Origin of the sequence: Streptomyces sp. NPDC053513 (assembly GCF_044544765.1) — a bacterium.
In the GTDB taxonomy this organism is placed as follows: Bacteria; Actinomycetota; Actinomycetes; order Streptomycetales; family Streptomycetaceae; genus Streptomyces; species Streptomyces litmocidini.
The window spans coordinates 165,243-277,598 of sequence record NZ_JBITXP010000003.1 but is presented as its reverse complement, the minus strand read 5'-3'; the positions used below and the strand labels follow the sequence as shown (position 1 = coordinate 277,598).

The following is a 112,356-nucleotide window of genomic DNA, read 5'->3' as shown; positions in this document are numbered from 1 at the left end:
GTCGGGACCCGGCCGCCCCGACCGACGACCCGTATCTCGTACGCACCGCTGCCGAGACGGTCGCCGAACTGGGCGCCGATCCGCTCCAGCGGTCGGCACAGCACCTCTTCTGGGTCTCCGTGGCCGCGACAGCCGGCTTCGCGCTGCTGGCCGTGTTGCTGACGCTGATGCGGACCGTCCCCGAACGCACGGCGCTGCTGGCACGGCTGCGCACCATGGGGCTGCGCCGCCGGCAGGGGGTGGCGCTGATCCTCTCCGAGGCCCTGCCGCAGACCCTGGCCGCAACGCTGGGCGGGTCCCTGGCGGCAGCGGCCGCGGTGGCGCTGCTGGGACCGGCGGTGGACCTGTCCACGCTGGTCGGCACACGGGTGCCGACCGGCATACGGCTCACGGCGGGGCCCGTGCTGACCCAGGCCCTGGGCCTGGCCGCCCTGGTGGCCGCGGCCGTGCTCGTCGAGGCGGCGACATCCGGGCGACGGCAGATCACCACCCAGTTGAGAGCGGGAGACCAGAGTTGACCACCGACCAGCCGACGTACGAGGAGCTGCGCCGCCGGGCGACGGCCGCCGCGGAGCCCCGCGTCCGGACGACGGACACCGCGATCGCCTGCGACCGCCTGGTCCGGATCTTCAACGCGGACGGCATCGAGGTGCAGGCGCTCCAGGGGCTGGAGCTGACGGTCGACCAGGGCGACCTGGTGGCCCTCGTGGGCGCCTCGGGCAGCGGCAAGTCCACCCTCATGAACATCCTGGCGGGCCTGGACGTCCCGACGGCGGGCAGCGCGACGGTCGCCGGACACGACCTGCTGGAGCTGTCGGCGCGGGACCGGCTGCGCTACCGGCGCGAAGCGGTCGGGTTCGTCTTCCAGCAGACGGCCCGCAACCTGCTGCCGTTCCTCACGGCCGCCCAGAACGTCGCTCTGCCCCTGCAGCTGCGGGGAGGCGGTGGCTTCCGGCGCGGCGCGGCCGCACGGCGCTCCGCCCGGGTCGCGGAGACCCTGGACGCCCTGGGGATCGGCGATCTGGCCCACCGGCGCCCGGCGGAACTGTCCGGCGGCCAGCAGCAGCGCGTCGCGATCGCCGTGGCGATGGCGAACCGGCCCGAAGTGCTGCTGGCCGACGAACCGACGGGCGAACTGGACTCGGAGACGGCCGCGTCGGTCTTCGAGACCTTCCGCACGGTGAACAGGGAACTCGGCGTGACGGTGGTCATCGTGACGCACGACCCCATGGTGGCGGGCGAAGTCCGCCGCACGGTGGCGATCCGCGACGGCCGGACCAGCAGCGAGGTCCTGCGCCGCGTGGTCACCGACGAACACGGCGAGGAATCGGTCAGCGAACGCGAGTACGTCGTCCTGGACCGTTCCGGGCGCGTCCAGCTCCCCCCGAAGTTCCTGGCGGCCCTGGGCATGGAGCACCGCGTGGCGGTCGACCTGGCCCCGGACCACATCGAGCTGAGGCCGGACCGGAGCTGAGTGCGCCGCAGCGCTCCGCGCCTGCCCGGTTGGCAGACCGCTCCCCGCCCGTGGCGTCTTCACTCCGTGGGATCCGTCGCTCCGCGCCGGACGGCGTCGGTCACCTCCGGCGTCGGCTCCGGCGGGCGGGCGCGGCGCCGTCGCCGCAGCCATGCGTAGAGCATCAGACACGGCAGCAGCATCCCGGCGACGGTGAGGACGAGGAACGCCGGGAAGCCGCTGATGTGGCCGACCAGCCAGTCGAAGTTCTGCCCGAAGAAGCCGACCACGAAGGACAACGGGAGGAACACGCTCGCGAGGATGGTGAGACGCTCCATCGTGGCGCTCTGCCGAAGGTTGATCTTGTTCTGCTCGACGGAGATCACCGCGATGTTCGCCTCCAGGACGGTGGTCAGGAGGTCGCGCTGGGCCGCGACCTCCTCGTTGACCAGCAGCAGGTGGTCGTGCACGTCGCGGATGTACGGATGGAGGGCGGGCGGCGACTTGCCCGGTTGCAGGCGCCGTCCGAGCACGGCGAGCAGCGGGTGCACGGCGCGGTAGAAGTCGGTCGCCTCGCGGCGCAGGAAGTAGATCCGTTGCGTCGGGGCGACGGCACCGGAGAACACGGTGGCCTCGATCTGCTCGATGTCGCGTTCGAGCTCCTCGACGACCGGCGCGTAGCTGTCGACCACCTGGTCGAAGATGGCCCACAGCGTGGAGGCGCTGCCGGTCTTCAGCAGTTCGGGACGGCTTTCGAGTCGGCTCCGGGCTCCGTGCAGCTCGCTCGCGATGCCCTGGCGCACGGTGATCACGAAGTGTTCGGCGAGGAAGACGCTGATCTCGCCGGTGTCGATCTCCTCGCGCTCGTCGTCGTAGCGCGCCGTGCGCAGGATGATCAGTTCCGTGCCGTCCTCGTACTGCTCCGCCTTCGGCCGCAGGTGGAACGTCCGGGCGTCCTCGACGGCCAGCTCGTGCAGTCCGAAGACCTCGCGGACCCGGGTCAACTCCTCGGGGCTCGGTTCGAAGACGCCCAGCCAGACGAACCCGCCCAGCTTGCAGTGCGCGGCCGCCTGCTCCAGTGGCATCGCGCCCTCGTGCTGCCGACGCCCGTCCTGGTAGTGCGCACAGTCGACGATCATGGCCACCACCTCCTCACGGCCGGCCGACGCGCACCGTCTCTCGCCCCCGGCGACGTGGCGCGCCGTACCGGCCCCACACCACGAGATGCTCCTCCGACTCATCGGAAATGTCCTGACGGTCGGGCCCGATCAGTCCGACACGGACAGGCGCCGCACCCGCCACGAGAAGCGGCGGCCCGGCAACCGAGTCCGGATCGACGTAGAACTCGTCGAACCGACGGGTCTCACGGAACGGACACCGGCCGCGGCGCCGGTCACCGGAACCCCGCCTCAGCGGCGGTGGACGAAGCACTACCGGTCACCGCCATCGACGACCGCACACGGCCGCGGGTCCTGCGGAGCCGGTCGAATACGGATGCGAGCTCCGACGGCGTCATCCGCCGGAGGGAGGCGGTCGGGTTCCTGGAGATGATCTCCGCGGTGAGCCGGCGGCCTCGTGTGCCGTCCACCGGACGGGACCGCCCGTCCTCGCCCACCCGGCGCTCGGGCTGAGGGCGCTCGGCAGCGACCTGACGTCGGGTCATGGCGACCCTCTTGGGCGAGAGTCCCGTCAGCGAGGCGACCATCCGGTCGCTCCACTCGGCGTGGGGGACGAAGATCCGCTGGGCCGCCGCCACCCGGTCGTCCTGGGACAGCGGAAGGCCGTGCCTGATGTTGGCGGACACGGAGGGGAGGAAGACGTCCGTCTCGCTTCTGTGGAAGAAGCGGGCGTCGATCTCGCTCGTGCCCCGGAGGACGGCGGCTCGGACCCGGTGCGCGCCGTCGATCACCCTGCCGCTGGGACGATGGACCCAGATCGGCGGAAAATCCTCCTCCGATTCAGCGAGGGCAAGAACGTGCTCGACGCTTCCCCACGGAGCCTCGGGGAGCCGGAGACGATCAGGGAGTCGATGGGAACCCTGCTCACGGCAGATTTACCGAGCATTTCCTGCACACGGGAAAAGGAACTCATTCGCCCCTCACCCGGAGCATCATTCCATCGCCACGCCTCCCTTGCCCCTGCCCCCATTTCCTGCCTCCTGCGAAAAACCCTGTCCACGTCGATCAGCGTGCTCAATGACTCCCGGCCGGGCGAGATTCCCAACAGTCGATCCCTCTTGTTTACCCTGCCTCTTTTCCGTGCGGCCGCCCCGACGGAGAACCGAGCCGTCGAATCATCTGTTCAGGAAATCGTCAGCGCCTCGGGCAGTGCGCCCGGAGCCGGCCGGTCGCCGTCCACGAGCCGGCGCAGCCGGTGCACCGAACGGTCCGGCGGGAGCTCCCGGGCGGGCCTGTCCGGCGGGGAGACGATGAGATGACGGACCGTGTAGGCGAGCGAGTAGAGGACCATGCACTCGGCGGCGTCCGGCGTCCGGAACACCTCGGGGTAACCGGTTTCCATCCGGCGCAGGATCGTCGAGTGCCGGTCGGTTCCGTTCACCACGTCGTCGTCGGCTCTCTCGCACAGCCGCTGGAGGTCGAGCAGAGGCGGCGCGAACCGTACCCGTTCGAGGTCGAGGACGCCGACTCCCGGCCCCGACCACCACAGGTCCTCCAGGTGCACGTCGCCGTGGATGACACCGTGACGCGAGGGATCGTCCACGGCCGGCTCCAGGTGCCGGTACTCCTCGATCGCCTGGGCGGCATCCGCCATCAGCCCCGGGTCCACGTGGGGCAGGGCCTTCCCGTGGTCCACGAGGGCGCGGGAGGTGGGCAGCGGGGTGATGTCCGCGCCGAGCATCCCGTCCAGCCCCTCGTGCAGGCCGTCACGGGCGACGAGCGTGTCCGCGAGGTCCGCGGGCGGCGACCAGGCGTGGAGCGCCAGCGCCCGCAACATGCCGGAGAGCTCGTCCACCGCCGTACGGCGAGCGGTGGCGTTCAGGGCGTCCCAGCTGCGCGCCAAGGCCGTGCCCGCGAGCCGTCTCGTCATGGAGTACGACAGCGGGAAGCCCTCCAGGGAGCTCGGTCCGCATGCCGACTCTCTCGGGTGCAGGGGTTGGTCGGGGGGTGCGCGGCATGTCCGTCAGCCCTCCGCACGGGGCTCGGGAAGGGCCTTGCCGACCCTCGCGAGGGGAGAGAGGAGCATGCACAGCGGCGAGAGGAGCAGGCCGACGGCCGCCACGAGCAGGCCCGTGCGCAGACCCACCACGCCGCCCAGCACACCGCCGAGCAGCGCGCCCACGGGGCTCAGGCCCATGCCGACGAAGTTGATCGTGGCCACGACCCGTCCCTGGATGTCCGCCGGTGTGATGGCCAGTCGCACCGTGGTGACGGTGACGTCCACCGTCTGGGCGAAGGTGGCGAACACGAAGTTGATCGCCATGAGCGCCACGACGGTGGCGGCGGAGGGACCCCTCAGGAACGGCACGAGGAGCAGGGCCCCGTCGGCGATGACGGCGGTCGACATCAGCACCACGCCGTAGCCGAACCGGCGCGGCAGGACGGCCGCCAGGAACGACCCGACCAGGGCGCCGGGCCCCAGGGCCGCGAGAACAAGGCCCACTTCGGCTCCGGACAGGTGCAGCGCCCGGGGCAGGAAGAGGAGGTACATGGTCATCAGACCGGCGTAGAAGAACTGGAACGCGGCCGAGCTGACGGCTACCGCGCGCAGCGGCGCCTCGTCGATGATCAACTGGAATCCCTCGCGGATCCGGCGCCACATGCCGGCGCTTTCCTCGCTCCGGGGAGGCGGCGTCTCGACCCGGCCGATCCTTCTGATCGAGAAGGCGGAGAGCAGGAAGAAGACACCGCTCCCGAAGAGCGCCAGCGGCGCGGAGAGCAGGGAGACGATGCCGCCGCCGAGCGCCGGACCGCCGATCCGGGAGGCGGACCTGCCGCCTTCCAGCATCCCGTTGCCCTGGGCCAGTCGGCCGCGGTCGACCAACCTGGGCAGGGCCGACTGGTAGGCGACGTCGAAGCACACGGTGAAGACGCCCACGGCGAACGCGGCGACGAACAGCAGGGGCAGACTGAGCAGGTCGAGGAGGTAGGCGACCGGGAGCGCCGCCAGGAGCACCGCACGGCCGAGGTCCGAGAGGGCCATCATGCTGCGCACCCGCCAGCGGTCCACCCACACGCCGACGAAGAGCGCGAACAGGAGGACGGGCGCCTGCTGGAGCGACCTCAGGAGGCCCAGCTCGGTTCCCCCGGTGTCAAGGATCATCACGGCGACGAGGGGGAGCGCCACCTGGGCGATCTGCCATCCGAAGGCGGAGGCGATCTGTCCGGTCCACAGCGCCATGAAGTCTCGGTGCCGCCAGAGGCTTTCCTCGGCCGCCCGCTCCCGCCCCTGCTCCTTCACGGCCGGGCCGTCATTCACAGACCGCCGCCTTCCGAATGCACACCGCACGCTGATTCTCCATACTGGTTCCCTCTCGGAACGAAGAATTCCCAGCACGGCGGATGCACACTGAATTCGAGTCACTTCGAGCATATATGGAACGGGGCGACGACATACCTCGTTCAACCGAGCGGAGGCGCGCAGTTGAACAACCCCGCGCACCCGGCCGCCCGCCCGCACGCGCGCCCTTTCCCGGCGATTCGCAAAGATCTGCGATATCCACCGGGCGGGCCTGACGTCCCGCCGGATCCACCGCACCGTCATCGGCAGTACGGCCGGAACGCATCACCGTCGAGCACGCACTCGCCGACCACAAGCGCTGGAAGCACCTGACCCGGTGGACCCGCCGGCGTGAAGCTCCGCCCCTCGGGAACCGACGTGCCCCTCGGCGGGCGACTGCCGGCAGTGCCCGTTCTCCAGGGCGCGCGTGCCGGGTACACCGATCCAAACTGATCAAAAAAGATCAACAGACAGGCCGATCTAGTAATAACCAAGCATGTGAGGATTCCTCAAAAAGACTGTGAATAGCATGAGTTGGAGGAAGAAGCAGAGACATCCGGTCAGTTCTCTCCGAGAGGCAGGGCTCATGGTGTTCACGATCGACAGGCCTCACATACGCGACGTCCGGCGCCGCTTATGGCGCGGCACAGCCGCGGCGCTGGCCGCCGCGCTGCTCGGCGCTGTCGGCGCGGTGCTTCCCGCCGGGCCGGCGCATGCGGCCGGACCGGCGCGGCTGGTCTACGTCTCCCATGCGGGTGCGGGGACGGTGAGCGCCTACGACCCGGCGACCGGGTCGACGGTGGCCACCATCGAGGTCGGCAGCGCGCCGACGGGCATAGCGCTCACACCGGACGGCTCCCAGGCATGGGTGGCCAACGGCGCCAGCGACACGGTCTCGGTGATCGACACCGCGACCAACTCCGTCGCCGCGACCGTCGCGGTGGGGCGGACGCCCCGGTCGGTGGTCATCTCGCCGGACGGGGGACGGGCGTACGTGGTCCGCACGGCCGACCCCGGCGGGGTCGACGTGATCGACACGTCTTCCCTGGTGGTCACCGCCACCATCGCGGCCGGCGATTTCCCGGACGCCGTCGATCTGTCCCCGGACGGCAGCCGGCTCTACGTGGGGAACTTCTCCAGCAGGACGGTGTCCGTGATCGACACCGTGAGCAACACCGTCACCGCCACCGTCCCGGTGGGGAACGCGGCAGGGCTGGCGGTCAGCCCCGACGGCGCCCATGTCTACGTCGCCGACCACGACGACAACCGCCTCTCGGTGATCGACACCGCCACCGCCACCGTCACGGCGACCGTCCCCGTCGGCAGCCTGCCGCAGAGCGTGGCCGTCGCACCGGACGGAGGACTCCTCTACGTCGCCAACCGAGGAGGCGACTCCGTCTCCGTCGTGGACACGGCGACCAACACCGTCGTCGCCACGGTCCCGACCGGCGCCGGGACGAGCGGCGTGCTGGCCGATGCGGACGGCACTCGCGTCTACGCCGCCAACACCTTCGTCAACACCATGTCGGTGATCGACACCGCGACGCTCACGGTCACCGCCACCGTCCCCACCGGTTCCCGCCCGTTCGGCCTGGCGATGAGCAAGGCCGCCCGGCCCACCGTCACCGCCGTCACCCCCGCCCAGGGCCCGGCCGCCGGCGGCACCACCGTGACCCTCACCGGCACCGGCTTCACCGGCGCGACCGCCGTCGCCTTCGGCGCCGTCCCGGCCGCCTCGTTCACCGTCCGCAGCGACACCGAGATCACCGCGACCTCCCCGGCCGCCACCACCGCCGGACCAGCCGACATCACCGTCACCACCCCCGTCGCGACCAGCACCACCGGTCCGGCCGACCGCTACACCTACACCCGGGACGCCACCGGACTCACCGCCGCTCCCCTGCTGCTCTCCCTCGCCCCCGGCCAGCTGAAGATCAACCTGAACCTGTCGGCCGCCCTCGCCGACACCACCACCGGCAAGCCCATCACCGGTGCCACCGTGAAGTTCACCCTCGGCACGACCACCGTGTGCACCGCCACCACCAACACAGCAGGCACCGCGACCTGCACCGGCGTCGTCCCCGTCCTCACCGCCCTCCTCAACCTCGGCTACACCGCCACCTACAACGGCGCCCCCACCCACGAACCCGCCACCGCCACCGCCGCACTCATCCACAGCTGAACGGCTGAACAGCTGAACGGCTGAACAGCTGAACCGCCCGCTGCAATAACGGGGGGCCGCCACCGGAACACACCGGTGGCGGCCCCCGCCGTTGTCGACAGCGCACACCACTGCCGCCCCCGCACGACCCCCGGCGGGCTGCTCCGCCGGGGGCCGTGATGTCTGTCAGTGCCGGATGGTTACTTCACGGGCTTGACGTGGACCAGGGTCTCCAGCTTGTTCAGGCTGTTCCAGAGGACCTCGATCTGGGTGTGGGTATCGGGGACGATCACGCTGCTGTACTTGTTGGACGCGTCCCAGTACTTGTTGGTGTGGTCGTTGAAGACGGTCACGCCCTTCTCGCCCTTGATGGTGGTGGCGACGCCGGCCTTGTGCAGGTTCAGGCCGTCGGTGGTATCGAAGCCGAAGGTCGCGTCGTAGCCCTGGAGGCGCGGCTGCATCAGGGTGCCGTCGGACCACTTCAGCGTCCCGTGCCCGGCCGGGTGGTGGCACTGTGCGCCCTGCCGGTGACGCCCGAGAGCGTTCCGGCCGTGCGCCGCTTCGTCCGCGGCGCTGTACGCCGATGGGCGGTGCCGGCGGACGCGACCGACACGTTCCTCCTGGTCGTCAGCGAGCTGGTCACCAATGTGGTGCTCCACAGCAGCAGCGCCGAGGTGACGGTGCTGGTCTCCTTCGACGGGGCGGCCCTGACCGTCGAGGTCAAGGACCAGGGGCGCTGGCTGGACCGTCGCGTGCCCCGGCAGGTGGCCGAGGACGGCGACGCCGCCTTCGGCCGGGGCCTGGCGCTCGTCACCGCCTGCACGAGCTGGTGGGCCGCGGACGTCACGCCGAGCGGCACCCGTGTCGTCGCCCGCTGCCCGATCGTGGCAGCGGCAGCCTGAGGAGACCGTCCTGACGCTCGGAGGGGTGCGGACGCGTGAGAAGTCGGCGGGTGGTTCCGCGCGGGAAAGGGCACGTGCGTGCCCGGAGGAGCTGATCCCGCCCACCGCGTCCGGACGGACACGGTGACCACAGTCGGAACCGGACGCTTCGGCGCCGTGCTGGACCGCATCGAGAAAGAGGCTGCCGCGCTCGGCGAACGCGGCAGTCCCGCCGACTACATCCCCCTGCTCGCCGGTGGCGACCCCAGCGCTTCGGCATGGCCGTCGCCGAACCGGACGGAACGGTCTACGGCGTCCGGCGACTGGCAGCAGCCCTTCTCGACGCAGTCCCTCCCCAAGGTCTTCGCCCTGGCCTTGGTGCTCTCCCCGGAGGGCGAACGGATCTGGCAAGGCGTGGGCCGCGAGCCTTCGGGCAACCCCTTCGACTCCCCGGTGCGGTCGGAGTACGAGCACGGCGTCCCCCGAAACCCGTTCACCGACGCCGGCGCCCTGGTGGTCGCCGATCGGCCGCAGACACTGACCGGGGACGCCGCCGGCCGGGTGAGAGAGCTGCTGCGGGCCGAAAGCGACGACCCGGCCATCGACTTCGCACCGGAGAGCGTTTCCGGTGGACGCACACGGCCACGCCGGCACACGTCGAACGGCCCGCACCGAGTCGGTGCGGGCCGTTCCTCCACCCGAGAACCGGCCGGAGGGGGAAACCGGCAGGTCCTGCATATCCAGAGCGCCCCCAAGCGCTCGAAACCCGCATGCCCCAGATCCTGTGCTCCACACCCCTGCCCATCACAGCAAGCGTGCCGGGTACGGGCGGGCCGGTTCACACGGCGTCTGCCGTACGGACCCGTGGGACCGAGGCGCTGCATCCGCCCCGGCTCAGGCGAGGTTGATGTTCTCCGCCTGCGGGCCCTTCTGGCCCTGGGTGACGTCGAACGTCACGCTCTGCCCCTCCTGGAGCTCGCGGAAGCCCGTCGCGTTGATCGCCGAGTAGTGGGCGAAGACGTCCGGGCCACCGCCGTCCTGGGTGATGAAGCCGAAGCCCTTCTCCGCGTTGAACCACTTCACCGTTCCCGTAGCCATGTCTCATGCCTTCCAGTCGATGGACACCTCCCGCACCTTGCGGGAGGCGGAGGTGATCGCCCTGGTTCCTGCGGCACAGCACAGCAAAAATCCCATGCCGAAGGCATGGGCAAAAGAAGATCCGAACCACGACAGCTAACAGGGACGGTACACGCCCGCACCCTCTGTCACCACAGGAAACGCCTCGTGCCCCAAGAGACAGACGAACCCCAAGAGCCTGGAGCACAGCGCGGGTCAGAGGTTCAGGGACGCCGCGGGAAGCGGCGCGCAGGGCGGCGACCGGCTCCCGGGCCCTCCCCCGCGGCTCGGCGCGGTCGCGCAGGCGGGTCATGGAGGCCGGGCGGATGCGGGAGCGTCGAACTATGGTGTCCCACCACATACGCCCCTGACCTGCGCCTTCCTACGGTATGGCGACACCGAAACGTCCCCGTACCTGCCTGGAAGTGGTGCACATGGCCGCCGCAACAACCGCTCCCACACCCCCCGGTTCCCTCAAGCGCATCGTCGCCGCGAGTCTCATCGGCACCACCATCGAGTGGTACGACTTCTTCCTGTACGGGTCGGCCGCCGCGCTGGTGTTCAACAAGCTGTTCTTCCCCGAGTCCGATCCGCTGGTCGGGACGCTGCTGTCGTTCCTGACCTACGCGGTCGGGTTCGCCGCGCGGCCGCTCGGCGCGCTCGTCTTCGGGCACTACGGGGACCGGCTCGGGCGGAAGAAGCTGCTGGTCCTGAGCCTGCTCATGATGGGCGGAGCGACGTTCGCGATCGGGCTGCTGCCGACGCACGCGGCCGTCGGATCCGCCGCTCCGGTGCTGCTCACGGTGCTGCGGCTGGTGCAGGGCTTCGCGCTCGGCGGTGAGTGGGGCGGGGCCGTCCTGCTCGTGTCCGAGCACGGCGACGCCAAGCGGCGCGGGTTCTGGGCCTCCTGGCCGCAGACCGGGGCGCCGGCCGGTCAGCTGCTCGCGACCGGTGTGCTGTCCGCGCTGACCGCGCTGCTCTCGGACGCCGCCTTCGCCTCCTGGGGCTGGCGCGTTCCCTTCCTGCTCTCCGGCGTCCTGGTGGTCGTCGGCCTGTGGATCCGGCTCTCGGTCGACGAGTCGCCGGTCTTCAAGGCGGCGCTCGCCGCCGCCGAGGAGCGCAAGGCGGTCGCCGGGCAGGTCGAGAAGATGCCGCTGGTCGCGGTCCTCAAGCACCACTGGCGGGACGTGCTGGTCGCGATGGGCGCCCGCATGGCGGAGAACATCTCGTACTACGTCATCACCGCGTTCATCCTCGTGTACGCGACCACGCAGGTCGGCCTGAGCAAGCAGACCGCGCTGAACGCCGTCCTCATCGCCTCCGCCGTCCACTTCGCCGTCATCCCCGCCTGGGGCGCGCTCTCCGACCGGATCGGCCGCCGCCCGGTCTATCTGATCGGCGCGGTCGGCGTCGGCGCCTGGATGTTCCCGTTCTTCCTGCTGATCGACCGGGGAAGCTTCGGCTCCCTGCTGCTCGCCGTCACGGTCGGCCTGGTCCTGCACGGGGCGATGTACGCGCCGCAGGCGGCCTTCTTCTCCGAGATGTTCGCGACCCGGATGCGCTACTCCGGCGCCTCCATCGGCGCCCAGTTCTCCTCCGTGGCCGCCGGCGCCCCCGCGCCGCTCATCGCGACCGCGCTCCTCGCCGACTACGGCAGCTCGACCCCGATCGCCCTGTACGTGATCGCCGCCGCGCTGCTCACCGTCGTCGCGATCGCCGCCGCCCGCGAGACCCGCGACCGGGACCTCGGCGAGGTCGACGGGCGGAGTGCGGAGGACGCCCGGGTCCGCGCCGACGCCTGATCCGGGAGGACCTCGAAGGCCTCGTGCCCCGCTCCTGCAGGAGCGGGGCACGAGGCCTTCCGCGCGTCACCTGCCGGCGACCGCGTCCGACAGGGCGTGCAGGCGCAGGGCGAGCTGGATCTCCAGGGCGCGGGCCGGGGACTGCCAGTCGGGGCCGAGCAGTCGGCCGACGCGCTCCAGTCGCTGGGCCACCGTGTTGACGTGGACGTGGAGTTCGTCCTTGGTGCGGGCCGGGCTCATGCCGCTGGCGAAGTAGGCGTCCAGGGTGCGGACCAGTTCGGTGCCGCGTCGCCGGTCGTACGCGACGACCTGACCGATCGTCCGGCCCACGAAGCCGTCGATGTCCCGGCCGTCGGCGAGGAGCAGGCCGAGGAAGCCGAGGTCCTCGGCGGCCGCGCCCTGTCCGGAGCGGTGCAGCAGGACGAGCGCGTCCAGGCAGCGGCGGGCCTCCTGGTACGCGACGGCGACCTGGTCCGGGCGGTCGAGGGGCGTCCGTACGGGCGCGGAGGCGCCGACGGTGACCGGCTCGCGCAGGGTGCCGCCGAGGTTCCGGGCGGTCTGGCGGGCGAGGTCGGCGGCGCTCTCCCCCGGGCCGAGCGGCAGCAGCAGGACCGTCCCGCCGTCGCGGGCCGAGGCGAGCCCGTGCCGGGTGGCGGCCAGGTGCGAGGCGGCCGACCACAGGCGCTGCCGGTCGGCGCTCTCGCGGCCTCCGGCGTCGGCTTCGGGGGCGTCACCGGTGGCCCGGTCGATGCGGGCGGCGAGCACGACGTGCGGTGCCTCGCTGTCCGTACGGAGCCGGGCGGCGCGCTCGCGGAGCAGCCGGCGGTCCCGGTCGGGGGCGTCGAGGAGGTCGTCGAGGAGTTCGCCGCGCACCCGCTGCTCGGCCTCGCCGGCCGAGCGGCGGGCGAGCAGCAGCAGGGAGGTGACGAGGGCGGCGCGCTCCAGGGTGCGCTGGTCGACGGGGTCGAGGTCGGGCTGGCCGTGGAGCACGAGGGCTCCCAGGGTCTCGCCGCCGGCCGAGACGGCGGCCACCCAGTCGTCGCCCTCGCGGACCGCGTGGCCCCCGGCGCGGCGGGCGGAGCCGGCGCCCGTCTCGGTGAACTCGACGGTGCCGCCGAGGACCTCGGAGACGGCGTCGGCGACGTCGTGGACGCCGCCGCCGTGCAGGACGAGTTCGGAGAGCCGGTCGTGGACCTCGGAGGCCCGCTCGATGACGGCGCTGTGCTCGCGGATGATGTCGTTGGCCCGCTCCAGCTCGGCGAGGGCCGAGCGGGTCTCGGCGAGCAGGTTGGCGGTGTCGATGGCGACGGCGGCGTGCGCGGCGAAGGAGCCGAGCAGCGCGACCTGTTCGCGCTCGAAGACCCTGGCCCTGCGGTCGGCGGCGAACAGCACGCCGATGACCTGGCTGCCGAGGCTGAGCGGCACGCCGAGGATGGCGACGAGGCCCTCGTCCCGTACCGCCGCATCGATGGTGCGCGTGTGCTGGAAGCGCGGGTCCTCGAAGTAGTCCTCGGTGACGTACGGGCGGGCGGTCTGGGCGACGAGGCCGCCGAGCCCCTCGCCCATGCCGAGGCGCACCTGCTGGAAGCGGGCGGAGACCGAGCCCTCGGTGACCCGCATGTACGTGTCGCCGGCGGCCGGGTCGTTGAGGCTGAGGTAGGCGACCTCGGTGCCGAGGAGGGAGCGGGCGCGCTGCACGATGGCGCGCAGCACCGCGTCGAGGTCGCGGAGCCCCGCGAGGTCGTGGGCGGTGGCGAAGAGCGCGGAGAGCTCCGCCTCGCGGCGCCGCCGCCCCTCCAGCTCTGCGCGGACCCGCAGCGCGAGCTGCTTGGCCTCCTCCAGCCCGGCCAGCTCCTCGGGGCCCGCGCCGCTCGCGCGGGCGAGCAGCACGGGCCGGTCGTAGGCCTCCGTCCCTGCTCCCCGGGCGAGGAGTTCCAGGTAGGAGACGTGTTCGTGGGACATGGACACAGGGATACCTGCCGTACGTGTGGTCGCACCACCCCTGTGGACGAGCTTCACAGGGGACTGCCTCAGTGGGCGGTCCAGCCGCCGTCGAGGGTGAGGGAGGTGCCGGTGATGAAGGAGGCCTGCGGGGTGCAGAGGTAGAGGACGGCCTCGGCGACCTCCTCCGGTTCGATGAGCCGCTTGAGCGCCGAGTCCTTGAGGAGGACGTCGGCGAGGACGCGCTCCGGCGGGATGCCGTGGGCGGCGGCCTGGTCGGCGATCTGCCGTTCGACGAGCGGGGTGCGGACGTAGCCGGGGTTGACGCAGTTGGAGGTGACCCCGTGCGGGGCGCCTTCGAGGGCGGCGGTCTTGGACAGGCCCTCCAGGCCGTGTTTGGCGGCCACATAGGCGGACTTGAAGGCGGAGGCGCGCAGTCCGTGGACGGAGGAGAGGTTCACAATCCGCCCCCACCCCCGGCCGTACATGTGGGGCAGGGCGCCCCGGATGAGCCGGAAGGGCGCCTCCAGCATCACGGTGAGCACGGTGTGGAAGACGTCCGGCGGGAACTCCTCGATGGGGCGGACCAGCTGGATCCCGGCGTTGTTGACGAGGATGTCGGTGCCGGCGGCCACCGCCTCCGCGGCGTCCAGGTCGGTCAGGTCGAGGAGCCGCGGTTCGAGGTCGCCGGGGAGCGGGCCGGCCTCCTCGGCCAGGGTCTCCAGGCCCTCGGCGGCCCGGTCGACGGCTCTGACCCGGGCGCCGGCGGCGGCGAGCCGCAGCGCGCAGGCGCGCCCGATGCCGCCGGCCGCGCCGGTGACGAGCGCGGTGCGGCCGGTGAGGTCGAGGGCGAGGCCCGCGGCGCGGGGCAGGGGCGAGGCGACGTCGGCACCGGGCTCGGTGCCGGGGGCGGTGATGGGGGCGCTCATGCTCCGCACCCTATGAACGGGCCCCTCCCCCACCGATGTGTGTCGGGCCCATAGTTCAGCTGGTTACTGTGGTGCGGAACCATGTGGGTTCATCGGCGAGCGCCTTCTCGATCCGCAGGTACGAGAAGCGCTTCATCTCCGGCAGCTCGTCCACCCCGAACCAGCCGACCTCGGTCGACTCCTCGTCGTTGACCCGCGCCTCGCCCCCGATCGCCCGGCAGCGGAACGAGACGTCCATGTACTGGCAGATGTCGCCGTTCGGGTAGACGACGGGCTTGCGCAGGGTCTCCACGAGCACGATCCGCTCGGGGACGCAGCGCACCGCGGTCTCCTCGAACACCTCGCGCACCGCGCAGTCGGCGGGCTGCTCCCCGGGGTCGACGATGCCGCCGATGACCGCCCAGAGGCCGTTGTCGGCCCGCTTGCCGAGCAGGACGCGGCCCCGGTCGTCGAAGACGACGGCGCTGACGCCCGGCAGGAAGAGCAGTTGGTGGCCGGCCGTCACGCGCAGTTCGCGGATGAAGTCAGGAGTGCCCATGCCCCGACCCTAGATCATCCACGGGCCGGGGCACGGGCCCGAGTTCAGGACGCCGGGGTCCGGCGGGCGCGCACCGCGCGGGCGCCGGCCCAGCCGAGTCCGGCCGCCGCGAGCACCGCGAGCAGGGCCTCGGGCAGGGTGCCCAGTCGGGTCGCGGGGGTCTGCGAGGAGCGCAGCGGCACCTTCTCGACGAGGACGTCCGGGGTGAACATCTTCGTCTGCGAGACGATCTCGCCGTCGGGGCGGATGATCGCGCTGACGCCGCTGGTCACGGGCACGACGACCGACCGGCTGTGCTCGACCGCGCGCACCCGGCTCATCGCGAGCTGCTGGTAGGTCATCTCGGTGCGGCCGAAGGTGGCGTTGTTGCTGGGGACGGAGATCAGCTGGGCGCCGTGGGTGACCGTGTCGCGCACGGCCCAGTCGAAGGCCGCCTCGTAGCAGGTCGCCAGGCCCACCTTCGTACCGGCGAGGTCGAAGACGCCGACCTTGGTGCCGGCGCCGAAGTCCCGGCTCACCCGGTCGACGTTGCTGTTGAAGATCCGTACGAAGGAGCGCATCGGGATGTACTCGCCGAAGGGCTGGACGTGCCGCTTGTCGTACGTGGCGACGGGGCCGCGCTCGGGGTCCCACTGGATGAGGGTGTTGCGGAGCTTGCCGGTCTGGGGGGTGACCACGGCGCCGATCACCGTGGGCACGCCGATCGCCTTGACGGCGCCGTCGATGACGTCGGCCGCGTCGGCGTTCGCGTACGGGTCGATGTCGGAGGAGTTCTCCGGCCACAGCACGAAGTCGGGCCGCGGCTCACGCCCGTCCTCGACGGCCCGGGCGAGCTCGCGGGTGCGGGCCACGTGGTTGTCGAGGACGGCCCGGCGCTGGGCGTTGAAGTCGAAGCCCAGACGGGGCACGTTGCCCTGGACGGCGGCGACGGTGGCGGTGCCGTCCTCGGCGGAGTCGTCGACGAGCGGCAGCGCGGCGAGGGCGCCGGTGACCGGGACGAGGACCGCGAGCCCCGCGGCGGCGAGCGGGCCGCGCGGGACGGCGCCGGTGGCCCGGTACGCGCGGAACCGTCGGTACGCCTCGTACAGGCCGAAGCCGCACAGGGCGACCGCGAAGCCGAGCACCGGGGTGCCGCCGACGGCGGCGAGCGGCAGGAAGAGGCCGTCGGCCTGTCCGAAGGCCACCTTGCCCCAGGGGAACCCGCCGAAGGGCACGCGCGCGCGTGCCCCCTCCGCGAGGATCCACACCCCGGCGGCGAAGAAGGGCCACCAGGGGAGCCGGGAGACGGCCGCGATGCCGAGACCGGCGGCGGCGACGAAGAGCGCCTCGACGGCGGCGAGGGCCAGCCACGGCCCGGGGCCGACCTCCTCGCCGGTCCACACGAGGAGCGGGAGCAGGAAGCCGAGCCCCGCGAGGTAGCCGAGGCCGAAGCCGGCGCGGAGACGGCGGCCCCGCAGGGTCCAGCCGAGCAGCGCGAAGGCGGGCAGCGCGAGCCACCACAGGGGGCGCGGGGGGAAGCTCAGGTAGAGCAGGAACCCGGACAGCAGAGCCGCCCCGGGCCGCGCGAACCGCCGCAGCCGGGCGCCCGGCGTGGGGGCGGTGTCGGGTCCGGACGCGTCGACGGGGGTGATGGTGGCGCTCACCCAGCGGAGTCTACGGGGCGTTCCTGTCCCCCAGGAGGGCGGTGGGGCTCGCCCCGGGACCCGTGTGACCGGCGCGGACCGGTCCGCAGGGAGTGCGAGCGGGGTCAGGCACCGGTTCGCAGGGGGTGCGAGCGGGGTCAGGCACCGGTCGCGGCGGGCGGGACCGGAGGGGCGGGGCGGCGGAGGCGGGCGCGGATGACACGGACCGCGGACTCCGCGTCGTCGACGGTCACCGTGAAGCTCAGGCCGTCGCCGAGGCGCAGGACCAGGCCCTCGCCCCGCCGGACGATCACGGCCGTGCCCTTCTCGGGCCGCCAGCGGTAGCCCCAGCCGCCCCACTGGCACGGGCTGACGCTCGGGGCGAAGTCGGCGTCGACGACGTGGGCGAGCGGGATGCGGCGGCGCGGCACGCCGATGTGGCCGCAGCGGACCTCCATGGCGCGGTCGTCGACCTTCACGGCGACGTGGACGAAGGCGAGGGTGCCGAAGAGGACGAGCAGTCCGGCCGCGACGCAGCCGATGACCGCCATGAGGAGGGCGGCGATGCCGGAGGTCCAGGCGGACTCGACGGCGATGGTGATGCCCAGGGCCATGCAGGCGGCGCCGGCGACGGCGGCGACCCACTGGAAACGGTTGGTGGCGCGACCGGTCCAGACGACGGGCGTCAGCTCGTCGGCGCGTGGGCTGCGGTCCCGGGAATGCTCCCTCATAAGAAGGAGGGTACCCAGGTTCCCTGTGGACAGCGCGCCGGAGCGCGGTCGCACCGTGACGCTCGGTGAAAGAGGAGGGTGACGGTCCGCGGAGCGCCCCGGCGGAGGGACGGCTCGGCGCGGGGCGCTCGGCTCGCCGGGCGCTCCGCGCGCCGTGCTCGGGAGTGCGGGGCGCGCCCGCGGCACGCCCCGGCGCTCAGTGCGCGGCGGCCGTGGCCGCCAGGGTGCGGCCTTCCGCGTACTCCAGGGCCGGGGCCGGCAGCCGGCCGGGGCGCCCGCTGAGCAGGACGGAGAGGGTGCCGGTGGGGTCCGCGTCGGGCGCGGGCTCGGCGCCGATCCGGCGCAGGGCCTGTGCGGCGACGGCGTCGGCGGAGCCGTGGAAGACGATCGGCGGCAGTCCGGCCCGGCGGCGGGCCTCCAGGGCGGTGAGGATCCGTCCCTCGACCAGTTCGTAGTGGGTGCAGCCGAGGACGACGGCGCGGACGTCGGTCGGGGTGAGGTCGGCCGCCGCGGCGACGGCGGCGTCCACGGCGTCCTGGTCGGCGTGCTCGACGGCGTCGGCGAGCCCCGGGCAGGGCACCTCGGTGACCTCGGCGCCGTCGGCGAAGTCGCGGATGAGTCCGCGCTGGTAGGCGCTGCCGGTGGTGGCAGGGGTGGCCCAGATGGCGACCTTGCCGCCGGCCGCGGCGGCGGGCTTGATCGCGGGCACGGTGCCGATGACGGGGATGCCCGGTTCGAGGGCGGCGCGCAGGGCGGGCAGGGCGTGCACGGTGGCGGTGTTGCAGGCCACGATGAGCGCCTGCGGGCGGTGATCGGCGGCGGCGAGGGCGACGTCGAGGGCACGCCCCGTCAGGTCCTCGGGGGTGCGGGGGCCCCACGGCATGCCGTCGGGGTCGTTGGAGAGGAGGATGTCCGCGTCCGGCCGGAGCCGGCGTACCGCGGCCGCCGCCGGGAGGAGGCCGATTCCGGAGTCCATGAGCGCGATCTTCACCCGGTCACCCTAGCCGATGAGCCGTTCGTCCCCCGCGATCTGGGGCAGACTGCCGCGAATGAGCACCCTTGCCTGGTTCTCGATCGTCTCCCTGGCCGTCTGGTTCTGGCTGCTGCTCGGCCAGGGCTTCTTCTGGCGCACCGATCAGCGGCTGCCGCGGGAGCGACCGCCGTCCCCGGAGCGGTGGCCGAGGGTGGCCGTCGTGGTGCCGGCGCGGGACGAGGCGGAGGTGCTGCCGATGAGCCTTCCGTCCCTGCTCGCGCAGGACTATCCGGGGGAGGCGGAGGTCTTCCTCGTCGACGACGGGAGTACGGACGGGACGGGGAAGCTCGCCGGCGAGCTGGCCGGCCGGGACGGCGGGCTGCCGCTGACCGTCGTGTCGCCGGGAGAGCCGGAGCCGGGCTGGACGGGGAAGCTGTGGGCGCTGCGGCACGGGATGGCGCTGGCACGCGCGCGCGGGCCGGAGTTCCTGCTGCTGACGGACGCGGACATCGCGCACGAGCCGGACAGTCTGCGGCGGCTGGTGGCGGCGGCCGTGGGCAACGACCTGGACCTGGTGTCGCAGATGGCCCGGCTGCGGGTGGCGAGCGCGTGGGAGCGTCTGGTCGTCCCGGCGTTCGTCTACTTCTTCGCCCAGCTGTATCCCTTCCGCTGGATCAACCGGGCGCGGCCCCTGGCGACGGCCGCCGCGGGCGGCTGTGTGCTGCTGCGGACGGAGACGGCGGTGGCGGCGGACGTGCCGGAGGCGATCCGGCAGGCGGTGATCGACGACGTGTCGCTGGCGCGGGCGGTGCGGCGGGCCGGGGGGCGGATCTGGCTGGGTCTTGCGGAGCGGGTCGACAGCGTCCGCCCGTATCCGGGGCTCGGCGAGCTGTGGCGGATGGTCGCGCGGAGCGCGTACGCGCAGCTGCGGCACAACCCGCTGCTGCTCGTGGGGACGGTCGCGGGTCTCGCGCTCGTCTATCTGGTGCCGCCGGTGGCCCTGGTGGCCGGCGTCCGGGGCGGGGACGCGGTGGCGGCGTGGGCCGGTGGCGCCGCGTGGGCGGTGATGGCGGGGACGTACGTGCCGATGCTCCGCTACTACCGCCAGCCGCTGTGGCTCGCTCCGCTGCTGCCGTTCACCGCGTTCCTGTACCTCCTGATGACGGTGGACTCCGCGGTGCGGCACCACCGGGGCCGGGGCGCGGCGTGGAAGGGCCGGACGTACGCGCGCCCGGAGGCGGCGCCGGACCGATAGCCGCGGGGCTCCGGACGGTCCGTTCCCGCGGCTCGACGGAGGGCTGCCCGAGGGCGGTCGACGGTGTCCGGCCGTCGATTGTGACGCGCGCCTTGCAGTCGTGTGACAGCCACCCGCGCATGCTTCCGGCGGCTCCGATCACGACCACAGAATGACTCGTCGCCAGGTCTCGCCTCCCTCCGACGCGGAGGCGTCGAGCCGCGCGGCACCGCATCGCGAGCACGGCGTCGCCCGATCGGCCACACGTTTCCGTCCTTCAGAAAGCACGTCCCGCATGTTCATAACCGGCACACCCCCGCCGGCCCTCCGTACGGCCCACACCGCCGCACCACGTTCCGCGTCCGTCGCTCCGGCGCCCGGGAAGGCGGGGTCGTGCTCCGCCACGTGATGCGCAGGACGGCCGGCTGGCTGGCCATGATCGTGGTCGCCACCAACGTCACGTACGTACTCGCCGCCTGGTTCCTCGACCCGAGGTCCAACTACAAGGACACCCGCCCGGTCCGTACCGAGGCGGAGATCGACCAGGCCCTGGCGCCCTACAACCTGGACCCACGGGTGCCGCTGGTGGACCGGTGGTGGCACTGGTTCGGCGACGTGGTGTTCCACTTCGACTGGGGGAAGTCCCCGGTCGGGGCCTCGGTGAACGGCGAGATCGGCTTCCGGGTGCTGGTCAGCGCCCAACTGGTCACCGTCGCCACGCTCCTGTCCGTACTCGTCGGCGTCGGGCTGAGCGTGTCCACGGCGTCCCGGCAGTACGGCTGGTGGGACCGGGTCACACAGCTGGTGTCGGTGTTCCTGTTCAACATCCCCACCGCCGTCGCCGCGCTGGCCGTGGTCCTCGTCGGGATCCGGCTCAACCAGGGCCTCGGGCTGCGCTTCCTGTACGTCGCCGGGGAGAAGTCCCCGACCGTCGAGGGCCTCCTGCCGACGGTGCTCGACCGGGTGCAGCACCTCGTCCTGCCGACGCTGAGCCTGACCCTCCTCGGGTACGTGGGCTATCACCTGACCCAGCGCACCCTGCTGCTCGACGCCATCGGCTCGGACTACGTGCGCACCGTGCGCGCCACCGGGCTGACCCGCGCCCAGGCGATCCGCCGCCACGCGCTGCGCGCCTCGCTGATCCCGACCGCCACCTCCGTGGCGTTCGGCGTCCCCGCCGTCTTCACGGGCGCGGTCATCACCGAGACCGTCTTCGGCTGGAACGGCATGGGTCAGTACTTCATCCAGACCATCGGCAAGAACGACGTGCACGGCACCGTCGCGGTGGCGGCGTTCGGCGCGGCTATGACCGCGGTCGGCGCGATCCTCGCCGATGTCGCCGTCGTCCTCCTCGACCCCCGGGTACGGGTGAGCTGACATGACGGAACTCGGCGGCGGCCGGCTGTACCTGCGCCGGTTCGCCCGCAACCGCGGAGCCCTGCTCGGCGTGGCGCTCTTCGCGCTCCTGGTGCTGTTCGGTGTCCTCGGCGATCTGTTCTCCCCCTTCGCGTACACCGACGCGGACTTCACCGCCCTCACCCAGCCGCCGAGCGCGGCCCACTACTTCGGCACCAATCAGGGCGGGAACGACGTGTACGCCGAGGCCGTGCACGGACTGCGGCGGTCGCTGGTCATCGCGGTCAGCGTGTCGGTCCTGACGATCGTGCTCGCCTCGGTGATCGGTGCGGGCGCCGCGTACCTCGGCGGCAGGGTGGAGAAGCTGACCCTGGCGGTCATCCACTTCCTGCTGGTGATCCCGTCGTTCCTGATCCTCGCCCTGGTCTCGCACCGTCTCGCCGGCGACTGGCGGGTGCTGATCCTGGTGCTCACCGTCTTCGGCTGGATGACCACCGCCCGGGTCGTCTGGTCGCTGTCCACGTCGCTGCGCGAACGCGACTACGTGCTCGCCGCCGAGTTCATGGGCGTGCGGCCGTGGCGGATCGTGGTGCGGCACATCATCCCCAACCTGGGGTCCCTGCTCGTGGTCAACCTGACCTTCGGGATCGTCGCCACCGTGCTCAGCGAGACGGCCCTGTCCTTCCTCGGGTTCGGCGTCCAGACCCCCGACGTGTCGCTGGGCACGATGCTCGCCGACGGCTCCGGCACCATCACCAGTGCCCCGTGGCTGTTCGCGTTCCCCGCCGGCCTCGTCGTACTGCTCACCGTGTCGATGTCGCTCGTCGGTGACGGGCTGCGTGACGCCCTCGACCCCACCTCGGTATCGGCGGCCTCGGGAGGCACACGATGACGTTCACCCTCGCACCCGCTCCCGAGTCGCCCTCGCGCGGCACCGGGCCGGTGCCCGCCCTGTCGGTGCGGGACCTGCGGATCTCCTTCCCCTCCGAGGCCGGTCCCGTGGAGGCGGTGCGCGGAGTCGGCTTCGACCTGCTGCCCGGCCGGACCCTGGGCATCGTCGGCGAGTCCGGGTCGGGCAAGTCCGCGACCGCGATGGGCATCATGGGGCTGCTGCCGCCGACCGCCCGCGTGTCGGGCGAAGTGCTGCTCGGCGGCCGCGACCTGGTCGGCCTGAACGACAAACAGCTGTCCCGGATACGCGGCAAGGACATCGGCATGGTCTTCCAGGACCCGCTGTCCGCGCTGCCCCCGATCCACTCGGTCGGCCGGCTCCTCTCCGACGCGCTGCGCGTGCACCAGGACCTCACGAAGCAGGCGGCGTGGAACCGCGCGCTCGAACTCCTCGACCTGGTCGGCATCCCCGAACCGCGGCGCAGGGCACGGTCGTTCCCGCACGAGTTCTCCGGCGGAATGCGTCAGCGCGTCGTCATCGCCCTGGCCATGGCGAACGCGCCGTCGGTCATCGTGGCCGACGAGCCCACCACCGCCCTCGACGTGACCGTCCAGGCCCAGATCCTGGACGTGCTGCGGACCGCGCAGACCGAGACCGGCGCGGCCGTCGTGCTGATCACGCACGACCTCGGTGTCGTCGCCGGGTACGCCGACGACGTCGCCGTCATGTACGCCGGGCGGATCGTCGAACGGGCGGGTGCCGAGGAGCTGTTCCGGCGGCCCGCCATGCCGTACACGATCGGCCTGCTGGGCGCGGTGCCCCGCCCCGACGGCCCGAAGGGCCGCCCCCTGGCGCCCATCGGCGGCGAACCCCCGTCGCTGGTGGCGCTTCCCCCCCGGCTGCCCCTTCGCGGACCGGTGCCCCGCCGTGCTCGACGCCTGCCGCACGCGGGAACCCGCGGCGACGCCCGTCGCCGGGCACGGGGACGTCGCCTGCCTGCGCGCCGACGAGATCGCCGACGGCCGGCTGACGGCGGACGCGCTCTTCCCGGCGCCGGACGGCCCGGAGGTCCCGGAGGACACCGCCCCGGGCGAGGTGGTGCTGCGGGTGTCGGGCCTGAGCAAGACCTTCCCCGTCACCAAGGGCGCGTTCCTCAGGCGCCGCGTCGGCACCCTCCACGCGGTCAGCGACGTCGGGTTCGACCTGCGGGCCGGCGAGACCCTGGGCCTGGTGGGCGAGTCCGGCAGCGGCAAGACCACCACGCTCCTCGAGATCCTGCGGCTCAGGCCGCCGGAGAGCGGCCGGATCGAGGTCACCGGCACGGACGTCGCCGACCTCGGCTCCGCCCGGCGGCTGCGGGAACTCCGCGGGGCGGTGCAGATCGTCATGCAGGACCCGACGGGGTCCCTCGACCCGCGGCTCCCCGTCTTCCGGCTGCTCGCCGAACCGCTGCAGGCCGTCGGTGCCGACCGGTCCGCGATCCGGGACCGGGTGGCCGAACTCCTCGGCATGGTCGGCCTCGACGCCTCGGTGGCGGACCGCTTCCCCCAAGCCCTCTCCGGCGGGCAGCGCCAACGCGTCGGCATCGCCCGGGCCCTGGCGACCCGGCCCCGGATCCTGGTCCTCGACGAGCCGGTCTCGGCCCTCGACGTGTCCGTGCAGGCGGGCGTCGTCAACCTGCTCGCCCGGCTCCAGCGCGAACTCGGCCTGGCGTACCTGGTCGTCGCGCACGACCTGGCCGTGATGCGGCACTTCACCGACCGCGTCGCGGTCATGTACCTCGGGCACATCGTCGAGACCGGCGACACCGAGGCGATCTTCGAGAACCCCCGGCATCCGTACACCGAGGCCCTGCTCTCGGCGATCCCGGTGCCCGACCCGCGGCACGAGCGCTCCCGCGAGCGGATCGTGCTCGAAGGCGAACTGCCGAGCCCGACGAACCTCCCCCAGGGCTGCGTCTTCGTCGACCGCTGCCCGCTGTACCGGTCGCTCGACGACGACGGACTGCGGGAGCGGTGCCGTACGCGGCGGCCCGCGCTGGGCCCGGCGGCGCCCGGCTCCGGCCACCGCCACGCCTGCCACGCCCGCTGACCCCGGCCCCACACGCCGGCACCGCACCCCCTGGTGCCGGCACACCCCATGAAGGAATGAGGATCCCCTCCGCCATGCGACCGAGAACCGCCGTCTCCACAGCCGCCCTCACCGCGGCCCTCGCTCTCGCCGTCTCGGCCTGCAGCGCCTCCGGCTCCCCCACGGCGGGCACCGGAAAGGCCTCCGGGAAGGGTGCGACCCCCGCCGCGGCCTCGGCACAGGTCGACTACAACCCCCGGTCCTACGACGAGCTCAAGGACGGCGGCACCTACACCACCGCCGGCACCATCGACGACCAGGGCAACCCGTTCAACGCCAACGCCACGCTCACCGCCAAGCGCGTCTGGTTCTGGTACAACCCGGACGTCATCACGTACTCCCCCACCGGCGAGACGCAGTACAACCCGGACTACCTCAGTGACGTGAAGGTCGGCGTCACCGGCGGGAACCAGCGGGTGGTCCTCACCCTCAATCCCAAGGCCACCTACAACGACGGCACCCCCATCGACTGGACGGCCGTCAAGGCGACCTGGCAGGCCAACAACGGCGCGGACAAGAGGTACAACGCCTCCGACACCGAGGGATACGGCCACATCACCTCGGTCACCCGCGGCGCGGACGACAAGCAGGCGGTCGTCGACTTCAAGGGCGTCGCCCCCTGGTGGTCGAGCCTGTTCACCACGTTCCTGCACCCCAAGGCCGCCACCCTCGCCGGCTTCAACGACGCCTACGTCAAGAAGGTCCACCCCGAGTGGGGCGCCGGCCCGTACACCGTCGGAAAGTTCGACCCCGAGGGCGGCGACCTCACCTTCGTGCGCAATCCCAAGTGGTGGGGCAAGAAGGGAAGGCTGGACCAGCGCGTCTACGTCAACCTGGAGTCGGACGCCGCGGCCAACGCCTTCAAGAACGGCCAGATCGACTACTCCTCCGCCGGCGACGCCGAGGGCCTGAAGCGGCTCTCCGGCGTCCAGGGCACCGAGATCCGCCAGGGCGGCAGCCCGTTCGCGTACTCCTTCTACGTCAACGCCAAATCCCCCCACCTGCAGGACATTCAGGTGCGCAAGGCGCTCATGGAGAGCATCGACCGGACCCAGATCGCCAAGATCCAGTTCCAGGGCCTGGGCGACTACAGCGAGCCCCTGCCCGGCTCCCTGCTGCTCTTCGGTTTCCAGAAGGGTTACTCCGACAACGTCGGCGCCGTGATCAAGCACGATCCGGAGAACGCCAAGAAGACCCTGGACGCCGCGGGTTGGAAGCCCGGCGCCGACGGCGTCCGCGAGAAGGACGGCAAGAAGCTCGCCGTCACCTACACCCTGCGCGGCGACGATCCGCTGGAGAAGGCCACCGCGGGCGCCCTCGTGCAGATGCTCAAGCCGGTCGGTATCCATGTGGACCTCAAGAACTCCACCGAGGCCGACTTCGCCAAGATCCTCACCGACCGCAGCTTCGACATCTTCCTCGTCGGCAATCGCGCCGGGGACCCGTTCGGCACCCGCTACCTGTGCGAGTTCTACTGCACCGACAGCGCCTCCAACCTCGTGAGCATCGGCTCCCCCGCACTCGACAAGGAGATCCACGCCGTCTCCGCGATCGCCGACCCCGCCCGGCAGACGGCCGAGGCCAACGCCGTCGAGCGCAAGGCCCTGGCACAGTACGGCTACCTGCCCCTGTTCAGCGGCCCGTCCATCTACGGCGTCAAGAAGGGCCTGGCCAACGTCGGCGCCACCATCTTCGGCACGCCCCTGCCGGAGACCGTGGGCTGGCAGAAGTAGCCGGACGGCCCCGGGCCCGTCCACCGGCCGCGGACCGCGGCGCCGACCGGGCCGTCGGCGCCGGTCCCGGTCGCGTGGACGGCCCGGGGCCCCGGCCGTGACGCACGCCGGCGGAACGGCCGCGGGAATCCGCGGGACGCCCACGCGCAGTTACGGTCGGTAATAGCTCGATAATCCTGAGTTTCAGGCGCCCCGGATCGAAAGTCCACCGCCCGGGTCGGCGTTGACGGATGTCCCTCGACCGAAGGAAAAAGCCCCCTCCGTTAACGCAGCCTTTAACAACGTTTCGGCAGGTCAGGCCGACAAAAACAACGTAAAACGGATGACCCGAAGATAGGGTCTCCCCAACCGGCACATCGTGGGCTTAACTTATGTGCCATGACCTCCCCCCGCTCCACCTATGGAGGCGGTTACCACACCGCGCCGTCCTTCCCGGACACCCCGATCTACGACTCCCTGGTCGCGGAGCGGGGCACGCCTCAGATCGCCCCGATCCGAGTGCCCGCCGCCTACGACACCGGCAGCAGCTTCTCCGGAAGCGGTTCCCACCTGCCGGCGCTCCCCGCGGCACTGCCCGCCCTCCCGGCGGCGCCCAGCCCGCAGCCGGCCCCGGCCTACGGCGGCGGTTACGGCTACCCGCAGCCCTCGCCGCAGATGGCCCCCGTCCCGCTGCAGCACGCCCCGGCCCCGTACATCCCGCAGCAGGCGGCGGCCCCGCGCGGCTACCCGGGCGGTCAGTACCCGCAGCAGCCCCGCCCGGCCGCCGCCGGGTACGAGGCGATGCGTCCGGCGGCCCCCCGGCCCGCGCCGGTCCCGGCCCCCGCGCCGTACGACGACCCGTACAACCGTCCCTACCAGGGCGGGGGTTACTGACAGGCTCCGCACAACGCCCGACGTGGAGGACGGGGCGGCTGGCAGGATGGGGACATGTCCACTCCTGTGCTCCGCTCCGTCCACGTCCACCCGGTGAAAGCCATGCGCGCGCTGGCCCGCACGGAGGCCGAGGTCCAGCCCTGGGGGCTGGCCCGGGACCGCCGCTGGGCCGTCGTCGACTCCGCGAACAAGGTCGTGACCCAGCGCCGTCACCCCCGGATGGCCCTGGCCACGGCCGAGCCGCTGCCGGACGGCGGGGTCTCCCTGTCCGCTCCCGGTCGGCCGACGCTGGTGGTCGAGGTCCCGCACCCCTCGACCACCCTCACGATGGAGATCTTCGACAAGCCCGTGGAGGCGGTCCCGGCCGACCCCGCCGCGGCCGCCTGGCTCTCGGAGTACCTGGAGAGCGACGTGCGGCTCGTCCACATGGACGCGCCCGAGCACCGTCGTCCGGTCGACCCGGACTACGCCCTGCCCGGCGAGACCGTGAGCTTCGCGGACGGCTATCCGCTGCTCGTCACCACCACCGCCTCGCTCGACGCCCTCAACTCCCTGATAGCCCAGGGCGACCACGCCGACGAGGGCCCTCTGCCGATGAACCGGTTCCGGCCGAACCTGGTGGTCGAGGGCACCGCCCCCTGGGCGGAGGACGGCTGGAAGCGGCTCGCCGTCGGAGAGGTCACCTTCCGGGTCGCCCGGCCCTGCGGACGCTGCGTCGTCACCACGACGGACCAGATCACCGCCGAGCGGGGCAAGGAGCCGCTGCGGACGCTCGCCCGGCACCGCACGAGCGACGGCCGGGTCGTCTTCGGCCAGAACCTCGTCCCCGAGCACACCGGCACCGTCCGGGTCGGCGACGCCGTGAAGATCCTGGACTGAGGCCCCTGGGCCGCGCGCCCCGGTTCACCGGTCCGGCAGGCGGGGAACCCGCCCCGGGGGCACACTCGTTGGAGGAAGGGTGAACAGCGAGGCGTTGTACAACCAGGGGGTCCAGACGTGCGTGCAGCCACCGGACTCTGGCGCTGGCGACACAATCCCCTGCGCCGGACCACCGATCTCGTCGAGGCGTGGATCGCCCTCGTGGCGATCGTCCTGCTCTGTACCGCGGTGCCGCTGACCGGCTGGGCGGCCGGCACCTCCGCGTACGGCTCGCTGTCGCGCGCGGCCCGTGCGCAGCAGGCGCAGCGGCTGCCGACGACGGCGCAGGTGGTGCGGCTCGCCCACGGCACCGCGAGCGGTCCCCGATCCGTCGAGACCGCCGGGGAGGAGCGGCTGCGGCGCTCGGTGGTGGCCCGCTGGACCGCGCCGGACGGCTCGGTCCGCACGGGGACGGTGATGGCCGCCCGGCAGCACTCCGCGCCAGGCGCCGCCTTCCGGCTCTGGACGGACCGGGAGGGGCGCCCGGCGGCGCCGCCGATGCAGCTGGGGACGGCGCGCGCGCACGCGGTCGTCGCCGGACTGACGGCCGCTCTCCTCGCCGGGTCGCTGGTGGAGCTCGTCCGCCGTCTCGCCGTCCGCAGACTGGTGCTGCGGCGGTACGCGCGCCTCGACCGCGCGTGGGCGGCGGCGGGCCCCGACTGGGGCCGTACGGGCACGGGAAGCTGACAGCGGCGGGCGACCGTCACCGGCCGACCCGCCCGTCCCGGCCGGTCCGCGTGCCCCGGCCGACCCCTGCCGTCCCGCGCGCGTCGCGTTCGGGTTCGACCGCTCCGCGACCGAGCCCGACCGGTCCGGACCGGCGGTGACGCGTGTCCGGCGGCGGTCGGCCTCCCGTGCGCACGCGGGTCGTCGACCCGTCAACCCGGCGGCGCCGCGCGCGCTACGGTGGGGCATCGGATCAGCGGCGAGGCATGAGGCGGGGGCAGGACACACCCATGGCACAGGGCACGGTCCAGGTGACGCACACCGGCACATCGCGGTGGCGGCGCCGCACGGGTGAGTACCCCTCCCTCGCCGCCGCCCTGGAGGCCGCGGGCGACGGGGACGTCCTCACCGTCGCGCCCGGCACCTACCGGGAGAACCTCGTGGTCCGGCGGGCCGTCACCCTGCGCGGCCCCGAGGGCGGGATCGGCTCGGTGCGGATCGCGCCGCCGGACGGGGTGCCGCTGACCCTGCGCGCCTCCGTCACCGTGCAGGACCTGCACATCGAGGGGCAGGACGTGGCCGCGCCCGCGCTGCTCGTCGAGGACGGCACGCCCGAGCTGCTCGACCTGCGGATCATGACCCGCTCGGCCGCCGGGATCGAGGTGCGGGGCGCCGCCCGGCCGACGGTCCGCCGCTGCACGGTCGACAACCCGGCCGGGGTCGGCATCGCCGTGCTCGACGGCGCCGGCGGGGTCTTCGAGGAGTGCGAGGTGGTCTCCGCCGGGCAGGCCGGGGTCTCGGTGCGCGGCGGAGCGCACCCGCGCCTCGAACGCTGCCGGGTGCACCACTCCTCCGGCGCGGGGATCGCCGTGACCGGCGAGGGCAGCGGCCTGGAGGGCGTCGGCTGCGAGGTGTACGAGATCAAGGGCGCCGGTCTGCAGATCGCGGCCCGCGCCACCGCCCACCTCACCGACTCCTCGGTGCACCGCACCTCGGCGGACGGCATCACGCTGGACACGGACGCCGTGCTCACGCTCTCGGACTGCGACATCCACGACGTGCCGGAGAACGCGGTGGACCTGCGCTCGCGTTCGGTCCTGACGCTGACCCGGTCGACCGTCCGCCGCTTCGGGCGCAACGGCCTGTCGGTGTGGGACCCGGGGACGCGGGTGGACGCCAACCAGTGCGAGATCCACGACAGCACGGGCGACTACCCGGCGGTGTGGGTGAGCGACGGGGCGACCGCCGTCCTCGACGCCTGCCGGGTGCACGACGTGCCGGACGCGCTGTTCGTCCTCGACCGGGGCTCGCGCGTGGACGTCGTCGACAGCGATCTGACGCAGGTGCGGAACACGGCGGTGTCGGTGAGCGACGGCGCCACCGCGCAGCTCGACGACTGCCGGATCCGGGAGGCGTCCACGGGCGCCTGGTTCCGGGACCACGGCAGCGGCGGCACCCTCGGCGGCTGCACGATCGACTCCGTGCAGACCGGGGTCATCGTCACCAAGGGCGCCGACCCCACGATCGACCGGTGTGTGGTCACCTCGCCCGCCGAGGCCGGTTTCTACGTCTCGGCGGAGGGCCGCGGCTCCTTCCACGGCTGCCGGGTGACGGGCAGCGGCGGATACGGCTTCCACGTCACGGACGGCTGCCGGACGATCCTGCGCAGGTGCCGCACGGAGCGCTGCGCGCGCGGCGGTTACGAGTTCCCCGAGGAGGGCGCGAGCGCGGAGGACTGCACCAGCGACGAGAGCGCGGTCCGCTCCTCCGTGCCCGACGGCGGCACGGTCCTGACGGTCGCGCAGTCGGCGGGGCTGCTCGGCACGGTGCCCGCGCCGCGCACCCCGGCGGCCCCGGCGGCCCCGGCGGTCCCGCCGGCCGCGCCGGAGCCCGCTCCGGAGGCCCGCTCCTCGCAGGACGTGCTCGGCGAACTGGACGCCCTGGTGGGCCTGGAGAGCGTCAAGCTGGAGGTGCGGACCCTCACCAACATGATCGAGGTGGGGCGCAGGCGTCAGGAGGCGGGCCTCAAGGCGGCCTCGGTCCGCCGGCACCTGGTCTTCACCGGCAACCCGGGCACGGGCAAGACCACGGTGGCCCGGCTGTACGGCGAGATCCTCGCCTCGCTCGGGGTCCTGGAGCGCGGCCACCTGGTGGAGGTCTCCCGGGTGGACCTCGTCGGCGAGCACATCGGCTCGACGGCGATCCGCACCCAGGAGGCCTTCGACCGGGCGCGCGGCGGCGTCCTCTTCGTCGACGAGGCGTACGCGCTGTCGCCGGAGGACTCCGGACGGGACTTCGGCCGCGAGGCGATCGACACGCTGGTGAAGCTGATGGAGGACCACCGGGACGCGGTGGTGGTCATCGTCGCCGGGTACACGGCGGAGATGGAGCGCTTCCTCACCGTCAACCCCGGTGTGGCCTCCCGTTTCTCCCGGACCATCACCTTCGGCGACTACACGCCGGAGGAGCTGCTGCGGATCGTCGGCCAGCAGGCGGACGAGCACGAGTACCGGCTGGCGCCGGGCACGGACGAGGCGCTGCTCGCGTACTTCGAGAAGCTCCCCAAGGGCCCGGCGTTCGGCAACGGCCGCACGGCGCGGGGGACCTTCGAGTCGATGGTGGAGCGGCACGCGGGCCGGGTCGCCGCGCTCGCCGAGGCGAGCACGGACGACCTGACCCTGCTCTACCCGGAGGACATCCCCGACATCCCCTGATCCAGGGGCGGTTGCTCCAGGGGCGATTCGGTCCGCTGGAGGGGGAAGGCCGGCGGCAGCCGGTCGAGGAGTCCGGAGCGGCACCGGGCGAACGCCGGGTCGGCCTGGTAGTCGGAGTGGCCGAGGATCGGTTCGGGCAGCGGATGCCGGCGGGTGCGGCCGTACGCCACGGGGTCGAGCAGCACCGCCGCGTCCACGGCCGGACGGCCGTCCTCGGCGGGGACCCTGACGGGGCCGCCGATGGGGTCGGTGGCGCGGTACAGGTTGCTCCAGCAGTGCACCGTACGGTTCAGGGCGCGCAGCGCCTCGGGGCCGAAGTAGGCGGGGAACCAGCGGCCGTAGAGCCGTTCCAGCGGGGAGCCGTAGGTGAGCAGGGCGACCCGGCTCCGGGTGGCGGGCTGCAGTTGCCAGACGGCGGCCGCGGCGAGGACGCTGCCCTGGGAGTGCCCGGAGATGACGAGCCGGCCGCCGGTGCTCCGGGTCCAGGAGCTCATCCGCCAGGTGAGGTCGGGGACCGCGCGCTCGGCGTAGCAGGGCGGGGCGAAGGGATGGGCGGCGCGGGGCCAGAAGGTGCCGACGTCCCAGAGGATGCCGATGGTGCGGCGGGCGGAGGCGTCCTTGTAGGCGCGGCGGCCCCAGGTGACGAAGAGCAGGAAGCCGAAGCCGATCATCCAGGAGCCGAGGGCCTGGGTGACGGAGGCGAGGGAGGCGATCGCCGGGTGGGCCCCGTCGAAGGCCCGGCCCGGCACGTTGCCGCTGGCCCAGGCTCCGGCGACGGAGGCGGCCCCCAGGAGCAGGGTCGCGCCGGAGACGACGCCGACGAGGACGGGCGCGGAGTCGGTGAGCGAGGCGCGGGCCCGGCCGGCCGCGATCTGTCCCGTACGCACCGGGTCGCGTTCGCCGGCGGCGGCGTAGTCGGCCTCGACGGCGGAGCGCAGGCGTCGGGCGTCGAGGACGGTCCGTACGGCGAGGAGGGCGGCGGGGGCGAGGAGCAGCAGGAGCAGGACGGGGATCACCGAGGCCTGCCAGCTGAGGAGGACCGGCGGGCCGATCCTGGGGCCGCGGTCGCCCATGCCGGGGGTGGCCGGGCCGTCGAGCCAGTCGGCGACCCGCTGCGCCACTCCCCCGGACATGACCCCGGCGAGCGCGCAGGCCAGCATGGCGACCGCCGGCCCGCCGAGTCCGCGCAGCGCGGTGCGGGGGTCCCGGCGGGGCCGCTGGAGGAGCAGGGCGACGACGCCGAGGGCGACGACGAGACCGCCCTGGACGAGGGTGAGGGCGCCGAAGACGGCGTCGCCGGGGAGGGTGCCGGAGGAGGTCCAGCCGGGGCGGGACCAGCCGGCGTACACCGCGGTGAGCGCGAGGAGGGCCAGGGAGGCGGCGGGCAGCCAGGAGACGAGGGCCCGTTCGACGCGCAGGTCGAGCCGGCTCTCGCTGCGGCCGCGCCGGCAGACGACCCCGACCACGACGGCGGCGAGGACGGCGACGGCGGTCTGGAGGACCCAGCCGAGGACGGTGCGGAGGCCGTGGGCGCCGGCGTCGTGGCGGGCGGCGGCCGTGACGAGGGCGGCGGCGACGGTGAGGAACCCGGCGGCGGTGTGGGCGGCCCGGAGGCGGGCGACGAGCCGGCGGCCGTACCAGAAGCCGGGGCGGCCGAGCGCGGGACGGAGCTCGACGGGGCCGTCGGGCTCGGCGGCGTCCGCCGCCTCCGTGTCGGCCCCGGGCTCCGCGACGGGGGCGTCGTATCCGGTGGGCGGGCGCTGTGCCTCGTACGCGCTCCAGGTCCGGTTGGAGAGGTACCAGAGCAGCCCGACGAGGGCGGTCGGCACGAGCGCGGCGAGGGCGAGACGGCGGCCCGGAAGGGACCACCAGCCGCCGCGCCCGGCGGAGAGGAAACCGAGCCAGGAGTACCGGTCGGTGCAGGCCGTGGTGGCGGCGCACTGCCAGGCCGTCAGGTCGAGCGCCACCTCGCAGGCGGCGGCCGTGAGCAGGACGGTGAGGGTGAGGGCGACGAGCCGGACGACGACCCCGTAGAGCCGGACGAGCGCCGGCCTGCCCTCGGCGGGCGGCCGCATCCAGTGCGCCAGGTTGGCCACCATGAAGGGCAGGAGCAGCAGCCACAGGGCGCGGGTGCCGTCGCCGGAGGTCAGATTGGACCAGCAGTACGCCTCCGGGACGGGACGCGCCGCGTACCGCTCGGGGTGTTCCTCGGCGTCGAGGTCCTCGCTCCGCCGGTACACGGCGGCGGTCCGGTCGCCGGTGACCCGTACGGTCCTGGGGTCGTCGAGCATCGATTCGGGGGTGGCTCCGCCGACTCCGTGGACGAGGAGTTCGAGCGCCGCGCCCCCGCTCTCCGGAGCGGGTGTGGCAGGGGACACTGAGGGGGCTTCCTCTCAGAGTGGGAAGATGCGACGTCGGCAACAGGATCGCGGAAGGCCGTGCGACCGCGCACGGTTCCTCACCGAATCCGACACTCATCCCCTTGTCTCCTGCGGAAGGACCGGCCCCGACGGTGACTGACAACCAGAACCTCCTCGCGGAGCAGCGGCGCGCCCTGATCCTCGACGAGGTACGGCGGCGTGGCGGCGTACGGGTGAACGAACTGACCCGCCGTCTGAACGTCTCGGACATGACGATCCGCCGCGACCTGGACGCGCTGGCCCGGCAGGGCATGGTCGCCAAGGTGCACGGCGGGGCCGTTCCGGTGGTCGAGGCGAGCACCCACGAGCCGGGCTTCGAGGCCAAGTCGGTGCTCGAACCGAGCGCCAAGGACGAGATCGCCCGGACGGCGGCGGCGCTGGTCTCGCCGGGTACGGCGATCGCCCTGTCCGGCGGGACGACGACCTACGCGCTGGCCCGGCACCTGCTCGACGTGCCGGACCTGACGGTGGTCACCAACTCCGTGCGGGTCGCCGACGTGTTCCACGAGGCGCAGCAGACCGGCGGCGGGGGCGAGACGCGGCGCGGGGCGGCGACCGTCGTCCTGACCGGCGGGGTCCGCACGCCGTCCGACGCGCTGGTGGGGCCGGTGGCGGACCGGGCGGTCCGCTCCCTCCACTTCGACCTGCTCTTCCTCGGTGTGCACGGCGTGTCGGTGGAGGCCGGGCTCTCCACGCCGAACCTGGCGGAGGCCGAGACCAACCGGTGCCTGATGCGCTCGGCGCGCCGGGTCGTGGTGGTCGCCGACCACACCAAGTGGGGCACGGTGGGCCTCAGTTCCTTCGCCGCCCTCGACGAGGTCGACACCTGGGTGACGGACAGCGGTCTGCCCGCGGGGGTACGGGCCGAGGTGACGGAGTACGTCCCGGGCCTCGTGGTGCCGGGCGAGGAACGGGAGTGAGCCTCTTCCGGGTCGAGCGGACGGTGCGGCGGTCGCCGGAGGAGGTGTGGCGGCGGCTGACGGACTGGCCGGCGCACGGCCGCCGGGTGCCGCTGACCCGGACGAGGGTGCTGACGCCGGGACCGTACGGGGTGGGCACCCGGTTCGTCGCCCGCACGGGCGTCGGCCGGCTGTCCTTCGACGACCCGATGGAGGTCGTGCGCTGGGAACCCCCGACGGCCGACCGCCCCGGCGTCTGCCGCCTGGAGAAGTCCGGGCGGGTGGTGCGGGGCTGGGCGGTCATCGAGGTGACGGCCACGGAGGGCGGGGGGTGCCGGGTGCTGTGGACGGAGGAACTTTCGGTACGGGGCGTGCCGACCGCCTTCGATCCGGTGCTGGCCCGAGCGGGGCGGGCCGTGTTCGGCCGAGCGGTGGAGGGCCTGCTCCGGGGGCCGTGACGCCACGCCCGCCGGGCGGTGCCCCGCCGTCATGGGCACACCCGCTGCGCGCTGCGCCCGCTGGTGCGGCGCCCACCCCCGTCGCGGGCCGCGCCCACCGGTGCGGCGCCCCGCCGTTGTGGGCTACGCCCGCCGGGCGGTGCCCGCCCCCGCGCTCCGTCGCGGGCTGCGCCCGCCGGGGCGGCGCCCACCCCGTTGTGGGCAGTCGTTCCGCTGGGGCGGAACGGGTGGGCACAACGGACCCGCGCCCTGCCGGCGCCCGAGGCTGTTGCGCCTGGACCCGCACCACGTGTGCACCGCCGCTGTCGGTGCGGGTCCAGGCGCGGAACGCGGAGGCGCCGCTGAAGGGCGCCGTCCCGTGTGCCCACCCGTCCCGCCCCAGCGGGACGATTGCCCACACGGCGGGTGGGCGGGAGCACCGCCCCGCAGGGCGGGCGCCCACACAGGCAGGGGCACCGCCCCGCAGGGCGCGGGCCCGCACGGGCAGGAGGAAGCCGCCCAGGCAGGCGCGGGCGCGGCCCGCACGGGCAGGACGGGGGCGCCGTCCCGCAGAGCTCGGCCCCACACGGGTGGGGGCGCCGCCCCTCAGGGTGCGGGTCCCGCTTGGTGGCCCCCTGGGATACTGATGGCGCGTCAGCTATCGTGCTGGGTCCGTCCATGACCCGCCCCGGGAGGCCCCATGGCACGCCGCCTGCGCCCGGTGGAGCTCGGCTTCACCGCCTCCGCCCCCGTCCGCCTGGTCTTCACCGCGACCCTCGCCGCGCCGCCCCCGACCGTCTACCGCTCGGTGGCCGTGGAGGTGGGGAGCCTGCCGTCGTGGTTCACGGCCGTCACCTCCGCCGTCCCGACCGGCGACGGCGCGGGCCGGACCGTGCGGCTGCGCGGCGGGATCGCCTTCGACGAGACGGTCCTGGCCGCCGAACCCGACCTCCGCTACGCCTACCGCGTGGACGCGACGAACGCACCCGGTGTGACGGCCATGGCGGAGGAGTGGGCCCTCTCCCCCGCCGGCACGGGCACCCGGCTGCGCTGGACCATGGCCGCCGACGGCGCCGCCCCGTTCCGGCTCGCCCTGCGGCTCGCGGCACCGGGCGTGGGGCTCTCCTTCCGGGACGCGGCGCGCCGCCTGGACCGGCGGCTCACTCCGGCCAGGCCCCCGTCGCCAGGAACCGCTCGATGGCGGCGGAGTACGGGGTGATGTCCAGTCCCTGGGCGGCCAGCCAGTCGTCGGAGTAGTACTTGTCGAGGTATCGCTCGCCCGGGTCGCAGATGAGGGTGACGACGCTGCCGGTGCGGTCGTGGGCGACCATCTCGGCGATGATCTTGAAGGCGCTCCACAGGCCGGTGCCGGTGGAGCCGCCCGCCTTGCGGCCGATCGCGGTCTCCAGGGCGCGGACGGCGGCGACGCTCGCCGCGTCGGGCACCTTCATCATGCGGTCGACGGCGCCGGGCACGAAGCTGGGCTCCATGCGGGGGCGGCCGATGCCCTCGATGCGCGAGCCGCAGTCGGCGGTGGCGTTCGGGTCGTGGTGCGTCCAGCCGTCGAAGAAGCAGGAGTTCTCGGGATCGGCGACGCAGATCCGGGTGTCGTGCTGCATGTAGTGGACGTAGCGGGCGATGGTGGCCGAGGTGCCGCCGGTGCCGGCGGTGGCGACGATCCAGGCGGGCTCCGGATACCGCTCCAGCTTCAGCTGCTGGTACATCGACTCGGCGATGTTGTTGTTGCCGCGCCAGTCGGTGGCCCGCTCCGCGTAGGTGAACTGGTCCATGTAGTGGCCGCCGGTGCGCTCGGCGAGGGCGGCGGCCTCCTCGTACATCGTGCGCGAGTCGTCGACGAAGTGGCACCGCCCGCCGTGGAACTCGATGAGCCGGCACTTCTCGGGGCTGGTCGTGCGGGGCATGACGGCGATGAAGGGGACGCCGATGAGCTTCGCGAAGTACGCCTCGGAGACGGCGGTCGAGCCGCTGGAGGCCTCGATGACGGGCTTGCCGGGGCGGATCCAGCCGTTGCAGAGGCCGTAGAGGAAGAGGGAGCGGGCGAGGCGGTGCTTGAGGCTGCCGGTGGGGTGGGTCGACTCGTCCTTGAGGTAGAGGTCGATGCCCCACTTCTCGGGGAGGGGGAAGCGCAGCAGATGGGTGTCGGCGGAGCGGTTGGCGTCGGCCTGGACCTTGCGCACGGCCTCCTTCAGCCAGGACCGGTACGCCGGGTCGCTGCGGTCGACGTCGACCGTGACCGCGGCCGCACTCTCGTGGGTGGTGCTCATCCGTCCCTCTATTCGTGTGTCGCCTCAGGGGTCTCCCCCTGCCGACAATACCGCTCTCACCTGGGCAAACGTTCCCTTTGACGTTCCATAGGCCTGCCTTGTGGACGGCCTTCGGGAGCGCTACTGGTGCGCGCGGCGACGGCCCGGCACACTGGGTACGGCAACCGGGTGAAAGGGGCGGATCGGCATGGCAGAGCCCGAGTTCAGCGCCAGGGGCGTACGGATCGCGCGCTGGCCGCGCTCGTTGACGCGCGCGGGCGAGGTGCGGATCGAGGACGGTCGTCTCGCGCTCCTGACGAGTTACGGCAGCGAGATCGACAGCGCGCCGGTCTCGAAGGTGCGGGCGGGACGGCCGTGGTTCGCGAAGGCGGACGAGACGGTGGCGACCGTGAACGGCACGCGGTACCGGCTGACGCTGCGGGACGGCGAGGCGGAGGCGCCGGAGCGGTTCCTCGACGCGCTCGAACGGGCCGCGCGACGGGCCTGAGCTGCGGAGGCTCGCGGCGAGTTGCGGGGCGGTCACGGCTGGTCCAGGCTGGAATCCACCTCACTGAGGGTTCAGCGGTGGTGACGCTGCGATCAGGTCGCCGCCCCCTTCTGTACCGCAGAGACAGATCCGAATCTTCGTCTTCTTCCGGACCACTTCGGGGAGTCGCAGCCGTGATCAGCGAGCCGAGCAGGTACTACGCGGTGGAGCTTCAGGCCCTGCCGTCGCGGATCGGACAGGTCCGCCGCATCATCTCCGCGCACCTTCGACATTGGCAGCTGGACGCCCTGGTGGACCAGGCCGTCCTCGGTCTGACCGAGCTGCTGACGAACGTGCACCGCCACGCCCAGCCGGACAAGGGGTGCAAGGTCGAGATCGAGCTGCTGCTCGACCGGCTCACCGTCTCGGTCCGGGACCACGATCCCCGCCTGCCCGAGGTCCGGCGTCCGGACGCGCTCGACGCGTTCGGGACGCTCGGCCCGGTGGACGACCTCGACGCGCTCGCCACCTCCGGCCGGGGGCTCGGCATCGTCGGGGCGGTCAGCGAGAGCTGGGGCGTCCGTCCGTGCGGCGCCGACGGCAAGGTCGTGTGGTTCACCCTCACCGCGCCGGCCCTCGGCGACCCCGTCGACGAGTGCGCGCGGGCCGTGTACGAGGCCGCGACCGAGGGCCTGTTCGCGGGCGTCGGGTACAGCCGGCTCCCCGGCATGCCCCTCAGCACCCCGGCCGAACCGGTGCCGGCGCCGTCGCTGGCCCGCCCGGTCCTGGCGGGCCGAGCGGGCTGACGGATCCCCTCCCTCCCGTCACTCGGTGGCGATCGCCCGGAGGATCTCCAGGCGGGCCGCCCGGCGGGCCGGGCGCCAGGCCGCCACCGCTCCCGCAACCAGCCCGGCCAGGGCCACGGCCGCGAGCCGTACGGCCGGTACGGCGAACGCCAGGGCGCTGTCGCCCGAGCCGGCCGAGGCGCGGACGAGGACCCAGCCGAGGAAGCCGCCGAGCACGAGCCCGCCGACCGTCCCGAAGGCGGCGACCAGGACGGACTCCCAGCGGACCACGGTCCGCAGCTGGGCCCGGGTCTGCCCGACGGCCCGCAACAGGCCGAGTTCGCGCGTCCGTTCGTGGACGGAGAGGGTCAGCGTGTTCGCGATGCCGAGCAGCGCGATCAGGACGGCGAGCGCGAGGAGCGCGTAGACGAGGGTGAGCATCATGTCGATGCCGCCCGCCGAGGCCTCCGCGTACTCCTCGCGGGTCTGCACCTCCGGGTGCCCGTACCGGTCGGCGACCTCGGTCACGGCGGCCTTGCCCTCCTCGGTGCCGACACCCTCCTCGAACGAGACGGCGACCAGCCGGTCGGCGTCCTGGGCGCGGTGTGGGGCCCAGGCCTCCCGGGTGACGAGGTAGTCGCCGGCGAGGTCGGAGCGCTCGTAGACCGCGCGGACCGTGAAGGTGTGCCTGCTGCCGTCGGTGAACGTCAGCTCGGCGGTCCGGCCGGGCGCGAGACCGGAGGCGGCGGCCTCGTCGGCGGCGACGGCGAGCCCGTCCGTACCGAGGCCGGCGAGGGAGCCCCGCACCTCCCCCAGGTCGAGCGTCCGGGCGAGCGCGGCCGGGTCGGTGACCGTGAGCGCGCGGCCCCGGCCGTCCACCTCCGCGACGCCGCGTCCCAGGCCCACGGCGGTGTCGACCTCGGGCAGCGCGGCGACGGCCGGGGCGAGGCGGGGGCTGAGCCCGCTGCCGCCCGCGCCGAACGAGGGCGTGCCGACGGCCACGTCCCCGGCGAAGGAACGGTCGACCGTGCGGTCCATGGTCGCCTTGAGGGAGGCGCCGAAGACGGTGAAGAGGGTGACGACGGCGACCCCGATCATCAGGGCGGCGGCGGTCGCGGCCGTACGGCCCGGGCTGCGCAGGGCGTTGCGGCGGGCGAGGCGGTGGTTGACCCCGCGCAGCGGGCGGCCGAGCACCCGTACGGCGAGCGTGGCGGCGACCGGTCCGAGGACCACGAACGCGGCGACGGCGAGCGCGGCGCCGATGGCGGCGAGCCACAGCGACGGGGTGCCGAGGACGCCGGCGAGGACCGTGCCCACGGCGGTGGCGAGCAGGGCGCCGCCGGTGAGCGCGCGGCGGCGGGAGGTGCCCGAACCGTCCGCGTCCGTCTCGCGGAGCGCGGCGAGCGGGGCGGTGCGCCCGGCCCGTACGGCCGGCAGGAGCGCCGAACCGGCGCAGACCGCGAGCCCGACGCCGAGCGGCAGGAGGAGGGAGGTGCCGGTCACGACGAGGTCGCCCCCGGGGAAGGGGAAGCCGATCGCGGGGAACAGCGCCTGGAGTCCGGCGGCCACGCCGATCCCGGCGAGGAGCCCGGCGAGGGAGGCGAGCAGTCCGACGGTGAGCGCCTCGGCGAGGGTGCCGGTGACGATCTGGCGGCGGGCGGCGCCGATGGCGCGGAGGAGGGCGTTCTCGCGGGTCCGCTGGGCGACGAGGACCGCGAACGTGTTGTGGATGGTGAAGACGGAGACGAGGACCGCGACCCCGCTGAACACGAGCAGGAAGGTGGTGAAGAGGTCGAGGAAGCGGCCGGAGACCATCTCGGTGTTCTCCTCGGCGGCCCGCTGTCCGGTGATCGCCTCGACGCCGTCGGGCAGGGCGGGCGTCAGCGCGGCGACCAGCTCCTCCTGGGAGACGCCGGGCCCGGCGCGGACGGCGATGCTCGTCGCCTCCCCGGGGCGCGCCGTCAGGTGCTTCTCGGCGTCGGCGCGGGTGAGGCCGGTCCAGGTGACCTGGCCCATGCCGTCCGCGCCGCCGAAGGTGACCAGGCCGACGACGGTGACCTTCACCGGGTCGGGGGTGCGCAGGACCGTGGTGTCGCCGACGGCGAGACCGGCCGTCTTCGCGGCTCCCCGGTTGACGACGGCCTCGCCGGGTGCGCTCGGCTCGCGGCCTTCCGCGAGGCGGTACGGGTTGAGGGCGGGGTCCTCGATCCAGTTGCCCGCGAGGGTGGGCGGGCCCTTGCCGCCGACGGGGGTGCCGTCGGCGGCGAGGAGCTGGCCCGCGCCCTCGATCCGGGGCGCGGCGGCGGCGACCCCGGGGACCCGGGCGAGGCGCTCGGCGAGGGCCGCGTCGACGGGGCCGCGGGTGCCCTGGGCCTCGCCGGCGGCGGTCACGGTGACGGAGCTGCGGACGACGGCGTCGGTGCCCCGGGTGGCGCTGGTGAACATCGAGTCGAAGCTCGCGCGGAGGGTGTCGCCCATGACGAGGGTGCCGGTGAGGAAGGCGACGCCGAGGAGGACGGCGGCGAAGGTGCCGAGGAAGCGGCGCCGGTGGGCGCGGAGCGAGGCCCGGGCGAGCCGGAGGGTGGCGGGGGTGTTCACGGCGCACCTCCGGGGACCGTCGTGGCGCCCGTGTCGAAGGCCTTCATGCGGTCGAGGACGCGGTCGGCCGTGGGACCGGTCATGCGGTCGACGAGGCGGCCGTCCGCGAGGAAGATCACCTCGTCGGCGTGGGCCGCGGCGACGGGGTCGTGGGTGACCATGACGACCGTACGGCCGGTGTCGCGGACCGTACGGCCGAGCAGGCGGAGGACCTCCTCGCCGGAGCGCGAGTCGAGGTTGCCGGTGGGTTCGTCGGCGAAGACGACGTCGGGGTCGCCGGCGAAGGCCCGGGCGACGGCGACGCGTTGCTGCTGTCCGCCGGAGAGTTCGCCCGGCCGGTGGTGGAGGCGGACGCGCAGGCCGACGGTGTCGACGAGCCGGTCGAACCGGTCGCGGTCGACGGCGTGGCCCGCGAGGTCGAGCGGGAGGGTGATGTTCTCGGCGACGGTGAGGGTCGGCAGCAGGTTGAAGGCCTGGAAGACGAAGCCGATCCGGTCGCGGCGCAGCAGGGTCAGGCGCCGGTCGTCGAGGGTGGACAGGTCGGTGTCGCCGACGAGGGCGGCGCCGGAGGTGAGGGTGTCGAGTCCGGCGGCGCAGTGCATCAGGGTGGACTTGCCGGAGCCGGAGGGGCCCATGACGGCGGTGAAGCGGCCGGCGGGGAAGTCGACGCTCACTCCGTCGAGGGCCCTGACCTCGGTGTCGCCGCGCCCGTACACCTTGACGGCTTCGACGACCCGGGCGGCGGGGAGCGGGGCGGGGGCGGTCATGTCCGGCGCCCCTTGGGGTCCGCGGCGCGGCCGAACTGTTCCTCCAGGACGGTCAGGCGCCGCCAGTACTCGTCCTCGTCGATCTCCCCGGCCGCGAAGCGGTGGCCGAGCAGGGCGATGGGCGAGCGCTCGTCGGGCCCGGAGTCGCGCCACGGGCGGCCTTGGCGCCATCCGGCGCGGCGGGCGACGGTGACGATCCCGACGACGACGGCGGCCCAGACGAGGGGGAAGAAGAGGATCCACGGGCCGGGGCCCGCGTGGGCGAGTGTGTTCATGGGGGTTCAGCTCCTCGGTGGTCTCTCGTGGTCTGCGGCTTCGGTTCGAGACTCGCTCCGGGAGGGGGTCCGGGGCGTCGTACGGGCAGCGGCTCCTGGTGTACGACGCCGGGAGTACGCCGCCCCGCGGGCACTGCTTCCTTTCTGTACCTACTGGTATGTACAGTGCCGTCATGAGCATGAGCACCCCGGAGCGGCTGATCGAGGCGACCCGCGAACTGCTGTGGGAACGCGGCTACGTCGGCACCAGCCCCAAGGCCGTCCAGCAGGCGGCGGGAGCGGGCCAGGGCAGCATGTACCACCACTTCGCCGGCAAGCAGGACCTGGCGCTCGCGGCCATCCGGCGCTCGGCCGAGGAACTGGGCGCGGCGGCCGAGGCGGTCCTCGGCGGCGGGGGTTCGGCGTACGCCCGCATCGAGGCGTACCTGCGGCGCGAGCGCGACGTCCTGCGCGGCTGCCCGGTGGGCCGGCTGACCATGGACCCGGAGGTCGTCGCGGACCCGGAGCTGCGCGCGCCGGTCGAGGAGGTGCTCGGCCGGGTGCGCGGCCGGATCGCCGAGGTCGTCCAGGAGGGCGTGGACAGCGGCGAGTTGAGCGGCTCCCTCGATCCGGCCGAGATCGCGGCGACGGTCCTCGCGACCGTACAGGGCGGGTACGTGCTGGCCCGCGCGACCGGTTCGCGCGCTCCGTTCGACACCGCCGTACGCGGACTGCTCGCCCTGCTCGCCGCCTGACCGCCCCCCACCCGGCCCCGGAGAATCGGAGACCTTCCCGTGCACGCGCTGCAGTACGAGATCACCCTGCCCGCCGACTACGACATGGAGATCGTCCGCGAACGGGTGGCGACCAGGGGCCATCTGCTCGACGCCTTCCCCGGACTCGGCCTGAAGGCGTATCTGGTCCGGGAGCGGGAGGCCGGGTCGCCCGTGAACCAGTACGCGCCGTTCTACCTCTGGGACACCCCCGAGGGCATGAATTCCTTCCTCTGGGGCCCCGGTTTCCAGGGCATCGTGAACGACTTCGGCCGGCCGGTGGTGCAGCACTGGGCGGGTCTGTCGTACGAGGAGGGGCCGGCGGCCGCGGCGGCGCCGGGCTCCGCGACGCGGCGGAGGACCCCGCTCGGGGAGGGCGTCCCGCCGGGCGAGGCCGTGGCGGAGGCGGTGGCCCGGCACGCGCGCGAGGCGCGGCGGGACGGGGTGGTGGCCTCCGCCCTGGCGGTGGACCCGCGCCACTGGGAACTGCTCGCGTTCACCCTGTGGGAGGGCCCGGAGGCGCCCGCCGACGAGGGCGAGCGCTTCCAGGTGCTGCACCTGTCGGCACCGGGTCGTGCGGGGCTCGCCCGCGGACGGCAGTGGTGAGCCGGGGCCCCGGTGGTCCTCAGGCCGCGGCGACGAGGGTGAGGTAGGCGATGCCGAGGACGTTCCGGTAGCCGTTCAGCCAGCCGGAACGCTGCCGGTCGACGCGCTCGCGCGTCTCGGCGGCGAGCGGGTGGTCGGGGTGGGCGGCGAGCCAGACCTCGGTGTCGTACCGGTAGCCGGACTCGAACTCCTCCCACTCCTCCGCGCTCGCCGTCTCGATCCACGCGGGCCGGAACCCCGCCTCGACGGCGAGGTCGACGAGGGCGCCGAGGGAGAAGTGGTCGTCGAGGCTCGCGCCGGGCCACATCCCGGCGAGCTCCGCCCCGGTCGGCGTGCGCTCCCAGAAGCCCTCGCCGAGCACGACCCGCCCGCCGGGCCGGACGAGCCGGCGCAGCTCGCGCAGGACGGCGGCCGGGTCGTACGGCAGCTCGGGGTCGCAGAGCGCCTGGCTGGACCCGAGGCAGAGGACCGCGTCGACGGGTCCCCGGTCGGTGCCGAGCGCCGACTCCTCGACGAAGGCGACGCGGTCGGCGAGCCCGCGCCGCTCGGCGAGCGCCCGGCCGCGGGCCAGGTCCTCGGCGTTGATGTCGATCCCGACCCCCTCGGCGGCGGGGGCCGCCTCCAGGACGCGCAGGAGCAACTCGCCCCAGCCGCAGCCGATGTCGAGCACGTCGGCGGGGCCGGCGGCGGCGAGCCGCTCGATCATGCGGGTGGCGCGGGCCTCGGAGAGGGGGCCGTGGAAGGTGAGGCTGCCGAGGCGCGGAGGGAGCTCGGAGTCGGAAGTGATCATGACGGGGAACAGTACGTCGCCCCGGCTCCTCCGCCCACCGGTTTTCCGACGGCGCCCCCGCGCCCTAGCCTGGGAGGCGTGTACACCACGCGCGTGTCCCGCCACATCGCCGCCCCGGCATCGGTCGTCTACCGGTCGCTCCTCGATCCGGAGGCCGTCGCGCGCTGGCGGGTTCCGTACGGGATGACCTGCGAGGTGCACGCCTTCGAGGCGCGCGAAGGGGGCGCCTTCCGGGTGTCGCTGCGGTACGGGTCGCCCGACGGCGCCGGGAAGTCGGGGTCCCGTACGGACACGTACCACGGCACCTTCCTGGAGCTCGTGCCGTACGAGAAGGTGGTCGAGAGCATCGAGTTCGAGACGCCGGACCCCTCGCTGCGGGGGACGATGATCCTCACGACGACGCTGACGGAGATCGAGGGCGGGACCGAGCTCCGGCTCGTCCACGAGGGGGTGCCGGACGCGGTGCCGCCCGCCGAGAACGAGACCGGCACCCGCATGGCACTCGCCCGTCTCGCCGCACTGGTGGAGGGGCGGCCCGATCCCGGGGGTGAGGTCGGCCCCCGGGGGTGAGGTCGACCCCCAAAAGTGAGGTCGCCCCCCGGGGGTGGGCCCTGCTTCCGGAAGGTGCCCCTCCCCCGCCGCGTCAGCCGCGTTCCTTGGCGAGTGCCTCGCGCACGGCGGGGACGATCTCGCCGCCCCAGCGGGCGAGCGCGTCGACGTCCTGGGCGCCGCCGCCCGGCGAGAAGAGGACGAAGCCCGAGGCGTCGTGCTCCAGCACGGCTCCGGTCAGCTCCTCCACCCACTGCTCCGCGGAGCCGCCGATCCAGCGTCCTTCCCCGTCGCGGGTGGCGGCCAGCGGCCGCTCGGTGATGCGTCCCGGGAGGTTGTAGACCGTCCGGATCTCGCTCGGGTCGCGTCCCACGGAGGCCGCGGCCTCGTCGATGACCGGCCGCGAGGTCCGGTACCGCTCGCTCAGCCAGTCCGCGGCGTGGCCGGGGATCCAGCCGTCCGCGACCCGGCCCGTCGCGGCCAGGGACTTGGGGCCGTTGGAGCCGGTCCAGACGGGCGGGGCGGCGACGGGCGTCGTCTCCAGCTCGCGCACCCGGTAGTGACGGCCCTGGTGGGTCACCGGCGGGCCGCCGCCGGACAGCTTCTTGATCAGGACGATGGCCTCCTCGAACGCCTCGACGGCCTCGCCCGGGGAGAGCTTCGGGACTCCCATGTCCGCGATGCGGTCCCACAGGCCGCCGGCGCCCATGCCGAGCACGACGCGGCCGCCGCTGAGCGCCGACAGCGTGGTGACCGTCCGCGCGAGCATCGGGGCCGGCCGGGTGGGCAGGTTGGTGACGTTGGCGAAGCCCGCGATGTGCCGCGTACGGCCGAGGAGGAAGCCGAGGGAGGCGTACGCGTCCAGGCGGGCGCCGAGGTACGGATGGTCCGAGAGCGAGAAGAGGTCGAGCCCGTCGGCGTCGGCCCGCTCGACGCGGCGCAGCAGCTCGGGGCCGTCCTCGAACCCGCTGTGCGCTCCGAAGCCGAAGACCACCTGTCGTACGGTCACTGTCCCGTCCTTCCCCCATGGCATGCCGGGGGGCACCTTCGGCATGCCGAAACGACGCCTTTAAGTTCGTGATACGAACGATATTAGTTCGCATTACGAACCGCAAGGGCGGGCAAGGGACTTCCGCGCCTCGGAGCGCCTCGCACCCCCATGCCGCTCGCACTTCGGACCGGTTCGCGGCCCGGACCGGTTCGCGCCTCAGGCCGCCCCGCACCCCGGACCGGCTTGCGCCTCAGAGCGGCTCGCGCCTCAGGCCGCCCCGCGGCCCAGCGCGGCGAGCGGGTCGTCCAGGACCGGCTGCCAGGCGAGTTCGGCCGCGCCGACGAGGCTGTTGTGGTCCAGGGTGCAGGGGAGGATCGGCACGCCGCCGCTGCGGCCCCACAGGCTGCGGTCGGCGACGACCGCGCGCAGCCGCTCGGCGTCGGCGTCGAGGAGCTCGCGGTGGAGCCCGCCGAGGATGATCCGGTCCGGGTTGAGGATGTTCACCAGACCGGCGAGCCCGAGTCCGAGCCGGTCGATCAGCTCCCCCACGGCGACCCGGACGCCCGGATCGTCGGGGCTGGTGCGCAGCAGGTCGCGGGACTGCTGGAGCAGGGACACCTCGGGGCCGGGGGTCCGGCCCGCGGCCGTGAGGAACGCGAGCGGGTCGGTCTCGACGTCGAGGCAGCCGCGGCTGCCGCAGTGGCAGGGGCGGCCCTCGGGGTTGACCGTCAGATGGCCGACCTCCAGGGCGAGGCCCGAACTCCCCGTGTGCAGGCGCCCGTCGAGGACGAGCGCGCCGCCGACGCCCCGATGGCCGGTGGCGACGCAGAGCAGGTCCCGGGCGCCGCGCCCCGCGCCGTGGCGGTGCTCGGCGAGCGCGGCGAGGTTGACGTCGTTGCCGGTGAAGGCGGGGCCTTCGATGCCGGCGGCCCGCACCCGCTCGGCGAAGATCTCCCGGACGGGCGCCCCGGCGGGCCAGGCGAGGTGGAGCGGGTTGAGCGCCGTGCCCTCGGGTTCGGCCACGGCGGAGGGCGCGGCGAGTCCGGCGCCGACGCACCGGCGGCCGCTCTCCCGGAGCAGCGCGGCCCCCGCGTCGACGACGGCACCGAGGACCTGCGCCGGGTCGGCGGAGACGGTGACGCAGCCGGGGGCGGTGGCCACGATGGTGCCGCCGAGGCCGACGAGGGCGGCGCGGAAGCCGTCCGCGTGGACCTGGGCGGCGAGGGCGACGGGGCCCTTCTCGTCGACGGCGAGGCGGTGCGAGGGGCGCCCCTGGGAGCCCGCGGCGGCACCGGGGTTGGAGTCGACGCGGATGAGGCCGAGGGCCTCCAGCTCGGCGGCGACGGCGCCCGCGGTGGCCCGGGTGACGCCGAGTTCGGCGGTGAGGACGGCCCGGGTCGGCGCCCTGCCGGTGTGCACCAGTTCCAGTGCGGGGCCGAGCGCGTTACGCCCCCTGTCCAGCCGTGTCCGGGTCGTCGTCGCCTTGCCGTTCATGGTGGTGAGTCTCCCATGATCGGACCGGCCCACCGCCCCGCCCGGTTGATTCGCTCGTCGTCCGCCCCCTATCCTGAGTTTGTGCCGCTACTAAACAAAGTACGGACGGCCCTCTCGGGAGACTCCGGCGGAGACACCGCCACCCGCTCCCCGAACCGCCTCCGCTCCGCCCTGACCCTCTTCTTCGCCCTCGACGGCTTCCTGTTCGCCGGCTGGGTGGTCCGGATCCCCGCCGTCAAGCAGCAGACCGGCGCCTCGGCCGGCGACCTCGGCCTCGCCCTCCTGGGCGTCTCGGCGGGCGCCGTGATCACGATGACGCTGACCGGCCGGCTCTGCCGTCGCCACGGCTCCCACGCCGTCACCGTCGCCACCGCCGTCCTGCTCTCCCTCTCGGTCGCCCTCCCCGCCCTCACCCGGTCCCCGCTCGCGCTCGGCCTCGTGCTCCTCGTCTTCGGCGCCGCGTACGGCGGGATCAACGTGGCCATGAACAGCGCCGCCGTCGACCTCGTGACCGCGCTCAGGCGGCCGGTGATGCCGAGCTTCCACGCCGCCTTCAGCCTCGGCGGCATGCTCGGCGCGGGACTCGGCGGACTGCTCGCCGGAAGCCTCTCCCTCACCGCCCACCTCCTCGGCCTCACGGTCGTCGGCCTGGCCCTGACGGCCGTCGCCGGTCCCGTACTGCTGCGCCACCCCTCCCCCGCGCTCCCCGAGGCGCTGCCGGCGCCGTCCGCCCCGGAGAGTTCCGGCACACGGGCGACCGGGCCGCGCCGTACGGTCCTCGTCTTCGGGGTGATCGCGCTCTGCACCGCGTACGGCGAAGGGGCCCTGGCCGACTGGGGTGCCCTCCACCTCGCCCAGGACCTGCACGCCCACCCGGGGGTCGCCGCCGCCGGGTACTCCGTCTTCGCCCTGACCATGACCGCCGGCCGGCTCTCCGGCACCGCGCTGCTCGAACGCCTCGGCCAGACCCGCGCCCTCGTCGCGGGCGGCGCGACCGCCGCCGTCGGCATGCTGCTCGGCGCGCTCGCGCCGAGCGTCTGGGCCGCGCTCCTCGGCTTCGCGATCACCGGCCTCGGCCTCGCCAACATCTTCCCCGTCGCCGTGGCCCGCGCCGGCGCCGTCGCCGGTCCCGACGGAGTCGCGACGGCCTCCACGCTCGGCTACGGGGGCATGCTGCTCGGCCCGCCCTCGATCGGCTTCCTCGCCGAACGATTCTCCCTGCCGCTGGCCCTCACGACGGTCGCGGTGCTCGCCGCCGGCGCGGCGGCCATGGGCTACGGGGCGCGTAACGCCGGCTCCGCCGAGGAGAGTTGACCGGTGGTGCCAGAATCCACCCCATGGACACCCTGAAGATCAGCAAGTTCGTCGACGTGGTGGAGGAGGCCGGTCGCGGCCTCGCGGACGCGGCCGCCGAGGCCGGGACCGACGCGGAGGTGCCGACCTGCCCGGGGTGGCAGGTCCGGGACCTCCTCCGGCACACGGCCATGGTGCACCGCTGGGCCACGGCCTTCGTGGCCGAGGCACGCACCACGCCGGACAGGAACCCCGGCGAGACGACGCTCGACGGAGAGGAGCTGCTGGCGTTCTTCCGCGAGGGGCACGCCGACCTGGTCGCCACGCTGCGCGCCGCCCCCGAGTCGCTGGACTGCTGGGCGTTTCTCCCGGCGCCCTCCCCGCTGGCCTTCTGGGCGCGGCGGCAGGCACACGAGACGACCGTCCACCGCGTGGACGCCGAGTCCGCGCTCGCGAGCGGTCTGAGGCCGGTGGACCCGGCGTTCGCCGCCGACGGCATCGACGAGCTGCTCCGCGGCTTCCACGCCCGCGACCGCAGCCGGGTGCGTACGCCCGAGCCCCGGACCCTGCGGGTACGGACGACGGACACCGGTGACGTCTGGACCGTGCACCTGTCGGCGACCGAGCCGCCCCGGACGGTACGGGAGGGTGAGGAGGGCGCCGTCGACACGGAACTGAGCGGTCCCGCCCACCAGTTGTACCTGGCCCTCTGGAACCGGCTGCCCCTCGACGCCGTGACCGTGACCGGCGACGGAGGACTCGCCCGGCTGTGGCGGGAGACCTCGGCGATCTGAGCGTCCCAGGAGGTGCGCGACCAGGCCCTCAGCCCAGCCAGCCGGGTCTGACCAGCCCCGACTCGTAGGCGAGGACGACGAGTTGGGCGCGGTCCCGGGCGCCGAGCTTCACCATGGCCCGGCTCACATGGGTCTTGGCGGTGAGCGGGCTCACGACCAGCCGGCGGGCGATCTCCTCGTTCGACAGGCCGATCCCCACCAGGGCCATCACCTCCCGCTCCCGCTCGGTCAGGGCGCCCAGCGCGGCCGTCGCCGCCGGGGCCTTGGAGCGGGCCGCGAACTCCTCGATGAGCCGGCGGGTGACGCCCGGGGAGAGCAGCGCGTCCCCGTGGACGACGGCCCGCACGGCCCGCAGGAGCTCCTCCGGCTCGGTGTCCTTGACCAGGAAGCCGGAGGCACCGGCGCGGATCGCCTCGAAGACGTACTCGTCGAGCTCGAAGGTGGTCAGCATGACGACCCGGACCCCGCCGAGGTCCGGGTCCGCGGTGAGGCGCCGGGTCGCCTCGAGACCGTCGAGCCGGGGCATCCGGATGTCCATGAGCACGACGTCGGGGCGCAGCGCGCGGACCCGGTCCACCGCCTCCTCGCCGTCGGCGGCCTCGCCGGCCACCTCGATGTCGGGCTGGGCGTCGAGCAGCGCGCGGAACCCCGCCCGTACCAGCGACTGGTCGTCGGCGAGCAGGACACGGATCACGGGGTTCGTCCTTCCGGGCCGATCGGGAGCACGGCGTGGACGCGGAAGCCGCCGTCCGGGCGGGCGCCCGCCTCGATGGTGCCACCGAGGGCGGCGGCCCGCTCCCGCATTCCGGCGAGTCCGTTCCCGCTGCCGCCCGCCTCCGTGCCGGTGGCGGGGCCGTCGTCGTCGACGGTCAGCTCCAGGCGCCCGGAGCCCTGCCCGATCCGCACCCGGGCCGTGCGCGAACCGGAGTGCCGCACCACGTTGGTGAGCGCCTCCTGCACGATCCGGAAGGCGGCGAGGTCCGCGCCCGGCGGCAGGGCGGGCGGGGGGCCGCTCGTGGAGACGGTGACGGTGAGGCCCGCGGCGGCGGCCTGCTCGACGAGTTCGGGGAGCCGGTCGAGGCCGGGGGCCGGGGCGCGGGGGGCGTCGCCGGGGGTACGGAGGGTGTCGAGGACCTGCCGGACCTCGCCGAGCGCCTCCTTGCTGGCCGCCTTGATGGTGGTCAGCGCGGTACGGGCCTGCTCCGGGTCGGAGTCCAGGAGGGCGAGGCCGACGCCCGCCTGCACGTTGATCACGGAGATCGAGTGGGCCAGCACGTCGTGGAGCTCGCGGGCGATGCGGAGCCGTTCCTCGTCGGCGCGCCGCCGTTCGGCGGCGGCCCGTTCGGCCCGCAGCTGGGCGCCCTGCTCGCGCCGCACCCGGACCACCTCGGAGGCCGCGAGCACGGCCACCGCGAACGCCGCGGCCGGCAGCTCCTGCCCCCAGGGCGCGGGCCCGTCGCCGGCCGGGGGCAGCCACCGGTAGCACCAGTGCGAGAGCAGCAGATGGCCCGCCCAGAGCAGGCCGACGGCCCACCAGGCGGCGGTACGGTGCCCGTGGACGACGGCCGCGAAGCAGGCGACGGCCACCATCACGAAGACCGGGCCGTAGGGATAGCCGGCCACGAGGTACCCGAGAGTGACGGCCGCGACGGCGAAGACCACCGGCACGGGCCTGCGGTGCCGGAACAGCAGCGGGACCGCCCCGAGCAGGAGCAGGGCCCGCCCGAGGGCGTCGAGCGCCTCCCGGTCCGGCTGGTTCCGCGCGGAGAAGCCGGTTCCCACCATGACGAACACGGCGATCAGCAGCGTCGACCGCCAGGGCGGTCCGCCGCGCTCCCACCGTTCCCCGGGCCCGCGCGGCCGCTCCTCGTGCATACCGGCGTCCATACCGGTCACGCTAGCCGGGGCCGCCCCGCGCGCACGTCAGCCCGGCGGGGTGGTCACCCGTACTCCCGCGGGAGTAGGCGGGACCCGCTCCGGGCGGTTCAGCCGCGCGGGAGCAGGCCCACGTCCTGGCCCAGGCGGCGGGCGGCCGTCGCGAAGAAGGTGTCGCGGTCCTCGACGACGCGGTGGAACTGGCCGAAGACCTCGAAGGAGACGAGGCCGAAGAGCTGCGACCAGGCGGCGACGAGGGCGACGGCGAGGGCCGGCGGGAGGTCCGGGGCGATGTCGGCGCTGATGCGGACGGCCTCGGGGCGCAGGTCGTCCGGCAGCGGCGGGAGGGCGACGCCCTCGCCCGTGTGGGCCTGGCGGGCGATGCCGATGAGGACCAGACCGACGCGGGAGGCGGGGACGACCGTGTCCTGGGGGGCGGTGTAGCCGGGGACGGGGGAGCCGTAGATGAGAGCGTACTCGTGGGGGTGGGCGACGGCCCAGGCGCGGACCGCCCGGCAGACGGCGGTCCACCGGTCGAGGGGGCTCTCGGCCTCGGCCTCCGCGGCCGCTCGTTCGGCGGCGGCGCCGACGGCGTCGTAGGCGTCGACGATGAGGGCGGTGAGCAGGTCGTCGCGGCTGGGGAAGTAGCGGTAGAGCGCGGAGGACACCATGCCGAGCTCGCGGGCGACGGCCCGCAGGGACAGCTTGGCGGCGCCCTCGGCGGCGAGCTGGGTACGGGCCTCGTCCTTGATGGCGGCGGTGATCTCGATGCGGGCGCGGGCGCGGGCTCCTCGAACGGTCGTCATGGAGAGCAGTGTGCCATTTTCAGAGCACTGAAACGAAACGAGAGCGCCAGAACAAAAAGAGAGCACTGCTCTTGCTCGCGAGCGCCGAACCGTGCACACTGATCTCAAGCGAGAGCAGTGCTCACAGTTTCGTTCCGCAGAATTTCCCGAGGAGGCCCCCATGTCCGCTCAGCCCGCCACCCCCGCCGGCTCCACCCCCGCGGGCTCCGCCCCCGCCGCCCACGTCATGAAGCCCGGCTGGTTCACGGTGAACGTCTTCAACCGCGCCGTCGCCTGGATGACCCGCCGGGGCATCAGCGTCTGGGGTTCCCGCGTCCTGGCCGTCCGCGGCCGCAAGAGCGGCGAATGGCGCCGCACCCCCGTCAACCTCCTGACGGTGGACGGCGCCCAGTACCTCGTCGCCCCCCGCGGCCACGTCCAGTGGACGCACAACATGCGGGCCGCCGGCGGCGGGCAGCTGCACCTCGGCAGGCACGTGGAGGAGTTCACCGCCGTCGAGGTGGCCGACGACGACAAGCCCGCCCTGCTCCGCGCCTACCTCAAGCGCTGGAAGGCCGAGGTCGGCGTCTTCTTCGACGGCGTCGGTCCCGACTCGTCCGCGGAGGAGCTGCGCGCCATCGCCCCGAAGCACCCCGTCTTCCGCATCACGACGACGGGCCCCGCCGCTCCGGCGGCGTGACGCGGCCGGGGCGACGGGGCCCGTGAGGAACGGTCAGACCTCTTCCGGGGCGCTCTCCGGCTCGGACCCCGCGCGCTCGCGCGGGCTGACGCCCCGCCCCGCCGGGCCGACACCGGTCGAGGTGTCCATCCGCTTGTCGAGGAGCTCCAGGGCCCGCCGGGCCATGCCGTTCGAGCGGACCATGCCGCCGAGCGTGGCCGCGCCCCGGGTGATGTCGGCGAAGGCGTTCCAGGCCGGCCGCAGTCCCGTTATCGTCGCGTGCAGCAGCCCCGGCCGCCGCTCGAAGACGGCGAGCATCCGCCGTCCGACCGCCATCTCGACACCGAGCCCCGCCTTGATGGCGAAGGCGTAGTTCAGGGCCTGGCGCCGCGCGTCGACCGCGTCGTTCGACTCGGCGACCCGCACCGCCCACTCGCCCGCGAGACGGCCCGAGCGCAGCGCGTACGAGATGCCCTCGCGCGTCCACGGCTCCAGGAGGCCGGCCGCGTCGCCGCAGACCAGGACCCGGCCGCGGGAGAGCGGCGAGTCGTCGGTGCGGCAGCGCGTCAGATGGCCGGAGGAGATCGTGGGCTCGAAGCCGGCGAGACCGAGCCGGGCGACGAAGTCCTCCATGTACCGCTTGGTGGCGGCGCCCTCGCCGCGCGCCGAGATGACGCCGACGGTCAGCGTGTCGCCCTTGGGGAACACCCAGCCGTAACTGCCGGGCATCGGACCCCAGTCGATGAGGACCCGCCCCTTCCAGTCCTCGGCCACGGACGGCGGGACGGGAATCTCCGCCTCCAGGCCCAGGTCGACCTGGCCGAGCTTCACCCCCACGTGGGCGCCTATCCGGCTGGCACTGCCGTCGGCGCCGACGACCGCGCGCGCGAGGACGGTCTCGCCGTCGGCGAGGACGACGGCGACGGTCCGCCGGTCCGGCACCGCCGGACCGTGCTGCTCCACCCGCGTCACCGTGACGCCGGTCCGCAGTTCGGCGCCGGCCTTCTGCGCGTGCTCGACGAGCTGCGCGTCGAACTCCGGCCGGTTGATGAGCCCGAAGAGCATCCGGCGCGAGCGGCGGGTGCGGGCGAAGCGCCCGTCCAGGGAGAAGGTGACGGCGTGGACCCGGTCCTGGAGGGGCAGTTCGAAGCCCGGCGGGAGCGAGTCCCGCGAGGGGCCGATGATGCCGCCGCCGCAGGTCTTGTACCGGGGCAGCTCGGACTTCTCCAGGAGCAGCACCCGGCGGCCCGCGACCGCCGCCGCGTACGCCGCGGACGCGCCGGCCGGACCGGCGCCGACGACCACGACGTCCCAGACACCCGCCGGCTCCCCGGCGGGCTCGTCGGCCGAGAGGGCGGGCTCGTCGGCCGAGGAGCCGCCCGTCGGGGCCGGGGCCTCGTCCGACGCCGCGTCGTCCGGGAGCCGCGCCGCCTCCGCGTCCGGGCTCCCGGCGGCCCCGGGGGCCACGCCTTCGGACTCGGTGTGCTCCGGACCGGCGTTCTCTGCGTGCTCGCTGCTCACGTGTGCTTCTGCTCCTGATCCGACCGGTGGTCTGCTCCTGACGCATCCTACGGCGCGGTAGCCGGGGGGCCGCCCGTAGGATCGACGGTGCGTTCGGCGTACCACGACATACGACGGACGTCGTCCTCACGTCGTAACGTCGCACCCAACAGGAGCGTGCCCATGACCTCGAACCCGATCGCCGAGACCGTCCGGTCACTGATGCCCCGGGCCAAGGCCGAGCTCACCGAGCTGGTGGCCTTCGAGTCGGTGGCGGACGAGGCCGTGGCGCCCCGCAGCGAGTGCGAGGCCGCGGCGAACTGGGTCGCGGACGCCCTGCGCGCCGAGGACTTCCAGGACGTGGCGCTGCTCGACACCCCGGACGGCTCGCAGTCCGTGTACGGCGTCCTGCCCGGCCCGGCCGGCGCGCCGACCGTCCTCCTGTACGCCCACTACGACGTGCAGCCGAAGCTGGACGAGTCCGTCTGGCTCTCCCCGCCGTTCGAGCTGACCGAGCGGGACGGCCGCTGGTACGGGCGCGGCACCGCCGACTGCAAGGGCGGCTTCATCATGCACCTGCTCGCGCTGCGCGCCCTCAAGGCGAACGGCGGCGTGCCGGTGACGGTCAAGGTCGTCGTCGAGGGCTCGGAGGAGCAGGGCACCGGCGGTCTGGAGCGGTACGCGGAGCAGCACCCCGAGCTCCTCGCGGCCGACGCCATCGTCATCGGCGACGCGGGCAACTTCCGCGTGGGCCTGCCGACGGTGACCGCGACCCTGCGCGGCATGACGATGATCCGGGTCACGATCGACACCCTGGAGGGCAATCTGCACTCCGGTCAGTTCGGCGGCGCCGCGCCCGACGCGCTGGCCGCGCTGATCCGCGTCCTGGACTCGCTGCGGGGCCCGGACGGCTCCACCGTCATCGACGGCCTCGCGAGCGACCAGGTGTGGGAGGGCCTCCAGTACCCGGAGGACGACTTCCGCCAGGACGCCAAGGTGCTGACGGGCGTGTCCCTGCCGGGTTCCGGCACGGTCGCCGACCGGATCTGGGCGCGCCCGGCGGTCACGGTCATCGGCATCGACGCCCACCCGGTGGCCGGCGCGACCCCGTCGGTCCCGAAGTCGGCGCGCGCGCAGATCAGTCTGCGGGTGCCGCCGGGCGAGGACGCGGCCGAGGTGACGAAGCTGCTCTTCGCGCACATCGAGAAGCACACGCCGTGGGACGCCCGGGTGTCCTTCGAGCAGGTCGGCCAGGGCCAGCCGTTCCAGGCGGACACCTCCAGCCCGGCGTACGCGTCGATGGCCGAGGCGATGCGGATCGCGTACCCCGGCGAGGAGATGCAGACGGCGGGCATGGGCGGCTCGATCCCGCTGTGCAACACGCTGGCCTCGCTCTACCCGGAGTCGGAGATCCTGCTGATCGGTCTGAGCGAGCCGGAGGCGCAGATCCACGCGCCGAACGAGTCCGTCTCGCCGGAGGAGCTGGAGCGGCTCTCGGTGGCCGAGGCGCACTTCCTCGTCAACTACGCCCGCTCGAAGCAGAGCTGACACAGGGTCGGGTCCTGGCGCCGGATCGGGTTCCGGCGCCGGATCGGGTTCCGGCGCCGGATCGGGTTCTGAGACCGGATCGGGTTCTGAGACCGGTTCGGGTTCTGAGACCGGTTCGGTTCAGCGCTCGGCGAAGCTCGCCGAGAGCGTAGAAGCACACGGCGGACCTGCGCGGATGCGTAGGTTCGCCGTATGACCTCCATCGAACTCACCCGGATCGCCCCGCGGTTGCACCTCCTCGACTTCTCGATCGGCCAGGCCTACCTATGGCAGGACGAGGAGGAACTTACCCTGGTCGACGCCGGCTGGGCCGGCACGGCGGACGACACGGCCGCGGCGATACGGTCGGCCGGCCTGGACCCCGACCGGTTGCGCCGGATCGTGCTGACCCACTGCCACCAGGACCACGTGGGCTCGGCCCAGGAGCTCGCGGACCGGCACGGGGCCGAGATCCTCGCGCACCGGCTCGACGCTCCCGTGATCCGGGGCGAGGCGCCGGTCCCGGAGCCCGACCTCCTGGACTGGGAGGTCCCGCTCTTCGAACACGGACTGACCTCGCCGAAGGCGCCGCCGACCCGGGTCGACCGGGAGGTCGAGGACGGCGAGGAGCTGGGCTTCGGCGACGGTGCCGTGGTGCTCCACACCCCGGGCCACACCCCCGGCTCGATCGCCGTCCACCTGCCGCGCCACGGCGTGCTGTTCGCGGGGGACACGGTGGCCTCGGTGCCGGACGTGATGTTCGGCGTCTTCCACGTCGACCGGGCCCTCGCCCTGGACTCGATGCGGACCCTCGCGAAGCTCGCGCCCTCGGTGCTGTGCTGCGGGCACGGAGCACCGGTGACCACGGACACGGCGACCCGGCTGACGGCGGCCGCGGCGGCGGCCCAGGCGTGAGCGGGGGTTCGGAGGTGAGCGGGGGTTCGGACGTGAGCGGGGGTTCGGACGTGAGCGGGGGTTCGGACGCGAGCGGGGCCCGGGTGTGAGCCGGTTCAGCCCACCGGGTCGCCGGCCTCCAGGTTGAGGACCGTGCCGCGTTCACGGGCGCGCAGGGCCCAGTGGAGGCGGCGGTAGCGGACGGGGGGCAGCAGCTCGGCGGCCTCCTCCTCGGTGACGAACCGCCAGTCGCGGAGTTCGGCGCCGGGGAGGCGGAGTCGCTCGGCGTCGGCGGTACGGAGCGTGCCGCCGTCGAAGAGGAGGCGCAGGCCGCCGTAGCCGGGGGGCTTCGGGCGTTCCCAGTCGACGAGCAGCAGACGGGGTACGGCGTCGAGTTCGAGGCCGATCTCCTCGGCGACCTCGCGCATGCCGGCCCGGGCCGGGGGTTCACCGGGCTCGACGACGCCGCCGGGGAACTCCCAGCCGGGCTTGTAGGTGGGGTCGACGAGGAGGAACCGGTCCTGCTCGTCGAAGAGCAGGACGCCGGCGGCGAGGGTCTCGCCGGTCGGCTCGGGCGTCTGGACGATGCCGCAGGGCGCGATCCGGTCGGCCCGGACCGCGTCGGCGACGGCCCGGGCGGCCTCGGCCACGGTGAGCGCCGAGGTGTCGAGTGTGTACGCGTCGTCGGCGAGCCAGTCGAGGGCGGCGCGGTACGACGGCAGGTGCCGGTGGCACCACTCCCGGACCCGCGCGTCGACCTCGGGGTCGCCGTACTCCGCCCGGTTGTCGATCCGCTGTCGCAGGATCGTTTCCTCCGGGGCGAGCAGCACATGGCGCACGTCGATGCGGCGGGCGGCGAGCCCGCCGAAGATCTCGTCCCGGTACTCCTGGCGCAGCAGGGTCATCGGGACGACCAGGACGCCGCCGACCTCGGCGAGCAGGGCGGCGGCGGTGTCGACGACCAGACGGCGCCAGATCGGCAGGTCCTGGTAGTCCTCGACCTCGGCGAGCCGCTTGGCCGGGAGCAGCCGGCGCAGCCCTCCACCGGTGAGCTCGGGGTCGTACAGGGTGCTGTTCGGGATCAGATCGACCAGCTCGCGCGCGGTGCTGGACTTTCCCGCGCCGAAACCACCGTTGATCCAGACGATCACGTTTCCCCCTCTTCGATAGCCCCCAGTGGCTTGCCCGCAACACCCTGCCACGGAAACCACGAACACACGTCTCGGCATGTGCGTGACACTTCCGGACGGCTCTCGTTGAGAACGGCGAGCACGAGGGGGTGCGGAGATGAGTCGTACGGTTCTCGAACGGTTTCCGGCCGGCGGGCCGCGGGGCAGCTGGCCGGCGGAGGAGTTCGCCGGCGCGCGGCGCGAGGAGGGAGTGCCGGCCCGGGTCGTGATGGACCTGGAGTCCGACGCGTTCCTGGTGGTCGTCGAACAGCGGACGGCGGAGCGGGTACGGGAGTGAGTCAGGTCCGCGGCGAGGGACGCCCGCTCCGGGGACCCCTCACCGGTCCGGTCCGGCCAGTGCCGCGGCAGCCGCTCCCAGGAGCCCCGCGTCCGTGCCCGTGACGGCGGGGACGACCGGCAGGTCCCGGACGAAGGAGAGCGTGGCGTAGGTGCGGAGGCCGCGCCGGAGCGGAGCGAAGAGGACCTCGCCGGCGCCCGCCACCCCACCGCCGACGACCGCGATGTCGATCTCGACGAGGGCGGCGGTGGCGGCGATGCCCGCCGCGAGCGCCTGGGCCGCGCGCTCGAACGAGGCGATGGCGATCGGGTCCCCGGCGCGTGCGGAGGCGGCCACCGCGGCGGCGGAGACGTCGCCGTCGGGGCCGGGCCGCCAGCCGTTCTCCAGGGCGCGGCGGGCGAGGTGCGGGCCGCTGGCGAGGCGCTCGACGCAGCCGCGTCCGCCGCACGCGCAGGGCTCGCCGTCGAGGTCCACCGGGATGTGGCCGATGTGACCGGCGTTGCCGGTGGGGCCGGGGTGCACCCGGCCGCCCAGCACGAGGCCGCCGCCGACGCCGGTGGAGACCACGAGGCACAGGGCGTCGGAGTGGCCCCGGGCGGCTCCGAGCCAGTGCTCGGCCGCCGTCATGGCGACGCCGTCGCCGACGAGGGTGACCGGTCGCCCGGCCGTGGCCCGGCGGACCCTCTCGACGAGCGGGTAGTCGCGCCAGCCGGGCACGTTGACCGGGCTGACGGTCCCCCGGGAGGCGTCGACCGGACCCGCGCTGCCGATGCCGACGGCGTCGGCGGACTCCCACAGCGGGGAGGCCGCGAGGTCGGCGAGCACCGCCCCGACCGCCGCCATCACCGTCTCGCCGTCCTCACGCGCGGGCGTGGGCCGTTGGGAGCGGAGACGGATGCGGCCCTCCCGGTCGACCAGCGCGCCGGCGATCTTGGTGCCCCCGATGTCGAGGGCGGCGACGAGGCCCGTGGCGGGGTCGGTGTCCATGCGCGCGGAGCCTCCTGTCGGCGGCGGGAACGGGAAGTGGTTCCCTACAGTCTCCCAGTGATGACAACGTTGTCCAGGGCCTATGCTCGAACCGAGATCGACTCGACACGCTCCGGAGGAACCGCGCACCGTGGCCGACATCGCCCGCTCCGAGCCCCGCTACGGCAATCGGCCCACGATGAAGGACGTCGCCGCCCGGGCGGGCGTGGGCCTCAAGACGGTGTCCCGGGTCGTCAACGGCGAACCGGGCGTCACCCCGGACACCGAGCACCGGGTGCGGGAGGCCATCGAGGCGCTGGGCTTCCGCCGCAACGACAGCGCGCGCGTTCTGCGCAAGGGCAGGACGGCGACCGTCGGGCTGGTCCTGGAGGACCTCGCCGACCCCTTCTACGGGCCGCTCAGCCGGGCGGTCGAGGAGGTGGCGCGGGCGCACGGGGCCCTGCTCATCAACGGTTCCAGCGCGGAGGACCCGGAGCGCGAGCAGGAGCTGGCGCTCGCGCTGTGCGCGCGGCGCGTGGACGGACTGATCGTCATCCCGGCGGGCGGCGACCACCGTTACCTGGAGCCGGAGATCCGGGCGGGCGTCGCCACCGTGTTCGTCGACCGCCCGGCGGGCGGGATCGACGCGGACGCCGTCCTCTCGGACAACTTCGGCGGCGCGCGGGCCGGGGTGGCGCACCTCGTCGCCCACGGCCACCGGCGGATCGGCTTCATCGCCGACCGGCCCGGCATCCACACCGCGAGGGAGCGGCTGCGGGGCTACCGGGCGGCGATGGAGGACGCGGGCCTCGACGTGGCCGACGCGTGGGTGTCGCTCGGCCCGACCGACCCGGAGCGGGTGGCGGCGGCGGCCGGGGCGATGCTCTCCGGGCCGGAGCCGGTGACGGCGCTGTTCGCGGGCAACAACCGGGTGACGGTCACCGCCGTACGGCTCCTCGCCGACCGTGAACGCCCGGTCGCCCTCGTCGGCTTCGACGACATCGAGCTCGCCGACCTGCTGGGCGTCACGGTCATCGCCCAGGACGCGGCCGCGCTCGGCCGGACGGCGGCGGAGCGCCTGTTCCGCCGCCTGGAGGGGGCCGACGAGGCGCCGGCCACGGTGGTCCTGGACACCCGTCTGATCGCCCGCGGCTCGGGCGAGGTCCCGCCGGCCGGGGGCTGACCCCGGCGCGGACCCGTACGGCCGCGCCGGACTCCGTCCCCGCCCCCACCCCCGCCACGAGGTGACCGGCCGGCGGCCCGTTCAGCAGATCGGGAGGCCGGGCACGGGCTGGTCGTTGGCCCCGCCCTTGAGGTAGACGACGCTGAAGTACACGTTGGTGTTGCCGCTGTCGTCGTCGGTCCTGGCCCACCAGATGTTGGTCCACCGGCCGTACGTCTCGCGGCGGCCCAGGTCGACCTGGCAGTAGAAGTAGTTCGTGCCGGCGTTCAGGACGCCCATCTCGCCGCCGTCGTGACGGTACGTCTTCTCGGTGCGCCACACCTGGCAGTCGTACTTCCCGCCGCCGATGGAGGTGCAACCGCCGGACGCGGGGCTCGGGGACGCGTCGCCGCCGCCCGTCGTGCCCGACCCGCCGCCGGCGCTGCCGCCCGGCACCGGCGCCTCGGTCGTCCTCGAAGGGGACGGGGACGAGTGCGGGGCGGAGGACGAGTGCGAGGACGAAGAGGAGGACGAGGAGGGGGACACGGACCCGCCCGGGCTCGCGGACGACGACTCCTTCGCGTCCCCCTCGGAGGGCTTCGCCGCCCCGGACGGGCTCTCGGTGGCGGTCGCTCCCGCCCCGGGCGCTCCCGAGTCGAGGACCCGGCCGGGGGCGGCGCCCGGGCTCGTCGGCGACTGCCCGCCGGCCAACTCCCCCTGCCCCGGGCCGCCGTCCCGGCCGACCAGGGCGTACGTGACGCCGCCGCCGACCAGCAGGACGCCCGCGACCGCCGCGGCGACCAGGGCGCCCGAGCGGTTGCGCCCGGTCCGCCCGCGCGTGGCCGAACGCCTCGTCGGCGCGGTCTCGGGGCCGTACGCCCCGGGCCCGGCCGGCAGCCCGGGCAGCGGCACCGGACCGCCGGGGCCGTCCTGCCCCGGGGCGCCCATGGCCGGCCCCGCGGCCGGCGGCACGGCCGGCCCGAAGCCCTCGGGGCGGTGCGGTACGGCGTCGGGCTGGGTGGGCGCCCACAGGTGCGGCGCGCCGGGGCCCGGCGTGTCCGGGCCGCCGGGCCCGGCGCCCGGGGCCGAAGGCGACCCGCCGGGGCCCGCGTTCGGCGCGCCCGGAGCGGTCGCCGGGGCGCCGACGGCCGCGGACCACGGGCCGACGGCGCCGGGCGCCCCGGCCGGTCCGCCCCATGCGCCCGGCGCCTTCGCGTCCCGTCCCTCCGCGACCTCGGTCAGCAGGCGGGCGGCCGTCCGGGCGTCCGGGCGCCGGGCCGGGTCCTTGTCGAGGAGCCGGGCCAGGACCGGGGCGAGGGGGCCGGCGAGCCGGGGCGCCGGAAGGGGCTCCACGACGATGGCGTTCAGGGTCTGCCAGGTGGAGGTGCGGCGGAACGGGGAGGCGCCCTCCACGGCCGCGTACAGGGTGGCGCCGAGCGCCCAGACGTCCGAGGCGGGGCCCGGCTGCTGCCCCTGGGCGCGCTCGGGCGCCAGGTAGTCGAGCGAGCCGACGATCTCTCCGCTGCGCGTCAGATGGGTGGCGGAGCCGTCGCCCGGGTCGTCCATCGTGGCGATGCCGAAGTCCGTGAGGACGACCCGGCCTCCCCGGTCGAGGAGCACGTTGCCGGGCTTCACGTCGCGGTGGAGCACGCCCACGTCGTGGGCGGCGGCCAGCGCCTCCAGGACGGCGGCGCCGATCTGCGCGGCCTCCCGGGGGTCGAGGGTGCCGCGTTCGCCGAGGACGCCGTCGAGGGAGGGGCCGTCGACGAGTTCCATGACGATGACGGGGCGGCCCTCGTGCTCGGTCACGTCGTGGACGGCGATGACCCCGGGGTGCCTGACCCGGGCCGCCGCGCGCGCCTCGCGCTGCATCCGCAGCCGCAGGTCCTCCAGTTCGGGACCCGACGCGTCGTTGTAGGCGCGCAGTTCCTTGACGGCCACCTCGCGGCCGAGGACCTCGTCGACCGCGCGCCAGACGACGCCCATGCCGCCGCGCCCGAGTTGCCGCACCGTTCTGTAGCGGCCCGCGAGCCGCTCGTACTCCCCCGATGACACCGATGCCCCGTTCCCTGTGGCTGCGTTGGACGCGTACAGAGTACGGGGCGGCGGTGGACTCCCTGTGGGCGCCCGGTTACTGGGCGGTCGCCGTCAGGTCGCCCCGGCGCGGGGCGGCGAAGCGCTCGACGTCGGCGCGGGTCATGCCGGTGAGGGCGTCGACCTCGGCGGTGTCGAGGGCGCCGCACTGGAGGCCGCGCAGCAGGTAGGAGGAGAGGGCCTTGGCGGTGGCGGGCTCGTCCATGACGTCGCCGCCGGCGTGGTTGGCGTAGGCGGAGAGGCGCTTGGCGGCGGTCTCGAAGCCCTCGCGGTAGAAGGCGAAGACGGCGGCGTAGCGGGTGGGGATGTGGCCGGGGTGCATGTCCCAGCCCTGGTAGTAGGCGCGGGAGAGGGCGCGGCGGGTGAGGCCGTAGTGCAGGCGCCAGGCCTCGTGGACGTGCTCGGTGGAACCGACGGGGAGGACGTTGGTGGAGCCGTCGGAGACGCGCACGCCGGTGCCGGCGGCGGCGACCTGCATGACCGCCTTGGCGTGGTCGGCGGCCGGGTGGTCGCTGGCCTGGTAGGCGGCGGAGACGCCGAGGCAGGCGCTGTAGTCGAAGGTGCCGTAGTGCAGTCCGGTGGCGCGGCCCTCGGCGGCGTCGATCATGCGGGCGACGGTGGCGGTGCCGTCGCCGGCGAGGATGGCCTGGCTGGTCTCGATCTGGATCTCGAAGCCGAGGCGGCCCGCGTCGAGGCCGTGGGCCTTCTCGAAGGCCTCCAGGAGGCGGACGAAGGCGGAGACCTGCTCGGGGTAGGTGACCTTGGGGAGGGTGAGGACGAGGCCGTCGGGGAGGCCGCCGTTCTCCAGGAGGCCGGTGAGGAAGACGTCGGTGGTGCGGATGCCCCGGTCGCGTACGGCGGCCTCCATGCACTTCATCCGGATGCCCATGTACGGGGCGGCGGTGCCGTTCGCGTACGCCTCGGAGATCAGGCGGGCGGCGCGGGCGGCGTCCTGGTCCTCGTCCGTCCCGGCGTAGCCGTCCTCGAAGTCGACGCGGAGGTCCTCGACGGGCTCGCGCTCCAGCTTGGCGCGCACGCGGCCGTAGACGTCCTCGGCGAGGTCGTCGGAGAGGCCGAGGACGGCGGCGAAGGAGGCGGCGTCGGGGGCGTGCTCGTCGAGGGCGGCGAGGGCCTGGTCGCCCCAGGAGCGGATGGTGCCGGCGTCGAAGACGTTGCCGGGCACGTAGACCGTGTGGACGGGCTGGCGGGTGCCGGGGTCTCCCGGGTAGCGGCGGTCGAGCTCGGCGTCCACCGCTGCGAGGGAGGCGCTGATGCCCTCGCTGACCGCGCCCGCGAGGCTCGTCGACACCTTCTCCTGCTGACCCATCCTGCATCCTCCTGTTTTCCGCTGCACGGAATCAACAATCCGTATAGCGAAGTTAGTAGGCGGTCGGGACCTGCGTCAATGGTTGTCCGAAACGGCCGGGGGCCGCACGGCGACAGATCGCCGTGCGGCCCCCGGGACCGACAGAACCGCAGGTCATCAGCCCTTGCGGGACTTGACCTCTTCGGTGAGCTGCGGGACGACGTCGAAGAGGTCGCCCACGACGCCGTAGTCGACGAGGTCGAAGATCGGGGCCTCGGCGTCCTTGTTGATGGCGACGATGGTCTTCGAGGTCTGCATGCCCGCGCGGTGCTGGATCGCGCCGGAGATGCCGGAGGCGATGTACAGCTGCGGCGAGACCGACTTGCCGGTCTGGCCGACCTGGTTGGAGTGCGGGTACCAGCCGGCGTCGACGGCGGCGCGCGAGGCGCCGACGGCGGCACCGAGGGAGTCGGCGAGCGCCTCGATGATCGCGAAGTTCTCGGCGCCGTTGACGCCGCGGCCGCCGGAGACCACGATCGCGGCCTCGGTCAGCTCGGGGCGGCCGGTCGACTCGCGCGGGGTGCGGGAGGTGACCTTGGTGCCGGTGGCCTTCTCCGAGAAGGAGACGGCGAGCGCCTCGACGGCGCCGGCGGCCGGGGCGGCCTCCACGGGGGCCGAGTTCGGCTTGACCGTGATGACCGGGGTGCCCTTGGAGACGCGGGACTTGGTGGTGAAGGAGGCGGCGAACGCGGACTGCGTCGCGACCGGGCCCTCGTCACCGGCCTCCAGGTCCACGGCGTCGGTGATGATGCCGGAGCCGATGCGCACCGCGAGGCGGGCGGCGATCTCCTTGCCCTCGGCGGAGGAGGGGACCAGGACGGCGGCCGGGGAGACGGCCTCGTACGCGGCCTGCAGGGCCTCGACCTTGGGGACGACCAGGTAGTCGGCGAACTCGGCGGCCTCGGCCGTCAGGACGCGGGTGGCACCGTGCTCGCCGAGGACGGCGGCGGTGTCGGCGGCGCCGTTGCCCAGCGCCACGGCGACGGGCTCGCCGAGGCGGCGGGCGAGGGTCAGCAGCTCCAGGGTGGGCTTGCGGACGGCTCCGTCGACGTGGTCGACGTAGACGAGAATCTCAGCCATGGGACTTCAATCTCCTGCGAACGAAAAGGGGGCGGACTTCAGCGGCTCGCGCGAGCCCAGCGGCTAGATGAACTTCTGGCTCGCGAGGAACTCGGCCAGCTGCTTGCCGCCCTCGCCCTCGTCCTTGACGATCGTGCCGGCGGTGCGGGCCGGACGCTCGGCGGCGGAGTCGACCGCGGTCCACGCGCCCTCCAGGCCGACCTCCTCGGCCTCGATCTCCAGGTCCTCCAGGTCCAGGGACTGAACCGGCTTCTTCTTGGCGGCCATGATGCCCTTGAAGGACGGGTAACGCGCCTCGCCCGACTGGTCCGTCACCGAGACGACGGCCGGAAGCGAGGCCTCCAGCTGCTCGGAGGCGGCGTCGCCGTCACGGCGGCCGGTGACCTTGCCGTTGGGGCCACCCTCGATCTTGACCTCGGAGAGCAGGGTGACCTGCGGGACGCCCAGGCGCTCGGCCAGGATCGCCGGGAGGACACCCATGGTGCCGTCGGTGGAGGCCATGCCGGCGATGACGACGTCGTAGCCGATCTTCTCGATCGCCTTGGCGAGCACCAGCGAGGTGCCCATGACGTCGGTGCCGTGCAGGTCGTCGTCCTCGACGTGGACGGCCTTGTCGGCGCCCATCGACAGCGCCTTGCGCAGCGCGTCCTTGGCGTCCTCGGGGCCGACCGTGAGCACGGTGACCTCGGCCTCGTCGGCCTCCTCGGCGATCTGCAGCGCCTGCTCGACCGCGTACTCGTCGAGCTCCGACAGCAGGCCGTCGACGTCGTCGCGGTCGACCGTCAGGTCGTCCGCGAACTTACGGTCGCCGGTGGCGTCGGGCACGTACTTCACACAGACAACGATCCTCAAGCTCACGCCGGCTCTCCTACTGCATCGTCATAACTGGGCTGCCTTGTTGCTCGCAGCATAGGCGCCTGAAGGGCGGGTTTCCGGTCGGGGCGCCGGACGCCCCGACCGAAATATTACTCGCCAGTACACCCAGTCCGTTACCAGTGAGCAAGCGCTCAGGCATGTGACCTTGCCAACGCGCGGAGAGCGGCGCGTACGGGAACTCTCAGTCGCGCAGCGCGTTGAAGCGGCCGTGGTGGTAGAGCAGCGGCCGGCCCGCCCCGTCCGGGTCCCCGGCGACCGCCTGCGCGATGACGATCCGGTGGTCCCCGGCGGGCACGCGGGCCACCACCCGGCAGACCAGCCAGGCGAGGACGCCGTCGAGGACCGGCACGCCCTCGGGGCCGACGCTCCAGCGGGTCCCCTCGCCGAAGCGGTCGGCGCCGCTGCGCGCGAAGGTGGCCGCGAGCTCCTGCTGGTGCTCGCCGAGTATGTGGACGCCGATGAACTCGGCCTCGGAGACCACGGGCCAGCTGGAGGAGCCCGTGCCCACCCCGAAGGAGATCAGCGGGGGTTCGGCGGCGACGGAGTTGAGCGAGGTGGCGGTGAAGCCGACGGGCCGCTCGCCGTGCGCGGTGATGACCGCGACGCCGGCCGCGTGCCGGCGGAAGACCGAGCGGAGCAGATCGGGAGAGGCCTGCCGGGGTGCGCCGATCGTGGGAACGGTACGGAGCTCGGGCGAAACCGTCATGGAGTTGTCCTTCTGCGAGGGCGGCATGAGAGGAGTCCTGGGGTGCTCAGACACCCGGACAGCGCGCACTCGCGTTGCGGGCCAGGTCCACGTGGGCCCGGCCGTAGAGAAGGAGTTCTATGGGCACTCCGTCAGGGTGACGATCGGTGGACGGTGCAGTCAAGTGGGTACCGGGATGTGGGAGAAGTGTCACGACGTCAGACGATCCGGCTGGGGACGGTGCGCACGACCTCGGACCATCCCGCCGAGGACGATGTGCACGACCTCGGACCATCCCGCCGAGGACGATGTGCACGACCTCGGACGATCCCGCCGAGGACGGTGTCACGGCGTCAGACGGCCCGGCCGAGGGCGGCGATGACGTCCGCCCTGCGGGGCTGTCCGGCGGCCCTGCGGACGACGCGTCCGGCGGCGTCGAGGACGAGGACGGTGGGGGTGCGGGCGATGCCGAGCTCGCGCACGAGGTCGAGGCGCTCCTCTGCGTCGATCTCCACGTGTCCCACGCCCGGCACCATGGCGGCGACCTCGGCGAGGGTGCGGCGGGTGGCGCGGCAGGGCTGGCAGAAGGCCGTCGAGAACTGGACGAGGGTGGCCCTCTCCCCCAGTTCGGCGCCGAGCGCCTCCGGCCCCAGGACCTCGGTCATCCCACTCCCCTTCGCTCTCCCGCTTCCTCAGGTGCAGCGTCCCACGGGGCCGATCGATTCCCGCCACGACCACCGCGAGTGACGAGAATCTCCCCGTACGAAGCCGTCTGGACTGGTCACGGGGCCTCACATGGGGCACGATCTGCCCAAAGCCGAAAACCTACGGCCGCGTAACTTCGCCGGGAGAATCCGCTCCGGGCGCAGGAAGAAGAGGTTCCCCACCGATGGCAGAACTCGTCTATCGACCGGTCATCGGCGCCGCTCTGACCATGTTCAAGGCGCTCGACCTGAAGATCGACACGCAGGGTTCGGAGCACATCCCGCGGACCGGCGGTGCGGTGCTCGTGAGCAACCACATCAGCTACCTGGACTTCATCTTCACCGGTCTCGCGGCCCTTCCGCAGAAGCGCCTGGTGCGTTTCATGGCGAAGGACTCGGTCTTCAAGCACAGGATCTCGGGGCCGCTCATGCGCGGCATGAAGCACATCCCGGTGGACCGCGCCCAGGGCGAGCACGCCTACAAGCACGCCCTGGAGTCGCTGCGGGCCGGCGAGATCATCGGCGTCTTCCCCGAGGCGACCATCTCGCAGTCCTTCACCCTGAAGGCCTTCAAGACGGGTGCGGCGCGCCTGGCGCAGGAGGCGGGCGTCCCGCTGATCCCGATGGCGCTGTGGGGCACCCAGCGGCTGTGGACGAAGGGCCGGCCGCGGAACTTCAAGCGGAGCCACATCCCGGTGACCATCCGCGTCGGGGAGCCGGTCGAGGCCCCCGCCGACCAGTACGCGGGCGCGATCACGCGGCGACTGCGCGAGCGCGTCCAGGAGCTCCTGGAGGCCGCGCAGCGCGCCTACCCGGTCCGCCCCAAGGACGCGGGCGACACCTGGTGGGTGCCCGCGCACCTGGGCGGTACGGCTCCGACGCCCGCCCAGGTCAAGGAAGCCGGCTGACGGAACCGTTTCCCCCGCCGCCCCGGATCAGAGCTCCGTGGGCAGCGTCCGGTCGAGGTGCGAGCGGTCCGGGGCGGCCTTCAGGGCGGCCAGGACCGCCGGGTGCGGCTCGGCGTACAGCTCCGGGTGGTCCAGCTCTCCGAGCTCCGGCCGTACGGGCCAGGCCAGCCGCTCCTCCCCCAGCGAGAAGCGGGCGTCGACGCCCGGCTTGTTCCCCCGCACGTCCTGACGGGCCCAGGCGCTCTCGCCCGGCAGCAGGACGGCGACGAGGCCGTGGATCACGGGGTCCGAGCCGTCGTCCTCGGTGAGCCGCTGGTAGCAGAGGGCGGCGGGGATGCCGCGGGCCCGCAGGAGCGCGGCGTAGGCGAAGGACTTGGCGTAGCAGATGCCGGTGCGCTGCTCCAGGACGTCGGAGGCGCGCCAGGTGACGCGGGGATCGCCGGAGTCCATGGAGTGCGGGATGGTGTCGCGGACGTACATGAAGGCCGCTTCGGCGTATGAGTATGCGTCGGGGTGATCGTCGGCGAGGCGGTCGGACACTTCCCTGACGAGCGGGTGCTCATGGTCGATGGTCTCGCTCGCTGCGAGGTACGCGTTGATGTCCGGGTTCTGCTGGATGAGTTCCATGCGGAGCGACCCTATGAAGACGGCCGGACGGAGTCAATGACTTTCCGTCCGGCCGCATCTTTATGCAGACCTGGTCAGCGGGCCAGCTCTTCCTTCAGCGCCTGGAGGAAGGCGTCCACGTCGTCCTCCGTGGTGTCGAAGGAGCACATCCAGCGGACGTCGCCGGCGGCCTCGTCCCAGAAGTAGAAGCGGAAGCGTTCCTGCAGGCGTCGCGTCACCTCCTGCGGGAGGCGGGCGAAGACCGCGTTGGCCTGCACCGGGTAGAGGATCTCCACCCCGTCGAGCTCGCGCACCCCGGCGGCGAGGCGCTGGGCCATCCCGTTGGCGTGGCGGGCGTTGCGCAGCCACAGGTCCTTCGAGAGGAGGGCCTCCAGCTGCACCGACACGAAGCGCATCTTCGAGGCGAGCTGCATCGACAGCTTGCGCAGGTGCTTCATGTGGCTGACCGCGTCGGGGTTGAGCACGACGACGGCCTCGCCGAAGAGCATGCCGTTCTTCGTGCCGCCGTACGAGATCACGTCCACGCCGACCGCGTTGGTGAACGCGCGCATCGGCACGTCCAGCGAGGCGGCCGCGTTGGCTATCCGGGCGCCGTCGAGGTGCACCTTCATGCCCTTGGCGTGGGCGTGCTCCACGATCGCGCGGATCTCCTCCACCGTGTAGACGGTGCCGAGCTCCGTGTTCTGGGTGATCGAGACGACCTGGGGCATGGCCCGGTGCTCGTCCTCCCAGCCCCAGGCCTGCCGGTCGATCAGCTCGGGGGTGAGCTTGCCGTCGGGGGTGGGGACGGTGAGCAGCTTGAGGCCGCCCATCCGCTCCGGCGCGCCGCCCTCGTCCACGTTGATGTGGGCGGTCTCGGCGCAGACGACGGCGCCCCAGCGGTCGGTGAGCGCCTGGAGGGCCGTCACGTTCGCCCCGGTCCCGTTGAAGACCGGGAAGGCTTCGGCGGTGGGGCCGAAGTGGCTGTGCATGATCCGCTGGAGGTGCTCGGTGTACTGGTCCTCGCCGTAGGCGACCTGGTGGCCGCCGTTGGCGAGGGCGAGGGCCGCGAGGACCTCGGGGTGGGCGCCGGCGTAGTTGTCGCTGGCGAAGCCCCGGACCGACGGGTCGTGGTGACGACGTGCGTCGGTCCTGGGGCCGAGTGCCGCGGTCACGGCTTGGGGGTCAGCCACAGACGCTGTCCATTCACTTCCTGGGCGGGCTTGTCCCAGAGCCCGGCGATCTCGTCGGCCAGGTCCTTGACGTCGGTGAAGCCCGCGAACTTCGCGTTGGGGCGTTCGGCGCGCATCGCGTCGTGCACCAATGCCTTGATCACCAGGATGGCAGCCGCCGCCTGCGGGCCCTCGTCGCCCCCCAGCTTGCGGAACGAGTCGGCCATGGCGAGGGTCCAGGCCTCGGCGGCCGCCTTGCCGGCGTTGTACGCGGCGTTGTTGGCGACCGGCTTGTGGGCGCCGGACTGGCTGATCAGGGCGTACCGGCCGCGCCCGCCGGCGCGCAGCAGCCCGTCGTGGAAGGCGAGCGAGGTGTGCTGGACCGTGCGGATCAGGAGCTTCTCCAGGAAGTCCCAGTCCTTGAGGTCGGACTCCGTGAAGGAGGGGGCGCCGCGCCAGCCGCCGACGAGGTGGACCAGGCCGTCGATCCGGCCGAACTCCTTCTCGGTCTTCGCCGCCCAGTCGCGCGTGGCGTCCAGGTCGAGGAGGTCGACGGTGTCGCCGACGACCTTGGCGCCGCCGTGCGCGTAGCGGGCGGCGTCGACAGCCTCCGCGAGGCGCGCCGGGTCGGCGTCGGAGGCGACGACCGTCGCGCCCGCCTCGGCGAGACGCAGCAGCGCCGCGCGGCCGGCGGGACCGGCCGCGCCGGCGACCGCGATGACGGCGCCGTCGAGCGGACCGCCGTTTCCGTTGCTGATCATGGGCGACGCCTCCTCCATGCTCTCGTTGAGGTCGCTCACGCGGCGGCCCGCGCGGTGCTCGGGACGTCGGCGGCGGTGATCCCCTTGGTGTCGGCGATCACGCCCTTCAGCTTCTTGGCGAGGGCCTCAAAGAACATGCTGAGCGGAAACTCGTCCGGAAGCACGTCGTCGACGAGCTTGCGGGGCGGCAGGGAGAGGTCGAGGGCGTCGGGACCCTTGGCCCACTTCGAGCCCGGGTGCGGGGCGAGGTAGGTGGAGACGAACTCGTACGCCTTGAACCAGTGGACCAGCTTCGGGCGGTCGATGCCCTCGCGGTAGAGGGTCTCGATCTCGGAGCAGAGGCGGTTGGTGACCTCGGGGGCGCGGTCCCAGTCGATCCTGAGGATGTTGTCCGTCCAGCGCACCACGTCGTTCTTGTGGAGGTACGCGAAGAGGAGCTGGCCGCCCAGACCGTCGTAGTTGCGGTTGCGGTCGCCGGTGAGCGGGAAGCGGAACATCCGGTCGAAGAGGACGGCGTACTGCACGTCACGGCCGTGCGCGTTGCCCTCGGCCTCCAGCTTCACGGCCTCCTTGAAGGCGGTGAGGTCGCAGCGGAGCTCCTCCAGGCCGTACATCCAGAACGGCTGGCGCTGCTTGATCATGAAGGGGTCGAAGGGCAGGTCACCGCGGCTGTGGGCGCGGTCGTGGACCAGGTCCCAGAGCGCGAAGGCCTGCTGGCAGCGCTGCTGGTCGCCGAGCATGACGGCGATGTCCTCGGGGAGCTTCACGCCGAGGGTCTCGACGGCGGCCTCGGTGACCTTGCGGAAGCGCGCGGCCTCGCGGTCGCAGAAGATGCCGCCCCAGGTGAAGCGCTCCGGGACCTCGCGGACGGCGACGGTCTCCGGGAAGAGGACGGCCGAGTTGGTGTCGTAGCCGGCGGTGAAGTCCTCGAAGGTGATGCCGCAGAAGCCCGGGTTGTCGTAGCGGGTGCGCTCCAGCTCGGAGAGCCACTCCGGCCAGACCATGCGGAGGACGACGGCCTCGAAGTTGCGGTCCAGGTTGCCGTTCTGCGTGTACATCGGGAAGAGCACGAGGTGCTGGAGCCCGTCGGCGCGGCCGGCGGCCGGGTGGAACTCCATGAGGGAGTCCAGGAAGTCCGGGACGGCGAAGCCGCTCGCGACCCACTTGCGCAGGTCGGCGACGAGGGCGCGGTGGTAGGCGCCGTCGTGCGGGACGAGCGGGGAGAGCTGCTCGACGGCCGCGACCAGACGGTCCACGGTCAGCTCGACGAGCGCGCGGGCGGGGGCGCCCTCGGCGTCGAAGTCGATGGAGCCGTCCGCGGACTGCCAGGGACGGATCTCCTCCACGGCATTCTTGAGCTCGGCCCAGGCCGGGTGGTCGATCACACGGGCTTCGGTGGATATCCCCCCACCGGTCACGTCCTGCACAAGAATTTCCGTCATGCCTCTTCCTCCACAGGAGAACCTTGCGTCAAGACAACGTAACCATTGACGCTTCGTTCCCACAAGGGGAGGCAAGAGAAATTATCCTGCGCGACCCCCCTGGCGGCAGAAGTTTTTCCTGTCCGCCAGGGTCGAGGCCGCCCTTCCGCCGGACGGATCAGTTCAGCGGCTTGATCAGCAGCTCGAACTCCAGGTCGTCCCGCTGGGGCAGTCCGAAGCGCTCGTCGCCGTAGGGGAAGGGGGTCGTCCGGCCGGTGCGCCGGTAGCCGCGCCGCTCGTACCAGGCGATCAGCTCCTCGCGGACGGAGATCACCGTCATGTGCATCTCCCGCACGTCCCACAGCTCGCGCACCCGGCGCTCGGCCTCCGCGATGATCTGCTTGCCCAGGCCCGCGCCCTGCAGCTCCGGACGGACCGCGAACATGCCGAAGTAGGCGGCCTCGCCCCGGTGCTCCAGCTGGCAGCAGGCGACCAGCTCGCCGTCCCGCTCCACGACCAGGAGCCGGCTGCCGGGGGCGGTGATGACCTCGGTCACGCCCTCGGGGTCGGTGCGCTGCCCCTGGAGGAGGTCCGCCTCCGTCGTCCAGCCGCCCCGGCTGGCGTCGCCCCGGTAGGCCGACTCCACGAGCGGGACGAGGGCCGGGACGTCGTCGAGGACCGCATCGCGGTAGCTGATCCGGCCGGTCTCCTGGGACGTGGCGGTGTCCATGTAACGGGGCTCCCCTCGGGCTCTGACGATCGGCGTGCGCGATCGTTCCGAGCCTAACGCGCGCCTCTTTCGCTCCCCTCGTACACCTGTGCGCGCCCGTGCGCCCGCGTGCGGCGCCGGGGAGGCGGGCATTCCTCCCTGGAGGGGCGGCGTCGAGGGGGAGGTGTGCCGTGCACGGACCGGCTCTGTCCGGGTGGCTGCTGGTCGCGCTGTGCGCGGCGACGGGTGCGTACTGCCTGCTGCGGACGCGCGTCTGCGAGGGCGAGGAGCGGCGGGCCGCGGTCGGCGAGGCGGTGATGGGGTTCGGGATGGCGGCCATGGCGCTGCCGGCCGCGGTCCTGACCCCGCCGGAGTGGGGCTGGACGGTGTACGCGGCGGTGTTCGGCGCGGCGGCGCTGCACGGCCTGCTGGCGGCCCGGCACGGCGGCCACCATCTGCACCATCTGGTGGGCTCGCTCGCCATGGTCTACATGGCGGTCGCGATGGCGGCGCCCGGCGCGGCGGGGGCGCACGCGGGGCACACGGCGGGGACGGCGGGCGGCATACCGGTGCTCACGGGCGGGCTCCTCCTCTATTACGTGGTGTACGTGCTCCGCTCGGGAGCCCGGCTCGTGCCGGTGACGGCGACCGGCGGGAGAGGCGGAGACGCGGCCCGGACGGCCGGCGGGAGCGGCACGGGCACGGCCTGGGCGCCTTCCGGGAGGGGTACGGACGCGGCCTGGGCCGCCGTCGGCGGGGGGCGCGCCTGGGCGTCCCGGCCGGAGCTGGCGCACGCCTGCCGGCTGTCGATGGCGCTCGCGATGCTCGCGATGCTGGTGACCCTGTGACGTTCCCCGGAGACCTCGTGGGATCCGGCCCGGCGGCAGCGGCTTCCGGCCAACCAAACCGTGGCGTACGTCACTTGCCGCCCGCGCCCATACCCCGGCGAGTACCGCGCTCATAGGCTGACGCCCATGTGGGTCTCCCTCGCGCTGTTCCTGCTCGGCGTCCTGACCGCCGTCGCGGCCCCCAGGCTGCTGTCCCGAGCCGACTGGGTGGAGCGAGAACCCGTGGTGGCCCTGTGGGTGTGGCAGTGCGTGGTGGCCGCGGTGCTGGTCAGCTTCGCGCTCTCCATGACGTTCAGCGCGTCCACGGCGTGGCAGGCCGTGCGGGGACACGTCTTCGCGGGCGCGCCGCACGCGGTGGTCGACGCGTACGAACTCGGCACGTCCGGGCCCTGGTCCGCGGTGCTCGCGGTGGTCCTGGCCGCCGGCGGGCTCTGGTCGGGGGCGATGCTGGGCCGGGAGATCGGCCGGGCCCGCGCCCGGCGCCGCCGGCGCCGCTGTGAGCTGCTCGTCCGCGCGCCCCTGCTGCCCGGCGAGCGTCCGGGCAGCGAGCGGCTCGTCGTCCTGGAGGGCGAGCGGGCGGACGCCTGGTGGATGGCCGGCTCCGCGCCCCAGCTGGTCATCACGACGGCGGCGCTGCGACGATTGAAGGGACGTCAGCTGGACGCGGTCCTGGCGCACGAGCAGGGCCACGCCCGGGCGCGGCACGACTGGCTGCTGCACTCCTCGGCGGCGCTGGCCGCCGGGTTCCCGGGGATCCCGGTCTTCGCGGCCTTCCGCGAGGAGATGCACCGCCTGGTGGAACTGGCCGCCGACGACGTGGCCTCGCGCCGCTTCGGGCGGCTGACGATCGCGCTCGCCCTGGTCGAACTCAACGAGGACCGGGGCGTCTTCGGCCCCGGCCCGGCGCACGACGCCGATCTGCCGCAGCGGGTGAACCGGCTGCTCACCGCGGCCCCCCGCCTCACCGCCGGGCGCCGGCTCCGGCTGACGGCGGCCGCGTCCCTGGTGCCCGTGGTCCCCGTCCTCGTGGCCTTCGTCCCGGCGCTCCGCGCACTGGGATAGCGGCCGGTGACAGCCCGCACTGCGGCCCGGGTCCCGGCGGCGACGCGCACGGGCCGTCCGAAGAACCGTGCGGAGCGGATCGTCGGGCAGGATCGGCGCATGCGCTCCTCCGCCGTGGCCTCCGGAGTCCTGGCCCTGACCCTGCTCGTGCTCGTGGCGGTGGGATGGCCCCCGCTGCTCTCCTTCGACCGTTCGGTCGCCGAGGCGCTCCATCGCAGCGCCCTCGCCCATCCGGGCTTCACCGAGGTCAACCGCGTCCTGACGGACTGGGTGTGGGACCCCTGGACGATGCGTGCCCTGGCCGCGGCCGCCGCGGTGGTGCTGTGGCGGCGGCGGGAGCGGCGGGCGGCCCTGTGGGTGGCGGGGACGAGCCTGCTGGCCGTCGGCTCCCAGCAGGCCCTCAAGGCGCTGGTGGGGCGGGAGCGGCCGCACTGGGCCGAGCCCGTCGACTCGGCGCGGTACGCCGCCTTCCCGTCGGGCCACGCGATGACGGCGACGGTCACCTGCGGGCTGCTGCTGTGGGTGCTCGCCCTGCACTGGCGGGACGAGTGGCGCGGCTGGGGCACCCTGGCGGGCGCGGCCGTCGTCTCGGTGCTCGGGGTGGGCTGGACCCGGGTCTACCTGGGCGTGCACTGGCCCTCGGACGTCCTGGAGGGCTGGCTGCTGGGCTGGTGCTGGGTGGTCGTGGCGGTGCTCACGTACCGGTGGAGCGAGCGGCGCGGAGCGGTGGGCCCCTCCCCCGGCGACGACGGTGGTGCCGGGAGCGGCGGGAGCAGAATGGGAGAAGGACGATGAAGCCGTCTGTTCTGGACGATCCCCCGTGTCGCCCAGAACAGACGGCATCCCCGTCGGCATGCCACACGGGCATGCCGACGGGATGCGCCGAGTATATTGGCCGGCAGCCAGTCAACGCAGGAGTCCAGCATGTCCCCGCGTAGCCCATCGGTCAATGAAGAGCTTCGGCGCAGGTCGCGGGAGCGGATTCTCCAGGCCACCGTGGAGCTGGTCGACGCCCACGGCTACGAGGCGACCACGCTCGGCGACATCGCGGAGCGGGCCGGTACGGCGCGGGGGCTGATCTCGTACTACTTCCCGGGCAAGCACGTGCTGCTCCAGGCGGCGGTGCACCGGCTGATGCACCTGACCCTGGAGGAGGCGCTGGAGCGGGAGCCGCGCACGGAGGACGGCCGGGAGCGGCTGGCGCGGGCGATCGACGCGATCCTGGGGCTCGCGGTGACCCGGCCCACGCTGATGCGGACCCACATGGCGGGCATCCTGCAGGCCGCCGGGTTCGTGCAGTGCGAGGAGCAGCAGCGGCTGGCCTTCCTGCTGCGGGACACGGTCGTGCGGTACGGCTCCGCGGACGTGGACACGGACTATCCGCTGCTGCGCGCCCTGCTGATGGGTGCGGTGGTGGCGGTGCTGCTGCCGGGGGCTCCGATGCCGCTGGGGCGGCTGCGGTGGGAGCTGTTCCAGCGGTACGGGCTGGACTGGGAGGCCGGAGCGCCGCCGGACGGGGGTCCGCCCGGCGGCACTCCGGCGCTCGGGCCGTCAGCCGGCCGTCACGTCGCCGGTCAGTCGTCGAGGTCGAAGTAGTCCGGCTGGGTCTGGACGTTGAGCCGGTCCATCCGGATCCGCTTCGCCGGGTCCGTACGACGGTCGGAGAGCTTCAGGACGTCGAAGCCCTTCGCGATGTCGTTCGAGTAGATGTGGCCGTTGTAGTAGTACGCGGACCACGAGCCGCCCGTCGCCATGGTGGTGGCGGACAGCGGACCGCGCTCGAAGTAGGCGATCTCCTTCGGGGCGGAGGAGTCGGTGAAGTCCCAGACGGAGACGCCGCCCTGGTACCAGGCCTGGACCATGAGGTCCTTGCCCTTGACCGGGATCAGCGAGCCGTTGTGGGCGACGCAGTTCTCGGTGTCGGCCTGGTGGCGCGGGATCTTGAAGTAGCTGCGGAAGACGAGCTTGCGCCGGTCGCCCTTGCCGACGATGTCGTAGATGCCGTCGGCGCCGCGGTTCGGGCCGACCTGGGCGTTGCAGGTGGCCGCGCCGCCGCCGCCGAGCTCGTCGGTGAAGACGACCTTGTTCGCCTTCTGGTTGAAGGTCGCGGAGTGCCAGAACGCGAAGTTGACGTTGTCCTGGACCTGGTCGATGACCCGCGGGTGCTCGGGGTCCTCGATGTCGAAGAGGATGCCGTCGCCCATGCAGGCGCCGGCCGCGAGGTTCTCGCTCGGCAGGACGGTGATGTCGTGGCAGCCGGTGGTCTTGGAGACGCCCGGGTTGGTGGGCGCGCCCGGGTTTCCGCCGCCGTCCGGGCCCTCGCCCGGGAAGAGGACGGGGAAGTTGACGACCGCGGCCTGCTCGGGCGCCTTGCGGGGCACCTTGATGACGGAGATGCCGTCGTGCGGGGGCTGGCAGTCGGGGAAGGCGGCGTTGGGCGAGTAGGAGGAGACGTAGATGTACACGTTCTTGCCCTTGGGCAGGATCGTGTGGGTGTGGGAACCGCAGTTGGTCTCGACGGCGGCGACGTACTTCGGGTTGGCGATGTCGCTGATGTCGAAGATCTTCATGCCCTCCCAGGACTCCTTGACCGAGGCGGGCTGCGTCGTGCTGGCGCACGAGTTGTCGCTCCGGGAGGAGTCGGTGGAGAGGAAGAGCAGGTTCCCGGAGACGGAGACGTCGTTCTGGGAGCCCGGGCAGAGGACCTGCGCGACGGTCTTCGGGGCCTTCGGGTCGCTGATGTCGAAGATCCGGAAGCCGTCGTAGTTGCCGGCGAAGGCGTACTTGCCCTGGAAGGCGAGGTCCGAGTTGAGGCCCTTGAGCGCGTCCTTGGGGACGTTCGCGAGGTGTTCGATGTTCTGGCTGTGGACGATCTCGTCCACGCCGGGTATCTCGCCGTTCCGGATGGCCGAGCGCGCCTCGGCGGCCTGCTGCGAGGAGACCGTGCCCTGTGCGGGGCCGGCGTCTCCGGGGTCGGGGGTGGCGACCGCGGGGCCTGCCACGAGCAGTGTGGCCAGCAGCCCGGCGGCGGCCGATGCCACACCCAGACGTCTGAACCGGGCCCGCGGGTCGCGTGTGCCGGACGTGCCATGCGGGGTACGCAACGAAGTCACTCCGTCCTCCCTGGTATCCGTTCAGCTTTGAACGGGTGCTGCACCCCGGCAGTATCTTCCGTGGCATGCGCAGATCAACAGATGGCAACACAGCCTTAATGAAGGTTTTTGATCGGCCCCTTCGAGAAAAGTGCTAGGAACGGTCACCGTCCCCGCAAGAACCCCTGGAGGTCGCGTTGTTGATCCGCCGTCAGCGTGCCGTCGTCGCCGCGGCCCTGTCCGCCGTCGCCGTACTCGCCCTGGGCGCCTGCGAGTCGGCCCCCGACCAGGGCGCGCCCCGGGCCGGGGGTTCGGCCGGCCCCGCGGTGGTGGCGCCGGGGAAACCCGGGGAGCCGGCCCGGCGGATATCCCCCGAGGAGGCCGCGCGACTGCTCCCCGACGAGAGCCCGAACGGCGCGGACTTCCGCTACGTGCAGATGATGACCGCGCACCACCGGCAGGCCCTGACGATGACGGCGCTGGTCCCGGGGCGGGCGTCCTCGCCCCGGGTGAGGAAGGTGGCCGAGCGGATCGCGGCGGCGCAGCGGCCGGAGATCGACGCGATGGAAGGTTGGCTGAAAAACAACGGTGGCCCGCGCGAACAGGGTGCCCACGACCACCACTCGATGCCGGGCATGGCGACCGAGGCCCAGTTGGAGGAGTTGCGGGACGCGAAGGGCAAGGCCTTCGACGAGCTCTTCCTGAAGCTGATGATCGCGCACCACGAGGGGGCCGTGACGATGGCCGCCGAAGTGCTGAGCGAGGGGAACAACGTCCTCGTGGAGGAGATGGCGAACGACGTGATCGCCCAGCAGACCTCGGAGATCGACCGGATGCGCTCGCTGTAGGCGCGCCTGGAGGCGGGAGGGGGCCGGACGTCAGCCGGCCCCCTTCTCGCGTTTCACCGGGTGCGGGCCGTCAGGCCGCCTTCCCCTCGCGCCCCGCCCGGGCGCGGGCCGTCAGACCGTCTCCCCCTCGCGCCCCGCCTGGGCGCCGGCGGCGGACAGGACGGAGTCGAGGAGGCCGGGGAAGAGGGCGTCGAGGTCGCTCCTGCGCAGGCAGTTGAGCTTGGTCGTGCCCTGGTACATCTGCTGGATGACGCCGCTCTCGCGGAGGACCCGGAAGTGGTGCGTGGTCGTGGACTTGGTGACCGGGAGGTCGAAGTACGAGCAGCTGAGTTCGGTCTCCTCGCGCGCCAGGTCCCGCACGATCCGCAGGCGCACGGCGTCCGAGAGGGCGTGCAGCACCTCTTCGAGGCGGATCTGGTCGCGCGCGGGGTGCTCGAGGACGCGCGGGCTGGTGGTGGTCGTCATGGCGGCGGCTCCACTTCATCCGGGATGCGCACCATTGTACGAGAGTCCTCGTAGTTTGACAGATGCCGTACTACGATGGGTATCGTACGAGCACCTTCGAGGCATCCCGAAACGGAGTCCTTCATGAGCGTCGCCCTGTTCGAGCCGTACACCCTGCGTTCCCTGACCGTGCCCAACCGGGTCTGGATGGCACCCATGTGCCAGTACTCGGCGGAGACGAGCGGACCGAACGCGGGCGTCGCCGGCGACTGGCACTTCGCCCACTACGCGGCCCGCGCCACCGGCGGCGCCGGACTGATCCTCGTCGAGGCGACCGCCGTCTCCCCCGAGGGCCGCATCAGCCCGGCCGACCTCGGCCTCTGGAACGACGCCCAGATCGAAGGACTGCGGCGCATCTCCGGCTTCCTCAAGGAGCACGGCACCGTGCCCGGCATCCAGATCGGACACGCCGGACGCAAGGCCTCCACCAACCGCCCCTGGGTGGGCCGCGGCCCGGTCGGGCCCGCCGAGGGCTGGCAGCCCGTCGGCCCCAGCCCGGTGGAGTTCGCCGAGGGCTACCCCGTGCCGACCGAACTGACCGTGGAGCGCATCCGGGAGATCACCGGGCAGTTCGCGGACGCGGCCCGGCGCGCCCTGACCGCCGGGTTCGAGGTCCTGGAGGTGCACGGCGCCCACGGCTACCTCATCGGCGAGTTCCTCTCCCCGCACAGCAACCACCGCACGGACGCCTACGGCGGCTCGTTCGAGAACCGCACCCGCCTCGCCCTGGAGGTCGTCGACGCCGTGCGCGCCGTCTGGCCCGAGGAACTTCCCCTCTTCTTCCGGATCTCCGCCACCGACTGGCTGGAGGAGCGGGGCTGGACGGCCGACGAGACCGTGCGCTTCGCCGCCCTGCTGCGCGAGCACGGCGTCGACCTCCTCGACGTCTCCAGCGGCGGCAACGGCGGACCGGCCGAGATCCCGGTGGGCCCCGGCTACCAGGTGCCCTTCGCCGCCCGCGTCAAGGCCGAGACCGGGCTGCCCGTCGCCGCCGTCGGCCTGATCACCGAGAGCGAGCAGGCCGAGAAGATCCTCGCCAACGGCGAGGCCGACGCGGTCCTCCTCGGCCGCGAACTGCTGCGCGACGCCTCCTGGCCGCGCCGCGCCGCCCGCGAGCTGGGAGCGCAGACCCACGCGCCGTCGCAGTACGCCTGGGCGATCTGACCGCCGGGCGGGCCGGGAGTGTCTCCGGGCGTCGTTGTCAGTGGCCGGGTGCAGACTGGCCCGTATCAGTGACAACGGCGTCCTGGAGGTGGCAGCCATGCCCGACGTGCTCCTCACCGTAGGCACCCGCAAGGGCCTCTTCGTCGGCCGGAGGCACGACGGACGATGGGAGTTCGACGATCCCGGCTTCCCCGCGCAGGCCGTGTACTCGGTCGCCATCGACACCCGGCGGCCCACCCCGCGTCTGCTCGCCGGCGGGGACAGCGCGCACTGGGGCCCCTCCGTCTTCCACTCCGACGACCTCGGCAGGACCTGGACCGAACCGGCCCGCCCCGCGGTGAAGTTCCCCGAGGACACGGGGGCCTCACTGGAGCGGGTCTGGCAGCTGCACCCTGCGCCGGAGCACTCCCCCGACGTCGTGTACGCGGGGACCGAGCCCGCCGCGCTCTTCCGGTCGGCGGACGGCGGCGAGTCCTTCGAGCTCGTCCGCCCGCTCTGGGAGCACCCGACCCGCTCCAAGTGGGTGCCCGGCGGGGGCGGCGAGGCCGTGCACACCGTCGTGACCGACCCGCGCGACCCCGACGCGCTGACGGTGGCGGTGTCGACGGCGGGGGTGTTCCGCTCGCGGGACGGCGGGGCCGCGTGGGCGCCCTCCAACCACGGGGTGTCCGCCGTCTTCCTGCCCGACCCGAACCCGGAGTTCGGGCAGTGCGTCCACAAGATCGCCCAGGACGCGGGCGACAAGGACCGGCTCTACCTCCAGAACCACTGGGGGGTCTTCCGCAGCGACGACGCGGGCGGGAGCTGGACCGACATCGGCTCGGGGCTCCCCTCCGACTTCGGCTTCGCGGTCGCCGCGCACCCGCACCGCCCCGACACGGCCTACGTCTTCCCGATCACCGCCGACTCCGACCGGGTTCCGGCGGGCCGCCGCTGCCGCGTCTACCGCACGACGGACGCGGGCGGGACCTGGGAGCCGCTGAGCCGGGGACTGCCCGAGGGCGACCACTACGGCACGGTGCTGCGGGACGCGCTGTGCACGGACGACGCGGACCCGGCGGGCGTCTACTTCGGCAACCGGAACGGCGAGGTGTACGCGAGCGCCGACGACGGGGACAGCTGGCAGCTCCTGGCGGAGCACCTGCCGGACGTGCTGTGCGTGCGGGCGGCGGTGATCTGACGGAGCCTCGCATTCCGTCACCGCCGGGCCGGAAGCCCTGCCCGGAGCGGGCCTGTCCCGCCGACCGGACGCCGCCCCGGTCGGCGGGACAGGCCCCGGGGTCTGATCCGAAGGGCAGGACACCCCCCAGGGCAGGCGCAAGTCCACCCCTAGGGCAGGCGCCAGTCCACCGGCTCGGCGCCCATGCCGAGGAGCAGCTCGTTCGTCCGGCTGAACGGGCGGGAGCCGAAGAAGCCCCGGTCCGCCGACATCGGGGACGGGTGCGCGGACTCGATCGCCGGCAGGTCGCCGAGGAGCGGGCGGGCGTTGCGGGCGTCGCGGCCCCAGAGGATCGACACCAGGGGCTTGCCCCGGGCGGCCAGCGCGCGGATGGCCTGCTCGGTCACCTCTTCCCAGCCCTTGCCCCGGTGGGCGGCCGGCTTGCGCGGGGCCGTGGTCAGGGCCCTGTTGAGCAGCAGGACGCCCTGCCGGGTCCACGGCGTCAGGTCGCCGTTCGACGGCCGGGGCAGACCGAGGTCGGTGTGCAGCTCCCGGAAGATGTTCTCCAGGCTGGGGGGCAGCGAGCGGACCTCGGGCGCGACCGAGAAGCTGAGCCCCATCGCCATCCCCGGGGTGGGGTAGGGATCCTGACCCACGATCAGGACCCGCACCTGGTCGAAGGGCTGCTGGAAGGCCCGCAGCACGTTCGGCCCGGAGGGCAGGTACGTCCGGCCCGCGGCGATCTCCGCCCGCAGGAAGTCGCCCATCGCGGAGACACGTCCCGCGACGGGGCTCAGGGCCTCCGCCCAGCCGGGCTCCACCAGTTCGTTCAAGGGTCGCGCTGTCACGGTCCGTCACTCTACCGGCCTACACCGACAGTGCCCCGCCTCCTAGACTGCCGAGCACCCTTCCGACTGCCCCGTGAGGACGGTGTGCCGTGGTCTCCGTGAACGAACCCGCGTCAGGTCTCGTCGTCGGCGTCGACTCCGGCGGTTCGGGGCTCCGCGTCGCGCTGGCCGAGGCGGCGAGCGGCGCCGTCCTGGAGACCTTCTCCTCCCGCGAGCCGGTGCGGACGGGACCGGACGGGATCTCCGCCGGGCACTTCCTGGAGCAGGTCCTGCCCGCCGTCGCCGCCCTCCGGGAGCGGACCGGCGCCCGGCCGGTCGCCGCCGCGGCCGTGGGCGCCGCCGGAATGGCGACCCTCGGCGACGAACTGCGGGCCGAACTGCCGCGCGCCTTCGAGGAGGCCTGGGGCGTACGCCGTCTCGCGCTCGCGGCCGACGCGGTCACCGCCTACGCCGGAGCGCTCGGACAGCGGCCGGGGGCCGTCGTCGCGGGCGGCACGGGCCTGATCGCACTCGGCACGGACCTGACGGCCTGGCGGCGGGCGGACGGCTGGGGGCACCTCCTCGGCGACTGCGGCAGCGGCGCCTGGATCGGCCGGGCCGGACTGGAGGCGGCAATGCGCGCGCACGACGGGCGGCGCGGGGGTTCGGCGCCGCTCCTGAGCCGGGCCGAGAAGCTCTTCGGGCCGGCGGCCGGACTGCCGGGCCTGCTCTATCCGCGTACGGACCGGCCCGCGGTGCTCGCCTCCTTCGCCCCCGAGGTGGGGCGCTGCGCCGCGGCGGATCCCGTGGCGGCCGGCATCCTCGCGCGGGCCGGCGCCCACATCGCCGAGGCCGCCGAGGCCGTGTGCCCGGCGGAGCCGGGCGCCCCGGTGGCCCTCACCGGCGGGCTCTTCAGGATGGGCGAGCCCCTGCTGGCGCCGCTCCGGTCCGCGCTCGGGGAGCTGCTGCCGGGCGCCCGGACGGCGGAGGCGGCGGGAGACCCGCTCGCCGGGGCGGTCGCCCTCGCCGCCGCGCTCGCCACCGGCACCCTGCGCCTGCCGGAAGACCCGTCGCTGCTCCGCCTGTTCGGCGCCGGAGCGGCGTAGGCGGGGCCGTCCGCCCAGGTGGGAGGCGGTGCGCGGGAACGGGAGGAGGCGCGCGCGGGGCGACGGGGAGAAGGAAACGGAACCGGGGCCGGGGCGGCAGCGAAAGGATGACGGAAGGGAAGCCCGGTTCGAGAGCGGACATAGGGGGACGGAAGGCACGTGACCGCACCTCAGCCAACGGCGCGACAGGTGAAACCAGTAGCATGCGGCGCCATGAGCTCCCCCACTGGGCCTGCTTCCGGCCTGCCTGTACGAATGCCTCGACCCCGCCAGTCCGGGCGGCACCGTCGCCCCGAACCCGCGGCGGCGCCCGAGGGCGCTCCCGCACTGGTTCTCGCCGTGCCCGGCGCGCCGTCCGACGCCATACGCGCGCTGGCCGAGGAGGTCGTGAGCATCGCCCGCTCCGAGCTGCCCGGCCTGGAGGCCGCGATCGGCTTCCTGGAGGGCGACGACAACGAGTTCCCCTCGCTCGCGTCCGTCCTCACGGCGGCCGCCGCGCTGCGCACCGAGCGGTACGAGCTGGCCCTGGCCGCCGGCCGCGAGGCCACCGCCCCGACGGGCCCCGCCGCGGTCGTCGTCCCGCTGCTCGCGGGCCCGGACAGCGCCCAGATGCGCCAGGTGCGCCAGGCCCTGATGGACGGCGGCAACACCGCCGAGCTGACCGAGGTCCTCGGCCCGCACCCGCTGCTCGCCGAGGCGCTGCACGTGCGCCTCTCCGAGGCCGGTCTGGCCCGCGCCGACCGCGCCCGGCTGTTCACGGTGGCGACGGCCGCCGACGGCATCATCCTGGCCACGGTCGGTGGCGAGGAGGCCGTGCAGGCCGCCGGGATCACCGGCATGCTGCTCGCCGCGCGCCTCGCCGTCCCGGTGATGGCCGCCGCCCTCGACCAGGAGGGTTCCATCGCCTCCGTGGCCGAGCAGCTGCGCGCCGCCGGTGCGGAGCAGCTGGCCCTCGCCCCGTACCTGATCGGCCCCGAGCTGGCCGACGGTCTCCTCGACGAGGCGTCGAAGGAGGCCGGGTGCGCCGCCGCCGAACCGCTGGGCGCCTACCCGGCCATCGGCAAGCTGGTGCTCTCGCAGTACACGGCCGCGCTGGGCATCGCGCCGCAGCAGCCGCAGGGCGCCCCGTCGCTCTGAGGCCCGCCGCCTGAGGCCCGCCTCGCCGTGGACCGCCTCGCCGCGGGGCCGCCTCGCTCGGAGGCCCGCCCTCCGAGGCGCCCGGCCTCGCGTCATACGGCCTCGCGTCATACGGCCTCGCGGCGTACGGAAGGGCCCGCTCCGGATTCGTCCGGTGCGGGCCCTTCGTCGTGTCCCGGGAGGGTCCGGGGACTCAGCCGAGGACGACGCAGGAGGCCGCGGGGGCCTCGATCGCGCCGGCGCGCGACGGGATCCCGGTCTCCGGGTCGAGGGTGAACCAGGTGACGTCCCCGGAGCGCTCGTTCGCCGCGTACAGGCGCCGCCCGGAGGGGTCGAGGGTCAGGTCGCGAGGCCAGGTGCCGCCGCAGGGCACGGTGGCGACGAGACCGGCCTCGGCGCCGTCGGCCCCGAGGGCGAGCACGGCGAGGGTGTCGGCGCCGCGCACGGCGGCCCAGAGGAAGCGGCCGTCGGGGGCGACGACCACCTCGGAGGGGTAGCAGGGCCCGGTGGTGCCCTCGGGGACGACGGGGGTCTCCCGGAGCGGTTCGAGGACGCCCCGCGCGGCGTCCCAGCGGCAGACCGTGAGGGTGGGCTCCAGCTCGTTCAGGACGTACGCGTGCGTGCCGGCCGGGTGGAAGGCGAGGTGGCGCGGCCCGGCGCCGGGGCGCAGCGCGGTCTCGCCGTGCAGGGCGAGCTCCCCGGTCGCGGGGTCGAGCGCGCAGATCCGTACGGAGTCGGTGCCGAGGTCCACGCTGACGACCCAGCGGCCGCTGGGGTCGGGGAGCACCTGGTGGGCGTGCGGGCGGCTCTGGCGGTCGGCGACGGGGCCGCTGCCCTCGTGCCGCAGGACCGCCGTGGCGGGGCGGGCGGTGCCGTCCCCGGCCAGGGGCAGGGCGGTGACGCTGCCGGAGGTGTAGTTGGCGGTGAGGAGATGTCCGGCGGCGAGCGCCAGATGGGTCGGACCGGCGCCGTCGACGGGCACGGGGGCGCCGAGCGGCCGGGGCGCGGGGCCGGTGACGTCGAAGGCGGCGACGGCGCCCGCCTCGGTCTCGGACACGGCGTGGAGCACGGACCCGGCGAGGGCGAGGAAGGAGGGGTCGGCGACGGCGTCGCTGCCGCCGGTGACGGTCAGCGCGCCGGTCTCCTCGTCCACGTCGGCGGCGAGGACGCCGCGGCCGCCCGCCGTGGTGAAGGAGCCGATGTACGCCCGTACCCCGCTCCGGCCTCGGACCGTCCCTGTGCCGCCCACGGCGCCTCCCCTGTCCCCGGGCCGGTCGCGGTCGACCGGCCGTCGTCTCGTCGGGCCGACGGTAGCAGGCGGTCTAGACCATAAGGGGGAGATCGGGCCTGTGGGGAGGTCGGGCCTCGGTGCTCGGAGGCGGCGGAGAACTCGGAGCTTCGGAGACGGGGGATGTTTCGGGGACGGAGGATGTTCCGGGGACGGAGGGCGCTTCAGGAACGGCGGATGCCTCAGGACCGGAGGACGTCTCAGGACCGGAGGATGCCTCAGGACCGGAGGACGTCTCAGGACCGGAGGATCCACGCGCCGGGCGGGGTCCGCAGCGGGGCGTCCAGCTCCGTGAGCACGCGCGCGAGCCCGCTCGCGTGGGCGAGAGCCGGGGCGCCGGCGTGGGCCGGGTTCTCGATCCTGAGGTGACCGTCCGGCTCCACCGCGGCCCCTCCGCGAGAGGTGAGGGCCTCCACGGCGGCTTCGACCCGCCAGCAGGCGGCGGCCAGGCGGGCGTCGTGACCGGCGTCCGGGTCGGCGGCGACGGCGACCAGCCCCCGCACCTCGCCGGCCGCTTCGTCGAGGAGCGCGAGGACTCGGCGCGCCCGCTCCTTCCTCCCCCTGAACGGGGTCAGCGGGTGCACCAGCGGGGCCAGCGAGAGCCGCACGCGCCCGAGGAGCGCCTCCAGCTCGGCGGCGTGCGGCGTCGGGTCGGCGGCCTCCTCGCCGGCCAGCCGGCGGACGGCCGCCGAGGTGGCGGACCGGACGCAGAGGAGCGCTCGCTGGATCCACGCGTCGTTCGTCGTGTGCGTCCGGACGGGCAGGACCAGCGTCACGGCGAGGCCCGCGCACACGGCCCCGACGCAGGTCTCGGTCACGCGCAGGAGGAGCAGCGCGCCGTCCAGGACCCCCAGCAGGCCGTAGAGCAGGCTGGCCATGACGGTGACCGCCAGGATCATCCAGCTGTACGAGACGGGGGCGGCGTAGAAGATCCCGAACACGCACAGGGCGACCAGCAGGGCGGTGACGACGGGCGCGCCCCCCAGCGGGACGGCGATCAGGAATCCGGCGGCGATGCCGGTGACGGTGCCGAGGACGCGGCGGAAGCCCCGTACGAGCGTCTCGCCCCGCGAGGCCGTGTTGACGAAGATCCACCAGACGGTGCCGACGGCCCAGTACCAGCGCTCCTCCGAGAGGAACTGGCCGATGACGAGGGCCGCCCCCGAGGCGACGGAGACCTGGACGGCCTGGCGGGTGGTGGCCCGGGCGAGCCCCGTCCCGGGCAGGGCGGCGGGCACGGCCGGCGGCGGGACCCGGCGCTCGATGGGCCACAGCACGAAGCGCACGACCGCGACCGCGCCCAGGGCGATGCCGATGGCCGCGTACAGCTCGGGGAGCTGGGCGGGCAGGGCGTGCAGGAACTGGGTCACGAAGAACTGCATGAAGGCGAAGATGCCGAGCGCGTGCCCGCGCGGTCCCCAGCGGCGCGCGTAGACGCCGGCGAAGATCACCAGCAGCCAGAGCGCGTCGCGCAGGAGCGGCACGCCGTGCAGGAGGGCCGCGAGGGCCAGCACGGGGAAGCCGACCGTCGGCAGCAGGGCGGTGGTGACGGCCTGACGGCGCACCGAGGGGTCGGCGACCGTGAAGAGGGCGAGCAGCGCGGCGAGGCCGGCGGTGATGGACGCGATGAGGGACAGGCCGGACAACTCGGCCAGGGCGACCGCGAGCGCGACGCCGAGGACGGCGCGGAGCGAGGTCCGGAGCCGGACGAGCCCCGGATCCGGGGCCATGAAGTACTTCTGCACGGCGGCCAATTCCGCCCCCCTTGATCTGTCCCTCACCGCGCGCGAGGTTCCCCTGGGGTGGTGGGGGCTCGGGCACGACGAAAGCACCGCGGGCCGGTCCGGCCTCGTCGCCGGACGGCGCTGCGGCGCCGAAGATGTGTGATGGCTACAAGGATAGACGGAGGAGGGTGCGGCGGCTCAACCGACGGACGAAAGGGTGGGCCAACGGCCCACCGGAACGGCGGGAAGGGTGACCGGAAGGAGCCATTGGCCCACACCCCCGGACCGGTCGGCCGACGACACGCGGATCCCCCGACCGCCGTCCCCTCTCGACCCTGCGTCGCCCCCGGCCGCCGTCCCCTGCATGCCGCCCCCGCTTGGACACCGTCCCCGCTCAGCTCTCAGACACCGTCCCCGTCCCCGTCTTGGACGCCGTCCCCGCTCAGTTCGGCCCAGACGGTCTTGCCGCCGTCGACGTACCGCACGCCCCAGTTGTCCGCGAGGGAAGCGCAGATCAGGAGGCCGCGGCCGCCCTCGTCGACGGCTTTGGCGTGGCGGAGGTGGGGCGCGGCCTGGCCGGCGTCGCTCACCTCGCAGGTCAGGGACGGGCCGTCGGCGATGAGGCGGAGGACGACCGGGGCGGCGCCGTGGCGGAGGGCGTTGGTGACGAGCTCGCTGACGACGAGCGTCACCGCGAACGGGTCGGCGGGATGGTTCCACCGCCGGAGCTGTTCCTCGACGTGGGCCCGCGCCGTCCCCACGGCGGACAGGTCGTGGGGGATCTCCCATCGGGCCAGTTCGTCCGGCGGCAGGTGGCGGGTGCGGGCGACGAGCAGGACCCGGTCGGGGGCGAGGAGCCGTTCCACGTCGTCGGCCATCGCCTCCGGGTCGCGGCCCGGGTGGGCGAGGGCGGCCATGAGGTCCTCCGTCCGGGGCTCCTCGCCGTCGGACGCCAGACAGAGGGTGCTGCCCTCGGGCAGGTGGAGCGTCGCGCAGGCGAACGGCGGGCCCTCGCCACCCAGCAGGGGCCCGTCGTCGAGCGGCCGGGTGTCCGCCGTCCCGTCGGGGTGGACGACGACGAACAGGGAGGAGCCGGCGCGCGCGATGTCGAGCCGCCCGTCGACGGGGTCGTGGACGGCGACCGTGCAGCCGGCGGTGGGGTGGGCGTCGGAGGGCGGCACGCCGGACACGCCGCCGGGCGACGCCTCGCCGCCCCCGGCCGGGCCGCCCCCGCCCGGACCGCCCCCGATCAGGCCTTCCGCCGCAAGGCCCTCCGTGGCGAGGCCTTCTGCCGCCAGGCCCGCCACGGCGAGGTGCTCCGCGGCAAGGCCCTCCGCCGCGAGCCGGAGGGTGGTCGCGTGGAGGCGGGCGAGCAGTTCGTGCGGGTCGAGGTCGAGCGTGGTCAGGCTGTGGACGGCGGTGCGCAGCCGGCTCATGGTGGCGACGCCGCCGGACCACGGGGACTCCACCTGTCCCACGACGAGGGCGACGCGCGCACCCGGCAGGGGGATCACGTCGCACCAGGAGCCGGCGCCGCTGCCGCCGGGCCGGTGGCGGCCGGCCACGTCGACGGCGCGCTGGGTGGCCTCCTCCTTGGGCGGCGGCCAGCTCTGCAGGGCGGTCATGACGATGTGCTCGCGGGTGTACCGGAGGGCGTTCTCCATGCAGTTGGCGGTACGGGACGCGAGGGCGTCGGCGAGGGCGTGGTCCTCGGGACCGTACGGCTCCGCGTCGGCGAGGCGCTGGAAGGCGACCGCGCCGAAGATCTGCCCGCGCACGGTCAGCGGCACCACGAGGCGCGTCGCCCGCTCGTCGCTCGTCGCCGCCGGAGGGAGCGGACGGGCGGGCGTCGGCTCCCCGTCCCCGAAGATCCCCGGCAGCAGCACGGCGCCGGCCGGCGGGCACTCCGGTCCGGTCCCCGTGCCGCCGGTGGCGGTGCAGCGCAGCAGCGGGACCGTGTCCGGGGGCTGGAGGGCCGGATCCCGCCCCCGGAGGACGGCGTCCGTGAGGGCGACCACGACGGAGTCGGCGAACGCCGGCACGGTCACGTCGACGAGCTCCCGTGCGGTGCGCTCCACGTCGAGGCTGGTGCCGATCCGCTCGTGCGCCTCGTGCAGGAGCCGCAGGCGGGCGTGGGCCTGTTCGCGGTCGGTGACGTCGGTGCTGGTCACGACCACGCCGAGCACCCGGCCCGTGTCGTCCTGGAGACGGTGGGCGGAGGCGGAGTAGACGTGTTCGGTGTGTTCGGCGCCGGGCGGGTGGCCGGTGACGAGCCGCTCGGTCATGGAGCGGCCCGACTCCAGGACCGAGCGCAGGACGGCCTCGTCGACGTGCACGCCGGCGAGCGAAGCGTACGCCTCGACGGCGGGCATGCCGAGCATGCGGTCGGCGGGGATGCCGTGGAGTCCGGCGGCGACGGCGTTCACCCGGACGACCCGCAGGTCCGTGTCGAGCACGTGGACCCCGATGTCGGACTGGGTGAACACCGCGTCCAGGACGGCGTCACCCCACGCGGTCTCCGCGCTCCAGGGCTCGGCCGCCCCGGGCGGGGGCGTGCCCGCCGGATCCTGCCCGCCGTCCGTGTCCACTCGTCGTCGCTCCCGCCGGAAGTGTCCGGCCGTGCCTCAGCCGGTCCCGACGAGCCTCTCCCAGATCGCGCCGCCTCGCGAACGGAGCCTGATCGCGCCGGGATCGGGGACGGCGTCGGGGGACGGGCTTCGGGGGGCGGCTCCCGGCACGGCCGTCGTCTCCGCCGCTTCGGCCGACCGGGGGACCGCCCCGGCGGGGTGCGCACTCCTGGCGGGCCCGGGGGCGCGGCACGCCCCGGGGGCGTGGGTACAGTCGGAAACCGGGACGGACCGGGGCGGAGGAGGCCGACGGAGCATGGCGGTGGACGAGCTCGACACGCGGATCCTGCGGCTGCTGATCGAGCAGCCGAGGACCAGCGTGCGCGAGTACGCGCGGATCCTGGGGGTGGCCCGGGGCACCGTGCAGGCGAGGATCGACCGCCTGGAGCGGGACGGGGTGATCACGGCGACCGGGCCGGTCCTCTCCCCCGCCGCACTGGGGCACCCGGTGCTCGCCTTCGTGCACGTCGAGGTGACGCAGGGCCACCTGGACGAGGTCGGCGACGCGCTGGCGGGCGTGCCGGAGATCGTGGAGGCCTTCTCCATCACCGGCGGCGGTGATCTCCTGACCCGGGTGGTGGCGCGGGACGCGGGGCACCTGGAGGACGTCATCCAGCGGCTGATCCAGCTGCCCGGGGTGGTCCGCACCCGCACCGAGATCGCGCTGCGGGAGCGGGTGGCGCACCGACTGCTGCCGCTGGTCGAGGCGGTCGGGCGGCGGTCGGGCACAGCCTGAGCCACCGCTCCGTCCCGTCGGTCCGCGCTGTCGGTCCGCACCGTCGGTCCGCTCCCTGAGCCGCCGCTCGTCCGGCCGGTCCGCCCCACAGGGCCACCGCTCCGTCCCGTCGGTCCGTCCCCGGGGCCGTCCCGTGGTCCGGTGGCCGGCGCGGGCCGGTCCTCCGCGCCTTGCAGGGGGGATTCCGTACGGCCTAGCGTGGCCGGCATGCAGTCCTACACCATCGGTCAGGCGGCACGCCTGCTGGGCGTCAGCCCCGACACGGCACGCCGCTGGGCCGACGCGGGCCGGGTCGCGACCCACCGCGACGAGAACGGCCGGCGGCTCATCGACGGCCGCGATCTGGCCGCCTTCTCCGTCGAGGTCGGGCAGGGCGCCGCCGGCGACGAGGAGGAGCCGTACACCTCGGCCCGCAACGCCTTCCCCGGCATCGTGACCGCCGTCAAGCTCGGCGACGTCGCCGCCCAGGTCGAGATCCAGGCCGGCCCGCACCGGATCGTCTCGCTGCTCACCCGCGAGGCGGTGGAGGAACTGGGCCTGGAGGTCGGCGTGCAGGCCACCGCCCGCGTGAAGTCGACCAGCGTGCACATCGACCGGTCCTGAGCCCCGACGGCCTTGTCCGGCAAGGGCGTTCAGGTCGCCCCGCAGGGATATTCGCGGGCGTCCGGGAGGCTTCTGTGGCAGGGTGCGACGGTCCCGTCCCCGTGTGATCCGGAGCGTCCCGTGTCCCTGCCCGAGCGGCTCGTCCCCCTCCTCGACCAGTTCGACTTCGCCCGACGACGGCTCACCGACCGGCTGACGGGACCGGTGATGGACAGCGGCAACGGGACGGACGTCGAGGTCGGCCCGGTCACCGACGCGGAGTACCTCTGGGAGCCGGTGCCCGACTGCTGGTCCGTCCGGCGGCACGCCGACGGCCCGGGGCCGCGCGCGACCGTCCTGGTGGGCGCCGGTGAGTGGGGCCGGGACACGACGCCCCCGCCGCACCCCGCGCCGCCGCCGTTCACGACGATCGCCTGGCGGCTGAACCACCTCTCCGAGATGCTCGCGCTCCGCGCCGACCACACCAACGGCAGCCGCCGCCTGACCCGTGACGACTTCCCCGTCGCCGGGGACGTCGCCACCGCCCTGCCCGCCTTCGACGCCGCCGCGACCGCGTGGCGCGAGGCGCTGCTGTCCGTCGACGACGAGGCGCTCGACAGGGTGGGCCACTGCACCTACCCGCACGGCAGCGACCCGGAGGAGCCCTTCCTGGAGATCGTCTGGTGGATGAACCAGGAACTCCTGCACCACGGGGCCGAGATCGCCCTCCTCCGCGATCTGCACCGGCTGCGCGCCCAGGGCCTGTCTTCCGGATCAGGCCGGGCTCGCGGGGTCTGATCCGAACGACGGGCCCTGGTTCAGCGGATGGTGCGGGCGAGGAGCATCGCCACGTCGTCCTGGGCGGAGCCCGCGAGGAGCCGTCCCAGGACGTCGTCGCACAGCGTGTCCAGCGGCCGGTCCAGGGGCCGCAGCGCCTCGGCGAGCTGCCGCATGCCCTGGTCGAGGTCGCGGTCGCGGGCCTCGATGAGACCGTCCGTGTAGAGGACGAGGAGTCCGCCCCCGGGCAGGAAGACCTCCTCCGTGCCGAAGTCGTGCGCTCCGGTGCCCAGCGGGGTCCCGGGCGGTCCGTCGAGGAAGGTGATGGTGCCGTCCGGGGTGGCGACGGCCGGTGGCATGTGTCCGGCGCGGGCGATGACCCAGCCGCCGGTGGCGGGGTCGTGCACCGCGTAGACGCAGGTCGCCATCTCGTCCTCGCCGAGGTCGGCCACGACGGCGTCCAGGGAGCTGAGCATGCGGGCCGGTGGGATGTCGTGACGGGCCAGGGTCCTTACGGCGGTGCGCAGTTGGCCCATGACGGCGGCGGCGTGGATGCCGTGGCCCATGACGTCGCCGATGACGAGGCCCGTCCGGCCGCCGGGCAGCGCGATGACGTCGAACCAGTCGCCGCCGACGTCGTGGGAGCTGGCGGGGAGGTAGCGGCCGGTGAGTTCGAGGCCGGTGACGGCGGGGAGCTCGTTGTTGGTGAGGCTGCGCTGCAGGGTGAGGGCGGCCTCCCGCTGGGTGGTGTAGAGGCGGGCGTTGTCGATGTTGAGGGCGGCCCGGGCGACGACCTCGTCGATGAGGACGCGGTCCTGCGCGTCGAAGGGCTCACGGGTCTTCAGCCGGGTCACCGTGACCGCCCCGAGCACCTGTCCCCGGGCCACCAGGGGGACGAGCCGGGACGAGCCGATGCGGGTGGCCAGGTACGTCTGGAGCGCCTCGGTGCGCGGATCGGTGAAGAGCTTCGGGATGTCGGTCGTGTAGAGGTTCGTGGGCAGTCCGCGGTCGATGACCTGCTCGTACACGGAGTCGAGGGGGATCTGGAAGGTCTGGCCCGGCGCGAGCAGGGCCGTGGGCGCGGTCGGATCGGGGAAGCGGGCCGCGAGCCGCCGCAGCACGCCCCGGCTGGACTCGGCCGGATCGTCGGGTTCGAGGACGGACTCCAGCATCTGCACGTCGGCCGAGTCGGCGAGCTGGGGCACGAGGAAGTCGACGGCCTCCTCGGCGGTCTGCTTCAGGTCCAGGGTGGTGCCGATCCGGGCGCCGGCCTCGGCGAGCAGGGCGAAGCGCCGACGGGCGCGCTCGACCTCGATGTGCGCCTCCTGGCTCTCGGTGATGTCGACGAGGGAGGCGATGAGCCCGAGCGGCCGCGCTTCGTTGCGGTCGACGAGCGGGGCGTACGAGCAGGACCAGATGTGGTCCCGGTCGGGGTCGGCGGGGGTGCGGCCGACCCGGCGGGCGTCCACCACGGCCGTACCGCTCTCCAGGGCCTGCCGCATGAGCGATTCGAGCCCGGCGGCGTTGACGCCGGGCACGACCTCGGTGAGCCGGCGGCCCACGTGCCGGGCGGCCGGCACGCCGTTCATCCGCGCCAGGGCGTCGTTGACGCGCAGGAAGCGCAGGTCGGGGCCGAGCAGGGCGAGCCCTATGGGCGACTGGGTGAAGAGGCTCTCCATCGCCGCCAGGTTCTCCCGCATCCGCAGGACCTCGGAGGTCTCCACCGCGATGAGCATCGCTCCCGGGCGCCCCTCCGGGTCGGCGGCCGGGACGATCCACATCTCCATGGCGACCGTGTGGCCGTCGCGGTGCCGGACGGGCAGCGTGCCGACCATGGTCTCGCCCGACTGGACGCGGTCGGTGAGCCGGTCGGCGAGCTCACGGTTGGAGTCGGGGACGAGGAGCGGGGTCGCGAGCCTGCCGAGGACGTGCTCCGGCCGGTGGCCGAGGAGGTCCTGCGCGGCGAGCGACCACTCGACGATGCGGCCCTCGGCGTCCTCCCGCCAGAGGGCGATCGGCAGCAGTTCGCGGAGCACGCCCGCGTCCCCGACGGCCGCACGGGGCGGCTGCGGGACCCTGCTCGACGACTGATGAGTCTCCACGCATCGACCTACGCATCGGCCCGGCCCCGGGGGGCGCAATCCCTACCGAATCACCCTAGCCGAGGAGCCGGGGGCGGGCGCCCCGCAGTGCGGCCGATCGGTAGGGGCCCGCCGTCCTCGTCCGGGGTGGTGGGGGCGGGGCGGGGCTTGGGGGCGCACCGGGGTATTGAGGGGACTCTGTCGGCGGACTGAACTGAGGGGGCTCTGCCGGGGGGCGGTGCGGGATTCCGCAGTTCTACGGATGTGCGGGTCGGGGCGGGGGTGCGGGAGTCGGTCCGACCTGTGCGTACGGGCGCACTTCCGCGTCCTTGTCTCGCTCGCTTCCCCTTCGTCTTCAGGGTCCGATGTCCGCATCCACATCCCGGCCACGGATACGGGATCCCCTGTCCAGTCCCCCGGAGCAGCCCGCATGAGCAGCCGCTCGCCCGACGAGTTCCGTCTCGGCGCGTCTCCGTACGACCGGGGGCCCGGCCGCGCCGAGGAGCCGGAGGACCCCTACGAGCTGCTGCGCCGGGCCCGGCGGCTCACCGCCGACGGACACCCCTCGGCCGGCGGCGCCTGGGAGCGGACGGCGCCGGCCCTGCGGCGCGCCGGCGGCTCCCTCACGCCGGGCGACCACGCCGCCGCCCTGGACGCGGCCGCGCTCCTCCGTACCGCTCTCGGCACCACGACCTCCAGGGGGTGCCGTGCCGACCGGGCGGGGCTCTGTCTCGCCCTTGCGCGCACGCTCGCCGGAGCCCCCGGCCGCCCGGCCGGGGACGAAGAGGTCTCCCTCCTCGGGGAGGCCGTCCGACATGCCGACTCGGTGGCCGGGGACGGGCGGCTGAGCGTCCTCGCCCGCCTCGCGCTCGGCATCGCGCGGGCCGAGCGCGGCCGCCGGCGGCAGGCCTCCGCCGTACTGCGGGAGGCCCTGTCCGGTCTCGCCGAGGCGGCGCGAGTGCGGGCCGGGGCCTGGCTCGCGTTCTGTGCGCAGGGCCTCGGCGAACCCGGCCGCGCGGCACGGGAGTTCGCACGGGCGGCGGGGCGCGCGCGGCCGGGTGACGGCAAAGGGCCGGGCGGCACCCGGGCGTGGCTGCGCGGGCTGCCCGAGCCGTACGGGCCTCCCGGCCGCTACCAGGTGGACGTGTACGGCGAGGTGGGCGGGACCGGGGCCGGACCCCTCGGCCCACGGAGATCAGGGGCACACGGAGACCACGGAGATCAGGGGCCCATAGGACTCAGGGTGCACAGGACTCAGGGGTGCATCCGGGCCCCCTTGAGCACCTTGTCGACCGCGTTGCGCGGCCCGTACACGGCGAGGCCCACCAGATCAAGCCGATCCGTGCCGACGGCCCGTACGGCGGCGCGGTTGTCCCGGTCGTTGCCGGTGCCGAAGAGGTCGCTGGTGAAGACCGCCCGGGGCAGCGCGCGGGAGAGGGCGCGGCCGTGCGCGGCGGTCAGCGTCTCCTCGGTCCCCTCGAAGACCAGGACGGGCTGGCGGAACATCGGCAGGTACGGGGTGTCGTCGGCGTCGGCGTACGGTTCGCCGATCACCTCGGGGAGCTGCGTGCCGAGTCCGCTGACCAGGAAGGCCGTCACGTTCAGCCGCTGCCAGGTCTCCAGGTCCTCGCGCAGCAGCACGGCGATCTTGGTGTCGAAACGTACGGGCGTGTCGTCGGTCGTCGTCATGCCCCGAGACTGCCGCCGGCCCCGTCGCGCGGTCTTGTACATTCCTTGCATGGTGGTCCGTACGGTGGCCGGGCAGCAGGTCACGGCGTGGCGACCGCGCGTCCCCGGGGTCGTGGAGGTGTTCCACGCCCGTTTCACCGAGCACGCGTACCCGATGCACGTGCACGACGTGTGGACCCTGCTCATCGTCGACGACGGCGCGGTCCGCTACGACCTCGACCGGCACGAGCGCGGCACTCCCGGCGACACGGTGTCCCTGCTCCCGCCGCAGGTCCCGCACAACGGCTCGCCCGCCACCTCCGACGGCTTCCGGAAGCGGGTCCTGTATCTGGATTCGACCCAGCTGGACGAGAGCCTCATCGGTCCGGCGGTCGACGCGCCCGACCTCGTCGACCCGCTGTTGCGGCGTCGTGTGGGGCAGTTGCACACCGCGCTCGCGGAGCCGGGTGACGAGCTGGAGGCACAGAGCCGTCTCGCCCTCATCGGCGAACGGCTGCGCGGGCACCTGCGGCCCCGGCTCGTCACGCGCGCGCGTGGAGACGATCCCGGTGTGGCGCGCGGCCTGCGGGAGCTCCTCGACGCACGTCTCGTCGAGGGCGTGACCCTGGACGAGGCCTCCGGGCTGCTGCACGCCCACCCCGCCCATCTCGTACGGGCGTTCAGCGGCGCCTTCGGCATCGCGCCGCACCAGTACCTGACGGCCCGCCGGGTCGACCGGGCGCGGCGGCTGCTGCTCGACGGACGGCCGCCGGTCGAGGTGGCGGCCGCGACCGGCTTCTACGACCAGTCGCATCTGAACCGTTCGTTCAAGCGGATCGTGGGCACCACCCCGGGCCGCTTCGCCCGGACGCCCGGGAGGCCCTCGCCCCTCTCGTGATCCATCCCCTCCACAGGGAGTCCCCGCGGCCCGGGAACCTCTCCCCACCTCACGGCGTTATACCCCCTACGGGTATACAGAGGAGAGGTTCCGTGACCACGAGAAGACTGACCGCGCTCGCCCCCGAGCAGGCGCCCGGCCGTGCGCGCGAGCTGCTGACCGACATCGTCGAACGGCACGGCTCCGTCGGCGAGATGGTGTCCACGATGGCGCACTCGCCCGCGCTGCTCGACGGCTATCTGAGCCTCTCGCGCGCCATGAAGCGCGTGAAGATCCCCCGTGCCCTGAGCGAGAAGCTCTCCCTCGCCGTCCAGGAGTGGATCGGCTGCGGCACCTGCCGCGAGGCGCACCGGGAGGCCGGGCGCGCGGCGGGGCTGACCGAGACCGACATCGACCTCGCCCGCCAGGGCACGTCGGCCGACCCGCGCGAGGCCGCCCTCATCGGCCTCGCCCTGCGGGTCCTGACCGAACCGGGTTCCCTCTCGGACGAGGACGTCGCCGGGGTGCGGGCGCACGGCTGGAGCGACCGGGTGATCGCCGAAGTGGTCGGCGTGGTCACCCTCAACCTCCTCACCGGCGCCTTCAACCTCCTCGCGGGCATCCAGCCACGGGACGAGGGCTGACGGAGACCGGCCCGAGCGGACAGGCCCTAGGGTCGCCGAGGGGCCGTGAAAGCGACGTCGGCGGCCGTGACGGTGGTCTCGGCGTCGCTCCCGAGGGCGTACGCCGCGACGCGGGAGACCGTCGCGGCCGGCACGGCCCCGCCGATGCCCGGCGCCGCCGGGATGTCCTGCGTGGCGTGGGCGTCGTGCGGGACGACGACCCGGTAGCCGAGGGCCAGGGCCGTACGGGCCGTCGCCTGCACGCACATCTCCGACATCACGCCGCAGACGGCGACCGCCCGTACCCCCGCGCCGGTGAGCACGGCCTCCAGCCCGGTCTCCTCGAAGCCGTCGTCGTGGGGCTTGCGGATCACGACCTCGGTCGGTCCGGGTTCCACCGGGTGGTGGAGCTCCCAGCCGGGCGTGTGCGGTTCGTCCTCGGCGCCGGGCGGCCCGTCGTTCTGCAGGTGGGCGATGAACGCCCCGTCCCGCCGGGCCCGGGCGATCAGGTCGGCCGTCCGGTCGACGAGGCGGTCGGCGGCGGGCACGGCCCCGTCGCCGGTGACGAAGGCCGACTGCACGTCGACGACGAGGAGGGCATCCACGGGCTGCGCGCGCTGGGTCATCCGGTCATCATCACGTCCACGGGCCCGGCCCGCCACGGAGTTTCGGCCCGCCGGAGGGCCGGGGAAACCCCCGCGCGCACGCCCCGGCCCCACGGGGGGGGCCTCACGGGCCGGGAACAGGAACCACCCGTCCCGACCGCCCGTCATCTGCAGGGGGTTGCCGCAGACTCGACATCCCTTTCGCTCTTCACCGCCGAGGTCCGAGGAGAACCATGGTCGACACCGTCAACTCACTGGCCGCCCGTGTGCACGAACTGCTGGTGGCGTTCCTGACCGAGGGTCCCGCCGCGGTGGGCACCGCGGGCGTCCACGACGTCATCGCGCGCGCCGGGGCGCTCGGCCCCGACGGCAGGTGGCTCGTCGCCGCGGGCCATGCGTGCCTCGGCGAAGTGGCCTGTGTGCAGGGGCAGGCGGACCTGGCCGTCTCCCACCTCGACGCCGCGGTGGAGGCCGGCTACAACGACTGCGTGGCGCTCCACGTCGCCCCCATGCGCCCGCTGCACCACGATCCCCGCTTCCGGGCCCTGTACCAGCGGATGCGCGTCACCCAGGCCGACCTCGACGAGTTCTTCTGGTTGCACCAGGAGATGCAGATCGCGGTGCGGGAGGCCCAGGACGCGAGCGTCGACGGCATGGGCCGCCTCGACACCGGGGTGTCGTTGCTCCCGCAGGCCCCCCTGCCGACCCGCGAGCCGGACACCCCCGGCGTCCTGATCACCCGCGTCGACCTCGCCGCGGTCCAGACCGCGCTCCAGCAGGCCGCCCTGAAGGCGGAGTTCCAGCGCAGCGCCGGCAACACCAGCCTCGGTCTCATCGACGACTCGTGGGACGGCGCCCGGGCCAGGCGCGACGCCCGGGACGCCGACGAACTGGAGGCCCGGCGCCGGCGGGCGGCCGAGGCCCGGGCCTTCGTCGAGCGCCCCGGTGCCGGCACGGCGCTCGTCCCGTGCCCGCCCCTGGGTTCGATCGCCTACCCGAGCTAGGAAGGCCGCGCCCCGCCCCCGCCGGTCGGCGGGGGCTCAGGCTCCGGTCAGCCAGTCCTCCCGCAGACCGTCGAGGACGAATCCGTTCTCGAAGCGCACCCTGTATCCGATCCGACCGCCGGCTCCGCCGCCGGACGCCCCGTGCCGGATGACCCGCTGACGGAGGTCGTCGATCAGGCCGGCCGCGAAGGGGTCGAACCGGACGCCGCGGACCTCGTGGTCGAAGGCCGCGAGCGGGTCCTGGACCCCGCCGCCGGTCCGCTCCGCCGCGCCCGTGACGACGCCCCTCAGGCCCTCGGCCAGGAACAGCGGACCGGGGAGGCCGCTCCTGGCCGCCGTGTCGTCCGCGGTGACCTGCACGTCCCTGGTCAGTCTCACCTTCGCGCCTGTCTCGTACGGCATGGGTGTGCCCCCTCGTTCGCTCTCGGCCGTGCCCCTGGAATCCGCCAGCGTAGTGGGGCGCCGGGGACGGAAGGGGTGTCCGGCAGGATCAGGCGTCGCCTTCGCGGACGGCCCGGCCGAGCAGCCACCGGCCCGAGACGCCCGTCGCGAGGAGCCCGGCGACGAGGGTGACGAGGGCGGCGCCGGGGCCCGAGGTCCAGTCGACCGCGGAGGCGCGGACCGCGAGGACCACGGCGAGGGCGAGGGCCACGACGGGGACGGCGTGGAGCGCGGGACGGACACGGGTCAGGTCGTCCTCCGCCAGCGAGCCGAGGACGCCGACGCCCAGCGCGAGCGCCCACACGCCCAGGCCCTGCGCGTCGGCGCGGTCGACCGTCCAGGGGAGCAGGGCGCCCCAGAAGGCGGGGAAGAACAGCAGCCCGGCGCCGATGCCGAGCCATCCCGAACCGAGCACGGCGAGCGGCGGCTTCGACCAGCCGGGCAGCGGGACGACCGGCCGCCGCTCCCCCGCCCCCGCGCCGCCGGGCCGTACGCGGTACTGCGCGGCCAGGCAGCCGACCGCCGCGAGGGCGAGGACGCCGAGGACGGCGACCCAGCCGAGGCTGAACAGCGCCGGGAACAGCGGGCCGCCCCGTACGGCCCGGAGGCTTCCGGCGTTCAGCAGGGTCACCGCGAAGAGGCCGGTGAGGACGATCACGAGCGGCAGCACCAGGCACCGGACCTCCTCCCAGACACGGGCCCGGCCGACCGTGAACAGCGCGGGCGCCACGCCCGCCATGCCCGCTCCGAGGAGACCGGGGCTCAGCGCCTCGGGCGACACCCAGGCGCCCGCCGCGCGTCCGGTCAGGGCCGCCACGGCGAGCAGGGCGCCCACGGTGGCGCCGATGCCTCCGACGACGCCGCTCAGGACCACGACGGCGGGCGAGAGCGCGCGGCCGTCGGGGGTCCCGGTCCTCGCCGCCGTCCCCTTCGGGGCCGCGCTCATCCGCGGGCTTCTTCCAGGGCGTCCTCGTCCTTCGCCGGATCCGCCGCCGGGTCCGCGGACTCCCGCCGCCGTCGCAGGACTTCGCGCGCGTACAGGATCCGCAGGCTCACCACCGTGACGGCCGCGTAGGCGAGCATCCCGCAGCCGATGCCGACGCCCGCGACGAGGGCGGTGGCCCGGTCGAGGCCGAGGGTCCGTTCCAGTACGGGCACGGTCGCCGCCGAGAAGGCGGGGGCCAGGCACAGGGCGGTGAGGTGCAGCGACCACTCCTCGCGCGCCCAGTCGGCGCCCCGGGCGCCGGCGCGTGCCGCCCGCACCGCGATGACGGCGTACGTCACGGCGTACGGGACGAGGTACGCGAGGAGCAGTCGCCGCCCGGCCGTTTCCCCGTCGAGGAACGCCACCGTGAGCCACACCAGGCCCGCCGCGCCCGCGAGACGGGCGGCCACCCGCACCGGCAGGGGGCACCAGGTGCCGGTCAGGCCGGGGACGGCGGCGCGCCGGTCGAGGGCGCGGGAGGCGAGGAGCGCGCCGAAGGAGACGAGCGCGCCGAGGTGCATGATCGCGACGCGGTTGATGTCGCGCAGGTCGAGCCCGGGGTAGAGCGAGGGCAGCACGCCCCATTCGAGCCGCAGCAGCGGAGCGGTCATCAGGAAGCCGTAGCAGAGCAGCAGCCAGCGCTGGTGGAGGTCGGGGAGGCCGCGGACGGCGGCGAGGACGCCGAAGGTCAGGCTGCCGACGGTGCCGGCCAGGATCGTGGCGAGGACGATCCAGAACGCGGCCCCGCTGAAGGCCTCCGCGGGCGGGGTGCGCACGAGGTAGAGGGCGGCGCCCGCCATCGACGCGTACACCGTGGCGGCGAAGACGGTCCCGGCGATCCGGTGCAGCCGGACGCGGCGCCGGACCGCGGAGAGCAGCTGCACGGGACCGAGCAGCATCAGGAGGCCGCCCAGGACCGAGTGGACGATCAGGGGCGCCAGGCTGCGCCCGTACGGTCCCGTCCGGTCGCGCACGGCCTCGGCGACGAACTCCGGGGAGACGGACCGGCCGAGGAGCCACTCGCCGACGGCGGGGGCTCCGGGCCTGGCGTACGGCCAGAGTTCGGTCATGGCGATCGGCGCGTACGCCAGGCAGACCGCGGTCACCGCGACGGCCGACGCCCGCCCCCACCCCCACCTCGTGCCGGTCGGACGCCCCATGGCGGTTCCCCCTTCACCCATAGTCCTTTCTGGACCATGGGTGAAGGTAGGGCCGCGCACCGCCGGGGTCAACCGGCCGGTGACACGACGTCGTTGCGGGGCTCAGGGCTCCCGGCTCTCCACCCACTGCCAGAAGTCGACCATCATCCGCTCGTACCGGATGCCGAACTCCAGCGCCTCGCGCTGCCCCCGCGTCAGCAGCTCGCCGACGTCCCGCGCCAGTCCCTCGTACGCGTCGAGGGTCCTGCGGTGCTCGTCGATCTGGACCGGTGCGTGGACGCGCGGGCTGGCGCCGAACCACAGCTTGAGGATGCCCCGTTCGCGCGCCTCCACCGGGACGAAGGCCGGGTCGGCCAGCCAGCCGCGCAGCGCCTCCCGCCCCGCCTCCGTGAGGCTCATCAGACGCCGGTTGCGGCCGCCCGCCTGCCGCACCTCCGACAGCAGCCCCGCCTCCAGGAGCCGGTCGCACTGCGCGTACACCTGCGCGTGCGGCACGGACCAGAACGGCGCCACCGTCCGCGCGGCCTCCACCTTCACGTCGTACGGACTGGCCTCGCCCAGCTTGTCGATGATGCCGAGCACGAGGAAGGAGGGCGTGGTCAACCGGACTTCAGACATGCGGCGACCGTATCCTCCTTCCCGCCCCGCTCCGCCCTACTCCGCCCGCAGCGCCCGCGCCGTGGCCGTGCGGGCCGCCCGGACCGCCGGGAGCAGCGCGCCGGCCGCCGCGATCACGACGCCCGCCGTCGCGAGGAGCACGAGCAGCGGCGTCCCGTACACGTCGATGTCGGCGGGCGGGATCGTGGTGCCGACCGCACGGCCCATCGCCGGCATCACCCGGCCGTGGAGGGCCACCCCCAGCGGCACGCCGACGACGCCCGACACGAGGCCGAGGACGCCGACCGAGGTGAGGACCTGGGCGACCGTCTGCGCCGGGGTCATCCCCAGGGCCTTGAGGACGCCCAGGTCGCGGACGCGGTCGCGGGTGTCGAGGACCACCGTGTTCAGCACGCCGAGGCAGGCGACGACCACCAGCATCAGGGTCAGCATGGCGATCAGAGCCTGCATCGCCCGGATGACGCCCGACTCGCCTCCCTCCGTGACGGCGGCCTCCGCCCCGAGCGGTGACACGGCGGCGTCGAGACGCTCCGCGTAGCGCGCCGCGTCCGTGCCGGCGGCGACGGTCACGGCGAAGTCGGCGGGCTGGTAGCGGGGCCGGAGCGCGGCGACGGACGCCGCTCCGGTGCGCAGGGCCATGCCGTCGTCGCCCAGGTCGAAGACCTCGCCGACGATCCGCAGCCGGACCGTGCGGCCCCGTTCGGCGAGGGTGACCGCGCCCCCGACGCGGACCCCGGTGGCGCGCAGGAACCGGGTCGCCGCGACGGCCTCCCCGGTGGCCCCGAACCAGCGGCCGGAGACCATCGTGTGGCGGCTGCCGGCCGTGTCCCCCTCGTACGCGACGACGGGTACGCCCCCCTTGAGCCCGGCCGCCTCCAGCCGGGTGCGGGCGGTCCGGTACGCCGAGTCCGTCCCCGGGAGCGCGGCGATCGCCGCCGCGACGGCGGCCGGGTCGGCGGGCTTCCCGGGCAGGGGCGGTGCCCCACCGGGTCCGCTCGCGCCCTCGGCGGGGGAGGCGACCGTGCGGACGGTGACGTCGCCGCCCCGGTCCGGATCGCCGTCGGCCCTGACGGCGACGAGCGTGCTGCCGAGTCCCACGGCGAAGGTCACCGCGAGGGCCCCGAAGGTCACCGCCGCGGCCGTGCTCGCCGCCCGCGCGGGGCGCGCGAAGGGAGCGGCGAGGCCCAGGGCGAGGGGGCGGGGCAGCGGCAGCCGGCCGAGCGGGCCGCGGATCGCGAGCCCCCGGCCGCCGCCGGTGGCGGGGCCGAGGCGGAGGACGGTCGCGGTCGGCAGCCGGGCGGGCCCGAAGGCGGTGCCGGCCACGAGGGCGAGGGCTCCGGTCGGCACCACGAGGTCCACCCACACGGGGACGAGGACCTCCGCCGTGCCGTACACCTCGGCCACCTCCGCCATGAGGGGGACGGCGAGCGCGTTCGCGAGGGCGACGCCGAGCACCGCCCCGACCGTGCTCGGGATCAGCGCCTGGGCCACGTAGGCGCGTCCCACCTGGAGCGGGGTGAAGCCGAGGGACTTGAGGATGCCGATCCGGTGGGTCGCTGCGCCGACGGCGCCGCTCACCACGATGCCGATGACCAGGACCGACATCGCCAGGCCGAGGAGGGCGAAGGCGGTGACGAAGGGCACGAAGGCGGCCGTGTTCTCGCGCGCGGTCTCCCGCACGTCGAGGTACGAGCGGCTGCCGGTGACCGCTCCGGCCGGCGCGGCGGCGGCGACGGCCTTCCGGCCGGCCGCCACGTCGGCGGCGGTTCCCGCCGCGGTGAGCCGGTAGAGCATCTGGAGCGCCGGGGGCCGGCCGCCGGAGAGCGCCGCGAGCTGCCCGGGTACGACCCAGGCGTCGGCGCTCTCGCCGACCGACTCGGCGACGCCCACCACCCTGAGGTCGACGCCGTCCGCGGACAGCCGGGTCCCGAGGCCGGACGCCGGCGGTACGGAGCCCCGCTCCAGGACGATCTCGCCGGGGGCCGTGGCCCACCGGCCCTCCGTCAGGGCCACCGCGTCCACGGGCCCCGCGGCGGAGGCCCGGCCGGCGACCGTCAGCGGGGGCGGGGCGAACCCGGGCGGGGCCGCCCCGTCCGTGCCGAGGCGCAGGGAGGTGACGGCGAAGGGGCCCGAGGCCGCGGCCACTCCGGACGCGCGGGCGGTGGCGGCCAGCCGCTCCGGTGTGACGGCCGAGCCGTCGAACAGCACGGTCAGATGCGCGCCGTGCTGCCGGGCGAAGGCCCGGTCGAAGGGCGCGCCGGAGGCGACGAGGAGGCCGAGCGCGAGGACGGCGGAGGCGACGGAGAGCAGCGTGGTCAGGACCATCACGGCGGTCTGCGTACGACGCCGGCCGACCCCGGCACGCACGACGCGCCCCAGGGCACCACCGCCGCTTGACCTGACCGGACCGCTGCCGACCGGCCCACCGCCGCCAGGCCCGCCCGGACCATCGCCGCCCGGCCCGCCCGGACCACTGCCGACCGGACCGCCGTCGACCGGGCCCGGGCGACGCGCGCTCATCGGGTCGCCGCCGGGACGTCGCGGGTGACGCGGCCGTCGACGAGTTCGATCGTGCGGGTCGCGCAGGCCTCGGCGAGCGCGAGGTCGTGGGTGACGAGGACGATCGTCTGCCCGTCGGCGTTGAGGCCGCGCAGGAGGTCGCGGACCTCCGCGCCGGAGGCGGTGTCCAGGGCTCCCGTGGGCTCGTCGGCGAGGAGCAGCGGCGGACGGTTCATCAGGGCGCGGGCCACGGCGACGCGTTGCCGCTCGCCCCCGGAGAGACGGCCGGGGTGCACGCGCGCGTGCCGGGCGACACCGAGCCGGTCGAGGAGTTCGGCGGCGCGCGCCGCGGCCCGGTGGCGGGGCGTCCCGGCCAGCTGGGCGGGGAGCAGCACGTTGTCGAGGACGGTGAGGTCGTCGAGGAGGTGGAAGAACTGGAAGACCATGCCGACGCGGCTGCGCCGGTAGCGGGCGGAGGCCGTCTCGCTCAGCCTGTCGACGCGCAGTCCGTCCACGGTCACCCGGCCGGTGCTCGGCCGGTCGAGTCCGGCGAGGAGGTTGAGCAGCGTCGACTTGCCGCTGCCGGAGGGGCCGAGGACGGCGAGCGCCTCCCCCCCGTGCCACCCGGAGGTCGAGACCGGCGAGCGCGGCCGGCCCGTCCTCGTACGTCCTGCCGACCTCGCTCAGGTCGATGAGGGGCTCGGCTTCGGATGGGGTCATGGGCCCTCCAGGGCTCGGTGGGGGAAGGGTTCGCCCCGACGCTAGGAGCGGCCAGGCCGGGGCCGCGTCGGCCGTGGTGGCGAAGATCCGTACCGTGCGCGGCGGAGGCGCGGGCGGGTCATCCGCGCGATGTACTCCGCGGGGACGGCACCCTGGTCCCCGGGGCCGATCCGCCCCGGCGGCACGCTTGGCACACTGCCCCGGTGAGCAGGTACGAGGAATTCATGGGCCGGATACGCGGGGCGCGGACCATCGGCGCGCCGCCCCCGCCGTCCCGCTGGACGTGGGCGTCCGACGGGCTGCTCGCCCTGTCGCTCACGGTCGCCGTGATCGCGGGGAACCTGAACCGTTCGTACGTGGAGCTCCGGCCCGATCCGGCCGGGAGCAGGACGCCCGTGCCCGGACGGCTCCCCTCCCCGCCCGCCCTGCCGGACCTGCCGGGGGTGCCGGACGGTCCGCGCCCCGTGCCCGCCGTGGAGCACGTGCTGCCGCCGGTGGAGGCCTGGGAGATGGCGGCGGCGGTGCTGGCCGCGCTGCCGCTGGTGCTGCGGCGCCGCCACCCGCTGGCCGTCTACTGGACGGTGACGGTCGCCGCGGTGGTCCTGCACCTGGGGGACGCGGCGGCCGACGCCACGCGGAGCACCTTCGCCTCGGGGCTCGTCGCGGCGTACAGCGCGGCGATGTACAGCCCGCACCGCAGGTCGGTGGCGGCCTCGCTGGCGGCCGGCGTCCTGCTCCACGCGGTCTTCCCGCTGGTCCCGGAGGTCGACGGCGACCTGGTGCCCGTCCTCGTCCTGCTGCCGCTCGCCCTCGTGTCGCACGGCGTCCACCTCTGGCGGCAGCGGGAGCGGACGCTGCGGGCGGAGCAGGAGGCGGAGCTGCGCCGGGCGGTGGAGGCGGAGCGGTCCCGGATCGCCCGGGAGCTGCACGACGTGGTCACCCACAACGTGAGCATGATGACGATCCAGGCCGGGGCCGCGCGCACGGTACTGGCCACCTCGCCGGAGCAGGCCCGGGAGGCGATGCTCGCGGTGGAGGCGGCCGGGCGGACGGCGTTGTCGGAGCTGCGGCACGTGATGGGACTGCTCGCGATGGCCGCGGACGGTCCCGATCCGGCCGCCGGCGTGGCGCTCGCCCCGCAGCCCGGCCTCGACCGTCTGACGGAGCTGACGGACCGGGTGCGTTCCTCCGGGGTGCCGGTGGAGGTGGCCGTGCGGGGTGTTCCGGTGGAGCTGCCCGCGGGGGTGGACCTGGCCGCGTACCGGGTGGTGCAGGAGGCGCTGACGAACGCGGTGAAGCACGCGGACGGCGCGCGGGTGTCGGTGACGGTGGAGTACGGGACGGACCGGTTGCGGGTGGAGGTGTCGGACACGGGCGGGCGCCGGCTGCGGACGGCGGAGCCGGGCGGGGGGCACGGGCTGCTCGGACTGCGGGAACGGCTCGCGGTGTACGGCGGTACGCTCGACGCCGGCAGCCGCCCGCACGGCGGGTACCGGGTCCGTGCGGTGATTCCGTGGGAGGTTCCGTGACCGTGGCCGACGCCCCGCGCGTGGTGATCGTCGACGACCAGGCGCTGGTGCGGACCGGTTTCCGGATGATCCTCGCCGCCGACGGCATCGACGTGGTCGCGGAGGCCGCGGACGGCGACGCGGCGGTGGCGGCGGTCCGCAGGACCCGGCCGGACGTGGTCCTGATGGACATCCGGATGCCGGGCACGGACGGTCTGGAGGCCACGCGCCGCATCCTCGCGGACGGGACGGCGCCGCCGAGGATCGTCGTCCTCACCACGTACGACCTCGACCAGTACGTGTACGCGGCGCTCGCGGCGGGCGCGAGCGGCTTCCTGCTCAAGGACGTCACCCCCGAGCACCTGACGGCGGCGGTGCGGCTCGTCCGGTCCGGGGACGCCCTGCTCGCCCCGGCGATCACGCGGCGGCTGGTGGAGCGCTTCGCCGCGCCCTCCCGTACGCGTCCGGCGGCACCGCACCGCGAACTGGCCACGCTCACCCCGCGCGAGCTGGAGGTCCTGGAGGCCCTGGCGCGCGGCCACACCAACGCCGAGCTGGCGGCCCGCTTCGGGCTGAGCGAGGCGACGGTGAAGACGCACGTCGCCCGCGTCCTCCAGAAGCTCCGGCTGCGCGACCGGGCCCAGGCGGTGATCGCCGCCTACGAGACGGGTCTCGTCACGCCGGGCTCGGACGGCAGCGGAACCGCCGGCCCGGGCGGGGCGGGCTGAGCGACCGGCCGCGGCGGACCGAGGGGGTCCGGCCGGACCGCGGGGCCCGGCTTTCCGAGCGGGGCCGGCCGGCCGGGCAGACCGAGCGGGCCGGGCAGACCGACGACGGCGTCCGGCCCGTCGAGGAGGTCCGGCCCGTCGAGGAGGTCCGGCGGTCCGGGCTCGGGGTGGAGGACGTCGGTCAGCGCGGTCAGCCGGATGAGCCGCAGGATCCACGGCTGGTCGCAGAGGAGCCGCCAGGGCGCACCGCGCCGGTGCATGCGCCCGGCGCAGTGGGCGAGGAGCCCCAGTCCCGTGGCGTCGCAGAAGGAGAGGCGCCGGATGTCGACGGTCAGGGCGTCGGACTCCCGGACGAGGGCGTCGAGCTCGGGCCGCAGGTGCCGCACCAGGACGAGGTCGAGCTCGCCCCGGAGGGCGGCGACCGTGAGGCCGCCGGTCGAGCGGACGACGAGGTACGGGTCGTGACGGGGGATCAGCTGCATCGGACGCTCCACAGGGTGGCTCCATGTGTCACGTCGAGCGTGGCCGTCCCCGCGTCGGGAGGGACGTTTCGCCTCGACCGCTGTCACCTGAATCGGTGAAGATCCGCCCCTCTTTCTCTCGTTCGGGCGCACGTGGCCCGGACGCGCGTCCGGGCCACGGCGGGCGGTCCGCGGAACCTCAGCCCGCGTACCTGGCCATCCACGCCTCGACCTCGGCCGAGGAGCGCGGCAGACCGGCCGACAGGTTCTCGTGGCCCTCCTCGGTGACGACCAGGTCGTCCTCGATCCGGACGCCGATGCCGCGCCACTCCTCGGGCACGGTCAGGTCGTCCGGCTGGAAGTACAGGCCGGGCTCGACCGTGAGCACCATGCCCGGCTCCAGGACGCCGTCGACGTACTCCTCCGTGCGGGCCTGCGCGCAGTCGTGGACGTCCAGACCGAGCATGTGGCCGGTGCCCGCCATGGTGAAGCGGCGCTGGAGGCCGAGCTCGTACGCGCGGTCGACGGGGCCCTCGATGAAGCCCCACTCGACGAGCCGGGCCGTCAGGTGGCGCTGGGACGCCTCGTGGAAGTCGCGGTACGGGGCGCCCGGCTTCACCGCGGCCATGCCCGCCTCCTGGGCCTCGTACACCGCGTCGTAGACCTGGCGCTGGACCGGGGTGAAGGTGCCGCTGATGGGGAGCGTGCGGGTGACGTCGGCGGTGTAGAGGGAGTGCGTCTCCACGCCGGCGTCGAGGAGGAGCAGCTCGCCGGGGCGCACCGGTCCGTCGTTGTCCGTCCAGTGCATGATCGTGGCGTGGTCGCCGGCGGCGCAGATCGAGCCGTAGCCGACGTGGTTGCCCTCCAGGCGGGCGCGGCGGAAGAAGGTGCCCTCGATCCACCGCTCGGACGAGGCGATCGCCCGGGAGAGTTCGGCGACGCAGTCGGTGAAGCCGCGCACGGTGGAGTCCACCGCCTTGCGCATCTCACCGAGCTCCCACTCGTCCTTGACGAGGCGGAGCTCGCTGAGCGCGCCCTCCAGCTCGATGTCGCGCTCCTCGTCGGTGGTGACCGCGGCCTCCAGGGCCGGGTCGACGCCGCGGACGATCCTGGTCGGCACGCCGGAGCCGGCCGCCAGGTCCTCGGTGATGGTGCGGACGTCACGGCAGGGCAGGCCGAGGACGGTCGCGGACTCGGCGAGGGAGCGGCGGCGTCCCATCCACAGCTCGGCCGTGTAGCCGATCCAGAACTCGTCGTTGTCGCGGCTGTCGCGGGGGAGCTGGTAACAGTAGGCGTCGTGGCCGCCGTCGGCGCGGGGCTCCAGGACGAGCGCGCCGTCGCGGGCCTGGTCTCCGGTCATGTGCACGTAGCCGGAGTACGGGCGGAACGGGTAGTTGTCGTCGTTGGAGCGGTACTTGAGCTTCCCCGAGGGGACGATCAGGCGCTCGCCCGGGAAGAGCGCGGAGAGCGCCAGACGGCGCTCGGCCGCGTACGGCGCCTGCTCGGCCGGTTCGAGATCGTGCCGCTCGGTGTCCGCCCACCCCGTCCTCATCAGAGCGGAGAGCTCCTCGGAGACGCCGTTGTAGAGGCCGTTCTTGCGACCCTTCGCCACGTCCTGCACCTTCTTCCCAGTACGTTCTCGGCCGCCGCTCGTCGACGGCACCCGGACGGTACTGCGCCCCGGGCCCGCCGGGTGCCCGGATCGGCCAGTGGCACGGATCGGCCAACCCAGGGCGGCGGAGGCCGTCGGGCCGGGCCGATAATGCTGTCCATGGCGAACGCGAAGCTCGGTGAGGCGCTCCGGCTGCTCGGGATCGGCGACGAGGCCCGCCGGGTCTACGTCCGGCTCCTGGAGCTCGGCCCCGCGCCGCTGAGCGCCATCGGTTCCGCGGCCGGTCTCGCCGGTGCGGAGCTGGCCGCGGCGTACGGGGAACTCGTCGACGCGGGCCTGGCGAGCCCCGCCGGGCAGGACCCGGTGGCCCCGGTGCCGCCCGCCGCGGGTCTGGAGATCCTGGGACGGCACCGGGCGGCCGAGCTCGACGAGTCGCGGATCACCGTCGGCGGCGCCTTCGAGTCGTTCCGGCGGCAGCGGCTCGCCGCGTACCACGACGATCTCGTCGAGGTGGTGACGGGGGACGCGGTGGGCCCCCGGATGCGGCACGCCTGGGCCAGCGCGCGCGAGGAGATCCGGCAGCTGGACTCTCCCCCGTACTTCCCGCTGCCGAGCGCCACCGACGACGCCCTTGCGACCCTGGCGCGCGGGGTGACCCAGCGGGTCGTCTACTCGCAGGCGTCGCTGGAGTACCCGGGGCAGCTGGAGGAGGCGATCGAGCCGTGCGTGGAGGCGGGCGAGCAGGCGCGGGTGCTGCCGTCGGTGCCGGTGAAGCTGGTGATCATCGACGAGGCGTACGCCATGGTCTCGCTCTCCATCAAGGAGGCCGACGTGCACAACAGCATGCTCGTGGTGCAGCCGTGCGGCCTGCTGTCGGCGCTGGTGGCGCTGTTCGAGCAGGCCTGGCAGAGCGCGCTGCCGCTGCACGGCCGTTCCGTGCGGCCGGCCGGGCTGCTCCCGGCCGACCGCCGACTGCTGCGGCTGCTCGCGGGCGGGGCGAGCGACGACGTCATCGCCCGGGAGATCGGGGTCAGCCGCCGCACGCTCTTCCGCCGGATCCAGGTCCTCATGGCCCGGCTCGGCGCCACGAGCCGCTTCCAGATGGCGCTGCAGGCGCAGCGCCAGGGGTGGCTCTGAGGGCTCAGGTGAGGTGCCGCCGGAGGAAGGTGTGCACGAGGGCGCTGTTGTGGGCGGCCTGTTCGTTGTCCCCGGCGCCCGCGTGGCCGCCGCCGGTGTTCTCGTGGAACAGCACGGGGTGGCCGAGCTCCCGCAGCCGCGCCGCCGTCTTGCGCGCGTGGCCGGGGTGGACGCGGTCGTCGCGGGTGGAGGTCATCAGGAGCACCGGCGGGTAGGTCCGGTCGGCGTCGAGCCGGTGGTACGGGGAGATCTCGCGCAGGTGGGCGAGGTCGGCCGGGTCGTCGGGGTCGCCGTACTCGGCGATCCAGGAGGCGCCCGCGAGGAGCTTGTGGAAGCGGGTCATGTCGAGCAGCGGGACCTGCGCGACGATCGCCCCGAAGAGCTCCGGGTACCGGGTGAGCATGGCGCCCATGAGCAGGCCGCCGTTGCTGCCGCCCGAGGCGCCGAGCCGGTCCGGGGTGGTGACGCCCCGGGCGACGAGGTCCTCGGCGACGGCCGCGAAGTCCTCGAAGGCCCGCGGCCGTTCGGCGCCGAGCGCGGCCTGGTGCCAGTCCGGGCCGTACTCGCCGCCGCCCCGGATGTTCGCGATGACGTACGTGCCGCCGCCCTCCAGCCACGCCCGGCCGGTGACGGCGCCGTAGAAGGGGGTGAGGGAGACCTCGAAGCCGCCGTAGCCGTAGAGCAGGGCGGGTCCGGGGCCGGTGACGGCGTGGTCGGGGCCGATGACGAAGTAGGGCACGCGGGTGCCGTCGGGGGAGGTGGCGAAGTGCTGCTCCACCGTGAGGCCGGCGGTGTCGAAGCGGTCCGGGGCCTGCTTGAGGACCTCCGTGTCGGCGCCGATGTGCCCGCGGTGCAGGCTGGAGGGCTGGAGGAAGCCGGACACGTCGAGGAAGTACTCGTCGGAGACGTCCGGGTCCGTGTCCACGACGCCGACGGCGGACAGCGGCGGGACGCCGACGAGCGGGGTGCGGGTCCAGCCGGTGCCGTCGCGGCCCGGGGTGAGGACCTCGATGTGGGCGCTGACGTCCCGCATCGTCTCCAGGATCAGGTGGTGCCGGGTCCAGGAGTGCCCGGCGAGGGCCGTCCGCGCGTCCGGGGTGAAGAGCACCTCGGGGGTGCGGTCGCCGGCGAGGAAGGAGTCGAAGCCGAAGGCGAGGAGGGAGCCGGTGGGCTGCCCGAGCCAGTCGGACTTCAGGGTGACGAGCAGGTGCCCGCGGTGGGCCTCGACGAGCGCGTCGTCGGGGACGTCGAGGCGCACGGTCGTGCCGTCGGGCTCCAGGAGGTACGTCTCGCTGCGGAAGAAGTCCAGCGAGCGGCCGACGAAGTCCCGCTCGAAGCCGGGGGTGGGGTCGTGGTACCCCCAGGCCGACACGTCGGTGTCCTCGGCCTCGTACACGAGCTCGGACTCCTCGATCGGCGTGCCGCGCCGCCACCGCCGGACGGTGCGCGGATAGCCGGAGTCGGTGAGCGAGCCGGGTCCGGTGTCCGTGCCGACGAAGACGGTGTCGGCGTCGATCCACCCGATCCGCGTCTTCGCCTCCGGCACCGCGAAGCCGTCCGCGACGAACTCCCGCGCCTCCAGGTCGAAT

Annotated in this window: 101 protein-coding genes and 4 pseudogenes (2 of these 105 running past the window's edge); 50 read left to right on the top strand and 55 right to left on the bottom strand. The window is 74.0% G+C overall.

Annotation, left to right across the window (positions count from 1 at the left end; translation table 11 throughout):
* Positions 1-518, top strand: partial view of a hypothetical protein gene (locus tag ACIGW4_RS06960; RefSeq protein WP_399578884.1) — the final stretch only. 2,260 nt of this gene lie to the left of the window's left edge; only the last 518 of its 2,778 coding nucleotides appear in the window; its start codon lies off the left edge, out of view; it ends in the stop codon at positions 516-518.
* Complete coding sequence (locus ACIGW4_RS06955) at positions 515-1,474, top strand: ABC transporter ATP-binding protein (RefSeq protein WP_359592413.1); 960 nt, start codon at positions 515-517, stop codon at positions 1,472-1,474. The genes ACIGW4_RS06960 and ACIGW4_RS06955 overlap by 4 nt, the downstream gene beginning before the upstream one ends.
* Before the next feature lie 59 nt (positions 1,475-1,533).
* Here the strand turns inward: ACIGW4_RS06955 and ACIGW4_RS06950 are convergent, their stop codons facing one another.
* The 4 genes from ACIGW4_RS06950 to ACIGW4_RS06935 all read right to left on the bottom strand — a co-directional run bounded on the left by ACIGW4_RS06950 (position 1,534) and on the right by ACIGW4_RS06935 (position 5,890).
* On the bottom strand, positions 1,534-2,592 hold the full coding sequence (locus ACIGW4_RS06950) for a magnesium and cobalt transport protein CorA (protein WP_123458599.1): 1,059 nt from the start codon (positions 2,590-2,592) through the stop codon (positions 1,534-1,536).
* Positions 2,593-2,846: 254 nt separating this feature from the next.
* Positions 2,847-3,362, bottom strand: coding sequence for a hypothetical protein (locus ACIGW4_RS06945; RefSeq protein WP_399578882.1), 516 nt, complete (start codon positions 3,360-3,362; stop codon positions 2,847-2,849).
* A gap of 392 nt (positions 3,363-3,754) precedes the next feature.
* Complete coding sequence (locus tag ACIGW4_RS06940) at positions 3,755-4,528, bottom strand: phosphotransferase (RefSeq protein WP_399579108.1); 774 nt, start codon at positions 4,526-4,528, stop codon at positions 3,755-3,757.
* 66 nt (positions 4,529-4,594) lie between these two features.
* Positions 4,595-5,890: an MFS transporter gene (locus ACIGW4_RS06935; RefSeq protein ID WP_399578880.1), complete on the bottom strand. Its 1,296-nt coding sequence runs from the start codon at positions 5,888-5,890 to the stop codon at positions 4,595-4,597.
* Positions 5,891-6,189: 299 nt separating this feature from the next.
* Here ACIGW4_RS06935 and ACIGW4_RS06930 point away from each other — a divergent pair.
* A pseudogene (locus ACIGW4_RS06930) lies at positions 6,190-6,276 on the top strand (transposase); the annotation flags it as partial.
* A 221-nt stretch (positions 6,277-6,497) separates the two neighbouring features.
* Positions 6,498-8,093, top strand: a complete 1,596-nt coding sequence (locus ACIGW4_RS06925) for a beta-propeller fold lactonase family protein (protein ID WP_399578878.1) — start codon at positions 6,498-6,500, stop codon at positions 8,091-8,093.
* A 179-nt stretch (positions 8,094-8,272) separates the two neighbouring features.
* Here ACIGW4_RS06925 and ACIGW4_RS06920 read toward each other — a convergent pair whose 3' ends face one another.
* On the bottom strand, positions 8,273-8,557 hold the full coding sequence (locus ACIGW4_RS06920) for a hypothetical protein (RefSeq protein ID WP_399579106.1): 285 nt from the start codon (positions 8,555-8,557) through the stop codon (positions 8,273-8,275).
* 18 nt (positions 8,558-8,575) lie between these two features.
* Here ACIGW4_RS06920 and ACIGW4_RS06915 point away from each other — a divergent pair, with 18 nt between their 5' ends.
* Together ACIGW4_RS06915 and ACIGW4_RS06910 are read left to right on the top strand one after the other, a co-directional pair.
* Entirely contained in the window at positions 8,576-8,974 is a 399-nt protein-coding gene (locus ACIGW4_RS06915; RefSeq protein WP_399578876.1) for an ATP-binding protein, read from the top strand.
* A gap of 78 nt (positions 8,975-9,052) precedes the next feature.
* Positions 9,053-9,511 (top strand): annotated as a pseudogene (locus ACIGW4_RS06910) (glutaminase); the annotation flags it as partial.
* Between the two features lie 336 nt (positions 9,512-9,847).
* On the opposite strand, the gene ACIGW4_RS06905 reads toward ACIGW4_RS06910, so the two are convergent.
* The gene (locus ACIGW4_RS06905) at positions 9,848-10,051 is read right to left on the bottom strand and encodes a cold-shock protein (protein ID WP_123458604.1); all 204 of its coding nucleotides are present in this window, start codon (positions 10,049-10,051) and stop codon (positions 9,848-9,850) included.
* A gap of 452 nt (positions 10,052-10,503) precedes the next feature.
* On the opposite strand from ACIGW4_RS06905, the gene ACIGW4_RS06900 reads away from it, so the two are divergent.
* On the top strand, positions 10,504-11,871 hold the full coding sequence (locus ACIGW4_RS06900) for an MFS transporter (RefSeq protein WP_123458605.1): 1,368 nt from the start codon (positions 10,504-10,506) through the stop codon (positions 11,869-11,871).
* Between the two features lie 66 nt (positions 11,872-11,937).
* Here ACIGW4_RS06900 and ACIGW4_RS06895 read toward each other — a convergent pair whose 3' ends face one another.
* From ACIGW4_RS06895 to ACIGW4_RS06870, 6 genes are all read right to left on the bottom strand, one after another.
* A complete protein-coding gene (locus tag ACIGW4_RS06895) occupies positions 11,938-13,833 on the bottom strand; it encodes a GAF domain-containing protein (protein WP_123458606.1) in 1,896 nt (631 codons plus the stop codon).
* A gap of 68 nt (positions 13,834-13,901) precedes the next feature.
* The gene (locus ACIGW4_RS06890) at positions 13,902-14,741 is read right to left on the bottom strand and encodes a 3-hydroxybutyrate dehydrogenase (RefSeq protein ID WP_260174805.1); all 840 of its coding nucleotides are present in this window, start codon (positions 14,739-14,741) and stop codon (positions 13,902-13,904) included.
* 55 nt (positions 14,742-14,796) lie between these two features.
* Positions 14,797-15,279 (bottom strand): NUDIX hydrolase, encoded by a 483-nt coding sequence (locus ACIGW4_RS06885; protein ID WP_398710944.1) that lies wholly within the window; start codon positions 15,277-15,279, stop codon positions 14,797-14,799.
* A gap of 44 nt (positions 15,280-15,323) precedes the next feature.
* Complete coding sequence (gene lnt, locus ACIGW4_RS06880; RefSeq protein WP_398710945.1) at positions 15,324-16,922, bottom strand: apolipoprotein N-acyltransferase; 1,599 nt, start codon at positions 16,920-16,922, stop codon at positions 15,324-15,326.
* A gap of 137 nt (positions 16,923-17,059) precedes the next feature.
* Complete coding sequence (locus ACIGW4_RS06875; RefSeq protein ID WP_359592376.1) at positions 17,060-17,632, bottom strand: hypothetical protein; 573 nt, start codon at positions 17,630-17,632, stop codon at positions 17,060-17,062.
* A gap of 196 nt (positions 17,633-17,828) precedes the next feature.
* Positions 17,829-18,623 (bottom strand): glutamate racemase, encoded by a 795-nt coding sequence (locus ACIGW4_RS06870; protein ID WP_398710947.1) that lies wholly within the window; start codon positions 18,621-18,623, stop codon positions 17,829-17,831.
* Between the two features lie 58 nt (positions 18,624-18,681).
* Here ACIGW4_RS06870 and ACIGW4_RS06865 point away from each other — a divergent pair, with 58 nt between their 5' ends.
* The 9 genes and pseudogenes from ACIGW4_RS06865 (at position 18,682) to ACIGW4_RS06825 (ending at position 31,121) form a co-directional block, all read left to right on the top strand.
* Positions 18,682-19,860, top strand: coding sequence for a glycosyltransferase (locus ACIGW4_RS06865; RefSeq protein WP_359592374.1), 1,179 nt, complete (start codon positions 18,682-18,684; stop codon positions 19,858-19,860).
* A 372-nt stretch (positions 19,861-20,232) separates the two neighbouring features.
* Positions 20,233-21,216, top strand: coding sequence for an ABC transporter permease (locus ACIGW4_RS06860; protein WP_359592372.1), 984 nt, complete (start codon positions 20,233-20,235; stop codon positions 21,214-21,216).
* A 1-nt stretch (position 21,217) separates the two neighbouring features.
* Positions 21,218-22,087, top strand: a complete 870-nt coding sequence (locus ACIGW4_RS06855; protein WP_359592370.1) for an ABC transporter permease — start codon at positions 21,218-21,220, stop codon at positions 22,085-22,087.
* Positions 22,084-24,178: pseudogene (locus tag ACIGW4_RS06850) on the top strand (dipeptide ABC transporter ATP-binding protein). Before ACIGW4_RS06855 ends, ACIGW4_RS06850 begins: the two are co-directional and overlap by 4 nt.
* Before the next feature lie 74 nt (positions 24,179-24,252).
* Positions 24,253-25,950 carry an ABC transporter family substrate-binding protein gene (locus ACIGW4_RS06845; RefSeq protein ID WP_399578871.1) on the top strand — a complete coding sequence of 566 codons (1,698 nt, stop codon included), beginning with the start codon at positions 24,253-24,255 and terminating at the stop codon, positions 25,948-25,950.
* A 378-nt stretch (positions 25,951-26,328) separates the two neighbouring features.
* A complete protein-coding gene (locus tag ACIGW4_RS06840) occupies positions 26,329-26,823 on the top strand; it encodes a DUF6643 family protein (RefSeq protein ID WP_123458615.1) in 495 nt (164 codons plus the stop codon).
* Between the two features lie 54 nt (positions 26,824-26,877).
* Positions 26,878-27,702 (top strand): MOSC domain-containing protein, encoded by an 825-nt coding sequence (locus ACIGW4_RS06835; protein WP_399578870.1) that lies wholly within the window; start codon positions 26,878-26,880, stop codon positions 27,700-27,702.
* Positions 27,703-27,819: 117 nt separating this feature from the next.
* Entirely contained in the window at positions 27,820-28,428 is a 609-nt protein-coding gene (locus ACIGW4_RS06830) for a hypothetical protein (RefSeq protein WP_399578869.1), read from the top strand.
* Between the two features lie 269 nt (positions 28,429-28,697).
* Positions 28,698-31,121 carry a right-handed parallel beta-helix repeat-containing protein gene (locus ACIGW4_RS06825; protein ID WP_399578867.1) on the top strand — a complete coding sequence of 808 codons (2,424 nt, stop codon included), beginning with the start codon at positions 28,698-28,700 and terminating at the stop codon, positions 31,119-31,121.
* On the opposite strand, the gene ACIGW4_RS06820 is transcribed toward ACIGW4_RS06825, so the two are convergent.
* The gene (locus tag ACIGW4_RS06820) at positions 31,091-33,499 is read right to left on the bottom strand and encodes a hypothetical protein (RefSeq protein ID WP_398710953.1); all 2,409 of its coding nucleotides are present in this window, start codon (positions 33,497-33,499) and stop codon (positions 31,091-31,093) included. The two genes, ACIGW4_RS06825 and ACIGW4_RS06820, sit on opposite strands and share 31 nt — an antisense overlap.
* 134 nt (positions 33,500-33,633) lie before the next feature.
* Between ACIGW4_RS06820 and ACIGW4_RS06815 the strand changes: the two genes are divergently transcribed.
* The 3 genes from ACIGW4_RS06815 (at position 33,634) to ACIGW4_RS06805 (ending at position 36,096) form a co-directional block, all read left to right on the top strand.
* Positions 33,634-34,461, top strand: coding sequence for a DeoR/GlpR family DNA-binding transcription regulator (locus ACIGW4_RS06815; protein WP_185094889.1), 828 nt, complete (start codon positions 33,634-33,636; stop codon positions 34,459-34,461).
* Positions 34,458-34,898, top strand: a complete 441-nt coding sequence (locus tag ACIGW4_RS06810) for an SRPBCC family protein (RefSeq protein ID WP_398710954.1) — start codon at positions 34,458-34,460, stop codon at positions 34,896-34,898. The genes ACIGW4_RS06815 and ACIGW4_RS06810 overlap by 4 nt, the downstream gene beginning before the upstream one ends.
* Before the next feature lie 679 nt (positions 34,899-35,577).
* The gene (locus ACIGW4_RS06805; RefSeq protein WP_123458621.1) at positions 35,578-36,096 is read left to right on the top strand and encodes an SRPBCC family protein; all 519 of its coding nucleotides are present in this window, start codon (positions 35,578-35,580) and stop codon (positions 36,094-36,096) included.
* Here the strand turns inward: ACIGW4_RS06805 and ACIGW4_RS06800 are convergent.
* The gene (locus ACIGW4_RS06800) at positions 36,038-37,162 is read right to left on the bottom strand and encodes a PLP-dependent cysteine synthase family protein (RefSeq protein WP_123458622.1); all 1,125 of its coding nucleotides are present in this window, start codon (positions 37,160-37,162) and stop codon (positions 36,038-36,040) included. The two genes, ACIGW4_RS06805 and ACIGW4_RS06800, sit on opposite strands and share 59 nt — an antisense overlap.
* A 187-nt stretch (positions 37,163-37,349) precedes the next feature.
* Here ACIGW4_RS06800 and ACIGW4_RS06795 point away from each other — a divergent pair, with 187 nt between their 5' ends.
* Together ACIGW4_RS06795 and ACIGW4_RS06790 are read left to right on the top strand one after the other, a co-directional pair.
* Positions 37,350-37,649: a hypothetical protein gene (locus ACIGW4_RS06795; protein WP_123458623.1), complete on the top strand. Its 300-nt coding sequence runs from the start codon at positions 37,350-37,352 to the stop codon at positions 37,647-37,649.
* Positions 37,650-37,822: 173 nt separating this feature from the next.
* Positions 37,823-38,434, top strand: a complete 612-nt coding sequence (locus ACIGW4_RS06790; protein WP_185094890.1) for an ATP-binding protein — start codon at positions 37,823-37,825, stop codon at positions 38,432-38,434.
* An 18-nt stretch (positions 38,435-38,452) separates the two neighbouring features.
* Here ACIGW4_RS06790 and ACIGW4_RS06785 read toward each other — a convergent pair whose 3' ends face one another.
* Genes ACIGW4_RS06785 through ACIGW4_RS06775 form a run of 3 tightly spaced genes read right to left on the bottom strand, consistent with a single transcriptional unit; the run spans position 38,453 to position 42,053 of the window.
* Entirely contained in the window at positions 38,453-41,011 is a 2,559-nt protein-coding gene (locus ACIGW4_RS06785; protein ID WP_399578864.1) for an FtsX-like permease family protein, read from the bottom strand.
* A complete protein-coding gene (locus tag ACIGW4_RS06780) occupies positions 41,008-41,778 on the bottom strand; it encodes an ABC transporter ATP-binding protein (protein WP_399578862.1) in 771 nt (256 codons plus the stop codon). Before ACIGW4_RS06780 ends, ACIGW4_RS06785 begins: the two co-directional genes overlap by 4 nt.
* Positions 41,775-42,053: an SHOCT domain-containing protein gene (locus ACIGW4_RS06775; protein WP_399578861.1), complete on the bottom strand. Its 279-nt coding sequence runs from the start codon at positions 42,051-42,053 to the stop codon at positions 41,775-41,777. The genes ACIGW4_RS06780 and ACIGW4_RS06775 overlap by 4 nt, the downstream gene beginning before the upstream one ends.
* A 158-nt stretch (positions 42,054-42,211) precedes the next feature.
* Here ACIGW4_RS06775 and ACIGW4_RS06770 point away from each other — a divergent pair, with 158 nt between their 5' ends.
* On the top strand, positions 42,212-42,787 hold the full coding sequence (locus tag ACIGW4_RS06770; RefSeq protein WP_123458627.1) for a TetR/AcrR family transcriptional regulator: 576 nt from the start codon (positions 42,212-42,214) through the stop codon (positions 42,785-42,787).
* A 39-nt stretch (positions 42,788-42,826) separates the two neighbouring features.
* Complete coding sequence (locus ACIGW4_RS06765; protein ID WP_398710959.1) at positions 42,827-43,411, top strand: DUF4865 family protein; 585 nt, start codon at positions 42,827-42,829, stop codon at positions 43,409-43,411.
* Positions 43,412-43,430: 19 nt separating this feature from the next.
* Here the strand turns inward: ACIGW4_RS06765 and ACIGW4_RS06760 are convergent, their stop codons facing one another.
* Positions 43,431-44,201 (bottom strand): class I SAM-dependent methyltransferase, encoded by a 771-nt coding sequence (locus ACIGW4_RS06760; RefSeq protein WP_359589451.1) that lies wholly within the window; start codon positions 44,199-44,201, stop codon positions 43,431-43,433.
* Positions 44,202-44,279: 78 nt separating this feature from the next.
* On the opposite strand from ACIGW4_RS06760, the gene ACIGW4_RS06755 reads away from it, so the two are divergent.
* Complete coding sequence (locus ACIGW4_RS06755) at positions 44,280-44,771, top strand: SRPBCC family protein (protein WP_398710960.1); 492 nt, start codon at positions 44,280-44,282, stop codon at positions 44,769-44,771.
* 73 nt (positions 44,772-44,844) lie between these two features.
* On the opposite strand, the gene ACIGW4_RS06750 is transcribed toward ACIGW4_RS06755, so the two are convergent.
* Both ACIGW4_RS06750 and ACIGW4_RS06745 read right to left on the bottom strand, forming a co-directional pair.
* Positions 44,845-45,759, bottom strand: coding sequence for an LLM class flavin-dependent oxidoreductase (locus ACIGW4_RS06750; RefSeq protein WP_359589453.1), 915 nt, complete (start codon positions 45,757-45,759; stop codon positions 44,845-44,847).
* 249 nt (positions 45,760-46,008) lie between these two features.
* A complete protein-coding gene (locus tag ACIGW4_RS06745; protein WP_399578859.1) occupies positions 46,009-47,235 on the bottom strand; it encodes an ROK family protein in 1,227 nt (408 codons plus the stop codon).
* An 81-nt stretch (positions 47,236-47,316) separates the two neighbouring features.
* On the opposite strand from ACIGW4_RS06745, the gene ACIGW4_RS06740 reads away from it, so the two are divergent.
* Positions 47,317-48,549: an MFS transporter gene (locus ACIGW4_RS06740; RefSeq protein WP_399578857.1), complete on the top strand. Its 1,233-nt coding sequence runs from the start codon at positions 47,317-47,319 to the stop codon at positions 48,547-48,549.
* Positions 48,550-48,581: 32 nt separating this feature from the next.
* Positions 48,582-49,322: a maleylpyruvate isomerase family mycothiol-dependent enzyme gene (locus tag ACIGW4_RS06735; RefSeq protein WP_123458944.1), complete on the top strand. Its 741-nt coding sequence runs from the start codon at positions 48,582-48,584 to the stop codon at positions 49,320-49,322.
* A 28-nt stretch (positions 49,323-49,350) separates the two neighbouring features.
* Here ACIGW4_RS06735 and ACIGW4_RS06730 read toward each other — a convergent pair whose 3' ends face one another.
* From ACIGW4_RS06730 to ACIGW4_RS06720, 3 genes are all read right to left on the bottom strand, one after another.
* Positions 49,351-50,016, bottom strand: a complete 666-nt coding sequence (locus ACIGW4_RS06730; protein ID WP_123458645.1) for a response regulator transcription factor — start codon at positions 50,014-50,016, stop codon at positions 49,351-49,353.
* Positions 50,013-51,209, bottom strand: a complete 1,197-nt coding sequence (locus tag ACIGW4_RS06725; RefSeq protein ID WP_399578854.1) for a sensor histidine kinase — start codon at positions 51,207-51,209, stop codon at positions 50,013-50,015. Before ACIGW4_RS06725 ends, ACIGW4_RS06730 begins: the two co-directional genes overlap by 4 nt.
* A 98-nt stretch (positions 51,210-51,307) precedes the next feature.
* Positions 51,308-52,003 carry a TetR/AcrR family transcriptional regulator gene (locus tag ACIGW4_RS06720; protein WP_359589455.1) on the bottom strand — a complete coding sequence of 232 codons (696 nt, stop codon included), beginning with the start codon at positions 52,001-52,003 and terminating at the stop codon, positions 51,308-51,310.
* Positions 52,004-52,163: 160 nt separating this feature from the next.
* On the opposite strand from ACIGW4_RS06720, the gene ACIGW4_RS06715 reads away from it, so the two are divergent.
* A complete protein-coding gene (locus tag ACIGW4_RS06715; protein WP_399578852.1) occupies positions 52,164-52,682 on the top strand; it encodes a nitroreductase family deazaflavin-dependent oxidoreductase in 519 nt (172 codons plus the stop codon).
* Between the two features lie 33 nt (positions 52,683-52,715).
* On the opposite strand, the gene ACIGW4_RS06710 is transcribed toward ACIGW4_RS06715, so the two are convergent.
* Entirely contained in the window at positions 52,716-53,966 is a 1,251-nt protein-coding gene (locus ACIGW4_RS06710; protein WP_399579102.1) for a geranylgeranyl reductase family protein, read from the bottom strand.
* 378 nt (positions 53,967-54,344) lie between these two features.
* Between ACIGW4_RS06710 and ACIGW4_RS06705 the strand changes: the two genes are divergently transcribed.
* On the top strand, positions 54,345-55,709 hold the full coding sequence (locus ACIGW4_RS06705; RefSeq protein ID WP_398710964.1) for a dipeptidase: 1,365 nt from the start codon (positions 54,345-54,347) through the stop codon (positions 55,707-55,709).
* A 192-nt stretch (positions 55,710-55,901) separates the two neighbouring features.
* The gene (locus ACIGW4_RS06700) at positions 55,902-56,603 is read left to right on the top strand and encodes an MBL fold metallo-hydrolase (protein ID WP_399172795.1); all 702 of its coding nucleotides are present in this window, start codon (positions 55,902-55,904) and stop codon (positions 56,601-56,603) included.
* Positions 56,604-56,698: 95 nt separating this feature from the next.
* Here the strand turns inward: ACIGW4_RS06700 and ACIGW4_RS06695 are convergent, their stop codons facing one another.
* Positions 56,699-57,733 carry an NUDIX hydrolase gene (locus ACIGW4_RS06695; RefSeq protein WP_123458651.1) on the bottom strand — a complete coding sequence of 345 codons (1,035 nt, stop codon included), beginning with the start codon at positions 57,731-57,733 and terminating at the stop codon, positions 56,699-56,701.
* 136 nt (positions 57,734-57,869) lie between these two features.
* Between ACIGW4_RS06695 and ACIGW4_RS06690 the strand changes: the two genes are divergently transcribed.
* Positions 57,870-58,049, top strand: a complete 180-nt coding sequence (locus ACIGW4_RS06690) for a hypothetical protein (RefSeq protein ID WP_030685988.1) — start codon at positions 57,870-57,872, stop codon at positions 58,047-58,049.
* 39 nt (positions 58,050-58,088) lie between these two features.
* On the opposite strand, the gene ACIGW4_RS06685 is transcribed toward ACIGW4_RS06690, so the two are convergent.
* The gene (locus ACIGW4_RS06685; protein WP_398710966.1) at positions 58,089-59,036 is read right to left on the bottom strand and encodes an ROK family protein; all 948 of its coding nucleotides are present in this window, start codon (positions 59,034-59,036) and stop codon (positions 58,089-58,091) included.
* 130 nt (positions 59,037-59,166) lie between these two features.
* Between ACIGW4_RS06685 and ACIGW4_RS06680 the strand changes: the two genes are divergently transcribed.
* Entirely contained in the window at positions 59,167-60,198 is a 1,032-nt protein-coding gene (locus ACIGW4_RS06680) for a LacI family DNA-binding transcriptional regulator (RefSeq protein ID WP_123458653.1), read from the top strand.
* An 81-nt stretch (positions 60,199-60,279) separates the two neighbouring features.
* Here ACIGW4_RS06680 and ACIGW4_RS06675 read toward each other — a convergent pair whose 3' ends face one another.
* The 6 genes from ACIGW4_RS06675 to ACIGW4_RS06650 form a co-directional block, all read right to left on the bottom strand.
* On the bottom strand, positions 60,280-62,232 hold the full coding sequence (locus tag ACIGW4_RS06675; protein ID WP_399578849.1) for a protein kinase: 1,953 nt from the start codon (positions 62,230-62,232) through the stop codon (positions 60,280-60,282).
* 76 nt (positions 62,233-62,308) lie between these two features.
* Positions 62,309-63,598: a DUF6986 family protein gene (locus tag ACIGW4_RS06670; protein ID WP_123458655.1), complete on the bottom strand. Its 1,290-nt coding sequence runs from the start codon at positions 63,596-63,598 to the stop codon at positions 62,309-62,311.
* Positions 63,599-63,754: 156 nt separating this feature from the next.
* Complete coding sequence (locus ACIGW4_RS06665; RefSeq protein WP_225800573.1) at positions 63,755-64,717, bottom strand: electron transfer flavoprotein subunit alpha/FixB family protein; 963 nt, start codon at positions 64,715-64,717, stop codon at positions 63,755-63,757.
* Positions 64,718-64,780: 63 nt separating this feature from the next.
* Positions 64,781-65,575, bottom strand: coding sequence for an electron transfer flavoprotein subunit beta/FixA family protein (locus ACIGW4_RS06660; RefSeq protein ID WP_398710968.1), 795 nt, complete (start codon positions 65,573-65,575; stop codon positions 64,781-64,783).
* 199 nt (positions 65,576-65,774) lie between these two features.
* Entirely contained in the window at positions 65,775-66,299 is a 525-nt protein-coding gene (locus ACIGW4_RS06655; protein WP_086826503.1) for a flavin reductase family protein, read from the bottom strand.
* 332 nt (positions 66,300-66,631) lie between these two features.
* Positions 66,632-66,943 carry a thioredoxin family protein gene (locus tag ACIGW4_RS06650; protein ID WP_123458658.1) on the bottom strand — a complete coding sequence of 104 codons (312 nt, stop codon included), beginning with the start codon at positions 66,941-66,943 and terminating at the stop codon, positions 66,632-66,634.
* 224 nt (positions 66,944-67,167) lie between these two features.
* On the opposite strand from ACIGW4_RS06650, the gene ACIGW4_RS06645 reads away from it, so the two are divergent.
* On the top strand, positions 67,168-67,890 hold the full coding sequence (locus ACIGW4_RS06645) for a 1-acyl-sn-glycerol-3-phosphate acyltransferase (protein ID WP_123458659.1): 723 nt from the start codon (positions 67,168-67,170) through the stop codon (positions 67,888-67,890).
* A 27-nt stretch (positions 67,891-67,917) separates the two neighbouring features.
* Here ACIGW4_RS06645 and ACIGW4_RS06640 read toward each other — a convergent pair whose 3' ends face one another.
* The 5 genes from ACIGW4_RS06640 to ACIGW4_RS06620 all read right to left on the bottom strand — a co-directional run bounded on the left by ACIGW4_RS06640 (position 67,918) and on the right by ACIGW4_RS06620 (position 72,580).
* Positions 67,918-68,517 carry a transglutaminase family protein gene (locus tag ACIGW4_RS06640; protein ID WP_399578846.1) on the bottom strand — a complete coding sequence of 200 codons (600 nt, stop codon included), beginning with the start codon at positions 68,515-68,517 and terminating at the stop codon, positions 67,918-67,920.
* Between the two features lie 74 nt (positions 68,518-68,591).
* The gene (locus ACIGW4_RS06635) at positions 68,592-69,671 is read right to left on the bottom strand and encodes a low specificity L-threonine aldolase (protein ID WP_123458661.1); all 1,080 of its coding nucleotides are present in this window, start codon (positions 69,669-69,671) and stop codon (positions 68,592-68,594) included.
* The gene (locus ACIGW4_RS06630; RefSeq protein ID WP_123458947.1) at positions 69,668-70,429 is read right to left on the bottom strand and encodes an SDR family oxidoreductase; all 762 of its coding nucleotides are present in this window, start codon (positions 70,427-70,429) and stop codon (positions 69,668-69,670) included. Before ACIGW4_RS06630 ends, ACIGW4_RS06635 begins: the two co-directional genes overlap by 4 nt.
* A 35-nt stretch (positions 70,430-70,464) precedes the next feature.
* On the bottom strand, positions 70,465-71,871 hold the full coding sequence (locus ACIGW4_RS06625) for a DUF6421 family protein (protein WP_398710970.1): 1,407 nt from the start codon (positions 71,869-71,871) through the stop codon (positions 70,465-70,467).
* 157 nt (positions 71,872-72,028) lie between these two features.
* A complete protein-coding gene (locus tag ACIGW4_RS06620) occupies positions 72,029-72,580 on the bottom strand; it encodes a GNAT family N-acetyltransferase (protein WP_123458663.1) in 552 nt (183 codons plus the stop codon).
* 170 nt (positions 72,581-72,750) lie between these two features.
* On the opposite strand from ACIGW4_RS06620, the gene ACIGW4_RS06615 reads away from it, so the two are divergent.
* The 4 genes from ACIGW4_RS06615 (at position 72,751) to ACIGW4_RS06600 (ending at position 76,065) form a co-directional block, all read left to right on the top strand.
* Entirely contained in the window at positions 72,751-73,407 is a 657-nt protein-coding gene (locus ACIGW4_RS06615; protein WP_398710971.1) for a DUF5134 domain-containing protein, read from the top strand.
* A gap of 126 nt (positions 73,408-73,533) precedes the next feature.
* Entirely contained in the window at positions 73,534-74,469 is a 936-nt protein-coding gene (locus tag ACIGW4_RS06610; protein ID WP_123458665.1) for a M56 family metallopeptidase, read from the top strand.
* Positions 74,470-74,568: 99 nt separating this feature from the next.
* Positions 74,569-75,264 carry a phosphatase PAP2 family protein gene (locus tag ACIGW4_RS06605; protein ID WP_399578844.1) on the top strand — a complete coding sequence of 232 codons (696 nt, stop codon included), beginning with the start codon at positions 74,569-74,571 and terminating at the stop codon, positions 75,262-75,264.
* A gap of 129 nt (positions 75,265-75,393) precedes the next feature.
* A complete protein-coding gene (locus ACIGW4_RS06600; RefSeq protein WP_123458667.1) occupies positions 75,394-76,065 on the top strand; it encodes a TetR/AcrR family transcriptional regulator in 672 nt (223 codons plus the stop codon).
* Here ACIGW4_RS06600 and ACIGW4_RS06595 read toward each other — a convergent pair.
* A complete protein-coding gene (locus ACIGW4_RS06595) occupies positions 76,044-77,582 on the bottom strand; it encodes an LVIVD repeat-containing protein (RefSeq protein WP_123458668.1) in 1,539 nt (512 codons plus the stop codon). The genes ACIGW4_RS06600 and ACIGW4_RS06595 overlap by 22 nt on opposite strands.
* Positions 77,583-77,761: 179 nt before the next feature.
* On the opposite strand from ACIGW4_RS06595, the gene ACIGW4_RS06590 reads away from it, so the two are divergent.
* Entirely contained in the window at positions 77,762-78,409 is a 648-nt protein-coding gene (locus ACIGW4_RS06590) for a DUF305 domain-containing protein (protein ID WP_398711060.1), read from the top strand.
* Between the two features lie 111 nt (positions 78,410-78,520).
* Here ACIGW4_RS06590 and ACIGW4_RS06585 read toward each other — a convergent pair whose 3' ends face one another.
* A complete protein-coding gene (locus ACIGW4_RS06585; protein ID WP_398710973.1) occupies positions 78,521-78,874 on the bottom strand; it encodes an ArsR/SmtB family transcription factor in 354 nt (117 codons plus the stop codon).
* Between the two features lie 123 nt (positions 78,875-78,997).
* Here ACIGW4_RS06585 and ACIGW4_RS06580 point away from each other — a divergent pair, with 123 nt between their 5' ends.
* Entirely contained in the window at positions 78,998-80,077 is a 1,080-nt protein-coding gene (locus ACIGW4_RS06580) for an NADH:flavin oxidoreductase/NADH oxidase (RefSeq protein WP_123458671.1), read from the top strand.
* Between the two features lie 97 nt (positions 80,078-80,174).
* Positions 80,175-81,257 carry an exo-alpha-sialidase gene (locus ACIGW4_RS06575; protein ID WP_123458672.1) on the top strand — a complete coding sequence of 361 codons (1,083 nt, stop codon included), beginning with the start codon at positions 80,175-80,177 and terminating at the stop codon, positions 81,255-81,257.
* A gap of 149 nt (positions 81,258-81,406) precedes the next feature.
* Here the strand turns inward: ACIGW4_RS06575 and ACIGW4_RS06570 are convergent, their stop codons facing one another.
* Positions 81,407-82,084, bottom strand: coding sequence for a uracil-DNA glycosylase (locus ACIGW4_RS06570; RefSeq protein WP_399578841.1), 678 nt, complete (start codon positions 82,082-82,084; stop codon positions 81,407-81,409).
* A gap of 89 nt (positions 82,085-82,173) precedes the next feature.
* Here ACIGW4_RS06570 and ACIGW4_RS06565 point away from each other — a divergent pair, with 89 nt between their 5' ends.
* Positions 82,174-83,169, top strand: a complete 996-nt coding sequence (locus ACIGW4_RS06565; protein WP_399578839.1) for an N-acetylglucosamine kinase — start codon at positions 82,174-82,176, stop codon at positions 83,167-83,169.
* A 213-nt stretch (positions 83,170-83,382) separates the two neighbouring features.
* Positions 83,383-84,306 (top strand): sirohydrochlorin chelatase, encoded by a 924-nt coding sequence (locus ACIGW4_RS06560; protein WP_123458675.1) that lies wholly within the window; start codon positions 83,383-83,385, stop codon positions 84,304-84,306.
* Between the two features lie 193 nt (positions 84,307-84,499).
* Here the strand turns inward: ACIGW4_RS06560 and ACIGW4_RS06555 are convergent, their stop codons facing one another.
* The 3 genes from ACIGW4_RS06555 to ACIGW4_RS06545 all read right to left on the bottom strand — a co-directional run bounded on the left by ACIGW4_RS06555 (position 84,500) and on the right by ACIGW4_RS06545 (position 89,906).
* On the bottom strand, positions 84,500-85,555 hold the full coding sequence (locus ACIGW4_RS06555) for a lactonase family protein (protein WP_399578837.1): 1,056 nt from the start codon (positions 85,553-85,555) through the stop codon (positions 84,500-84,502).
* 275 nt (positions 85,556-85,830) lie between these two features.
* Positions 85,831-87,324 carry an FUSC family protein gene (locus ACIGW4_RS06550; protein WP_399579099.1) on the bottom strand — a complete coding sequence of 498 codons (1,494 nt, stop codon included), beginning with the start codon at positions 87,322-87,324 and terminating at the stop codon, positions 85,831-85,833.
* 395 nt (positions 87,325-87,719) lie between these two features.
* A complete protein-coding gene (locus tag ACIGW4_RS06545) occupies positions 87,720-89,906 on the bottom strand; it encodes a SpoIIE family protein phosphatase (RefSeq protein ID WP_399578834.1) in 2,187 nt (728 codons plus the stop codon).
* 295 nt (positions 89,907-90,201) lie between these two features.
* On the opposite strand from ACIGW4_RS06545, the gene ACIGW4_RS06540 reads away from it, so the two are divergent.
* The 3 genes from ACIGW4_RS06540 to ACIGW4_RS06530 all read left to right on the top strand — a co-directional run bounded on the left by ACIGW4_RS06540 (position 90,202) and on the right by ACIGW4_RS06530 (position 92,061).
* Positions 90,202-90,681, top strand: coding sequence for an Lrp/AsnC family transcriptional regulator (locus ACIGW4_RS06540; protein WP_030686050.1), 480 nt, complete (start codon positions 90,202-90,204; stop codon positions 90,679-90,681).
* Between the two features lie 207 nt (positions 90,682-90,888).
* Complete coding sequence (locus ACIGW4_RS06535; RefSeq protein ID WP_123458949.1) at positions 90,889-91,284, top strand: molybdopterin-binding protein; 396 nt, start codon at positions 90,889-90,891, stop codon at positions 91,282-91,284.
* Positions 91,285-91,404: 120 nt separating this feature from the next.
* Positions 91,405-92,061, top strand: coding sequence for a DinB family protein (locus ACIGW4_RS06530; RefSeq protein ID WP_123458678.1), 657 nt, complete (start codon positions 91,405-91,407; stop codon positions 92,059-92,061).
* A gap of 20 nt (positions 92,062-92,081) precedes the next feature.
* Here the strand turns inward: ACIGW4_RS06530 and ACIGW4_RS06525 are convergent, their stop codons facing one another.
* Entirely contained in the window at positions 92,082-94,142 is a 2,061-nt protein-coding gene (locus tag ACIGW4_RS06525; RefSeq protein WP_359589471.1) for a SpoIIE family protein phosphatase, read from the bottom strand.
* A gap of 1,233 nt (positions 94,143-95,375) precedes the next feature.
* Positions 95,376-95,861: a DUF2000 family protein gene (locus ACIGW4_RS06520; RefSeq protein ID WP_398710980.1), complete on the bottom strand. Its 486-nt coding sequence runs from the start codon at positions 95,859-95,861 to the stop codon at positions 95,376-95,378.
* On the opposite strand from ACIGW4_RS06520, the gene ACIGW4_RS06515 reads away from it, so the two are divergent.
* Positions 95,860-96,687 (top strand): helix-turn-helix domain-containing protein, encoded by an 828-nt coding sequence (locus ACIGW4_RS06515; protein WP_399578830.1) that lies wholly within the window; start codon positions 95,860-95,862, stop codon positions 96,685-96,687. The two genes, ACIGW4_RS06520 and ACIGW4_RS06515, sit on opposite strands and share 2 nt — an antisense overlap.
* Positions 96,688-96,779: 92 nt before the next feature.
* Entirely contained in the window at positions 96,780-97,310 is a 531-nt protein-coding gene (locus ACIGW4_RS06510) for a carboxymuconolactone decarboxylase family protein (RefSeq protein WP_399578828.1), read from the top strand.
* A 26-nt stretch (positions 97,311-97,336) separates the two neighbouring features.
* On the opposite strand, the gene ACIGW4_RS06505 is transcribed toward ACIGW4_RS06510, so the two are convergent.
* Positions 97,337-97,915 (bottom strand): isochorismatase family protein, encoded by a 579-nt coding sequence (locus ACIGW4_RS06505; protein WP_359589481.1) that lies wholly within the window; start codon positions 97,913-97,915, stop codon positions 97,337-97,339.
* 212 nt (positions 97,916-98,127) lie between these two features.
* Here ACIGW4_RS06505 and ACIGW4_RS06500 point away from each other — a divergent pair, with 212 nt between their 5' ends.
* Positions 98,128-98,898, top strand: coding sequence for a hypothetical protein (locus ACIGW4_RS06500; protein ID WP_399578826.1), 771 nt, complete (start codon positions 98,128-98,130; stop codon positions 98,896-98,898).
* A gap of 36 nt (positions 98,899-98,934) precedes the next feature.
* Here ACIGW4_RS06500 and ACIGW4_RS06495 read toward each other — a convergent pair whose 3' ends face one another.
* The 6 genes and pseudogenes from ACIGW4_RS06495 to ACIGW4_RS06470 form a co-directional block, all read right to left on the bottom strand.
* Positions 98,935-99,300 (bottom strand): hypothetical protein, encoded by a 366-nt coding sequence (locus ACIGW4_RS06495; protein WP_123458686.1) that lies wholly within the window; start codon positions 99,298-99,300, stop codon positions 98,935-98,937.
* A gap of 88 nt (positions 99,301-99,388) precedes the next feature.
* On the bottom strand, positions 99,389-100,285 hold the full coding sequence (locus ACIGW4_RS06490; protein WP_123458687.1) for a hypothetical protein: 897 nt from the start codon (positions 100,283-100,285) through the stop codon (positions 99,389-99,391).
* Positions 100,282-101,484, bottom strand: a complete 1,203-nt coding sequence (locus ACIGW4_RS06485; protein ID WP_399578824.1) for a DUF2306 domain-containing protein — start codon at positions 101,482-101,484, stop codon at positions 100,282-100,284. The genes ACIGW4_RS06490 and ACIGW4_RS06485 overlap by 4 nt, the downstream gene beginning before the upstream one ends.
* Before the next feature lie 102 nt (positions 101,485-101,586).
* Positions 101,587-102,102, bottom strand: a complete 516-nt coding sequence (locus ACIGW4_RS06480) for a helix-turn-helix transcriptional regulator (RefSeq protein WP_398710986.1) — start codon at positions 102,100-102,102, stop codon at positions 101,587-101,589.
* Between the two features lie 36 nt (positions 102,103-102,138).
* The gene (locus ACIGW4_RS06475) at positions 102,139-104,427 is read right to left on the bottom strand and encodes an FtsX-like permease family protein (RefSeq protein WP_399579097.1); all 2,289 of its coding nucleotides are present in this window, start codon (positions 104,425-104,427) and stop codon (positions 102,139-102,141) included.
* Positions 104,428-104,618: 191 nt separating this feature from the next.
* Positions 104,619-105,321: pseudogene (locus tag ACIGW4_RS06470) on the bottom strand (ABC transporter ATP-binding protein).
* Positions 105,322-105,524: 203 nt separating this feature from the next.
* On the opposite strand from ACIGW4_RS06470, the gene ACIGW4_RS06465 reads away from it, so the two are divergent.
* Both ACIGW4_RS06465 and ACIGW4_RS06460 read left to right on the top strand, forming a co-directional pair.
* Positions 105,525-106,850, top strand: a complete 1,326-nt coding sequence (locus ACIGW4_RS06465) for a sensor histidine kinase (protein WP_399578822.1) — start codon at positions 105,525-105,527, stop codon at positions 106,848-106,850.
* Positions 106,851-106,852: 2 nt separating this feature from the next.
* Positions 106,853-107,557, top strand: a complete 705-nt coding sequence (locus ACIGW4_RS06460) for a response regulator transcription factor (protein ID WP_185094927.1) — start codon at positions 106,853-106,855, stop codon at positions 107,555-107,557.
* Here the strand turns inward: ACIGW4_RS06460 and ACIGW4_RS06455 are convergent.
* Both ACIGW4_RS06455 and ACIGW4_RS06450 read right to left on the bottom strand, forming a co-directional pair.
* Positions 107,488-108,039 (bottom strand): STAS domain-containing protein, encoded by a 552-nt coding sequence (locus tag ACIGW4_RS06455; RefSeq protein WP_398710989.1) that lies wholly within the window; start codon positions 108,037-108,039, stop codon positions 107,488-107,490. The two genes, ACIGW4_RS06460 and ACIGW4_RS06455, sit on opposite strands and share 70 nt — an antisense overlap.
* A gap of 178 nt (positions 108,040-108,217) precedes the next feature.
* Positions 108,218-109,630, bottom strand: a complete 1,413-nt coding sequence (locus ACIGW4_RS06450; protein WP_399578818.1) for an aminopeptidase P family protein — start codon at positions 109,628-109,630, stop codon at positions 108,218-108,220.
* Between the two features lie 159 nt (positions 109,631-109,789).
* Here ACIGW4_RS06450 and ACIGW4_RS06445 point away from each other — a divergent pair, with 159 nt between their 5' ends.
* Entirely contained in the window at positions 109,790-110,767 is a 978-nt protein-coding gene (locus ACIGW4_RS06445; RefSeq protein WP_123458691.1) for a LuxR family transcriptional regulator, read from the top strand.
* A 4-nt stretch (positions 110,768-110,771) separates the two neighbouring features.
* On the opposite strand, the gene ACIGW4_RS06440 is transcribed toward ACIGW4_RS06445, so the two are convergent.
* Positions 110,772-112,356: the 3' portion of a prolyl oligopeptidase family protein gene (locus ACIGW4_RS06440; RefSeq protein ID WP_399578817.1), read on the bottom strand. 428 nt of this gene lie beyond the right edge of the window; only the last 1,585 of its 2,013 coding nucleotides appear in the window; its start codon lies off the right edge, out of view — the gene reads right to left on this strand; it ends in the stop codon at positions 110,772-110,774.

What these genes read in the sequence shown, in the direction of transcription:
- ACIGW4_RS06950 (WP_123458599.1), bottom strand. Translation starts at nt 2,592, where the DNA reads ATGATCGTCGACTGTGCGCACTACCAGGACGGGCGTCGGCAGCACGAG.
- ACIGW4_RS06485 (WP_399578824.1), bottom strand. Translation starts at nt 101,484, where the DNA reads ATGGGGCGTCCGACCGGCACGAGGTGGGGGTGGGGGCGGGCGTCGGCC.
- ACIGW4_RS06840 (WP_123458615.1), top strand. Translation starts at nt 26,329, where the DNA reads ATGACCTCCCCCCGCTCCACCTATGGAGGCGGTTACCACACCGCGCCG.
- ACIGW4_RS06690 (WP_030685988.1), top strand. Translation starts at nt 57,870, where the DNA reads ATGAGTCGTACGGTTCTCGAACGGTTTCCGGCCGGCGGGCCGCGGGGC.
- ACIGW4_RS06480 (WP_398710986.1), bottom strand. Translation starts at nt 102,102, where the DNA reads ATGTCTGAAGTCCGGTTGACCACGCCCTCCTTCCTCGTGCTCGGCATC.
- ACIGW4_RS06665 (WP_225800573.1), bottom strand. Translation starts at nt 64,717, where the DNA reads ATGGCTGAGATTCTCGTCTACGTCGACCACGTCGACGGAGCCGTCCGC.
- ACIGW4_RS06550 (WP_399579099.1), bottom strand. Translation starts at nt 87,324, where the DNA reads ATGGCCCCGGATCCGGGGCTCGTCCGGCTCCGGACCTCGCTCCGCGCC.
- ACIGW4_RS06650 (WP_123458658.1), bottom strand. Translation starts at nt 66,943, where the DNA reads ATGACCGAGGTCCTGGGGCCGGAGGCGCTCGGCGCCGAACTGGGGGAG.
- ACIGW4_RS06845 (WP_399578871.1), top strand. Translation starts at nt 24,253, where the DNA reads ATGCGACCGAGAACCGCCGTCTCCACAGCCGCCCTCACCGCGGCCCTC.
- ACIGW4_RS06745 (WP_399578859.1), bottom strand. Translation starts at nt 47,235, where the DNA reads ATGAACGGCAAGGCGACGACGACCCGGACACGGCTGGACAGGGGGCGT.
- ACIGW4_RS06715 (WP_399578852.1), top strand. Translation starts at nt 52,164, where the DNA reads ATGTCCGCTCAGCCCGCCACCCCCGCCGGCTCCACCCCCGCGGGCTCC.
- ACIGW4_RS06610 (WP_123458665.1), top strand. Translation starts at nt 73,534, where the DNA reads ATGTGGGTCTCCCTCGCGCTGTTCCTGCTCGGCGTCCTGACCGCCGTC.
- ACIGW4_RS06805 (WP_123458621.1), top strand. Translation starts at nt 35,578, where the DNA reads ATGGCACGCCGCCTGCGCCCGGTGGAGCTCGGCTTCACCGCCTCCGCC.
- ACIGW4_RS06795 (WP_123458623.1), top strand. Translation starts at nt 37,350, where the DNA reads ATGGCAGAGCCCGAGTTCAGCGCCAGGGGCGTACGGATCGCGCGCTGG.
- ACIGW4_RS06600 (WP_123458667.1), top strand. Translation starts at nt 75,394, where the DNA reads ATGTCCCCGCGTAGCCCATCGGTCAATGAAGAGCTTCGGCGCAGGTCG.
- ACIGW4_RS06775 (WP_399578861.1), bottom strand. Translation starts at nt 42,053, where the DNA reads ATGAACACACTCGCCCACGCGGGCCCCGGCCCGTGGATCCTCTTCTTC.
- ACIGW4_RS06855 (WP_359592370.1), top strand. Translation starts at nt 21,218, where the DNA reads ATGACGGAACTCGGCGGCGGCCGGCTGTACCTGCGCCGGTTCGCCCGC.
- ACIGW4_RS06885 (WP_398710944.1), bottom strand. Translation starts at nt 15,279, where the DNA reads ATGGGCACTCCTGACTTCATCCGCGAACTGCGCGTGACGGCCGGCCAC.
- ACIGW4_RS06515 (WP_399578830.1), top strand. Translation starts at nt 95,860, where the DNA reads ATGGTGGTCCGTACGGTGGCCGGGCAGCAGGTCACGGCGTGGCGACCG.
- ACIGW4_RS06835 (WP_399578870.1), top strand. Translation starts at nt 26,878, where the DNA reads ATGTCCACTCCTGTGCTCCGCTCCGTCCACGTCCACCCGGTGAAAGCC.
- ACIGW4_RS06890 (WP_260174805.1), bottom strand. Translation starts at nt 14,741, where the DNA reads ATGAGCGCCCCCATCACCGCCCCCGGCACCGAGCCCGGTGCCGACGTC.
- ACIGW4_RS06770 (WP_123458627.1), top strand. Translation starts at nt 42,212, where the DNA reads ATGTACAGTGCCGTCATGAGCATGAGCACCCCGGAGCGGCTGATCGAG.
- ACIGW4_RS06670 (WP_123458655.1), bottom strand. Translation starts at nt 63,598, where the DNA reads ATGGGTCAGCAGGAGAAGGTGTCGACGAGCCTCGCGGGCGCGGTCAGC.
- ACIGW4_RS06575 (WP_123458672.1), top strand. Translation starts at nt 80,175, where the DNA reads ATGCCCGACGTGCTCCTCACCGTAGGCACCCGCAAGGGCCTCTTCGTC.
- ACIGW4_RS06560 (WP_123458675.1), top strand. Translation starts at nt 83,383, where the DNA reads ATGAGCTCCCCCACTGGGCCTGCTTCCGGCCTGCCTGTACGAATGCCT.
- ACIGW4_RS06630 (WP_123458947.1), bottom strand. Translation starts at nt 70,429, where the DNA reads ATGATCAGCAACGGAAACGGCGGTCCGCTCGACGGCGCCGTCATCGCG.
- ACIGW4_RS06720 (WP_359589455.1), bottom strand. Translation starts at nt 52,003, where the DNA reads ATGACGACCGTTCGAGGAGCCCGCGCCCGCGCCCGCATCGAGATCACC.
- ACIGW4_RS06655 (WP_086826503.1), bottom strand. Translation starts at nt 66,299, where the DNA reads ATGACGGTTTCGCCCGAGCTCCGTACCGTTCCCACGATCGGCGCACCC.
- ACIGW4_RS06475 (WP_399579097.1), bottom strand. Translation starts at nt 104,427, where the DNA reads ATGGTCCTGACCACGCTGCTCTCCGTCGCCTCCGCCGTCCTCGCGCTC.
- ACIGW4_RS06520 (WP_398710980.1), bottom strand. Translation starts at nt 95,861, where the DNA reads ATGCAAGGAATGTACAAGACCGCGCGACGGGGCCGGCGGCAGTCTCGG.
- ACIGW4_RS06875 (WP_359592376.1), bottom strand. Translation starts at nt 17,632, where the DNA reads ATGAGGGAGCATTCCCGGGACCGCAGCCCACGCGCCGACGAGCTGACG.
- ACIGW4_RS06490 (WP_123458687.1), bottom strand. Translation starts at nt 100,285, where the DNA reads ATGAGCGCGGCCCCGAAGGGGACGGCGGCGAGGACCGGGACCCCCGAC.
- ACIGW4_RS06645 (WP_123458659.1), top strand. Translation starts at nt 67,168, where the DNA reads ATGGCAGAACTCGTCTATCGACCGGTCATCGGCGCCGCTCTGACCATG.
- ACIGW4_RS06585 (WP_398710973.1), bottom strand. Translation starts at nt 78,874, where the DNA reads ATGACGACCACCACCAGCCCGCGCGTCCTCGAGCACCCCGCGCGCGAC.
- ACIGW4_RS06895 (WP_123458606.1), bottom strand. Translation starts at nt 13,833, where the DNA reads ATGTCCCACGAACACGTCTCCTACCTGGAACTCCTCGCCCGGGGAGCA.
- ACIGW4_RS06580 (WP_123458671.1), top strand. Translation starts at nt 78,998, where the DNA reads ATGAGCGTCGCCCTGTTCGAGCCGTACACCCTGCGTTCCCTGACCGTG.
- ACIGW4_RS06825 (WP_399578867.1), top strand. Translation starts at nt 28,698, where the DNA reads ATGGCACAGGGCACGGTCCAGGTGACGCACACCGGCACATCGCGGTGG.
- ACIGW4_RS06900 (WP_123458605.1), top strand. Translation starts at nt 10,504, where the DNA reads ATGGCCGCCGCAACAACCGCTCCCACACCCCCCGGTTCCCTCAAGCGC.
- ACIGW4_RS06540 (WP_030686050.1), top strand. Translation starts at nt 90,202, where the DNA reads ATGGCGGTGGACGAGCTCGACACGCGGATCCTGCGGCTGCTGATCGAG.
- ACIGW4_RS06445 (WP_123458691.1), top strand. Translation starts at nt 109,790, where the DNA reads ATGGCGAACGCGAAGCTCGGTGAGGCGCTCCGGCTGCTCGGGATCGGC.
- ACIGW4_RS06925 (WP_399578878.1), top strand. Translation starts at nt 6,498, where the DNA reads ATGGTGTTCACGATCGACAGGCCTCACATACGCGACGTCCGGCGCCGC.
- ACIGW4_RS06495 (WP_123458686.1), bottom strand. Translation starts at nt 99,300, where the DNA reads ATGCCGTACGAGACAGGCGCGAAGGTGAGACTGACCAGGGACGTGCAG.
- ACIGW4_RS06640 (WP_399578846.1), bottom strand. Translation starts at nt 68,517, where the DNA reads ATGGAACTCATCCAGCAGAACCCGGACATCAACGCGTACCTCGCAGCG.
- ACIGW4_RS06725 (WP_399578854.1), bottom strand. Translation starts at nt 51,209, where the DNA reads ATGGACGCCGGTATGCACGAGGAGCGGCCGCGCGGGCCCGGGGAACGG.
- ACIGW4_RS06535 (WP_123458949.1), top strand. Translation starts at nt 90,889, where the DNA reads ATGCAGTCCTACACCATCGGTCAGGCGGCACGCCTGCTGGGCGTCAGC.
- ACIGW4_RS06505 (WP_359589481.1), bottom strand. Translation starts at nt 97,915, where the DNA reads ATGACCCAGCGCGCGCAGCCCGTGGATGCCCTCCTCGTCGTCGACGTG.
- ACIGW4_RS06620 (WP_123458663.1), bottom strand. Translation starts at nt 72,580, where the DNA reads ATGGACACCGCCACGTCCCAGGAGACCGGCCGGATCAGCTACCGCGAT.
- ACIGW4_RS06865 (WP_359592374.1), top strand. Translation starts at nt 18,682, where the DNA reads ATGAGCACCCTTGCCTGGTTCTCGATCGTCTCCCTGGCCGTCTGGTTC.
- ACIGW4_RS06800 (WP_123458622.1), bottom strand. Translation starts at nt 37,162, where the DNA reads ATGAGCACCACCCACGAGAGTGCGGCCGCGGTCACGGTCGACGTCGAC.
- ACIGW4_RS06500 (WP_399578826.1), top strand. Translation starts at nt 98,128, where the DNA reads ATGGTCGACACCGTCAACTCACTGGCCGCCCGTGTGCACGAACTGCTG.
- ACIGW4_RS06780 (WP_399578862.1), bottom strand. Translation starts at nt 41,778, where the DNA reads ATGACCGCCCCCGCCCCGCTCCCCGCCGCCCGGGTCGTCGAAGCCGTC.
- ACIGW4_RS06455 (WP_398710989.1), bottom strand. Translation starts at nt 108,039, where the DNA reads ATGCAGCTGATCCCCCGTCACGACCCGTACCTCGTCGTCCGCTCGACC.
- ACIGW4_RS06625 (WP_398710970.1), bottom strand. Translation starts at nt 71,871, where the DNA reads ATGACGGAAATTCTTGTGCAGGACGTGACCGGTGGGGGGATATCCACC.
- ACIGW4_RS06760 (WP_359589451.1), bottom strand. Translation starts at nt 44,201, where the DNA reads ATGATCACTTCCGACTCCGAGCTCCCTCCGCGCCTCGGCAGCCTCACC.
- ACIGW4_RS06705 (WP_398710964.1), top strand. Translation starts at nt 54,345, where the DNA reads ATGACCTCGAACCCGATCGCCGAGACCGTCCGGTCACTGATGCCCCGG.
- ACIGW4_RS06905 (WP_123458604.1), bottom strand. Translation starts at nt 10,051, where the DNA reads ATGGCTACGGGAACGGTGAAGTGGTTCAACGCGGAGAAGGGCTTCGGC.
- ACIGW4_RS06685 (WP_398710966.1), bottom strand. Translation starts at nt 59,036, where the DNA reads ATGGACACCGACCCCGCCACGGGCCTCGTCGCCGCCCTCGACATCGGG.
- ACIGW4_RS06605 (WP_399578844.1), top strand. Translation starts at nt 74,569, where the DNA reads ATGCGCTCCTCCGCCGTGGCCTCCGGAGTCCTGGCCCTGACCCTGCTC.
- ACIGW4_RS06700 (WP_399172795.1), top strand. Translation starts at nt 55,902, where the DNA reads ATGACCTCCATCGAACTCACCCGGATCGCCCCGCGGTTGCACCTCCTC.